The sequence below is a fragment of the Yersinia thracica genome, from assembly GCF_902170565.1.
Lineage (GTDB): Bacteria > Pseudomonadota > Gammaproteobacteria > Enterobacterales > Enterobacteriaceae > Yersinia > Yersinia thracica.
The window spans coordinates 115,343-230,685 of the sequence record NZ_CABHXX010000030.1 but is presented as its reverse complement, the minus strand read 5'-3'; the positions used below and the strand labels follow the sequence as shown (position 1 = coordinate 230,685).

The following is a 115,343-nucleotide window of genomic DNA, read 5'->3' as shown; positions in this document are numbered from 1 at the left end:
CACAATGGTGGCACGATCACCGTGGTGGGCATATCGGTGACCGTAGTGAGCGCGGTTATTATTGGGATGGTGGACGTTGGCAGCGCCCCTCTGAACATGATGGCGGTAATCCATTCCGCGGGCAGGAACATAGTGAAGGGTACAGTGGGCGTGATTCTCATGGTAATCAATCACAGCACAATGACAATAATGGACATGGTCAACCGGGCAATAATCATGGTGTGGGCAACCCCGGCAAACCGGGAGGGCCAAATAGCCCAGGGAGTCAGAATAATAATGGTCGTCATGGCGGTCAGCAGGTCTACCCACCGCAAAATAATGGTTATCGCGGATAATAAATAACAAATAGCGTTCACGTTGCCTCTGATATTAGGGGCAACACTGGCGTTTTCTCTCAATAAAAAATCAACTTCTTCATGCAAAACTTTCCCTTATCCCCTTAACCTCTTACTATCATTGCTTAGCAATCAATAATAGACCCAGATATCTTCAGGTAGATCCTGAGGCAATGGCCGAGGATGTCATGCAGACCAGTCAGTTATTTACCGCACTTCAACAACAACAACAACAACGTGATCACCGTTATCTCAAGGGGCTGGTCGTCATATTGTTTTTGGCGTTTTTCATTAGCTTATGTGTCGGTGATCTGTGGATGTGGCCCACTCAGTGGTTCAGCGAAACCGGGCAACTATTCGTTTGGCAGTTACGTTTGCCTCGAGCACTGGCAGTGATGATGGTAGGGGCAAGTCTTGCCGTATCTGGCGCCGTCATGCAGGCATTGTTTGAAAATCCATTAGCAGAACCGGGCTTATTAGGGGTGGCAAACGGTGCCGGTGTTGCGCTGGTGATGGCCGTTTTATTAGGGCACGGGTTGCTACCAATCTGGTTCTTAAGTGCCTGTGCCATTGCGGGCGCCTTATTTATGACGGCGCTTTTGCTGGTTTTTGCCCGCCGCCGCTTATTAACCAATGCCCGATTGTTGCTGGTTGGGGTTGCTTTGGGGATTGTCTGTAGCGCCATTATGACGTGGGCTGTTTATTTCAGCACCAGCCTGGATTTACGCCAATTAATGTATTGGATGATGGGCGGATTTAGCGGCATTGACTGGCGGCAACAAGGGCTAGTGCTCGCATTGTTACCTGTTGTCATTTGGCTCTGTTGCCAAGGTCATGTGCTTAATTTTATGTCTCTCGGTGAACAACAAGCCCGGCAATTGGGAGTTTCTCTCCATTTATGGCGGAATTTATTGGTTATCGCGATCGGCCTACTGGTGGGTATTAGTGTTGCCCTGGCGGGAGTGATTAGCTTTATTGGTCTGGTCATTCCGCATATTTTACGGTTGACGGGATTAACTGATCAGCGCCGGTTATTGGCGGGATGTGCCTTGGCGGGGGGAGGAGTATTGTTATTAGCCGATGTCGTGGCGCGAATCGCCTTATTCTCGGCAGAATTGCCGATTGGTGTGGTAACGGCAACCTTAGGCGCGCCATTATTTATCTGGTTGCTGACACGGGTGAACAGTGTAAAGTGATTAGCCTTACATGGGCTTATGTTCCTGTAGGCTTATCATCGCTGAATAAGGATTCCTCCTGATGAATGATTCAATTTATTCCATCCCAGTAAAAACAATTGAAAGCCAATCAGTTAAACTGGAAAAGTATAAAGGTTCAGTTTTGCTGGTGGTCAATGTGGCTTCCCAATGTGGTTTAACCAAACAATATGAAGGTTTGGAAAATCTGTACAAAACTTATCAGCAACAGGGCTTTGAGGTATTAGGATTTCCTAGTAATGAATTTGCGGGGCAAGAGCCGGGCAGCAACGAGGAAATTCAGGCATTCTGCCGCGGTACTTTTGGTGTTGATTTCCCGATGTTTAGCAAAATTGAAGTCAATGGCCCACAACGCCATCCTTTATATCAACAATTGATCGCAGCTAAACCTGTTGCTGTAAAACCTGAAGGCAGTGAATTCTATCAACGCTTAGCGAGTAAAGGACGTGAGCCAAAGCAGGCTGGCGATATTTTATGGAATTTCGAAAAATTCCTGATTAGCCGAGAGGGTGTGGTTCTTGAGCGTTTTGCTCCTGATATGACGCCAGAAGACCCAATTTTAATCAATGCCATTACTCAGGCCTTAGCTGCTCACTAATTTACGGATGAAAGAGTTATTTTTATGTTATTGCAACTCAGTAATGTCAGTGTAGATACCCGTCTTGCTCCTTTTTCTACGCAAGTCGCTGCTGGGTTGCAAATTCATGTGATAGGCCCGAATGGGGCAGGGAAAAGTACGTTACTCGCTTCTTTAGCGGGCTTATTGCCCTCGGCAGGGGACATTACCCTCGCGGGGAAATCATTATCCCGTTATTTAGGGCATGATTTGGCTCGCGTTCGGGCTTATTTATCTCAACAACAATCGGCTCTGACAATGATGCCGGTTTTTCAATACCTTTCTCTTTATCAACCGGCGGGTGTTCCTCAGGATGCTATCGCGGCTACCATTGGCTATCTCTGTGAGAAATTACGATTAACCGACAAGTTATCTCGCATGTTGTCACAACTTTCTGGCGGAGAGTGGCAGCGGGTTCGTTTGGCGGCGGTTTTTTTGCAAGCTTGGCCAACTATTAATCCTGATAGTAAATTGCTGTTACTTGATGAGCCGTACACCGGTCTTGATGTCGCGCAAAAAGTGGCATTGGACAGCTTGCTGCGCGAGTTCTGTTCTGCTGGACGCAGCGCAATAATCAGCGCCCATGATCTTAATCACACCTTACAACAGGCTGACCAGGTTTGGTTAATGGCGCGTGGTCATGTGCTGGCCCAGGGCGGGACTCAGCAGGTAATGGAAACCCATATTCTCTCTGAGGTATTTGAGGTAGATTTCCAAATACACAGTTTTAATCAACAGAGTTGGATCATTACCAAAAGTTTTTAATCGTAAAATTTGTTGATTAGTCTTAGATAATCTCCGCCAACAACCGGCCTTTATTTGTCATTTCTATTTTGATATTTCCTCTCTGACAAAGACAATTAATCGTGGTCTCAACTGCGTCAGGATGTTTTTTCATCATATTGATTTTTATGAAAAAATTAATTATTCAACTTAAAGTAATTACGCTAAATACTACTGCAAAAAAAATCCTATCTTAAGGTTTATTTAAGGTTAATAAACTAGACTTCATATTCAGCCAGGCATGTATCTATCTGAGTAGTGTTTAGTTTTCGTTAACTTATAGGGGCATATAGTTCCTCAAAGTGCCAAGTATCCTAGGGATTTCTCAATGCAGAATTTTTTGCCTTTTTCTCGTCCGGCGATCGGTACGGACGAAATTAATGCGGTAGTAAAAGTGCTAGGCTCCGGTTGGATCACCACAGGCCCTCAGAACCAAAAGTTGGAAACTGATTTTTGCGCTGCATTTGGTTGCAAACATGCGGTTGCCGTCTGTTCTGCTACTGCAGGTATGCATATTACGCTAATGGCGCTAGGGATTGGCCCTGGTGATGAGGTCATTACGCCATCTCAGACGTGGGTATCAACCCTTAATATGATTGTGCTGTTGGGCGCTGAACCGGTAATGGTTGATATCGACCGTGACACCTTAATGGTGAATGCGGCGGATATTGAAGCCGCGATCACACCGAAAACCAAAGCCATTATTCCCGTTCATTATGCAGGAGCACCTTGTGATCTTGATGCTCTGCGTCGGATAGCCCAGCAATACGGAATCCCATTAATTGAAGATGCAGCTCATGCTGTTGGTACGCGTTATAAAGATCAATGGGTTGGCGAGAAAGGTACCGCGATCTTTTCTTTCCACGCTATCAAAAACATCACTTGTGCTGAGGGTGGTTTAATTGCCACTGACGATGATGAACTGGCAGCCAGAGTGCGCCGACTCAAGTTTCATGGCTTAGGGGTTGATGCTTTTGACCGCCAAATCCAAGGCCGCAGTCCGCAGGCTGAAGTTGTTGAGCCGGGATATAAATACAACTTATCGGATATTCACGCCGCTATTGCGGTGGTTCAACTTGGGCGTTTACCTGAAATCAACGCCCGCCGACAAGAACTCGTCGCTCGTTATCATGCGGCATTAGCTAATTCTCCCTTGCAACCTTTAGCTGTTCCCCATTATGCCCATCAACATGCCTGGCATCTTTTTATGGTGCGAGTTGATGAAGCGCGTTGTGGTATTGACCGGGATTCACTGATGGCGCGTTTAAAAGATGCAGGGATTGGCACTGGGTTGCATTTTCGTGCGGCGCATACCCAGAAATATTATCGCGAGCGTTATCCGCGCCTTAACTTACCGAATACTGAGTGGAATTCCGCCAGATTATGCACATTGCCCCTTTTCCCCGACATGCTAGACAGCGATGTTGATCGGGTGGTTGATGCATTGGCAACAATTATAGGGTCGCACCGTGTCTGAAAGTGAAAAAATCAAGAAAGTCTCAATCGTTATTCCTGTTTATAACGAGCAAGAGAGTCTGCCAGCATTAATCGAGAGGACGTTGGTTTCCTGTAAGTTACTAACGCAACCCTATGAAATTATTCTGGTTGATGATGGCAGTAGTGACAATTCCGCCGAGCTTTTGACGGCAGCGGCGAATGAGCCAGAGAGCCACATCATTGCCGTTTTACTTAATCGTAATTATGGGCAACATTCCGCCATTATGGCGGGGTTCAATCAGGTCAGCGGCGATTTGGTCATTACACTTGATGCTGATCTGCAAAATCCCCCGGAGGAGATCCCCCGGCTGGTGAGTGTCGCAGAAGAGGGCTATGACGTTGTGGGCACGGTACGTGCGAACCGTCAGGATTCTTTGTTCCGCAAAACCGCATCACGCATGATCAATATGATGATTCAACGCGCCACTGGGAAATCCATGGGTGATTATGGCTGCATGTTACGTGCTTATCGCCGTCATATCGTTGAAGCAATGTTACACTGTCACGAACGCAGTACCTTCATTCCTATTTTGGCAAACACATTTGCCCGTCGCACGACTGAGATTACTGTCCATCATGCGGAACGTGAGTTTGGCGATTCTAAATATAGCCTGATGAAACTCATTAATCTGATGTATGACTTGATTACTTGCCTAACAACAACGCCATTACGTTTATTAAGTCTGGTCGGCAGTGTCATTGCACTTTCTGGTTTCACTCTCGCCGTGTTGTTAGTGGTTTTACGTTTGGTATTTGGCCCAGAATGGGCAGGCGGCGGCGTCTTTACGCTGTTTGCCGTGTTGTTTATGTTCATTGGTGCCCAATTTGTTGGTATGGGGTTACTCGGTGAATATATCGGTCGTATTTATAACGATGTGCGCGCCCGCCCGCGTTATTTCATACAGAAAGTGGTCAGCGCTGAGCAGACCGAAAATAATCAGGAAGTAGAAAAATGAAAGCGATTGTCTTTGCCTATCATGATATTGGCTGTGTCGGCCTGAAAGCCCTTGTTGAAGCAGGTTACGATATTCAGGCGGTCTTTACCCATACTGACTCTCCTGGCGAGAATCGTTTTTTCTCTTCTGTAGCCAAAGTGGCCGCAGATTTAGAGCTACCGGTATTTGCACCAGAAGATGTTAACCACCCGCTGTGGGTTGAACGTATTAAGCAATTACAGCCTGATATCATTTTCTCTTTCTACTACCGCAATATGCTCTGTGATAACATTTTGTCATCGGCACCACGTGGTGGTTTTAATTTACATGGCTCTTTATTACCGAAATACCGTGGGCGAGCGCCGATTAACTGGGCTCTGGCCAATGGTGAGACAGAAACCGGTGTGACCTTACACCAGATGGTGAAGAAAGCCGATGCAGGCCCGATTGTCGGTCAGCATAAAGTCATCATTAGTGAGACAGATACCGCCTTAACGCTACATGCAAAAATGCGTGATGCCGCCCAAGAATTGCTGCATGACTTGTTGCCTAAAATGAAAAATACGTCATTGTCTCTGGTACCCCAAAAAGAAGCCGGAGCCAGCTATTTTGGCCGCCGGACGGCAGATGATGGCGAGATTTATTGGCAAAAATCAGCATCAGAAATCAATAACCTGGTGCGCGCAGTGACCGAACCTTACCCCGGTGCATTCAGTTATCTTGGACAACGCAAATTGATCGTCTGGCGCGCACGTCCGCTCAATATTGTTCATGGCAAACAAGCTGGTACCGTGCTGTCAACCTCTCCACTGGTGGTCGCTTGTGGTGAAGGTGCGCTGGAGATTATGACGGGTCAGGGGGAGGATGGGTTATATGTTCAGGGGCAGCGTTTGGCACAAGAGATGGGGATTGTCACTGACGTCCGACTCGGTAACAAGCCAAGTAAAACCCTGAAAAGACGTACCCGCGTATTGATATTGGGCGTCAATGGCTTCATTGGTAACCATCTGACTGAGCGTTTGTTACGTGATGACCGCTATGAAGTTTATGGCTTAGATATTGGTTCTGATGCCATCAGCCGTTTCCTGGACAACCCGAATTTCCATTTTGTTGAGGGTGATATTAGTATTCATTCCGAATGGATTGAATATCACATTAAAAAATGTGACGTTATTCTGCCTTTGGTGGCGATTGCGACCCCTATTGAATATACCCGTAATCCGCTGCGTGTTTTCGAATTAGATTTTGAAGAAAACCTAAAAATCGTTCGTGATTGTGTTAAATACAATAAACGTATTGTCTTCCCATCCACCTCCGAAGTGTATGGCATGTGTGATGATAAAGAATTCGACGAAGACACTTCACGACTGATTGTTGGGCCGATTAATAAACAACGTTGGATTTACTCGGTCTCCAAACAACTGTTAGACCGTGTTATTTGGGCTTATGGCGCGAAAGAAAACCTGAAGTTTACTCTGTTCCGTCCATTCAACTGGATGGGGCCGCGTTTGGATAATCTTGATGCCGCCCGTATTGGCAGTTCCCGTGCTATTACGCAGCTTATTTTAAATCTGGTCGAAGGTTCTCCAATTAAACTTGTCGATGGTGGGGAACAAAAACGTTGTTTTACAGATATTCATGATGGCATCGAAGCATTATTCCGTATTATTGAGAATCGTGATGGTGCTTGTGATGGACAGATAATTAATATCGGTAATCCAACCAATGAAGCCAGTATTCGTGAATTGGCGGAAATGTTATTAAGCAGTTTCGAACAACACGAATTACGCGATAAATTCCCGCCGTTTGCTGGCTTTAAAGATATTGAAAGTAGCGCATATTATGGGAAAGGCTATCAGGATGTAGAACATCGCACGCCAAGTATTCGTAATGCGCGTCGTCTTTTACAATGGCAACCAGAGATTACTTTGCAACAAACCGTCACGGAAACTTTAGACTTCTTCCTGCGTGGTGTTGTTATTGAGCAGAGTGTTATTGGGCAGAGTGTTATTGAGCAAAACAAAACCTCAAAGGATGAACATCAGGTATGAAGCAAGTTGGCCTGAGGATTGATGTAGATACCTACCGTGGAACGAAGGAAGGTGTGCCATCACTGCTTGCTGTACTGGAAAAATATGAGATTAGCGCCAGCTTTTTCTTCAGTGTTGGGCCGGATAACATGGGGCGCCATTTATGGCGCCTTTTCCGCCCCCGTTTCCTGTGGAAAATGCTGCGTTCTAATGCTGCGTCGCTTTATGGCTGGGATATCTTGCTGGCAGGGACGGCCTGGCCGGGTAAACAAATTGCTAAAGATTTCGGCCGGTTGATGAAAGAGACTTTGCAGGCGGGCCACGAAGTTGGCTTACATGCTTGGGACCATCAAGGTTGGCAAGCTAAAGTCGCCTCTTGGTCAGAACAGCAATTAACCGCGCAGGTGCAATGGGGCGTTGATGCATTACAAAAAAGCATTCAGCAGCCAGTTACTTGTTCTGCGGCGGCGGGCTGGCGTGCCGATGAACGCGTTTTGACAGTAAAACAGTTATTCTCATTCAGCTATAACAGTGATTGCCGTGGTACTCATCCTTTCCGCCCATTGTTGCCTGATGGTAGCTTGGGCACTGTACAAATTCCCGTCACTTTACCCACTTACGATGAAGTCGTGGGCAGTGAGGTTCGGGCCGAAGATTTTAATGATTTCATTATGAATGCCATTTCACATGATAGCGGTGTGCCGGTTTACACTATTCATGCTGAAGTCGAAGGGATGTCACAGGCATTGATGTTCGAACAATTATTGATTATGGCGCAGGAGCGCGGTATTCAATTTTGTGCTCTGAGCTCACTATTACCCGAAAATCTGGATTCACTCCCCGTAGGGAAAGTTGTACGCGCTGCTTTTCCAGGGCGAGAGGGGTGGCTAGGGTGTCAGTCAGATATAAAGGATGTGCAATGAGGCTGTTAAAAGGAAGTGGCGCAGTACTGCTGGCATTGTTTTTTGCTCTGGTTTATCTATTGCCGATTAATAGCCGTTTATTATGGCAGCCTGATGAAACACGTTATGCTGAAATAAGCCGCGAAATGTTACAGCGTGGCGACTGGGTTGTGCCGCATTTACTGGGAATTCGTTATTTTGAAAAACCTATCGCGGGATATTGGTTCAATAATATTAGCCAGTGGATCTTTGGTGATACTAATTTTGCCGTAAGATTCGGTTCAATATTTAGTACCGCCCTGAGTGCCGTTTTAGTTTATTGGTTGGCAACGTTATTATGGCGTAACCGTTCCACATCGTTTTTAGCAGCATTAATTTACCTTTCCATGTTGTTGGTATTTAGTATTGGTTCTTATGCCGTACTGGATCCGATGATTTCATTATGGCTCACTGCATCGATGGTCTGTTTTTATCTCACGCTGCGAGCAGAAACAGCAAAACAAAAAGCAGGGGCTTACCTCCTCCTTGGTTTGGCTTGCGGTATGGGCTTTATGACCAAGGGGTTTCTGGCATTGGCAGTGCCGGTTATCTCGGTATTGCCAATTGTCATACAGCAAAAAAGAGTAAAAGAGCTGATTGTTTTTGGCCCGGTAGCCATCGTGGGTGCGATAATATTGAGTTTGCCGTGGGCATTAGCTATTGCTCAACGCGAGCCTGATTTTTGGCGCTATTTTTTCTGGGTCGAACATATTCAGCGCTTTGCAGAGAAAGACGCTCAGCATAAAGCCCCTATTTGGTATTATCTGCCTATTTTGTGTCTGGGGGTTTTGCCCTGGTTGGGGTTATTACCTGGAGCCTTATTGAAAGGGTGGCGTGAACGGGTTGCTCGGCCTGAGTTATTCTTTTTGCTCAGTTGGGTATTAATGCCGCTGCTATTTTTCAGTGTAGCTAAAGGGAAACTTCCGACTTATATTTTACCCTGCATGGCACCATTATCTTTATTGATGGCCGCTTATGCCACTGATTGTGCTGAAAAGATGCGCGTGCGGGCATTAAAGATTAATGCTGCGATAAACCTCGGCTTTGGGTTTATCTGTGCATTGGCTATCTTGATTATTGGTATGGGGCTGGTGGCTCATCTGGTGGCATATGAACCCCATGAACATCAAAAAGTCATACTGGCGACAATTGCCTTTGCCGGATGGGGGATAGTCGGTTTTGTTACTCTGCGTAATAATGCGCGCCATTGGCGCTGGGCTGCGGCTTGCCCATTGCTGTTTATATTGCTGGTAGGTTATCTGATTCCGCAGCAGGTCATTGATTCCAAACAGCCGCAGAACTTCATTCGGAATAATTTTGACGAACTCAATAGCAGCCGTTATGTGGCAACTGACAGTGTGGGTGTCGCGGCTGGGCTTGCTTGGGAGCTAAAACGTAGTGATATTTTGATGTTTAGCGAAAAGGGCGAATTGGCTTATGGGCTGAATTATGCTGACAGTGAAAGTCACTATATCAGTGGCCGAAATTTCAACGATTGGCTCGCTGAGGCTCGTAAGCTAGGTGATGTTTCACTGGTGGTTCAATTATCTCGCGATGAGAAAATACCGGATAGTTTACCCGCAGCGGATAAAGTTAACCTGATGAATCGCTTAGTACTTTTGTGGTACAAGAAAACACCATGACCAACTACCTGTTATTGATAATGGTCAGTTTATTGACCTGTGCGGGGCAGTTGTGTCAGAAACAAGCTGCGCAATGCTGGGCCTTGCCGCAAGAAGAGCGACTGGCCCCGGTATTGTGCTGGCTGGTTAGTGCCGTGTTGTTACTCGGTTTGGGGATGTTGCTGTGGTTACGTTTACTGCAACATTTACCTCTCAGTGTGGCGTATCCGATCCTCAGTTTTAATTTCGTGTTAGTCACCTTGGCCGCTCAACTGTTTTATGGTGAGAAAGCGACTTCTCGCCATTGGTTGGGGGTTGCTTCCATTATGTTTGGTATTCTTTTAATTAGTTGGCATTTATGAAAGGGTATGGCTGGGGAATCGGAAGTGTGCTGCTGGTGACGGCTGCCCAATTAATATTGAAATGGGGCATGATGAATACGCCATTAATGTCGTTAGCCGATATTAATGGGCAATTCTTATTCAATCACCTGACACAATTACTTGCCGTTATTTGCGGGCTGGCGGGATATGCATTATCAATGTTATGTTGGTTCTTCGCACTAAGATATTTACCACTCAATCGTGCATATCCACTATTAAGCCTCAGTTATGCATTGGTTTATTTAGGTGCTGTATCACTCCCATGGTTTAGTGAATCTGCAACTTTACTGAAGACATTGGGCGCGGGCTTTATTTTGCTGGGCATATGGTTGATTAATACAAAACCAATAAAAAGAGACTGAAATTACTATCTAATTGATATTTGACCAAAAACATCAATGTCAGTTGCCTCATAGCAGCGAGACCCAGGGATGGGCCGAGTAACGAAAGCAGCCAACGCACATGCAGCTTGAAGTATGACGGGTATAACTTGTTTTTTCCAAACTCAATAGTTAAATTAGTCTACTGATATCCTTCATTAGCAACTAGCTGATTGTATAGTGAATTGGCTAAGCTTTACCTTGGTGAATTATCGATGCGGATACGTTTCTGGATCTTTCTGATCAGTATTATCCTTGCTGGCTGTAGCAGCCATACCCCGACACCAAGTGGTCACTTGTCTGATTCTATTGTGGTGGTTGCAAAACTGAATGAACAACTGCGCCAGTGGGAGGGCACGCCTTATCGTAATGGCGGGTTAGACCAACGCGGCGTTGATTGTTCTGGTTTTGTTTATCGCACATTCCGCGATCGTTTTGACATGCAATTGCCTCGCACCACCATTGCGCAAACCACGCTAGGCACGAAAGTCTCCCGTGATGAACTGATGCCGGGTGATTTAGTGTTCTTTAAAACCGGTAGCGGGCAAAATGGATTACACGTTGGCATTTACGATACAAATGATGAATTCATCCATGCTTCAACGAGCAAAGGTGTCATTCGTTCATCGCTAGAGAATGTTTACTGGAAACGGGTGTATTGGCAAGCGCGCCGTATGTAAAACATCCCCTTCACCCTTGAAGCCGCAGGGGTGTTAGCTGCGCTCGCGCACCCGAATCACTTACTTGATGTAAGCTCATCGGGATTTGTTCACTTGCTGCCTACCTGCAACTCCAGTGTTTTTGGGGTATCCCCTTCACCCTTGAAGCCGCAGGGGTGTTAGCTGCGCTCACACTCATTCACCCGAACCTAAAGATATCTATGCCGGTTATGTTATCTTAATGGTTGATTATTTTGGTTCGGAGCCGCGCTTATGTCATCCCTTCGGTTACTCATTTCTGATTCCTATGATCCCTGGTTCAATCTGGCGGTAGAAGAGTGTATTTTCCGCCAAATGTCGCCGGATCAGCGGGTTCTGTTTTTATGGCGTAATGCCAATACCGTGGTCATAGGCCGCGCGCAAAACCCATGGAAAGAGTGTAATACCCGGCGCATGGAACAAGATGGGGTGAAATTGGCCCGACGTAGCAGCGGTGGTGGGGCGGTATTTCATGATTTGGGTAATACCTGTTTTACTTTTATGGCCGGTAAACCGGAATACGATAAAACGATATCAACTCAAATTATTCTGAATGCATTGGCCTCTCTGGGTATTCAGGCCACGGCATCGGGCCGTAATGATTTGGTCGTGATCAAGAATGATGGTGAGCGCAAAGTCTCCGGTTCCGCTTATAAAGAAACTAAAGATCGTGGTTTTCATCATGGGACTTTATTACTCAATGCTGATCTCAATCGTCTGGCTGATTACCTCAATCCTGACCCGAAAAAATTGCAGGCCAAAGGCATCACCTCGGTGCGGTCACGGGTGACGAATCTGGTGGAGTTACTGCCGGGAATTGACCACGAAAAGGTCTGTATCGCCATCCAACAAGCTTTTTTCAATTATTACGATGAAAAAGTCTCAGCAGAAATCATCTCTCCACAAGCATTGCCCGATCTGCCCGGTTTCACCGAACAATTTGCCAAACAGAGTAGCTGGGAGTGGAACTTTGGTCAGGCTCCGGCATTTAGCCATCTGGTCGATACCCGCTTTGTCTGGGGCGGAATTGAACTGCATTTTGATGTATTGCACGGAGCAATTGACCGCTGTCAAATATTCACTGATAGTTTGAATCCAGCGCCGTTGGAAGCCCTCGCCCAACAATTACAGGGCGCAGCTTATCGCCCCGACGCCATTAATGCGATTTGCTTGCAATTAAGTGATGACTTTCCTGACTCACAAGCTGAGCTGTTACAGGTTCGCCATTGGCTGGCGGAGGTTATGCGCTGATGAACTCACCTCAATTTAAAAGTAGCTATGGGCAGCAATTGAGCGGTTTTTATACTCATTTGCTACCCACACCTTTAAAAGGGGCGCGGCTGCTTTATCACAGTGAGCCGCTCGCCAGAGAACTGGAGCTTGATGCCAGTTGGTTCAGCGCCCCAAAAGCGGCGGTATGGGCGGGGGAAACGCTATTACCCGGTATGGAGCCATTGGCACAAGTGTATAGCGGCCACCAATTTGGTATGTGGGCGGGTCAGTTGGGGGATGGGCGCGGTATTTTACTGGGAGAACAACAGCTTAGTGATGGTCGCCATATGGACTGGCATTTGAAAGGTGCCGGTCTAACCCCCTATTCCCGCATGGGGGATGGGCGGGCAGTATTGCGCTCCGTGGTGCGCGAGTTTTTGGCCTCTGAAGCTTTGCACCACTTAGGGATCCCTACCAGCCGCGCGTTGACTATTGTGACCAGCGACCACCCGGTTTATCGCGAGCAAACAGAGCGGGGGGCGATGCTATTGCGGGTGGCTGAAAGCCATGTGCGTTTCGGTCATTTCGAGCATTTCTACTACCGCCAGCAGCCCGCTCAAGTTAAACAACTCGCCGATTATGTTATTGCGCGCCACTGGCCGCAGTTCGTTGGGCAAGAGGAATGCTATTTGCTGTGGTTTACTGATGTGGTTAAGCGCACTGCACGGCTAATGGCTCATTGGCAGACGGTGGGTTTTGCCCATGGTGTGATGAATACCGACAATATGTCGATACTTGGCATCACCATGGATTATGGCCCATTCGGCTTTCTTGATGATTATGTGCCCGGCTATAGATGTAATCATTCTGATCACCAAGGGCGCTATGCTTTTGATAATCAGCCTGCGGTGGCATTATGGAACCTGCATCGGCTGGGGCAGGCGCTGTCTGGTCTACTGACTCCGGAGCAGTTGCAGCGGGGGCTGGAGGCCTATGAGCCAGAATTAATGGCGGCTTACGGTCAGCAAATGCGCACCAAATTAGGTTTCTCTGAGCGCGATGGTCAGGATAATGACTTATTGACGGGGTTATTGAGTTTAATGATTAAAGAAGGGCGGGATTATACCCGAACCTTCCGTTTGCTGAGTGAGGTGGAAATACATTCCGCCCAATCGCCATTGCGGGATGATTTTATCGACAGGGCCGCTTTTGATAGTTGGTACAGCCGTTATCGCGTGCGTTTGCAACAAGAGTCGATTAATGATGCACAGCGCCAGCAAATCATGAAAGCGGCGAATCCTCACTATATATTGCGCAACTATTTGGCGCAGTTGGCTATTGATCATGCTGAAAAGGATGATATTCAGCTCTTGCAGCGTTTACATCAGGCTTTGCAGCAGCCTTTTGCTGACCGACCTGAATTCAATGATTTAGCGGCATTGCCACCGGAGTGGGGCAAGCATTTGGAAATTTCCTGCTCCAGTTAGTCAGAATAGGTGGCAGGAGAATTTTCCCGCCACCCAAGTTTTTTCCTGTTTTTATCTTAGTGAGATTCGGCCGCGGTACGAAGTTGTTTGAGAACATCCGGGGTTTGTAAGCCGAACCCCAGTAAAGCCATGTCATCAAGCACCAGCAGCCGTTTTTGTTTACCCGCCGGGGTGAGAATCAAGCCCGGTAACCGCCAGACATTATCTACGCCCTTGAGCGCCGCTACGCCATGAGTGGTGACAATGAGTAAATCAGGGGCGCTGGCGATGATCCCCTCTTGTGACAAAGGGCGATATCCGCTAAATTCCTCAATGGCATTTTTCAGCCCCGAAGCCCTGAACATGCCATCAGCTGCGGTGTCTACACCCGCCGCTAAGGGCGGGATTCCTGCATGAATCATGACAAATAAGGCTTTCACTGGCAGCGGGGTTGAAATCACCGTGGCTAACTGCTGTTGGTAATGCTGAATCAGTTGTTGGCCTTTTTCTTCTTGATTCACCGTGGCGGCAATCATCCGTATCTTATCTATCACTCTCTCCGGCGATTTATCTGCCGGAACAAAGATAAGCTTGACCCCGTGCTCTTTCACTTGTCTTAATGCCCGTGAAGTCTCGGCGCGTGCGGTGCTCAACACCAAGGTGGGTTTTAAAGCAAGAATGCCCTCTACATTGAGCAGGCGCATATAACCCACATCGGGCAGCGCTTTTAGTGGCGCGGGATTCAGGCTGGTGCTGTCACGGGCCACAATGCGGTCACCGACACCTAATGCGTAGGTGATTTCAGAAACATCGCCGCCAATGGTTACGATACGTTGTGTGGCAAAGCAATTTATTGAAATAACATACATAAGTGAAATGACAAATCTGAATGAAACGACCCATTTAAGTGCCGCCGCCCATTTATTCATCCAGTGTCCCTATTGCAATCAATTCAGCTAATTGGTCATACCATTTATTTTGCTCGGATTGGCCTTCGCTGCGCTGACCAAAGATTTGCAAAATATGCTTACCTTGCTTATCAAGCAATTCCAGACTCGAAACAAATCCCTCTTTAGTCGGCTTGCGAGTCACCCAACTTTCGGCGATAGCCAACTGATTTATCTGCAAATTAAACTGAGGGTCACTCACGGTGACCCACCAGCCGTCAGCGGGGTTTTCCTCTTGCGAAATCTCAAGTTGTTCAATGACCCCGGTGAATATCTGCATGCATCCACTGTTGCCGACGAACAGCATTATTTCATTTTGGTCAGTGTGAGCGGCGTTAAGTATTTGTATTAATGCTTGATTGTTAACCCGACAAGCTAAGTCATCTTTCACCGCGTTAAAGGCCTGTTTGCGCGTGATGTTATGGCGCTTTAGCAACATGAAAAATTGATGAATATCAGTCAGCTTTCGCCATTCAGCATCAATCATGGCGTTGTCGATAGGCGATTTAGTGGTGGTGGTCTCATCGGCTGGCTCTATTGTCAGCGGAGAATTATTCGCCGTACGATACTTAGCGACCAATGCTTGCCAGGCGTCTTGGTTTGTTGCCTCGGTACAATAGATTTGATGAATGGCATTACCTTGAAAATCAAAACATTGGATACTCAGTTGCTCACCGGACGCGGTGGTTTCGCGCAAGCTGAAAATAGTGCTCCAGTGGCGAAAAAATAGTCTTAAATCCAGGGCGCGCGGATTAAGGAGTAAACCCAGATGACCATGAAGCCGCAAGTTCTGATACTCGCCGGTCAGTTCATGAGCTGCATGTTGGTTACGGGTAATTGAGCGGGTGACGCCAACTTTTTTTAACTCGGTAAGCAGCACGCTGGCGCTGATATCCAATCGTTCTGCATCCTCGCCTACCCGGACATAGGCCAGTTCGGCCTCGCTGACATTCAGTTTATGGGCTAAATCACGGCAGGACAGTTCGGCGTGAGTTTGCTTAGTGTTGAGGTAGCGTTGAGACAGTGTTATTTCCATTGATTTGTTCCTTGATAATTTAGTGCCGCAGCTGGTGAGACTGCGACAGGGTTCCATAGAGCCAGTTAATTATGGTTGTTTATTGACCATTTATTATGGCCGGTGAGATGAAATATCACCATTGATAGCTGATCAACAACTTAGCATTACGCCCATCCTGAGGAATTTCTTGTGGAGAGTAATATTCTTTATTAAAGGCATTGCCCAGTAGCGCCGTCGTGGTGATCCCGTTGAATGTCTCTTGCCCACGGTAGCTCAGATAAAAGTCATGCACGGCGTAACCCGCTTGCGGTTTATAGGGTTTGCGTGACGAAGTTTGGGCATCATTGTCTTTCATAAATTTGGTGTTTTCCGCCATAGTGATTATCCAGCCGGTGCTAAAACCGCTGTTCGCCAGCGGGATATTCAGGCGGCTGGTGACGGTGTCAGGATTGATGCTGTGAATAAATTGGCGAGTATCGAGGTTGATGCCACGGGTGCGGTTATAGGCCAGATTCCAGTCAAACCAGGTGTTTTGATAATCCAGCGAGGCATCCCAACCCCAGCTTTTGCTGCGCGGGATATTGATATAAGTTGAGGATCCGATGGGGCCGCCATAAACTTTATTGGTGATACGATCTTTGGCATCAATATGAAAATAGCTGGCTTTCAATTTGACGGCATCGTTATCGGCCAGCAGATTGTCAAAATGCACACCCAAACCCGCTTCACGAGTGGCGTTACTTTCGGGGGTTAAATTAGGATTAGGCCGCCAATAATTGAACACAAAATGATGTGAATTATTATAAAGCTCAGCCAGTGTTGGGCTGCGAAACGCCTGGCTGTAAGCACCAAATAGCATTAACCAATCGGTCGGGTTGACGGTCACAGCTCCGCGTGTGGACTGGTTTTTAGCTTCTCGATCCGCAAAACCCTCGCGGCTGTTTTTATAGCTGTCGAAACGGGTACCCACCAGCAAGGTCACTGGCAGATCGCGTAAGGTCACTTCATTTTGCAGCCAACCGGAAGCAAATTTGATTTCAGCCGGGGGGAAACTGCGGGTCACTCCCTGCGGAATTTGCTGCTGGTGGTAGGTTTCAACGCCATAAGTCAGCAGATGAGCCGCCGGGCTGTAGGTCAATAACGAGCTGCGATTCTCCAGTTTTATACCACGGGTTATCTGCTTGCGGCTGCCGTAACCCTCACCGCGTACATCATCGTTGACATTAATCTCGGAAGTGTAAACTTGCGTGGTGGCATCCAGCCAATTAAGGTGCTGTGGCTGTAGGCGGTAGGTTAACTCGGCGTCGCGTTGAATCGTCGAGCGCGCCATCATCGGGCTTTTATTCCACTTTAGATCTGGCGCACTCTGGTTGGCCATGCGGGGTTCCAGCGCGCGGTTATTGTAATAACGCAGAGCCGTGCTTAATGATTGGCTATCAGAAAGGGAAACCGTGCCCTTAAGCATCAGGCTATCAATGGCTTCATCGTTGGGCGCATCATAACCATTGCTTTGGCGAATCTTTCCTGTCACTCGTTTACTCAGGGACATCAGGCCGTCGAGATGTTCAGTGCGACCAAAAGCAGACATCGTGAGGCCCCGGCCATGGGAGGCACTGGCGCTATAATGGCTAATTCGCATGCCCAACTTTTCACTATCTGCGAGTAAATCCGCAGCATCAACTGTCTGGTAAGCAATAACGCCCCCCATGGCACCGCTACCAAATAGCGAGGTTGATGGGCTACGAATCACCGTGACTTTCTTGATTAACGCCGGGTCAAGAAATATGCCATTAAAATGTGTCCCTTTGATTCCCTGACGAATGCCGTCGATTAACACCAGCACGCCGTATTGATCATAGCCCCTGATATTCACGTTTTGCCCGTTGGTGCGGCCAACCCCGGTGATACTCACCCCCGGCACATTTTTTAGCATGTCGGCGGCGGTGGTAGCGGTTTGCTGCTGCGGCCGCGAGGCATCAATGTCAGTCACGACACCAGGATGTTTAAAACTGTCGATTATGGTACGCGTACCGGTCACCTTCAGAGTGTCATTATGATTTTTTGAAGAGGGGCTGGCATTTGCCGCTGACGACAACGCCAGGGTAATAATCAAACTGCATGAAGATAAACGAAAGACCTGAGGCATAAACAGCTTTCCTTATATTATTGAATATAATCAATGGATTGCTGGCTGCCTGAGTATTAACTATTCGGTGGCTGGCGGGGTAGATTGGGTTTTTCACCAGAAAGTGACTCAGAATTACTTAGTCAATATGAGTTTCCCTGCTTTAGTTTGGCGCAAATAATAAAGCTGGCCTTGGTGATTGATGGCGACAACATCCTGTAGCCCAAGCAACTGTTGGCTGTTAATACATGAAAATGGCACTGAGGGAGGCGTCTGGTCAGTGGCGTTTTGAGTGCGATAAGTGGCTTTGTGCATAAGGCAATTCTTCAGAGTTCATATTATTATCAAATTGATAATGATTATCATCTCCATTTGTGGTTTGTTTCAATCCTAATGTTTATTAGTCGTCATTCCGCTGCATTTTTTTTCATTAGTTATTGGCACTTTGACTGATTCGGGTCGGGAAAAAGGGGGGTATACGAATGGAGGAGTTTTGTATATTTAGTTCAGTGATGGAATGCCGCGAAGAGAAAGCGATTCCATCACTGTTATAACAGGAGTTAATGCTAATTAACCTTGCTATTCATTGTTGATTAAAACGGTCATTGCTCATTAAAACGGCTGCTCACGGCATCCGCCAGTAAACTTAGCAGCTGTTCAGTATCGGCCCAACTCAGGCAAGGATCAGTGATGGATTGCCCGTAAGTCAGCGGTTGGCCAGCCACAATTTTCTGTGTGCCTTCAACCAGGAAGCTTTCCGCCATAACTCCGACGATAGCGGTAGAACCAGCACGGATCTGCTGGCCGATATCTGCTGCCACTTCTAACTGGCGGCGATGCATTTTCTGGCAATTGCCGTGGCTGAAATCCACCACTAAATGTTCAGGTAAATCAAATTCACGCAAGCTATCACAAGCTGCCGCGAGGTCAGATGCACCATAATTTGGTGTTTTGCCACCGCGCATAATAATGTGCCCGTAGGGGTTGCCACGGGTTTGATAAATGGTCATTTGCCCGGTTTTATCTGGTGACAAAAACATATGGCTCGCTTGTGCTGCACGGATAGCATCAATGGCGATGCGGGTGTTACCGTCAGTGCCATTTTTGAAGCCCACAGGGCAGGAGAGGGCAGATGCCATTTCGCGGTGGATCTGGCTTTCCGTGGTCCTGGCCCCAATTGCGCCCCAGCTAATCAAGTCGGCAATATATTGACCGGTCACCATATCAAGGAATTCGGTGGCGGTCGGCAGACCTAACTCATTGACGGCCAACAGCAAGCGCCGTGCCATTTCAATGCCCAAATTCACCTGACATGAGCCATCCAATGCGGGGTCTGAAATCAACCCTTTCCAGCCGACCACCGTCCGTGGCTTTTCGAAATAGGTGCGCATGACGATTTCAAGACGGTCTTGATAGCGAGTTCGTAATACATTCAGCCGCGTTGCATAATCGATTGCAGCATCCAGATCGTGAATCGAGCAAGGCCCGACGACCACCAATAGACGTGGGTCTTCACCGGTGAGTATTTTTTCAATCCGCTTACGTGACACTGTCACGTTATCAGCAACCGCCTCGGAAATCGGTAACTTCTCCGCCAATTGTTGTGGCGTCACCAAGCTATCGATGCGCGCGGTCCGCAGTTCATCAGTTTTGTACATGAAAATTCTCTAAATCTGTTCTTCTCTGCGGCAGGAATACCGGGAAGTGATGGCGATCACAATAAACCAAAACTAAATGAATTCAACCGCCAGCATCATGATTTATACAAATTTTGATTAAATATGATGTAAATTATTTTTTGCGGGAATGATATGCCCCCAGACGCTAAGGGGGATAATTAGAACATTCGGCGGCTCATCCCCAAAATATCCAGAATTTTGGTTGAGATCTCTTCGACGGAATAGTTGGTGGAATTCAGATAGCGAATCTGATTTTTACGAAACAGCGCCTCGACCTCTCCAACTTCCATCCGGCATTGGCGCAGGGAGGCATAGCGGCTATTTTCACGCCGTTCTTCGCGAATGGCCGCCAGCCGCTCAGGGTTAATGGTTAAGCCAAACAACTTCTGCTGGAAAGGTTTCAGCGCCGCCGGAAGCTGCAAATTGTCCATATCATCGGCAATAAAAGGGTAATTAGCGGCCCGAATACCAAATTGCATGGCCAAATACAGGCTGGTGGGGGTTTTGCCGCAGCGGGAAACACCCAATAAAATCACCTGAGCCTGGTCGAGATTACGCAGCGAAATGCCGTCATCATGAGCCAGTGCATAGTCAATGGCGGCGATGCGCGCATCATATTTGCCCAGATTACTGGCAGTTAAACCATGGGTGCGGTTGAGGACGGGTTGCGGTGATACCCCCAGTTCGCCCTGAAGCGGGGCCACCAGCGCTTGCACAATATCTTGGCAGAACCCTTCACTATGCTGAATGAGTTCCCGAACCTCTGCACTGATTATTGAATAGAAAACCAAGGGGCGGACGCCAGTCTCGCGATATATTGCATTAATCTTCTCGCACACCTCTTGAGCTCGGGTAGCACTTTCAACAAATGGCAGCGTAAAGGTGGTCGCTTTGACCGGAAACTGAGATAAAACAGCGTGGCCGAGAACTTCTGCCGTGATTGCCGTACCATCCGAAATATAAAATACACTTCTTTCCACACTGACTCCTGAATAATTTTCTGGTCGATCTTTGCCGCTGTTGAACTCCATCAGTGTGCCTTATTCGACCTATTGGTAAAGTGTTCGCTGTCAGAATAGCCTGAAAATAGTTTTTCTTGTTGGGTTGATCGATTCACCTGTCCATGAGGTATGGATGATTGTGCTAGTCTGAAACGTACCCTACTGATCGTCCCATAATTAATGACCTGTAAAAGGATTGTTTCGATGTCCAACAATGGCCTAACCCCGTGTAATGTGCTTTGGTACAACCAGCTTGGCATGCATGATGTTGAAAGAGTGGGGGGCAAAAATGCTTCTCTGGGTGAAATGATAACCCATCTTTCAGAACTGGGTGTCTCGGTGCCCAATGGTTTTGCTACCACAGCTCAGGCTTTTAACGACTTTCTGGAGCAAAGCGGCGTTAACAACCGTATTTATCAATTGTTGGATAAAACCAATGTTGATGATATCGCGGCGTTAGCTAAAGCCGGCGCGCAGATCCGTCAATGGGTGATTGATACGCCGTTCCATCCTGAATTCGAACAATCTATTCACGATGCGTATAAGCAGTTAGCGGATGACCCGAATGCTTCCTTTGCCGTGCGCTCGTCAGCCACTGCGGAAGATATGCCGGATGCCTCTTTTGCCGGGCAGCAGGAAACTTTCCTGAATGTGCAGGGTATCGATGCCGTGATGATTGCTATCAAGCATGTCTTTGCCTCACTGTTCAATGACCGGGCCATTTCTTATCGCGTGCATCAGGGCTATGACCATCGCGGCGTGGCACTGTCGGCGGGGGTGCAGCGGATGGTGCGCTCAGATCTCGCCTCCTCTGGCGTGATGTTTACCATTGATACTGAATCAGGTTTTGATCAAGTGGTCTTTATCACCGCCGCCCATGGTTTGGGGGAAATGGTGGTGCAGGGCGCGGTCAACCCTGATGAGTTTTATGTCCATAAACCCACATTACGTGACGGCAATCCCGCGATTTTGCGCCGTAATATGGGGTCGAAAAAGATTCGCATGGTCTATACCGAAAACCAAAACCACGGCAAACAAGTCCAAATTGAAGATGTGCCAGAAGCGCAACGCAATCGTTTCGCTCTCAGTGATGACGAGGTGGAAGCACTGGCCCATCAGGCATTACTGATTGAAGAGCATTATGGCCGCCCGATGGATATCGAGTGGGCGAAAGATGGCCATACCGGCCAGCTGTTTATCGTGCAAGCGCGTCCGGAAACGGTGCGTTCCAATCAGCAGGTCATGGAGCGCTACCAGTTAAATACGCAAAGCAATGTACTGGTGGAGGGCCGCGCTATCGGGCATCGGATTGGCGCGGGGCCGGTTAAGGTCATTCATGATATCAGCGAGATGGATAGAATTCAGGCTGGTGATGTTCTGGTAACAGACATGACTGACCCTGATTGGGAACCCATCATGAAAAAGGCATCAGCCATTGTCACTAACCGTGGCGGGCGAACCTGCCATGCGGCCATTATTGCCCGTGAGTTGGGGATCCCTGCGGTAGTGGGTTGCGGTAATGCCACGGATTTGTTGAAAGAAGGGCAGAATGTGACGGTTTCCTGCGCTGAGGGGGATACCGGCTATGTTTATCATGAGTTGCTCGACTTCTCTATTCAAAGCTCACAAGTCACTGAATTACCTGATTTACCATTGAAAATTATGATGAATGTGGGCAACCCGGACCGGGCTTTCGATTTTGCCCGCTTGCCAAATGAGGGGGTCGGGCTGGCGCGGTTAGAATTTATCATTAACCGCATGATTGGCGTGCATCCGAAAGCGCTGCTGGAGTTTGATCTACAGTCAGCGGAAATTCAGGCTGAAATTAAGGCGCTGATGAACGGTTATGACAGTCCGGTTGAGTTTTATGTTGATCGTCTGACTCAAGGGATTGCTACATTGGGGGCAGCATTTTCACCCAAACGAGTGATTGTGCGCTTGTCAGATTTTAAATCTAACGAGTATGCCAATTTGGTCGGGGGCGAAAAATATGAACCCCATGAGGAAAACCCGATGTTGGGCTTCCGGGGTGCCGGGCGTTATATCGCAGACAGTTTCCGTGATTGTTTCGCACTCGAATGTGAGGCGGTTAAGCGCGTGCGCAATGAGATGAAATTGACCAACGTTGAGATAATGGTGCCTTTTGTACGCACGGTAGATCAAGCAAAAGCGGTGGTGGAAGAACTGGCCCGACAAGGGCTTAAACGTGGCGAAAATGGCTTGAAGATCATTATGATGTGTGAAATTCCATCTAATGCTTTATTAGCTGATCAGTTCCTTGAACATTTCGATGGTTTCTCTATAGGTTCCAACGATATGACTCAGTTAACTTTGGGGCTGGACAGGGACTCTGGTGTGGTGTCTGAATTGTTTGATGAGCGCAATGAGGCGGTAAAAGCCCTGTTATCCATGGCGATTCAGGCGGCTAAGCGGCAGGGTAAATATGTCGGGATTTGCGGACAGGGGCCGTCAGACCATGAAGACTTTGCGTTATGGTTGATGGAGCAAGGAATCGACAGTTTGTCTCTTAACCCAGATACCGTGGTGCAAACCTGGTTAAGTCTGGCGCAAGCCACTCATCATTGATAAACCGGCGCATTGATCAATACCCGTAAAGAGTATTTTCATTATCCGCAGCGATGGCTGCGGATTTGAATGTTATTTGTAGTTTTACATTAGAAATAAATAGCAAAAAAAAAGCCTGTCTTAGGTGACAGGCAAAGACTACACACAGCAATAAGTGTATTCGATTACAGATATTTAAATAAGTCATTATGAAATGATTTATTTAAATATCTCAGGGGAAACATTGAGAATAATAAATAAATTCCGAGAGTTAGTCATTAAGAATCATCTGAATAAAATTAATTAAACATATATTTACTATAAAAGTGATTTCGTCTTGTTATTAATGATGACCTTATTTAATGACTTTATTTAACCATCTTTTTTAATCAAAAATAGAATTCGTTGTGAGGAATATAAATATGAATATTAAAGGCCCCATTGTTTATTAATAATAGTCTAAATTGCTGGGTAATAGGGGTTAGGCAGCATAACCGCCAAACCCTATTACCCGTCATACTTCAAGCCGCATGTGCGTTCGCTGCTCTCTCTCACCCGAATCACTTACTTGGGTAAGCTCATCGGGGTGTACTCGCTGGCCGCCTTCCTGCAACTCGAATTATTTAGGGTATAAATTTTAAAGCTCTTCTAAATGTTTGGCGACTTCGGTGAGGCTCTCTTCGGGTTCCGGTGCTTCACTGACCCAAGCCGACGTCAATCGGTAAGAAATAGCCAATACCACCGGGCCGATAAACAACCCAATCATGCCGAATGACAGCAAGCCACCAATAACGCCGGACAGAATTAATATCATCGGCATATCAGCTTCCATGCGGATCAGATAAGGCCGTAAGACGTTATCCATGGTCCCGACAATACAGCTCCACACCAGTAATATGGTGCCCCAGGTCGAATCACCCGTCCAGTACAGCCAGATGACGGCGGGGATCAGGATTAGCAGTGGTCCAAGTTGCGCGACACAACAAATAAACATTAAGACGGTAAACAGCGTCGCGTATTGAATCCCGGCAATGGCGAGACCAATTCCGCCCAACACCGCTTGCACCAGCGCAGTGACCACAACACCTAATGCAACAGCGCGAATGGCTTTCGCCGCCAGTACCACCACGGCATCACCGCGTTTATCTGCCGCCCGCACGGCGAAATGGCGAATGCCCAAGCCCACTTGTTCCCCATGGAAATAGAGCAAAATACTGAACAGCACCATCAGCGCCAGATGAATCAAGAAGTAGCCGATATGAGCGGCTTGTGCCACCAACCAGGTTGCGGCGGCACCAACATAAGGCTGAACTTTGGCGATAAGGACATTCCCGCCACCGGCAATCAATGTATGCCAGCCGCTATACAGCTTGTTACCCACCATAGGGACTGATTTTAACCAGGTGACATCGGGCATTTTTAAATTGGATGGGCTAGATGCCCACTGGATCAGCGGGCCACTGTTTTCCACCAGGCTACTGACCAGTAATGCAATCGGGATAACAAACAGTAAAACCAACAGGATGGTCATAATAATCGCGGCCAACCAGCGTTTGCCCCAAAGCAGATTTTGCAGCCGGATCAGCAGCGGCCAGGTGGCAATAACCACCATGCCAGCCCAGGCAAAGCCCATAATAAAAGGCTGCACCACCCAAAAACTGGCGATAATCATTATCATAATGAATATCACCCCAAACATCAGTTTAGGTAAATCGAAACGACGTAGTTGCGGGTCATTCATCAGTGGGTTCTCACTTCATCATTCATGGCAAGGTGGCCATTGCACTGTTTTCTATATACTCATTAAATTTTGTTCTAATGAGGGGTTTGTACCAATCTCATTAAGTCTCAGCTGTAATCATGGTGTATTTCCCCCGTTTTTAACAGACCGCTTGAGTTTTACTGCTGTATTTTTATCAAAAAAAAAAGCAATGTCCTCGGCATAATGTAAATCCGATGACAGAAAAAGTATCGAAGGAGCGCGTTTTTACCGTCTCTTGACTATTATTTGTGCAATATAAAATTTTGATACTTAATAGTTTATGACGGTATTTGACCCTGGTTGATAGTCATCACTTTCGCATCATTCTGAATTGATATAAATCGTTCGACAAAGGTGATTGCGAACAGATAATCTTCCTGTGGAATAATCCTTAAAACAATGACACATATAGATAGGGTCGCACTAATGATCCCACAGATTTCTCAAGCACCGGGTGTTATTCAGTTGGTGCTGGATTTTTTGGACGCTTTGAAGCAACACGGATTCACCGGCGATACTGTCACTAATTATGCCGATCGCCTGACCATGGCGACGGACAACAGTATTTATCAATTACTGCCTGATGCCGTTATATTCCCGCGCTCGACTGCGGATGTGGCACTGATTGGCCGCCTGGCGGGGCAGGATAATTTCAAATCGTTGGTCTTCACCCCACGCGGTGGCGGAACGGGAACCAATGGCCAGGCATTGAACACCGGTATTGTGGTGGATATGTCGCGCCATATGAACCGCATTCTGGAGATCAATGTCGAGCAAGGCTGGGTACGGGTTGAAGCGGGCGTGATTAAAGACCAGCTTAATCAATACCTGCGGCCGTTCGGCTATTTCTTTTCACCGGAATTATCTACCAGTAATCGCGCCACTTTGGGCGGAATGATTAACACCGACGCCTCTGGTCAGGGTTCATTGGTCTATGGCAAAACGTCTGACCATGTGCTGGGTTTGCGCGCCATTTTGCTGGGTGGTGAGATGCTGGACACCCGCGCGATGGCGACGTCGCTGGCAGAAACAATTGCCCAGGAAGATTCGGTCACCGGCCGTATTTACCATACCGTGCTGAATCGCTGCCGTGACCAACGTGCGCTGATTCTGGAAAAATTCCCTAAATTAAACCGCTTCCTGACCGGCTATGATTTACGCCATGTGTTCAGTGACGACCTGCAAACGTTTGATTTAACGCGGATTCTAACCGGCTCTGAAGGCACGCTGGCCTTTATTGCCGAAGCAACGCTGGACATTACACCTTTGCCGAAAGTTCGCCGTTTGGTGAATGTGAAATATGACTCTTTTGATTCCGCGCTGCGCAATGCCCCTTTTATGGTGGAAGCCAAAGCGCTGTCAGTGGAAACCCTGGACTCCAAAGTCCTCAATCTGGCGAAAGAGGATATTGTCTGGCACTCGGTTAAAGAATTGATTACGGATGTCCCTGATCAAGAGATGCTGGGGCTGAATATTGTTGAGTTCGCCGGTGATGATAAGCCACTGATTGACATGCAAATGGAGGCACTTTGCCAACGTTTGGATGATTTGATGGCGGCCCATGAAGGCGGGGTGATTGGCTATCAGATTTGCAGTGAATTAGCCGGGATTGAGCGCATTTATGGTATGCGCAAAAAGGCGGTGGGGCTGCTCGGCAACAGTAAAGGGCAGGCCAAGCCGATCCCGTTCGCCGAAGATACCTGTGTACCACCCCAACATTTAGCTGATTATATTGTTGAATTCCGCCAATTGTTGGATAGCCACAATCTGACTTACGGCATGTTTGGTCATGTGGATGCTGGCGTGTTGCATGTTCGTCCGGCACTGGATATGTGCGACCCGCAACAAGAAATGCTGATGAAGCAGATATCTGATCAAGTGGTGCAGCTGACGGCGCGCTATGGCGGCTTGTTGTGGGGGGAGCATGGTAAGGGCTTCCGCGCAGAGTACAGCCCAGCGTTCTTCGGTGAGGTGCTTTATCATGAATTGCGGCAGATAAAATCCGTATTTGATCCCGATAACCGCCTGAATCCGGGGAAAATTTGTTCACCATTGGCCAGCGATGCGCCGATGATGAAAGTGGACACGCCCGACAAACGCGGCACTCTGGACCGGCGCATTCCACTGGCGGTCAGAACTTCATTCCGTGGCGCGATGGAGTGCAATGGTAACGGGCTTTGCTTTAACTTTGATGTCCGCAGCCCTATGTGTCCGTCAATGAAAATCACCGGTGACCGGATTCATTCGCCGAAAGGGCGGGCAACTCTGGTGCGGGAATGGCTACGGCTGTTATCCGAGCAAGGGGTTGACCCAGTGGCACTGGAGCAAGGGCTGGCAAGCCAGCGGCCCAGCTTGCGCGGGCTGATTGAAAAGACGCGTAATACCTGGCATGCCAGCAAGGGTGACTATGATTTCTCTCATGAAGTTAAAGAGGCGATGTCGGGGTGTTTGGCGTGTAAAGCTTGCTCGACACAATGCCCGATAAAAATTGATGTGCCGGGCTTCCGCTCCCGCTTCCTCCAGTTGTATCACACCCGCTACCACCGGCCCCTGCGTGATTATGTGGTGGCGGGAGTGGAAGACTATGCCCCGCTGATGGCGAAAGCGCCGAAAGTGTTTAACTTCTTTCTCAAGCAACCTTGGGTGGGCGCGTTAAGCCGCAAAAGCATCGGCATGGTGGATTTGCCGCTGTTGTCCAGCCCAACCTTGAAGCAGTCATTGTCCGGTCATTACGCCAGCACCATGACACTGGAACAGCTTGAGAAGCTACCCGCGGCTGAGCGCCGCCAGCATGTTTTGATCGTGCAAGACCCGTTTACCAGTTATTACGATGCGCAGGTTGTCGCCGATTTTGTTCGGCTGGTGGAGAAACTCGGTTTTAATCCAGTGTTACTGCCATTCTCGCCGAATGGTAAAGCGCAGCATATCAAAGGGTTCCTGCAACGCTTTGCCAAAACAGCTCGGAAAACAGCTGATTTTCTTAATCGCATTGCGCTATTGGGTATGCCAATGGTGGGGGTTGACCCGGCTTTGGTGCTTTGTTATCGCGATGAATATAAAGAGATTTTGGGTGATTCCCGTGGTGAATTTAGCGTGCAGTTGGTGCATGAGTGGCTACAGGTGGCGTTGAAGGAGCAACCCGAACAGCCAATAAGCGGCGAATCTTGGTATCTGTTCGGTCATTGCACCGAAACCACGGCGCTGCCAGCCAGCAGTCAGCATTGGGCCTCGATATTCTCCCGCTATGGTGCCAAACTGGAAAACGTCAGTGTCGGTTGTTGCGGCATGGCGGGAACCTATGGTCATGAAGCAAAAAATATCGATAATTCATTAGGCATTTATGCATTATCCTGGCAGCAGGCTTTGCAAAAACTGCCGGGTAAACGTTGTTTAGCCACCGGTTATTCTTGCCGCAGCCAGGTTAAACGCATTGAAGGCAATGGCTTGCGGCACCCATTGCAGGCGCTGCTAGAGTTGGTTTAATTGGAGATAATTTAATGTTGTGGAAACGCAAAACGACGCTAGCTGAACTGAACAAAATTGGCGCTGATTGTATGGTCGCCCACTTGGGTATTGAAATAACCCGGCTGGGCGATGACGAATTGGAAGCCACTATGCCGGTAGATCATCGGACAACTCAACCTTTTGGGCTGCTGCACGGCGGGGCGTCAGTGGTGTTGGCGGAGTCATTGGGGTCGATGGCGGGGTATTTATGTACCACTGAAGGGCAACAAGTCGTGGGGTTGGAAATCAATGCCAATCATCTCAAAGCGGCCCGGTCTGGGAAAGTACGCGGCTGTTGTCGTGCTATTCATGTTGGCCGCAGCCATCAGGTTTGGCAGATTGAAGTTTTTGATGAACAAAACAATCTGTGCTGTACCTCCCGTTTAACCACCGCGGTGCTATCCCCCACGAAATAACCCTTATAAATACAAGTCTATATGTCGCTCTGGGCCAGAGCGACATCAATTCCTATCGCCTCAGCCTGGTATTCATCTCCTGACAATTTTGTTTACTCGATAAATGCGGCGAATCTCTCTGATAGGTTCCCCCTGAGAGAGTTTTCAGCTAAAGTTAATGGAGAAATAGGTATTTTTTATGAATGTTTAAAAACACAGGGGTTAACCACGATTAGCCTCTGAAATAACAAGGGATTTGAACATTGCTGTGATAATTATTGTTTTATTTCATGGCGATAAAAGTGCACTTATTTATCCAGACTTCTTCGGCCATCGCAGCATGCTTGTTCGTTGCCGCCTCATTTGAGGTCTAAACGGCACTTTTCTTAATATCCCTGCAAAACAAACGGTTGAAGTGATAATTATTATCACTACCATTGTCAATAATCTGTGTTGATTTCCCCATAATCAGCCAGCTAATTATTAAGAGAGATGAGGTAGGGCATATGCAACAGGAATCCGTCGGGACATTCTCACTCGATGATAATGTTTGGCAAGGTGTGACGATAACCGATAGCGCAGCGGCGCAAATTATCCGGCTCATGCAGCAGGACCCTGAAATCAAAGGGTTACAGCTTGGGGTTAAGCAATCCGGTTGTGCCGGATTTGCGTATGTGATGGATATGACCAAGGAGCCGGCCAATGACGCGCTGGTGTTCGAACAGAGCGGTGCCAGACTTTACGTGCCACTGAAAGCGATGCCTTTTATTGATGGCACGGTGGTGGATTACGTCCGCGAAGGGCTGAATCAGATTTTTAAATTTAATAATCCTAAAGCTCAGCATGCCTGCGGGTGTGGCGAGAGTTTTGGCGTTTGAGCGATGTAAACGAAATGACACGAAGCAATGTAGAAGTTCCAGATGAAGTGCAGGCTTGGGTCAGCGATGGTCGCTACAAAGAAGGTTTTTTTACACAGCTCGCAACCGATGAGCTGGCGAAAGGCCTCAATGAGGATGTTATTCGCGCCATTTCTGCAAAGCGTAACGAGCCGGACTGGATGCTGGAGTTTCGCCTCGGGGCTTATCGAAGTTGGCTGGAAATGGAAGAGCCGCACTGGCTGAAAGCACAGTATAAAAGCCTGGATTATCAGGATTATAGCTATTATTCCGCGCCATCCTGCGGCAGCTGTGATGATAACTGTGATTCGCAGCCCGGTGCCCTGCAGCAGTCATCAGCCGATGATTCAGCCGCGCACACGATGAATGAGTATCTCACCGCCGAGGTCGAATCTGCCTTTGCCCAACTAGGGGTGCCGGTGCGGGAAGGGGCTGAAGTGGCGGTTGACGCCATTTTTGACTCGGTTTCGGTGGCAACCACTTATCGAGGGAAACTGGCCGAACAAGGCATTATTTTCTGCTCATTTGGTGAAGCTATTCAGGAATACCCGGATCTAGTGCGTAAGTATCTTGGCTCAGTGGTGCCAGCGAAAGATAACTTTTTTGCCGCGCTTAATGCCGCAGTGGCTTCTGATGGCACTTTTGTTTATGTGCCAAAAGGGGTGCGCTGCCCGATGGAGTTATCGACCTATTTCCGCATTAATGCCGCCAAAACCGGTCAATTTGAGCGCACCATTCTGATTGCTGACGAAGACAGTTATGTCAGTTATATCGAGGGGTGCTCTGCGCCAGTTCGTGATAGTTATCAGTTGCATGCGGCGGTGGTTGAAGTCATTTTGCATAAAAATGCCGAAGTGAAATACTCGACCGTGCAGAACTGGTTTGCCGGGGCTGACAGCACCGGCGGTATTCTCAACTTTGTGACCAAACGGGCGTTGTGTGAAGGTGAAGGCTCCAAAATGTCGTGGACCCAATCTGAGACCGGCTCGGCGATTACCTGGAAATACCCCAGTGTGATTTTGCAGGGCGATAACTCCATTGGTGAGTTTTTCTCCGTCGCACTGACCAATGGCCATCAGCAGGCGGATACCGGCACTAAGATGATCCACATTGGCAAAAACACCAAATCAACCATTATTGCCAAAGGGATCTCCGCCGGACACAGCCAAAATACCTATCGTGGGTTGGTGAAAATCCTGCCGGGTGCGGATAACGCGCGTAATTTCACTCAATGTGACTCGATGCTGATTGGCCCTGATTCCGGCGCGCATACTTTCCCTTATGTGGAAGTGCGCAATAACACGGCGCAATTGGAGCACGAAGCGACAACCTCCAAAATTGGCGATGACCAACTGTTTTATTGTTTGCAGCGCGGCATCAGTGAAGATGATGCCATCTCAATGATTGTTAACGGCTTCTGTAAGGACGTGTTCTCCGAATTGCCGCTGGAGTTTGCCGTCGAAGCACAGAAATTGTTGGCTATCAGCTTGGAACACAGTGTGGGTTAAGTCTGAGCTGAATAAGTATTTGCAGAGTTTTGCGCGCCTGCGCACCAAGGAAACCTATGTTAAGTATCAAGAACTTAAAAGTCAGTGTCGAAGGTAACGAGATCCTTAAAGGTTTGGATCTGGAGATCAAACCCGGTGAAGTGCATGCCATTATGGGGCCAAACGGCTCAGGGAAAAGTACTTTGTCAGCGGCGCTGGCCGGGCGAGAAGAATATGAGGTCACTGAAGGCAGTGTGACTTTCAAGGGTAAGGATTTGCTGGAGCTGGCCCCGGAAGATCGTGCGGGTGAGGGCGTCTTTCTGGCCTTCCAGTATCCGGTAGAAATTCCGGGGGTCAGTAACCATTTCTTCCTGCAAACCGCCGTCAATGCGGTGCGTAAATACCGTCAACAGGAACCGCTGGATCGTTTTGATTTTGCTGATTTCATTGAAGAGAAAATTGAGTTGCTCAAAATGCCGGCAGATTTGCTGACCCGTTCAGTGAATGTGGGCTTCTCGGGCGGTGAGAAAAAACGCAACGATATCTTGCAGATGGCGGCGCTGGAACCCTCTTTATGCATTCTGGATGAAACTGACTCCGGTCTGGATATTGATGCGCTGAAAATTGTCGCCAACGGGGTGAACTCGCTGCGCAATGAAAATCGCGCCTTTATTATTGTGACTCACTATCAGCGCATCCTCGATTACGTCAAACCTGACTTTGTCCATGTGTTGTATCAGGGGCGAATCATTAAATCTGGTGATTTCACGCTGGTGAAACAGTTGGAGGAGCAAGGCTATGGCTGGCTTACCGACCAACAGTAATATTCCAAACAGTAATATACCAAAACAACAACGCATTCTTGCAGAGCAGCGTAGCAATGCCTTAGCGAATTTTGGCCAGCTATTTGAACAGAGTCAAAAGGTTAAGCAGCACCAAAATGGTCAGGGCGCTGAAGCGACGGCACATTGGCAACAGGTGCTGGCATTGGGCTTCCCCAGCATCAAGCATGAAGATTGGAAATACACACCGCTGGAGCATTTATTCGCCCATAGCTTCGGCTTTGCTAAGGTGGTGAAAGTGACGGCGGCTCAGCGCGATAATTTGTCATTGTTGCAAGATGCCCATCGTTTGGTTTTCATTGATGGACGATATGCCCCAGAATTGAGTGACAGTGAATGTGGCCCGTATCAACTGGCGTATCTAACTGAAAATACTCAGTTTCCAGCGGCTATTCAGTCAGAAGTCTTTTTGCATCTGACCGAAAGCCTGGCACAGGAAAACTTGCACATCCGCTTGCCTGCTGGGCAACACAGTGATAAACCGCTGTATCTGCTGCATATCAGTTCCGGCAATAGCGCTGAGGTGGTGAATACCAGCCATTACCGTCACCATCTGGCGATTGAAGCGGGCGCACAGGCCGAGGTCATTGAGCATTTTGTCAGTCTTAATGAACAGCCGCATTTTACCGGTGCTCGGCTGACTGTCTCGGTGGGTGAAAATGCCGAGTTGAACCATTGCAAACTGGCGTTCGAAGCGCCTCAAAGCACCCATTTTGCCCATAACGACTTAGTGTTAAGCCGTGATGCGCGAGCAAAAAGTTATAGCTTCTTGCTCGGCGCGGGGCTGACCCGCCATAACACCAGCGCCCAGTTAAATGGCGAGGGTGCCAGTTTGTCGATGAATAGCTTACTGCTTCCTATAGGGCGCGAAATTTGTGACACCCGCACTTATCTGGAACATAACAAAGGCTACTGTGACAGCCGCCAGCTTCACAAAATCATAGTGCGCGAGCGGGGCAAAGCTGTCTTTAATGGCATGATAAAAGTCGCTCAGCATGCAATAAAAACTGACGGCCAGATGACCAATAATAACTTGCTGCTCAGTAAGTTAGCTGAGGTGGATACCAAACCACAGTTGGAAATTTATGCCGATGATGTGAAATGCAGCCACGGGGCTACCGTCGGGCGCATTGATGCAGAACAGCTGTTTTATCTGCAATCACGCGGTATCAATCAAGCCGATGCGCAGCAAATGATTATTTTTGCTTTTGCCGCCGAATTGACCGAAGCCATTCATCACGAAGCCATTCGCAAAGTGGTTTTGGCGCGAATTGCGGAACGCTTGGCTGGGGAGTCGCTATGAGTTTTCCTATTGAGCGGATAAGAGCTGATTTCCCCCTGCTTGGCCGTGAGGTTAACGGCCAGCCGTTGGCCTATCTGGACAGCGCCGCCAGCGCGCAGAAACCACAAGTGGTTATTGACCGGGAACTTAACTTCTATCGTGCGGATTATGCGGCGGTTCATCGGGGAATTCACACCCTGAGTGCCGAAGCTACCGGACAAATGGAAGCGGTACGTCAACAGGTCGCGGACTTTATTCATGCCGCGTCTGTTGAAGAGATTGTTTTTGTCAAAGGCACCACTGAAGCCATCAATTTGGTGGCGAACAGTTATGGCCGCCATTTTCTGCAAGCCGGTGACAGCATTATCATTACCGAAATGGAGCATCACGCCAATATTGTGCCGTGGCAGATGCTGGCAAAAGATATTGGCCTTGACATCCGTGTTTGGCCGCTGACGGCGACCGGTGAACTTGAATTAACCGCGTTGGCGGGTTTGATTGACGGCACCACCAAACTGCTGGCAATCACCCAGGTTTCCAATGTGCTGGGGACAGTGAATCCCATCAAAGACATCGTGGTGCAAGCTAAAGCCGCGGGCTTGGTGGTGCTGGTGGATGGCGCGCAGGCGGTGATGCATCAGCCGGTCGATGTTCAGGATTTGGGCTGCGATTTTTATGTTTTCTCTGGACATAAACTGTACGGCCCATCGGGCATCGGTATTTTGTACGGCAAAAGTGAATGGCTACAAAAAATGCCGCCATGGGAAGGGGGCGGTTCGATGATCAAAACTGTCAGCCTGACGCAGGGCACCTCCTTTGCTGATGCGCCATGGCGTTTTGAAGCGGGATCGCCAAATACTGCCGGTATTATGGGGCTGGGGGCTGCAATCAGTTATGTGAATCAGTTGGGGCTTGCCGAGATCCAGCAATATGAGCAAACACTGATGCAGTATGCATTGGAACAACTGAGCCAGATTAAGAGCCTGACACTGTATGGCCCGGTAAACCGGGCTGGGGTTATCGCGTTCAATCTGGGTCAGCATCATGCTTATGATGTCGGCAGTTTCCTGGATCAATACGGTATTGCGATTCGTACCGGGCATCATTGCGCCATGCCGCTGATGGCATTCTACCAGGTGCCAAGTATGTGCCGGGCGTCGCTGGCGCTGTATAATACCCGCGAGGAAGTCGATCGGCTGGTGGTTGGGTTGCAGCGCATCGAAAAATTGCTGGGCTGAGAGCAGACAGCTCGCGACAGTGCCCCCGAAAGCCGATTATCATAACAAGTAGTCGGCTTTTATTTTTACAGTAGGAAGCATGTTATGGCTGGTTTGCCAGATAGAGATAAATTGATTCGTAATTTTTCCCGCTGTTTAAATTGGGAAGAAAAATACCTGTATGTGATCGAATTAGGTGCGCAGTTGCCGCCCTTAACTGAGCAGCAGCGCCAACCAGAGAATCTTATTTCTGGCTGCCAAAGTCAGGTGTGGATTGCCATGACTCGCTCTGAGGCGGGACATGTGGTTTTTGCCGGTGATAGTGATGCCGCTATCGTCAAAGGTTTGGTCGCGGTGGTGTTCATCCTGTATCAAGGTTTGACGCCACAGCAGATAATTGAGTTAGATGTTCGGCCCTTTTTTGCCGATTTAGCCCTCAGTCAGCACTTAACACCTTCGCGTTCCCAAGGTCTTGAAGCCATGATCCGCGCCATTCGAACTCAGGCTGTTGCCCTCAACCTTTGCTGATCTACGCCAACATTTTGTGCTTTATTCTTCGCGCTGTGTGCATTTTGCGCCGCGCGTCACAGTATTAAAATGGTGATATTTCAGCAGCTTAAATCGGCCCCCATGCTAGAAAAAGCATAATAAATTACATTGTAACACCTTGATTTTTAGAGATATAAATTGCCTTTATAATATGGGCTGTTACTATATGGTGGCCTTATAATTGGCTGCTAAAATTAACGTAGATATATCCATCATCTTTCAAACTGCTGGTGCGTTGGCTGCTTTCGTTCCCCCGAATCACTTACTTGTTTAAGTTCATCGGGATTATGAGCCTCACCCTGTGGCGCTGTTCAACATGGTTTACAACCAAGTTGTCACTCGCTTGCCGCTTTCCTGCAATTTGAAATTTATTGGGTATAGCCGTGTAAATCGAATTTTAAGAAGTGATGTAGGAACTAAGCATGAAACGTGCATTAACTTTGATTGGTATGTTATTCGCAACTTGTCTCGCGGGAAGTATCACCGCTGCCAATGCGACCGAGTATCCTCTGCCGCCAGCCAATAGTCGTCTGATTGGTGAAAATACTACTTATACTGTTCCAAATGATGGCCGTCCGCTGGAGGCTATTGCTGCCGATTATAAAATCGGTTTGTTGGGGATGCTGGAAGCAAACCCAGGTGCTGACCCGTATTTGCCATTACCGGGTTCAGTGCTCACTATCCCGACCCAGATGTTGCTGCCGGATACCCCACGTGAAGGTATCGTCATCAACCTGGCTGAACTGCGCCTTTATTATTACCCTAAAGGTCAAAACAAAGTTGTGGTGTACCCCATCGGTATCGGCCAGTTAGGGCGTAATACCCCAATGATGACAACCTCAGTCAGCCAGAAGATCCCGAACCCAACCTGGACACCTACGGCAAATATCCGTAAGAACTATTTGGCGGAAGGCATTACTTTGCCATCAGTGGTTCCGGCTGGCCCGGAAAACCCTATGGGTCTGTTTGCCATGCGTTTGTCTGCGGGGAAAGGTGAATACCTGATCCACGGCACCAACGCGAACTTTGGTATTGGTATGCGTGTCAGCTCCGGCTGTATCCGTTTACGCCCGGATGACATTGAAGCGCTGTTCAAATCCGTACCTAAAGGTACTCGCGTGCAAATCATCAATGAGCCGGTTAAATATTCCGTCGAACCAGATGGTAAGCGTTATGTGGAAGTTCATCAGCCGTTGTCTCGTGTAGACAGTGATGATCCGCAAACCATGCCAATCGCTATTAGTAGCAGCCTGCAAAAGTTTATCAACGACAGCCAGACTGATGCACAAGTGGTTCAGGAAGCGATTGTACGCCGTGCTGGCATGCCCGTTATTGTCACTGTAGGTGAGACTGCCACTGAGCAGGCTCCGGTTGCTGTAGCGCCTCAGGGCGAGCAACAGGCACAACCACAGAACGAAGAGCAGCAACCTACGGAGCAAGTGATTCCTAAGTTGGTTCAGCCAGGTCCGGTTTATTCAGCTGCGAACTAAGTTCTCAGTCTTACACGCCCCTTTGCCATGGCAGCCGTCGGTTTGCTGTGGCAAAGTTTATCGTGCACCCGTATTGTGAAATGAGTTGATGATAACCAGGGCGTTAGGAAAGAGGTAAGCAGGGAAGGTCACAATCAGAAACGGGTTTCAGCAAGATAAAAAAATGGCGCACAATGTGCGCCATTTTTCATTCAGGAAGTAATATTACTTCTTGTAAGCGTGAGCTTGGTTGTCAAGACGTTGGTTAGCACGTGCTGCATCGTCTTTAGCTGCTTGAACGTCAGAACGGATTGCGTTCACGTCGTTGCTCAGTTGGTCAACTTTAGCGTTCAGAGTCTGAACGTCAGAAGACAGTTGATCGATTTTAGCATTGCTTGAACAACCAGCCAGCATAGTAGAAGCCAGAATTACCGCGCCCAGTACAAGTTTAGTACGATTCATTATTAACACCCTCTAGATTAAGTTAATCTCCATGTAGCGTTACAAGTATTACACAAAGTTTTTTCGAAAGAGAATAAATTTTTAGTATTAGGGGGGTTTATTTTGATCGTTCGCTCAAAGAAGCATCTTGTTTTAAAAAAAAGTTAAAAAAACGAGGTAAAACAGCCGGATTCTTTCGGAAAAGTCCGACTCAGAAAAAACTTTTGGGCGCTTAGGATAAAATGGATTTTTCGGAAAGTTTATTTGGCGATGTTTAAAAAGAAAACGCCGCTATGAAAAGCGGCGTTTTTAATTAGCGTTAACTCTTACGTTGAGATTATAAAACGTGTACGGAAGAGGTATTGGTGGTGCCGCTTGGTACTAAAGCACCAGAAACCATAATGACCACGTCGCCTTTCTGCGCCAAACCGCTGGCCAGAGCCGCTTCTTTACCGATGCGGTAGAAGTCATCTGTTGAAGCAATTTCGGCGACCAATTGAGTTATCACGCCTTTAGTCAGAATTAACTGACGGGCGGTGGTTTCATTGGTCGTCAGGGCCAAAATGGTCGCGGTTGGGAAGTATTTACGCACTGACTTAGCTGATTTACCGCCGCCAGTTGCTACCACGATCACTTTTGCTTCCAGTTTTTCTGCCGTTTCTACTGCGCCACGACAAACCGCTTCAGTGATACGCATTTTGCGATTGTCGTTCAACGTTTCGATGCGGCTAGGCATGATACGGTCTGTACGCTCACAGATGGTCGCCATGATGGTGACAGACTCTAATGGGTACTTACCCTTGGCACTTTCACCAGACAGCATCACGGCGTCGGTACCGTCCAAAATGGCGTTAGCGACGTCGCCGGCCTCTGCACGAGTAGGGCGCGGGTTTTTGATCATGGAATCGAGCATCTGAGTTGCAGTGATAACAACTTTACGTGCACGGTTACATTTCTCAATCATCATCTTCTGCGCGAAGATAACTTCTTCTACCGGGATCTCAACACCCAAGTCACCACGGGCAACCATGATACCGTCAGAGGCTTCCAGGATTTCGTCGAAGTTATTCAGACCTTCCTGGTTTTCAATTTTGGAGATGATCTGGATATGCTCGCCGCCGTGTGCTTTCAGGTGTTCGCGGATTTCCAGTACGTCTGAACGCTTACGGATAAAGGAAGCGGCAACGAAGTCCACCCCTTGCTCACAACCAAAGATCAGGTCAGCTTTATCTTTTTCAGCCAATGCAGGCAGTTGGATAGAAACACCTGGCAGGTTAACGCCTTTGTTTTCGCCCAAGTCACCGTTGTTCAGCACTTTACAAACTACAGTATTTTCAGTAACTTCAGTCACTTCCATACCGATCAAACCATCATCAACCAGTACAGTGTTGCCAATTTTTAGGTCAGCGGCAAAGCCCGGGTAGGTCACTGCAACGATGTTATTGTTGCCAATAACGCTTTGGTCTGTGGTGAAAGTGAAAGTCTGGCCTGCAACCAGCGCTGCATCTTTGCCGCCTTCCAGTTTCATGGTGCGGATTTCAGGGCCTTTGGTGTCCAGCAGAATACCGGCTTTCAAGCCAGTTTTTGCCATAACAGCACGGATATTCTTGATACGTTGACCATGTTCTTCATAGTCACCGTGGGAGAAGTTTAAGCGCATAACGTTCATACCTGCATTCAGCAGGTTGGTCAGCATTTCTTCGGATTCGGTTTTTGGACCGATAGTACAAACAATTTTAGTCTTTTTCATGACGGATTTTTTCTACAAGTTGTGATGGATAAAAAGCGAATGTTCCGTTAAATACAGCAACGGAGTGGGATCTGATTAGTGTCTGGTGTAGCGAAACGTTACCAAGAAGCAAAACATTACTAAGAATAGATGACAGTGGCGGAAATTGAATGGAAAACTTTAGCATGAGGCTAAACGCATGATCGGTATACGATGGCGTAAATGTGAGTTGTATTTTTTTAGCGTATCGGCAGATCAAGATGCTGAAACCATTCAACTGAAACGACGGTTCGTATTATAAGCGGTAAGTCGCGGGAAATGAAATAGAAAACAGAAACTCATTGTCGTTTTTTATAAAAATGGGCCATTAGTCGCGCAAACATAGAGAATAATGCTTAGTTTGTTGCGCAACAAAAAAAGTTTTTAACAATTTTAACAAATGGGTGGTCGAAAAATTGATGAAAGCAATATAACCAGATTTAAAAAACTCGAGTAGGGGGTTTTGAGTAGGACAAGAAATTTAGCAGAAATAGCAGAGTGGTGCGTTCTAATGGACTCGAACCATCGACCCCCACCATGTCAAGGTGGTGCTCTAACCAACTGAGCTACGGACGCACATGATACTCTGGTCACTTCAGGTAATTTAATTAAAGTGGTGCGTCCGAATGGACTCGAACCATCGACCCCCACCATGTCAAGGTGGTGCTCTAACCAACTGAGCTACGGACGCAATCCCTTTACTTAATTACCTGCCATCAATGCTGACAGCGGGGACGAATATTAACGAGCCGCCCGTCTGCTGGCAAGGGGAAAAACATAATATTCACTGCAAACTCACGTAATTGCTGAGCTTTTACCCATTACGCTGTTTTTTTCTTCATCTTTTCTGATTTATAGGGGCGTCAATCACCGGCATAAACCGCCGCGATTAACGCCCATAATACGATTAGCTTCCAAAATAATAGCGCTTAGTGTGCCGCTTTTTGCAGAATAAAAGCGGGCGGTTGCTTTTGCAACCAACGGATGCGCAGCGCCATTAATATTGCCGCTAAGGTCAGGCCAATAACGAATCCAATCCAGAAGCCACTCGGCCCCATGGCCGGAACAATATAATCAGTCAGCCCCAACAGATAACCACTCGGTAACCCCACTAACCAATACGCGGTAAAGGTAATAAAGAAGATCGAGCGAGTATCTTTGTAACCCCGCAATACACCGCTGCCAATGACTTGAATAGCATCAGATAATTGGTAAAGCGCCGCCAGCAACATTAAGTGGGAGGCCATCGCCACGACTTCCGGGGTCTTGTTATACAGCAGCGCAATATGCTCACGGAACACCACGGTAAACACCGCGGTGACACAAGCCAGCATTAACCCCACCGCAATACTGGTATAGGCGGCCACTTTGGCGTTCTCAACCGATCCCTGACCGAGACGAAAACCAACACGAATGGTCGCGGCCACACTCAGTGACATCGGTAACATAAACATCAGCGAGCTAAAGTTAAGGGCGATCTGGTGCCCCGCGACGGCGACGATACCTAGCGGAGAAACCAGCAATGCCACTACCGCGAACAATGTGACTTCGAAAAACAGCGCCAGTGCAACGGGCAGCCCAAGGCCACCGAGGCGTTTCATCACCTTCCAGTCAGGGGCGGCAAAACCTTTCTCTAGCTTGATATCTTGCTGCGAGCGGGCGCGAGTCACATACCAGCGCATCATCAAGAACATCACCCAGTAAACTGTCCCGGTTGCGACCCCGCAACCCACCCCACCGAGCGCTGGGGCACCAAATTTACCGTAGATAAAAATATAGTTAATGGGGATGTTGACCAATAAGCCAATAAAGCCAATCACCATCCCAGGTTTGGTTTTGGATAATCCCTCACACTGATTTCGCAGCACCTGGAAAAATAGATAACCGGGCGCGCCCCACATAATGGCATGTAGGAAACCAACCGCTTTGTCGGCCAGCACCGGATCAATATTGTGCATCTGTTTAATAATCTGGTCGCTGTTATAGATGACCACCATAATTAACAGTGAGACACAGGATGCTAACCAAAACCCTTGTCTGACCTGATGAGCAATCTGATTGCGCCGCCCAGAGCCGTTAAGTTGGGCGACCGTCGGGGTCAGCGCCAATAATAACCCGTGCCCGAATAAAATAGCCGGTAACCAGATGGAAGTCCCAACAGCAACGGCCGCCATATCGGTCGCACTGACAGAACCGGCCATAATAGTATCAACCACGCCCATGGCTGTTTGGGACAATTGCGCGATAACAACAGGAATAGCGAGAGCCAATAAGCTACGCGCCTCGACGATATACTTCTGCACGCATACACCCTTTTAATTATATCCTTCGTATTTGAAGCCGCAGGGGTGTTAGCTGCGCGCGCTCACCCGAATCACTTAGCTGTGTAAGCTCATCGGGACTCGTTTGCTTGCTGCCTACCTGCAACTCCAACTACTTTGGCTATCTGATTTCAATAACAGCTATTTATCGCGCACTGAGCGATAAATAAAATAGCGGAAAAACGTTGGAGCATAAAAAGTATAAAAGATTGTACCTTCTCACGGAGCTTAAGCAATCCTTGTCAGTCAATATCAACTCAATATCAACGAAATAACGTCAATATAAATTTTTAGTCTAAGTGGTTTGGTTTTCCTTATCTTCTGAGGCAAAATCACGGCAAAGAAATTCTCTCTCTAGATAAGAGGCATGGCGTATGTTTACCGGTATTGTTCAAGGCACCGCGCCCGTGGTAGCCATCGACGAAAAATCCAACTTCCGCACTCATGTGGTTGAAATGCCAACTGAAATGTTGCCTGAGTTAACCTTGGGGGCTTCTGTGGCCCATAATGGCTGCTGTTTAACCGTGACCGAAGTTAACGGAAATCGGGTCAGTTTTGATTTAATGAAGGAAACCCTGCGTATCACCAATTTGGGTGATATTAAGGTCGGTGATGTGGTTAATCTGGAGCGTGCGGCTAAATTCAGCGATGAAATTGGTGGCCATCTTATGTCCGGACATATTATGTGTACCGCTGAAATAACTAAAATATATACATCAGAAAATAACCGTCAGATCTGGTTTCGACTGCCCAGCGACGATTTAATGAAATATATATTACATAAAGGATTTATCGGTATTGACGGCATTAGCCTGACCATTGGTGAAGTCGTAGGTAATCGTTTTTGCGTGCATTTGATCCCAGAGACATTGGCGCGCACTACATTAGGTAAAAAGCGTTTGGGGCATCGCGTCAATATCGAGATAGATCCGCAGACGCAGGCGGTGGTGGATACCGTTGAGCGGGTATTAGCGCAACGCGATATTGCACAGCTGTCTGCTGCGGCAGTTGAAAAAGCTGTTCGGGGATAGGGTACTAAAAGTAGGGGGCTGACGAGCCCCCGCCTTGAAAACGCTCTCTAGAGACTAACGCGCCACTCGAATACCGCCTTCTACGCCATTTGGACTGAATAATACCTGCCATAATTGAATGTCTCTGGCGCGGAATGCACCCGCACAGGCATTCAGATAATAGCTAAACATCCGTTCAAACCGCGGGGAGTAATTCTCAGCTAAACTCGGCCATGCGGCTTGGAAACGCTCATACCATGCCATCAGTGTTCGGTCGTAATCTGCCCCGAAATTATGCCAATCTTCCATGATAAAATAAGGTTCGCTGGCTTGGGCAATATGTTGTACTGAAGGTAGACAACCATTGGGGAAAATATACTTATCAATCCACGGGTCAACACTCAGGTCAGTACGATTAGCGCCAATGGTGTGCAGCAAAAATAATCCATCAGGCTTCAGATTTCGGTTAACCACCTCAAAGTAGGTGCGATAATTTTTGGGGCCGACATGTTCGAACATTCCTACAGAAACGATGCGGTCAAATTGTTCATCCAGATCGCGATAATCTTGCAGCAAAATAGTGACATCCAAACCTTCACAGCGTTTTTGGGCCAATTTTTGCTGCTCAGCCGAGATAGTCACGCCGGAGACGGACACCCCGAAATGACGTGCAGCATAAGCAGCAAGCCCGCCCCAACCACAACCAATATCGAGCAACGTCATGCCGGGCGCTAATTGCAGCTTCTCACAGATCATCTGCAATTTGTTTTCCTGCGCTTGCTCAAGTGTTGTGGCGTTTTTCCAATAGGCGCAAGAATATTGCATATTGGGGTCGAGCATGAGGCTAAACAGGTCATTGCCTAAATCGTAATGTTCTTTACCGACAATCCAGGCTCTTTTCTTTGATTGCAAGTTGATAATACGCGCGGCAGCAATACGTAAAGTATCTTTGAAATGGTGTGGAAGTTGTTTTTCCAAGCCAGCTCGGAGAACGCGTTGGAAGAAAATATCCAGGCGATCACATTCCCACCAGCCATCCATATAACTCTCACCTAATGCCAAAGATCCTTCTTGTAATACCCGCTTGAAGAAGTTCGGGTTATTAACTTTAATGTCGAAGGGGCGTGAGCCATTGATTTCAATATCAGCCCGATTCAGCATTTCTTGTACAATGCGAAACCACGGATTTTCTTGAATACTTTGGTCTTCAATACAGGATGAACTCATAGCTTCTCCATCACTTTCTTCTGACTTATGACTCGCGATAAAATCTATATACGCGGGTACATACCAATAAAGTTGGTGTCTGGTATCCATAAAGGAAAGAGGAAGATTAAGAAGAAACCCTAATGACACTTTGGTTTAGGGCCACTCATCCATAAGAGGAAATGTGACGCAATCCACGCGCACAGAAAATGCTTAAGATAATGCTTTTTTTAAATGGTATTCTGATTAGTTCGATTGAGTATAGGCCTGCCGGAGCGCTTTCTCAATAATAAATCGCGTCCGGCCTGCATGTTCTTTAGTGACTATTTATATTGGGGATTAATCCCCCTCGCCCTTGACGCTACAGCTACGTTATCAGCACTCATTCACCCGAATTACTTACTTGAGTAAGCTCATCGGGACTCATTCGCTTGCTGCCTTGCTGTAACGCCAATGACTTTGGGCATTGGATCAGTATGGCCTTTTTCATTTTTCATCGCGTAGCAATGAATGCCATAACCCAATATGGCTAAAGCAACCGTCGATAGCATCACCGTGACGGTTGCCAGTAAAGGTTGGCTGATAAAGAGCGAAACTATCATGCTGGCAATAAAACACAAACCCAACTGAAGCGTGTTTTGTAGCGCCGCCGCTTTGCCAGTATTCGCCGGAAAAGGCATTAATGCATTCGCTACGATAATAGGGTAGCAGGCACCATTCACCAGCGCCATTATGCAAAACGGAATAAGTAAGGTTACCAGTGTTGGTGTCGTCAATGTGGCGATCAGATAGAGCGCAATCATACTGAGGGCATAACCGGCCAACAGCCACGGCAGTAGAGTGTTGCCTTTAATCCGGCTCAATGCACTGCGACAAGCAAAACCCCCGAGCAGAAAGGCTAATGTTTGTGGAACATAGCTCAAACCAATGGCATTCGGGCTATATCCCATATCACCTAAAATAAAAGGTGAACCGGTTAACCAGGCGAAAAAACCCGCGCTGCATGCAGCAAACATCATCACGTTGCCACTAAATACCGGAGATTTCAGCAACTGCCAGAAACTAATGGCACTTTTGCTTTTAAGCCCGCTATCCGAAGCCACTTTTTTCCGTTCCTTAAGCAGTGCGGTCGGGATCAGCAGTAACAATGTAATTGCCAATAAAACGACAAAAATTGACCGCCAACTGAAATGGTTTAATAACCACGCACCTAATAAAGGGGCCAGCGCGGGGGATAACGCCACTAAAGGCATTATGGTCGCAAACACTCGATTGACTTTGCTGCTGTGGTACCTATCTACCACTAATGCTTGCCAGCTTACGGCAGCAGAACAGACCCCGACGGCCTGAATAAAACGCAGAACCAATAACTGTGTCGCGGTTTCAACCCATAAAATACCCAGACAGCCGATAGCAAATAAGCCCAACCCGACTAATAGCACGGGTTTACGGCCTAACTTATCGGAAACCGGCCCCCAGATAAGCTGAGCGATAGCGAAACCGGCGAGAAAGATACTGAGGCTGGCACTGATGGAGCCGGCAGAGGTGTTCAGTTCTTGTTGCATCGCGCCAAAGGCGGGCAAGTACATGTCGGTGGCCAGGTACCCCAACATGCTCAAACCGGCCAGATAGAACATGAAACTCGATGTGGTTTTCATTTTTTGTGTCTCATTATAATTTTGCAGGCAAAACGCTTAGCATTGAAATTCCATTGCGGGGGCATTCTAGCGGCGAGGTATTCGGTTGTGAAACGGTAATATTTGCGCCATGCTATCAAAAAAATTGATAGTAAATATTCAGTCTAAGGGAAGTGCAGAATTATGTGGTCAGAATATTCATTGGATGTGGTCGATGCAGTTGCCCGCACTGGGAGTTTCAGTGCTGCTGCTCAAGAATTGCACCGCGTCCCGTCCGCAGTAAGTTATACCGTGCGCCAGTTAGAGGAGTGGCTGGCTGTGCCATTATTTGTACGGCGTCACCGGGATGTAGAATTGACGGAAGCGGGCAGGGTTTTTATCAAAGAAGCTCGGGATGTTATCAAAAAAATGAATGGCACGCGGCGACAGTGTCAGCAAGTGGCGAATGGGTGGCGAGGGCAACTCAATATCGTGATCGATAAAATCGTCAAACCTCAGCGGAGTCGCCGCTTAGTATTGGATTTTTATCGCCATTTTCCCGATATCGAACTGCGGGTGCGCTATGAGGTATTTAATGGTGTCTGGGATGCACTGGCGGATGGGCAAGCTGAAATGGCCATTGGGGCGACTCGCGCCATTCCGGTTGGCGGGCGGTTTATCTTCCGCGATATGGGCTTTTTGACCTGGCATTGTGTGGTGAGCGTCAATCACCCCTTAGCCCACTTAACCGGTTCCCTTATTGATGATCAATTGCGGCCTTATCCTTCACTTTGTTTGGAGGATACCGCGCGAAATCTGCCGAAACGAGACACCTGGACTTTGGATAACCAACAGCGCTTAGTCGCACCTGATTGGGCGACGGGAATAGATTGCCTGTGTGCAGGATTATGTGTCGGAATGGTGCCTGCGCATATGGTGTCGCCCTTGATTGAACAGGGGAAGCTGGTGGCATTAACATTGGCCGAACCACTGCCGGATAGCCCGTGTTGCTTGACGTGGGAGCAGAATAATCATTCGCCAGCCTTAGCATGGATGCTGGCGTATTTAGGTGACAGTGTCACACTTAATAATGAATGGCTAAAAGATGATAATACCGTGATTGAGGACTGAATGCACAGTGTTAGCTGCCGGTAACAGGGGGCTACCGGCAGGAGAAGATTAACGGCGGTAATCGCGGTAGGGGCCATCAGCAACAGAGCGGCGCTCGACCAGCTTAGGGTGCACTTCAATAGTTTGCGGGTCTTCGCGTTTACTGACAATTCTGTCGAGCAACATGGCAAAAGCGGTTTCACCTAATCGTTCTTTTGGCTGATGAATAGTGGTCAGCGCCGGTGAGAAATACCGCGCATTACGCACATTATCATAGCCGATCACCGAAATATCTTGTGGCACCCGCAGGCCCAATTCATCCGCCGCGCATATTGCCCCCATCGCCATAATATCGCCGCCACAGAACACGGCGGTCGGGCGGTGTTTTTGCGTCAGAATTTGGTGCATGGCTTTATAACCGGATTCTGGCTCAAAATCCCCCTGAACCACCCATTCGTCACGTAGCGGGATATTGGCCTCTTCCAGCGCTTTCAGGAAACCCTGATGGCGACCACCACCGGTATTCCGTGATAACTGACCGGGAATAGCACCGATATCACGATGACCGCGCTCAATAAGATAACGGCCAGCTAAATAGCCCCCTTCGAATGCATTATCAATAATCGAGTCAGTAAAATCGCCACGGGCGGTACCCCAGTCCATCACCACCATGGGAATATTGCGATAATCTTCTAACATCCCCAGCAATTGTTCAGGGTATTCAGAACACATCACCAATAATCCATCGACACGCTTTTGCGCCAGCATGGATAGATAGGCTTTTTGTTTATCCAGATTATTATGAGAGTTACATAAAATCAGAGTGTAACCTTTGCTATAACAGCTATTTTCAACCGCTTCGATCACCTCAGCAAAATAGGGTGCCTCACTGGATGTTGCCAACAAGCCAATTGATTTAGTGTGATTAACTTTCAAGCTGCGGGCCACAGCACTGGGCGAATAATGCAGCTCTTTAATGGCCGCCCACACAGCGGCCTTGGTATTTTCGGCGACGAAACGAGTTTTATTGATAACGTGCGAAACGGTGGTGGTGGACACACCCGCGTGTTTGGCCACATCTTTAATCGTTGCCATAAAAAGAATGACTCCTAAGCTCACCTGTTACAGCAGGTAAGTATTATGTTAATCGTTTGCCTGTATGACTCGAACACCGCTCAGACAGAAACACGATAGTAGGCTGGTAAGTTGAATCAGCAGGCTGTCTGAGAGTTTTTATTGGACGTTATTAGTCGGCATACAGTTATGAACTGCGAATTTTGGCTGATCTGGAGGAAAAGTGAAAGAGTTAATCAATGTTATAAAGTGCGTAATGAGTACAAGATTTTTTTTCTTAACTGTGGGAAAATGATTTAACGCACTAATTGTGTGCCTTTACCTTACTATACTTTAGTATGACAAGTATAAAGATTAACCGGCTGAGGAGTTTTTATGGATACCAATCTGAAAATGTCGCTGATTACGACTGTTGGTGCGCTGGCGATGATTATTGCTTTTAGCTTCGTGGCGGTAATGAATTAATTAAACCGCTTGCCGGTGTGAAGCCATTAGTAGGGCGGTTAACCCGCCCTTAATTATTTCTACTGATAATATCCACGTATGGAGTCTTTCTATTTTCGCTGTATCAGGCTAAATTTTTCTCAACGAAAGACCAATTCACTAATGCCCAGAAGTTCTCCAGATATTTTGGTCGCGCATTACGATAATCAATATAATAAGCGTGCTCCCACACATCGACCGTCAGCAGTGGTTTATCCGCAGTCGTCAGCGGTGTTGCCGCATTTGAGGTACTGACAATCGCCAGTGTTCCATCTGCTTTTTTAACCAGCCACGTCCAACCTGCGCCAAAGTTTTTCACTGCCACATCAGTAAACTGTGCTTTAAATTCAGCGAAAGAACCAAAGGATTGATTAATGGCATCGGCGACTTTGCCAGTAGGTTCGCCGCCACCATTAGGTGACAAACAGTGCCAGTAAAAGGTGTGGTTCCAGACTTGGGCCGCATTATTAAAGACACCGCCACTGGAGGTTTTAATAATCTCTTCCAAGGATTTACCCGCAAACTCAGTATCCTTAATCAGATTATTGAGGTTGACCACATAAGTGTTATGGTGCTTGCCGTAATGGTACTCCAGCGTTTCAGCAGAAATGTGCGGTTCCAGTGCATTTTGTGCATAAGGTAATGCCGGTAATTCAAAAGACATCGCTCTCTCCTTTCGGGGTTACTCAGGGTGTTTGCTCCTCAAATCCGATCTTTCGCAGTGGCTAAGATAGGGTGAGGGGCGGTTAAAATCGTAATTGTTGTATTTTTGTTGTGGGTATTAATCTTAACAACTTTTAACAAAAATGACAGATATAACCATATTGTTTGATGGGTTATTGCGTAAAAACTATGCACTGATGTTATGGGATTGTGGGGCCGATGATTGGGTTATTGACACCCGATAGCGCTACCGGGTGTGTGGCTCGATATTAGTGAATAGATTTTAATTAGCGAATAGTTTTGGGTGTTACAACGCGGCGCGCGCCAACATAATGATCCTGCCAGTAGTCATTATCTAGCATGCTAATGCGAATTTCTTCACCTGTACGCGGCGACTGAATAAATTTGCCGTTGCCTAAATAAACACCGACATGATCAGCAACACCACGATTGGCTATATTAAAGAAGACTAAATCACCACTTTCTAATTCAGCGCGCTTAACCGGTGCAGCATCACGTAAATGATACATTTCATTAGCCGTACGCGGCATTTTTATTCTGATGACATCTTTATAGGCGTAATAAATAAGCCCGCTGCAATCAAAACCTGTATTAGGGGAGGTGCCGCCCCAGCGATAAGGTTTACCGACTTGTTTCATCAGCTTGCTCATCGCAGTCTGTTTGGCGTGCTGATAGCGCTTTTTATGTGCCGGGCTGAGCTTTGTTTTATTATTCGCGGCTAATTCGGCATCCGCCTTACCTTGGGCTTTATTTCGGTGGCGGCCATAAGCGACTTTCTCTGTTTTACTCACCGCCGCTTTTTTATTGGCTGCAGTTTTAATCTGAGGTTTTTTAGTTGCAATTGTTTTACTCGGGATTTTTTTACTGCTGCTTGATTTTTTTTCGGTAGTTTTACTGACTTGCTGTGTTTTCTTCTTAATGACTTTGCTGGCAGTAGCCGGCGTTTTCTTTTTATCGTTATTGGCGATTGTTTTATTTGTGACGTTTTTACTGGCGGTTTTATCGCTGGTCACTTTGGTTTTTTTAGTTGTTTTATCGGCTTTGCGTTTTTTACGGTCATCAGGGCTGGCCTGACTGATTTGGCCTTTCTTTTGCTCAGCCGAGACGTGAGCCTGCGGCGAAGCATGCGCAAGGTTTAGAAATAGCTGGGTAAACAGCAGCACAAACAGCGTAAGAATTAAACGCATAATAACGCTACCAACCTTGGCCCTGAAATGAATACGAAGAGTCACAGTATTGCTGAAACTCAGGATATAAAAAAGCAGAGAGCGACAGGATTTGAGTCGATATTGTGAGAAAACATTAATGGCGTCGCAATCGTCGCTTTTTTACCCGGCAAACGGCCTTAAATCAACCATATGTCAACGGGTTAGCTGCCCGGTACTTCTGGTATCCCACGATGAAGATAATAATGAAGTCATGGGATCAAAAATGTTATTCTGAATGCACATATTTGTAGCTGACAATATAACCATTTGCTGACAGAGTAAAGCCCCTGCAAAAGATGGCGTTTTATTCCAGTAGTGACAGTCGCTACAATAGACAGGACGCAATAATAAAATAGCCCTAATGGTTAGGTTCTAAGTATTGTAGCCACGAAATGGCTTGAGGAAGCAAGAAATGACGACGATTGATAAAATTCAGCGCCAGATAGCAGAAAACCCCATCCTGCTTTACATGAAAGGCTCGCCTAAACTGCCAAACTGCGGTTTCTCGGCTCAGGCGGTACAGGCGCTATCCGCGTGTGGCGAACGTTTTGCTTATGTTGATATTTTGCAAAATCCTGACATCCGTGCTGAGTTGCCCAAATATGCTAACTGGCCAACATTCCCCCAGCTTTGGGTTGATGGCGAATTGGTCGGCGGTTGTGACATTCTGATGGAAATGTATCAGCGTGGCGAACTGCAACAACTGCTGAAAGAAACGGCAGATAAATACCGTACTGAAGAAGAGAAACCTACAGCAGAGTAATATGCTGGTAGGTCAGTATAAAAAACAAAAGGTGGCTTGCAGGCCACCTTTTTTAATGGGTCAATTTCTATTTTTGCTGGAACCCTATGACTCGGATTCGCCCGCAGGTACCGGCCAGCCACCGAGTTTCTTCCAACGATTGACTAACTCACAGAATAATTTTGCCGTTTGCATTGTATCGTACAAGGCCGAGTGTGCCTGGCTGCTATCAAACGGAATACCTGCCGTCAGGCAAGCTTTTGCCAATACGGTTTGCCCCAGAACCAACCCACTGAGCGCAGCGGTATCGAAGGTGGCAAAGGGGTGGAACGGGTTGCGCTTCAAGCTAGCGCGTTCAGCCGCCGCCATCACAAAGCTGTGATCAAAATGGGCATTATGCGCGACGATAATGGCACGGTTGCAGCCTTTGTCTTTCAATCCCTTACGAACGGCTTTGAAAATGGAGTGTAAAGCATCATGCTCACTGACCGCACCCCGCAATGGATTGGTGGGGTCTATCCCATTAAATGCCAGTGCTTCAGGTTGCAGATTGGCACCCTCGAACGGCTCTACATGAAAATGGAGCGTTTCATCAGGCAGCAGCCAGCCATCCTTGTTCATTTGCAAGGTGACGGCGGCAATTTCGAGTAATGCGTCGGTTTGAGCATTAAAACCGGCGGTTTCCACATCAATTACTACGGGGTAATACCCACGAAAACGGCCATTCAGGGCGTTAAGGTCAATTTTATCTGCCATCAGTTTCTTATCTTCAACGAATTCAGCACGCATTATGTCAAATTTTGGCGTGGGATGCAGGGGGATATCGCGATGAGAAAAAAGGCACCTTGCCGGTGCCCTCTGGTTAATCAGTTTCCGAGGCCGTGTCCAGCGCTCTTATTCTCGATTAACTCGATTTTGTAACCGTCGGGATCTTCGACAAAAGCAATAATTGTATTACCGCCTTTTACCGGGCCAGCTTCGCGGGTCACTTTGCCCTCAGCCTGACGAATTTGATCGCAGGTGGCGGCAACATCATCCACCCCTAGCGCCAGGTGACCAAATGCAGTCCCCATTTCGTAGCTATCTACCCCCCAGTTATAAGTCAGCTCAATGACTGAGCCTTCGCTCTCATCACTATAGCCGACGAATGCCAGCGAGTATTTATACTCGGTATTTTCGCTAGTACGCAGCAAACGCATTCCTAATACCTTGGTGTAGAAATCGATGGAACGTTGTAAGTCACCAACGCGGATCATGGTATGGAGTAAGCGCTTCATAATACCTCTTTATAATCAACGGTTTAATATTTAAAAATCATTATAAATCAAAACTAAGTTCTCATCATATAGGAATATTATCCCACTCACTACCTTGACTAACCGGATTCGGTGACATCTCCGGTGACCTAATGTTGGTCATATGCAGTTTATGAAATAAAGCCCTTATGGAGGCTCAATCAAAGGATACGTACCTCGTTTCATCAGAGAGCTAGAGGGGGTTGAGTCAGGCTACAATATCGAGAATTATTATGACATGAAATACTGGCTCGCTGAGAAAGGATGAAAGGCTGGTTGGTTGTGCCATGACCGAAGTTGGGATAATAGTAAACGGGATAATCAACCCGCTTGGCGAACGCCTGAATGACGTATCGGTACAGTTCCTGTTCTTTCTGATCAGCATTTATTTCATAGAACTGGCCAAAAATGACGGCTTTCGGGCGAAAATTCTTACTGTATTCAAGTTGATGTAGCGTTCTATCGAGCTGCTTATAAGTCACATTAGTGTCTTCCAAGAGCATTATCTTATTAGAAAATTTTTTTTCATATCGGGTGGAAAACAGAGATTGAACCAGGGTTAAATTGCCACCATTCAAGATACCACGACTTCCCTCAAAGGCCCTGAGGTTCATGGGTTCTATTCCGGAGTATGTCACGCCGCCGTTAATTGTTTGAAATATCTCATTTATACTGCTGTATTTACTGATTTCTTCCGCTTTATTCAGTTCATACATTTCTTGGTTATAGGAGGCCAAAATACCGTGAATACTGGGCCAATTTATATCATTATTGATATAGTGGTGGATGACTGTAACATCGCTGAATCCAATAAGTATTTTGGGTAAAGACGCTGAGATTTTCTTTCTATTGGCATATAGATACGGGTAGAGATTTAGTGCGCCAGAACCTCCTTTGACAAACCATAAATATTTCACATTATTATCTGTTAGTGCCTTAATCAGTGTTTCTGCCCGAATTTTATCGGTGTTGACATAACCTAATGGGGTGGGGTTCTGATCAAGATAAGTTGTATCAATAGCATATCCTTCTTGGCCAAACGTTTTTCTAATCTGAGCGATAATACTTTCATCGTATTGAGATGAGCTTGCTATGAGATAAATTTTAGGTTTTGCAGCGAAATGAGTTTTTTTTTGTGAGTGATGATCTGGAATAGGGATGTCAGGAATAGTGGCAGGTATTATTGATGCAGTTGCTCGAGATGTTACGCTCGCGAGCATTAATAATTTAATAATAAATGAACGACTCATCAGCTCCTCCATGATTGACTGTCATTATATAAAATGGCTCTACTGGTCAACGCTGCTCCTAACAAACGCTGCTCCTAACAAACGCTGCTCCTAACAAACGCTGCTCCTAACAAACGCTGAACGTGGGTAGGGTTAGCGCCAAGACCCTGATGTCACGGGCTGTATTGTATAATGCAGAGTCCAGTAGCAAATCCAACCATTAAATCCGTTTATCGCCCGATAGTTTTTATCATCAATATAAGACATAAAAACTTTTTCATATTGAGGCGGGTCTTCTTAACTAACTACCACTATATATGTCAATAAATCGTATACAAAGCTCGCATTAGTGCTATTTGCGCCGTTTTTTTTGATTTATCGCATAGCGGCTAAAAACAAAAAAGCCAGTTAGAGATTCATTCTAACTGGCTGTTATTTAATGATTTAAATTAAGGAAGAATTATAAGGTCGGATAGTCGGTATAGCCCTTAGCCGCGCCGCCGTAGAAAGTTTCGCCGTCGGGTTCATTCAGTGGCGCATTTTGTTGCAAGCGTTCAACCAGATCCGGGTTGGCAATATAGCTGCGGCCAAAGGCGACGGCATCAATAAATCCTTTCTCAATCAGGTTTTCAGCTTTTTCTGCCGTATAAGCACCGGCACCGACAATCACACCTTTGAAACGAGCGCGCACAGCATCTCGGAATGCATCCGAATAAGGTTTACCACCGGCCCAGTCTGGCTCAGAAATATGCAGAAACGCGATATTGCGTTTGTTTAATTCTTCCACCAGATACAGCGCCGCTTCTTCCTGATCTTCACCATTATCCAGACCATTGAACGGCCCCAACGGTGAAATACGGATACCAATATGTTCAGCGCCCCATTCAGCCGCAGTGGCATCAACCACTTCCAACGTCAGGCGAGTACGGTTTTCAATGCTACCACCGTATTGGTCGGTACGCTGATTTGATGCCGGAGACATAAATTGATGCAATAAATAGCCGTGGGCCGCATGTAATTCGATATAGTCAAACCCCGCTTCACGAGCATTGGCTGTCGCCTGGCGGAAATCATTAATGATGCCTGGGATTTCTTCCGTTTCCAACGCCCGCGGGGTAGAGCAGGGAACACGAACCCAAGCTCCGGATTCATCACGGATTGTCGTGCGAGTATCTGCGGCAATAGCTGAAGGCGCGACAGGGGCTTGTTGTCCCGGCTGTAAACTGTTGTGCGAAATACGGCCGACATGCCATAACTGTACGGCAATATGTCCGCCGTCATCATGAACGGCTTGGGTGATTTTTTTCCATGCGTTTAACTGTTCTTGTGTGTGTAACCCCGGAGCCCCGGCATAGCCTTTCGCCTGGAAAGAAATCTGTGTTGCTTCAGTGATAATCAACCCCGCACTGGCGCGTTGGCGATAATACTCAGCCATCAATGGTGTTGGAATATCACCTGGCTCAATACTGCGCAAGCGCGTCAGTGGGGCCATAAATACACGGTTCGGCAAAGTGAGCGCGCCAACCTTCAAAGGGGAGAACAGTTTAGCAGTCTTCATGGTGCATCCTATATTAATAGACCAGTCGACTAGTGACTGGGTAAATCCTGAAAGTAAAAAAAGAGCAAACTCAGGATCATTGGATTATTGGGCTGGTTGTAAAATCAGTTCGATACTTTCTAGCGCACAAGTCAGCGGCGTGACGGAGCGTTTCACCTTGGCTCGCAGCGACGCGCCCAGCCATAAGGCATAGAGCGTTTCTGCGGTCGCAGCAGGGGAAAGCATGATGCGCAAAGAGCCTTCTTCAATACCGGCTTCGATGGCATCTTGCAATCGACCAATGACGCGAGCGGTGCCGATATCTAGCGCGTGGCGCATAGGTTCGGATAAATCACTCACTTCGGCTGATAGTTTAACCGCCAGACAAGCATTGTGGCATTCACTGCCACAATAGTTAGCAATAGATTGAGCAAAATAGTGCAGCAGATGGTGACGTTTATCACCTTGTGAACCCGTCAATAGGTTTTCCATCGCAGCGTCATAGCGATCAAAATAGCGCTGTAGCATCGCCTCACCAAACACTTCCTTCGAGCGGAAATAGTGATAAAACGACCCTTTCGGGATACCCGCAGTGGTGAGCAACTGACTGAGACCCATGCCATTAAAGCCGAGGCGCAGGCTGAGACTCTCACCGGTTGCTAACAGATGTTCACGGGTGTCTACATGTGCGTGCTGTGTTTTGTTCATGCTTAAAAGATTAATAGACCGATCGGTCTAGGTCAAGAAAAAAATGCCAGCAGAGGAGACGCTGGCACTCAGTTGGCTATTTATTGGGGCATTTTACCGATTAATCTTAACTTCGGCACTTCTGTAGTAAATCCATTCCAGGTTGATATTCAGTAGTTTGAACATTCATCATCCCCAAGAGAGTGTGGAAGAGATTGTCTTGTGAAACTTCATCATGTTGGGCGCTATCTGATAAACACTGGCGGTTAATGCCATAGTTTTTTGTATATTCAGGAGATAACCACATTAATAAAGGTATGTGTGTTTGCTGGCTGGGGGCGAACATATAGGGCGTGCCGTGTAGATACAGGCCGTTTTCACCCAATGACTCGCCGTGGTCAGAGAGATAGACCAGCGCGGTATTAAACTTATCATGATGCTGTTGCAGCAATTTAATGGTGCTGTCCAGCATTGCATCAGTATAAAGAATGGAATTGTCGTAGGTATTCACCAATTCCTGGGAGGTACAATCCTGAATTTGGTTGCTATCACAGGTTGGCGAAAACTGACGGATCTCGGGTGAAGAGCGGCGGTAATAAGCCGGGCCATGACTGCCCATTTGGTGCAATACAATCACCGTATCGCCTTGTAGCCCATTGATATAATTATCTAATTTGTAGAGCAAGGTATTATCCAAACAGACACCATTCTCACAATCAGCAGTGAGTTGTAACTGGGTTACGTCTTGATGGGGGATGCGGTCGCAAGCGCCTTTACAGCCGCCGTCATTTTCGCGCCACAACAGATTTAACCCGGCGTGAGCAAGAATATCCATCAAGCCCTGCTGGTGGCTGGCCAGTGCGGCATCATAATTTTTACGTGACATATTGGAGAACATGCAGGGCACCGAAACCGCAGTTTCAGTCCCGCATGACGATGCGTTTTTGAAATAGGTCACACCTTGTTTTTGCAAGCGCGGGTTGGTTTCTCGCCCATAGCCACCCAAGGAAAAATTCTCTGCTCTGGCAGTTTCACCCACCACTAAAATGACCAAGGTTTTCTTTTGTTGCCCGCTAATTAAAGGGCCTTTATGAGCATCTTCGCCTATCGTCACTAGCGCCATATTACCGGCGAAATATTTATGTTTGGCGAACTGAACACTGCCGCTGACAAAATTGCTCGGTGTCAGCATCTTAACGATGCTTTTATTATTTCGGATAAGCGAGGCGTAATCTTTATAAAACAGTGTTGCAACGAGCATGATAATGACAGTTGATAGCAGGATATTGGCCGCTCGCAGCCCCAGCATATACCACCAAGGGCGCGTTGCGTGGATGCGCACCAGGCAGACCAGAGTGGCGGGGAAAATACCTAATATTAACAGCCACAAAGCCATGCGCGGTGTGAAAAGGGCGGTAGCTTCTTGGGCATTGGTTTCAAAAGCATTTTGCAGCATATTGGCGTCGATAACGGCACCATAACTGAACATAAAATAGTTGGCGACCGCCCCCCCGAGCAGAAACAGAATAATAATGGGTTTGCGCAACACGGGCACGGCTAACAGGCTGAAAATAATATTAAGGGCGCAGAAAATGACCACCGGTATAGTGGCGGCAAAGAAATAACTGTCACTGCTGTCAAAGTGAATGAGCGACCAGGCTTTATCAATAAACAGTGCATTCTGGAAGAGAGTAAAAAACAGAGCATTGGCTAAAATAAAAACCAAACCGTTACACTGTAACTTGTATCGAGCATTCATTGTGAAAATAAGACCCTACAGTTCACTAATTGACAGAATGCTATCGAATAAAACTTAAGATAACCTTAGTGGTTAGGGCGCTGTGTGGGGAATGATTAACAATAAGACTTGCCACTCGCCGCGAAGCAGTCTTCAATTAAGAAGTCAGCAGCAGGAGGCGATTTGGCTCAGCAACTTGAGTTTTTTGACATCCCCAGCCCGTGCCGCGGTATCTGCCAAACAGATGACCGTGGCTTTTGTCGTGGGTGTATGCGCAGCCGGGATGAGCGCTTTAATTGGATAAAAATGAGTGACCCGCAAAAGCGGGATGTCCTGCGGTTGTGTCGTCAACGACTGTTGCGTTTGCAGCGGGTCAACAAACAGCTGGATGATCCTTTACCAGAACAACCTTCATTATTCTGATGCGCCATTATTTTCCTTAATGTTTAGCGATTATGGCGGTTTCGTTGATCAGCCCCAATTCATTGCCCAGGGAGGATTTAACCTTTCTGCTGGTTGTGTATGCTTATGGGCAGATAAACAAATGAGGTAGCTAATAATGGATACACGTAGCCAACTGGCTCCGCTCGGGCCTGAATTTTCTCGCATGATTTGCGGTTATTGGCGGCTGATGGAATGGGACATGACACCGGCGCAATTGTTGACTTTTATCGAGCAACATATTGAATTGGGCATCACCACTGCGGATCATGCTGATATTTACGGCGGTTATCAGTGCGAACAGGCATTTGGGCAAGCATTACGTCTTAAACCCTCGCTACGCAGCCAACTGGAATTAGTCAGCAAATGTGGCATCGCCACCACCGCTAAACCAGAACACGCTTTGGGACATTATATTACTGATCGTTCTCATATCATTGAAAGTGCAGAACAATCTTTGACGCATCTGCATACAGACTATCTTGATTTGTTGCTGATTCATCGCCCAGATCCATTGATGGATGCTGATGAAGTTGCTGAGGCATTCACTCAATTACACCAAAGCGGCAAAGTAAAACATTTTGGCGTTTCAAACTTTTCGCCTGCGCAATTCAGCTTACTGCAATCACGGTTGCCATTCTCATTGGTCACGAATCAGGTAGAAATTTCACCGCTGCATCAGCCAGCGATTGTGGACGGGACACTTGATGCTTGCCAACAGTTGCGTATTAAGCCCATGGCATGGTCTTGTTTGGGCGGTGGTCGCCTGTTTAGTGACCCTGAGTTCCAAACATTGCGTAATGAATTGCAGACAGTCGCGGACGAAATAGGCGCTGAAAGTATTGAGCAAGTGGTTTATGCCTGGGTGCTACGTTTGCCTTCTGCGCCATTACCGATTATTGGTTCTGGCAAGATAGAGCGGGTTAAATCCGCATGGGCGTCACTCTCTCTTACGATGACGCGCCAGCAATGGTTCCGTATTCGCCGTGCTGCGCTGGGTTATGACGTGCCTTAAGTGAGTTCTCTGCGCCAGCGAGCCTCAGGCTGGCGCAATTTTATTTTTTTTCTCTTCGGCACCCTTTTCCTCGCCCGGCACCGCCAACTGCAGTTGAGTCAGCGAGCAATACAATCGCCAGATAAGCCCGGCCAACTCTCGGCCAGAGGCATCCGGGTATTGTCCTAAAATTGCACTCATGCGCTGTAATTCCTGCAACGTGGCTTGCAGAGAAGTCGGCTGAACACCTTTTTCGGTCATGCAGCCTTTCAAACAGTGAATACACTCATCCCGCACCGCGGATAAAGGGGCTGACGTGGTTTGCCAATCACGCAACTGCCAGACCACATGGCTGCAATTGAGCAGCACCATGCCCCAGCGGAGCAGCCACAAGCGCGCCTGTTGGTCTTTGCTGAGATTGAGCTGATTAATGCGGTGATATATCAGTGATTCAAACTGATTCTGGCTTTGTTGCGGATGGCTGCTGAGTTGGTCGATAAAATCACGCCGTAACATACGAATAATCCGCCGACTCTTGCGTTTATCGGAGCTGGGGCGCAGTAGCTGAAATGCCACGCCCGCCAACATCACGCCCACTAGCTTGCCAAGATTATCATTCAGAAATTCTTGGTAATCATAGCTGGGTGGGTTGGTCACACTCAGAAACGACCCCATAAAAACAATCAATTGCCCCCACAGGGCGGTATAAGCCGGATGCTGAAGTTTCATCATTTGCATGGTGATTAAAATCGGGAATAACAGCACGGCAAATTGCCAAAAAACATCAATTTGCACCATCACGCCAAACTTCAGAATAAAGCAGCTGATAGAGAGCAAAACAATGGCTTTCAGGAGCGTGGCAATACTTTCCGTCGGTGAGGGAGTGGCGGAGTAGAGCACGCAACTCACCGCCGCCAATGCCAGCGCGGCACTGCCTGAACTCCACTGAGTATGTATCCAGAATGCACAGCCGATAACAATGCAAACAAAGGTTCTCAGACCATTATAGGCGGCCTCATAAGTATCGGTATGGCGGGCTAGAGAGGTCACTGGAGGCGGTGACACCATGCCGGATTCAGGTTCTTTATCCAGTTGCGCCAGCCAGCGATTAACCTGCAAATAGAGCCAACAAAAGTGCCGCAATCTTAACCAGAAAGCCCGATGGCGATAATCAAACTCATCATGAGGAGCAATTTTTTGCAGGATCCTGCCTATTTGGTATTTATCACAGCCCGGTTGCTGCAAGGCCGCTAACAATTGCGCGAGCACGGCTGGCAGATTCTCTGGCGGCGATGGCCAGTTAACGAGCATGCGGCGCAAACTGGTAATCACACTGGTGATGCGTAGCTGGCGATGCAGAATAAAATTCAATACATTATTTTGCCGCCGCCAGCGGTAATGACTCCAAAATGCCTGAATGCGCAGTAGATTCATGGTGAGGATTTGCCCAATCACCCCCTCATGTGAAGTGCGAATTTGTGGTGCTTGCTCGGTTTGCCACAATAATTCTGCGTGTTCCAGCAAGCGGGATTGCATACGGCGCAATGATGTCAGCAGTGCTTCGCCATCTGAAGTGCTGGGGAGCAGCATCATCATCAGACCGCCGCAGAGAATGCCGGTAATGACCTCACAGACTCGGGCTTGGGCGATATCAAAGATTTGCTGTGTGTCAGTGGTATTGACGGTAGAAAAAGCGATGATCGCGGTGGTGTAGCCGGCTAAAGCAAAAGCATAGGAAACGTTATTTTGATAGTGATTTGAGACAAAAGTACAGAGGCCAATCCAGGCGGCAATCACAAAGGTAAACAGCCAGGGGTCATTTAGGCAATGGCCGGCAATCATCAATGATGCCGCAGCACCCATCAGGCTGCCGATAACCCGCCCGATACTCTTGCTGATGACGCCCCCGATGGTCGGGAAACTGACCACCGCCGCGGAGGTCATCGCCCAGTAGGGCTCATCTAGATTCAGCGTAAACGCAATCCACAGGGATAAACACATGGCCAGCGAATTACGCAGTGCGTAACGCCACTGACCCGCATTAGCCTTACCCCAAGGCGTTTGCTGCCATGAGGGGAGAGTGAGGCGCATGGCTTAATCCACCAGCGAAATGGTGCAGGTGGTGCCAGCAATCAATGTGACATCAGCGGGGACATCCAACAATTTAATCCTCACCGGAACCCGCTGTGCCAGCCGTACCCAGGGCACATTCGGTTTCACATCCACCAATAAATTACCGCCGGTATCGACACTTTGGTCATAAATGGCGCGACCAATACTTTCCACCACCCCCTGTAAAGGAATGTTGCCATTATACAAAACTATATTGGCTTTATTACCTTCGCTAATGTGCCTTAGTTTGGTTTCTTCGAAATAGCCCATCACATAGAATGAATCAGTATCGATTAGCGCGACTAATGGAGTGCCGGTAGTGGCATAGTCACCTACGCGGGTTTGTAAGTTGGTGATGTACCCGTTGGTTGGGGCATAAATGTTGGTTTTGCTGAGGTTCCACTTCGCTTGTTCGAGGTTTGCCAGCGCGCCTTGATAGGCCGCTTTCATGCTGTCCGCGGTTAAATTGGCGATATCAAGATCTTCACCTGAAATGATGTTTTTAGGTAAGTTTCGGCGACGTTCGGCTTCATGATTGGCTTTGGCTAATTCAGCCTGAGCACGCACTACGGCGGCTTGAGCATTATCCAGAGCCAATTGATAGGGTTGTGGGTCAATCACAAATAATAAGCTACCCGAGCTTACTAACTGGTTATCATGAACTAATATTTTAACCAATCGGCCAGAGACTTCTGGTGTGATACTGACTAATTCTGCCCGGACTTTACCATCGCGAGTCCAGGGGGATTGCATATAATAATTCCACATCCACCAACCGGCACAGAGTGCGAGGGCGAACACGATGACCGAAGAGAAATATTTAAGAGAGGGATGATTCATATCAATTTACCAACTGGCTAATATCCATAAAGAAACGCTGACTGCAATGACAAAAATGGACAGATCCATTAATATTGGATGCCAGATATCACCAGAGTAGATCCAATTCCGCAGCACATGATGGATCAATAGCCATAGCACCAAACCTAGTATAACTGCCTTGAATATTGGTGGAAAATAGATAGACGCACCTAATACCAAATCTGATAAGGGTGCCTTTGCGGATAATATTGATACATACATAAGGTTAATCCTTAAGTGGTAATTTAAGTAAATTCATAAATATTTTTAAAGGATTTTCCGTATTTATTGCTATTGTCCTAGCATCGACGGTATATATACATTTGTGTTTTTAATGTTAATTACTCAAAATAGACTGGACTCTGGTAGTTATGCTAGCACGCTAAATAAAAGGAGGGGCAATTGGAATCGACATTAGGATCTGATTTAGCACGATTAGTTCGCGTTTGGCGCGCGCTGATCGACCATCGGTTAAAGCCGTTGGAACTGACCCAAACGCATTGGGTTACCTTGCATAACATTAATCGTTTACCACCTGAGCAATCACAGATTCAACTGGCAAAAGCGATTGGTATCGAACAACCATCATTAGTTAGAACCTTAGATCAACTGGAGGAGAAAGGTCTAATTACACGCCATACTTGTGCAAATGATCGGCGTGCAAAGAGGATAAAACTGACGGAACAGTCTTCACCGATAATAGAGCAGGTTGATGGCGTCATATGTTCCACCCGCAAAGAAATTCTTGGGGGGATATCAGCAGATGAAGTTGAAGTATTATCTGGCTTGATTGATAAGCTCGAGAGAAACATTATTCAATTACAAAGTAAGTAAAATAAAGCGTTACGACTCTATTCACAGCAGAAAGAAAATTTTTAGCCGTAAAAATAAGCCAGAGATCGTTATGATCTCTGGCTTTTATCGATGACATCACGCGTGCGCTGTTATTAATGCACTGTTACTGCATGCGCCATTAATTAGCGCGGGCTAACAGTGACGGTGCTGCCGCTGCTGGCGAGCATAACGCGCTGGCCTACGCTAAAGCGGGTTGGGCCTTGTTTCTGAACCACCAGAATGGTTGTGCCATCATCTTTACGCACTTCAAGTTGCACGCCGTCAGTACGGTTCATTGCACCCTGAACACCTTGTCCTGCCATACCACCGGCCACTGCACCCGCCGCCGTCGCCAGACTACGTCCGGTACCGCCACCAACAGTATTCCCCAGGAAACCGCCCAGAACAGCACCACCGATAGCGCCCATAACATTGTTGTCATCGCCGCCTTGGATGGTGACCGGACGAACGGAAAGCAATGTGCCGTAAGTCACCGTTTGTACTTGTTTGGCTTGTGATGCACTAAAAACGTCACCAGACAAGGTGTTGTTGTTGGCACAACCGGTTAGAGTTACCGCAGCAATAGCGATGGCGATTAATGGCTTGATCATAAAAACTCCTATTAAAATGCATAACCGTATTACGGTTCAGTATGTCTGGTATATCCAAATCCAGCCTATTGACGGCCTATACCCGTCATACTTCAAGCTGCATGTGTGTTGGCTGCCTTCGTTAACCCCAGTCACTTACTTATGTAAGCTATTGGGGGTTCGCTCAGTTGCCGCCTTCCTACAACTCGAATTATTTAGGGTATAGTATTTGCATAAAGTATGGCTTACCCCAGTATTTATTTCACTACTTAACTTATTTTTGATGGTCGTTTAAGTTTTCGACCACATCAATGGATCCGCAGCTTAGCGGGTGATAGCTCAACCAATATTAAACGGCGGTTTAACTTTCTTAAAGTCAGAAATATCATGCTGTAAACGAAAATGTCAGCATCAATAACTTTTATGTGACTCTTCCTGCAAATAAAAAACCTTCTTTAAGACATGCCCCTATGGCGGTATACACTTAAAAAAGTATATCTTTTCATGGTGTTAATTTTATTATTCTGACTTAGCCGGCGCAAAGTCTTGTTGCTATTTTGTCCCTCAATGGGAAATAAGGTCATTGCTATGAAATCAGGCCGTTTTATTGGAGTTATGTCAGGAACCAGTCTGGATGGTGTTGACGTCGTGCTGGCCGCCATTGATGAGCGCATGGTGGCTCAGCAGGCCAGTTATTGCCACCCGATGCCGCTACAACTGAAGAAAGACATTCTTGGCATGTGTCAGGGGCAGTCAACCACACTGTCAGCCGTGGGTAAGCTCGATGCCCAATTGGGGATATTATTTGCCGAAGCCGTGCTGGCGCTATTGGCCAAAGAGGGGTTGACGGGGCAAGATATCACCGCCATTGGCTGTCACGGGCAAACAGTATGGCATGAGCCGCTGGGAGAGCCGGCCTTTACCCTGCAATTAGGTGATAACAACCGCATTGCTGCTATGACAAAAATTGCCACTGTCGGGGACTTTCGTCGCCGGGATATGGCCTATGGCGGGCAGGGCGCACCTCTGGTTCCGGCCTTCCACCATGCATTGTTAGCCCATTCCACTGAGCGGCGGATGGTTTTGAACATTGGCGGCATTGCGAATTTATCTCTGCTATTACCTGATTCGCCGGTGCGCGGTTTTGATACTGGGCCAGGGAATATGCTGATGGATAGCTGGATTTGGCGCAATCGCTCCTTACCTTATGACAAAGACGCCGCTTGGGCCCAGTCAGGGCGGGTTAATCAGCCACTACTGAAGCTGATGTTCAGTGATCCCTACTTTGCCAAACCCGCGCCGAAAAGCACCGGGCGCGAATATTTTAATGCCGGGTGGTTGGATGAGCAATTGACTAAAATTCCGAACATAAAACCTGAGGATGTTCAGGCGACCTTAGCGGAGCTAACCGCACTGTCTATTGCCGAGCAAGTGCAGTTAGCCGGAGGTTGTGAGCGGTTATTGGTCTGCGGGGGCGGGGCGCGCAATCCATTAGTGATGTCGCGGATGTCAACCTTGTTGCCGGGTACTGAAGTCTGTGTCACCGATGATTTTGGCGTCAGTGGCGATGATATGGAAGCGCTGGCTTTCGCCTGGCTGGCATTCCGAACTTTATCCGGTAAATCGGGCAATTTGCCCTCGGTAACGGGTGCCAGTTGCGAGACCATTTTAGGAGCAGTCTATCCTGTATCCTTACGATGACAGTGCTAAGCTGCCCTGGATTACGCTGGTTTATTCACGCAATAAGGACGGCAAAATGAAATATGTATTGGGCACGACAACCGTATTCGGCGCAGTGGCTGTATTGATGCTGGCGGGGTGCAGTTTGCTAGAACCCACTAAGAGTGAAACTTTGCATTATCAATGTGGCACCACCAAGCTGAAAGTGATGCAAGACAATAAGCAAGATAAAGTCAGCTTTGTTTTAGATGGTGAACAGCTGACCTTGCCACAAGTGCGCGCGGCGTCTGGTGCCAAATACAGTGATGGTCACTATACTTTCTGGTCGAAAGGAAATACTGCTTTTGTTGAGCGTGACGAAAAAGTCATTATCAATGACTGTGTGTTGATAAAATAAATACTTTGATCAAGTAATCAGGCTGTTGCTGGCTTAAGGTGATTGTGATTCTGCTGCTGCAAGGGCAGAATAATCATCACTGCTTTCCTGTGCCTGACCGAGCTTATATGACCGACAATTTTGATGTAGCAGACTTGCGCCGTGAATATATTCGCGGTGGTCTACGCCGTAGCGATTTAACCGAAAATCCATTGGCGTTGTTTGAGCGCTGGCTCAAACAGGCCTGTGATGCACGCTTGCCAGACCCGACGGCCATGTGTGTGGCAACAGTCGATGCCAATGGCCAGCCTTATCAGCGGATTGTGCTGTTGAAGCATTATGACGATCAGGGTTTGGTGTTCTATACCAACTTAGGCAGTCGCAAAGCGCAGCAATTAGCTGAAAATCCGCATATCAGCTTATTATTCCCCTGGCATATGCTCGACCGGCAAGTCATTTTCCTTGGCAAAGCAGAGCGCCTTTCCACCCTCGAAGTGCTGAAATACTTCAGTTCCCGTCCGAAAGATAGCCAGATTGGCGCTTGGGTATCCCAGCAATCTTCACGAATTTCCGCCCGCGGGGTACTGGAAAGTAAATTTCTTGAGCTCAAGCAAAAATTCCAACAAGGTGATGTGCCGCTGCCCAGTTTTTGGGGCGGGTTCCGCGTTAAATTCGACTCGGTCGAGTTCTGGCAAGGCGGCGAACACCGGTTGCATGACCGTTTTATCTATCAACGGGATGCAAATGCATGGGAAATTGACCGTTTAGCGCCGTGAGAGTGATGAAATTCTGGCGCTCGTGCGGCGGGCGCTTTATTCTATACCCATCATACTTCAAGCTGCATGCGCGTTGACTGCTTTCGTTCACCCCAGTCACTTACTTGAGTAAGCTCCTGGGAATTTGCTCAATTGTCGCCTTCCTGCAACTCGAATTATTTAGGGTATAAATCCGCGTTACCTCGTAAAAACACGTTTGTGAAAAACAATTTTTTTGTGAAAAACAATTTTTGTGAAAAACAATGGAGTCGTTGATGACCAGCAGCAACCTGATTAAACAATTGCAAGAGCGGGGCCTCGTTGCCCAGGTTACGGATGAAGACGCGTTAGCAGAGAGACTGGCGCAAGGGCCAATTTCACTGTATTGCGGGTTCGATCCGACCGCAGACAGCTTGCATTTGGGTCATCTGGTTCCGTTGTTATGCTTAAAGCGCTTCCAACTGGCAGGGCATCGCCCGGTCGCTTTAGTCGGTGGTGCTACCGGTATGATTGGTGACCCAAGCTTCAAAGCCAGCGAACGTAAACTGAATACGGAAGACACTGTGAATGAGTGGGTGGAAAAAATTCGCCGACAAGTGTCGCCATTCCTGGATTTTGAATGCGGTGAAAACAGTGCTATTGCAGCCAACAACTATGATTGGTTTGGTGGCATGAATGTACTGACTTTCCTGCGTGATATCGGCAAACACTTCTCGGTTAATCAGATGATTAATAAAGAGGCCGTTAAACAGCGCTTGAATCGCGACGATAGCGGTATTTCATTTACTGAATTTTCCTACAATTTGCTGCAAGCTTATGATTTTGCTTGCCTGAATAAAGCGCACGGTGTGGCACTGCAAATTGGGGGTTCTGACCAATGGGGTAACATTACCTCGGGTATCGATTTGACTCGCCGCCTTCACCAGCAGCAGGTTTATGGTCTGACCGTCCCATTGATCACCAAAGCCGATGGCACCAAATTCGGTAAAACTGAAGGTGGCGCAGTATGGCTTGATCCGAAGAAAACCAGCCCTTACAAATTCTACCAGTTCTGGATCAATACCGCAGATGCTGACGTTTATCGCTTCCTGAAATTTTTTACTTTCATGAGCTTGGAAGAAATAAATGCGCTGGAAGAAGAAGATAAAAACAGCGGTAAAGCCCCGCGCGCTCAGTACGTGTTGGCAGAAAATGTCACGGGCATGGTACATGGCGAAGAGGGGCTGGCGGCGGCTAAACGTATCACTGCAAGTTTGTTTTCCGGTGATTTAAACCAGATGACAGAAGCTGACTTTGCTCAGTTGGCGCAAGATGGCATGCCGACCATTGAACTGACCCGTGATGCCGATTTGCAGCAAGCGTTGGTCAATGCAGAGTTGGTGCCCTCCCGTGGTCAAGCGCGCACCATGATTAGCTCCAATGCTGTGGCTATCAATGGTGAGAAGCAATCCGATCCGGAATACACTTTCGCGGATACTGACCGTCTATTTGGGCGCTATACCTTATTGCGCCGTGGCAAAAAACATTATTGCCTGATTAGCTGGCTGTAAGAGTAAAAGAAAATAAGGGGCAAGCTTGCTCCTTATTTTTTTTGCTGATGGTTTATTCACTTTAGGCCGTACCAATGAAAAATATACTTTCAATTCAGTCCCATGTTGTTTTTGGCCATGCTGGTAATAGTGCGGCTGAGTTTCCTATGCGCCGGATGGGTGTTAATGTCTGGCCGCTGAATACTGTCCAGTTTTCGAATCATACTCAATATGGTCATTGGTCGGGATGTGTCATGCCAGCCAGCCATCTGACTGAAATTGTTCAAGGTATTGCCGATATTGGCAGACTGAAAGATTGTGATGCCGTATTGAGTGGTTATATTGGTTCACCGGAACAAGGTAGCCATATTTTGGCGGCCGTCGCGCGCGTCAAACAGGCCAATCCTAATGCCTGGTATTTTTGTGACCCGGTCATGGGGCATCCTGAAAAAGGCTGTATTGTCGCACCGGGTGTGGCAGAGTTTTTCTGCCAAGAGGCATTACCGGCCAGCGATATCATTGCGCCTAATCTGCTCGAACTGGAGCAACTCAGTGGTGCGCGGGTCGAAAATGTCGAACAAGCTGTTAAGGTCGCCCGTGACCTTGTTGCTAAAGGGCCGAAAGTTGTTTTGGTCAAGCATTTGAGCCGCGCCGGTTATAGCCTGGACTGTTTTGAAATGTTATTAGTTACCGCTGATGATGCCTGGCACATTAGCCGCCCGCTGGTAGATTTTGGTGCACGCCAGCCAGTAGGTGTGGGTGATTTGACGAGTGGATTATTGCTGGTCAATCTGCTCAAAGGCGAACCATTGGATAAAGCGCTTGAGCATGTGACTGCCGCCGTCTATGACGTTATGCTGAAAACTCAGGAGATGGGTGAGTATGAACTTCAGGTTGTTGCGGCGCAGGATGCAATTGTTAATCCTACCCGCCAATTCACTGCTAATCCTCTGCGTCCTTGAAGCTGCAAGGGTGTTAGCTGCGCGCACTTACCCGAATCACTTACTTGTGTAAGCTCATCGGGATGCGTTTGCTTGCTGCCTACTTGCAACTCCAATGACTTTGAGGATTTTTCGGGCTTGAAGCTGCAAGGGTGTTAGCTGCGCGCACTTACCCGAATCACTTACTTAATACAGCGCCCCTTAATCAGGGGCACTGTAACCAATCTAATGACTTATTTCTTTATATCTTTTCTGCTGCCAGGGCTTCTTTTACTGCCGGGCGGTCAGCAACTCGCGCCATATATTTGTCTAAATGGCTGCGCTGCTTAATATCAAGCTTCAGTGCATTCGCCCAACGGGTGACCGTAAATAGATAGGCGTCGGCTACACTGAATTTTGAGCCTAACAGATAATCATGTTTTGCTAATTCGCTATCGACGTAGCTGAATTGTTTATCCAGCCGCTCACGGGCAATCGCTTTATATTCATCGGGTGTTTTCGGGTTAAATAGCGGGCTGAAGCCTTTATGTAATTCAGTCGCCACGAAATTTAACCACTCAATGGCGTGATAGCGAGAAAGGGTGCCTGATGGTGCAATGAGCTGACGATCGGGCACAATATCTGCCAGATATTGCACAATAGCGACACCTTCGGTGAGCAGACTACCGTCATCCAGTAACAGAGCAGGGACTTGTCCTTTTGGATTGATGCGCAAATAGTCTTCACCCGTTTCAGTTTTTTTAGTCGCCAGATCGACGCTTTCAATACTGAAATCTAGCCCCGCTTCACGTAATACAATATGGGGGGACAAAGAGCAGGCACCGGGTTTATAGAACAATTTCATCACAGACTCCTTAATAGCGTACTGAAAGATAAAAGCTTCCATTAATCCTAAGGTAGGGAGGTAAAAAATGCTGCTAGTACAATGTAATATAATTATGCAGGAAGTCAGAAATTGACCTACAGCAGTGAATTTCCGCCACTGTAGGCCATCCATAACAGTTATTTTCTGTCAGTGGACGAGTTGTTACCGTGGTGGACGTGTGCTGATAGAGGCGGACCAGCTAAAGGTGGTGGTGCTTGGTGCTGTTTTTTTGGTTTTTCTTTCTACGCGGGTTAACTTGGCGATTTGTTCTCGGGCGTTCATGATTTTTTCTATTGCTTCGTCTTTGACTTTATTTTGTTCTGAATTGGTTAATGCCCTTCCTAAATTTATCCTGGCTTTATCGAGTTGCGTTTTGACATCGCGTTGCTCACTTTCGGTCATTTCTTTTAATGTCAGCTTTTTCATTTTTTTTGCCTTGTTTGCATCAGTCTCACACAGTGTACAACCTTATTCTGTGCGGGGATGTAAGAGATTGCGATCCAGACGACATTAATCACCATAAAAGCCTGTTAGCGACTTTAAAAAAACCCGATTAAGGGCCGTTCACTGAGACATTGACTGGAGAGCGGCGCGCCCCAGTCAGTGACGGTGTCACAGAGTTCAGTGATTACTGTCATCCGTTATTACCGCTATCAATGATTACAGCAGGCGCGAACCATAGCCCCACAATAAGACAGTGAGGCCCAGAAGTAACTCTAACACCAGCACCCCGATGGCAAAGGTCGAGCCGGAGAAAATAAAACCTTCTTGCCGGTCAATGTTCAGGAAAGTGGGAATTCCCAGATACATCAGATAACCGGCATAACAAAGTGCAATCACCCCGACCAATAAGCACAACCAGATGATTGGGTAGAGGGCAACCACTCCCGCCAAAAACATCGGTGTGGCAGCATAGCCCGCGAACAGAGTACAATTCTGCCAACTCGGGCGGCTTTCATAACGGCGGGCCATCCAGTAAATAACCCGGCCCATCAGTGCCACGGCGGCCAAAATCAACACATAGAAAATCACAGCAGAATAGAGCGCGGTTAGGGGGGTTAGTTTTATGCTCTGGCCGTCACCAAAGCTCCAGCCGACTTGCGTGGTGCCAATAAATGCGCAAATCACCGGGATAGCCGCCATCAGGAGAATGTGATGAGCATACATGTGGCGTACGCTTTCGCCCTCACGTTTGATTTGCTGTAATTCCTGACCGGGATGGGTCATAAGTCCCCAAACATGGTTGATCATAAATCACCTCATTATCACTGCTACAGTAAGCTTCTCGGGATTAATGAACCTCGAATTATGTAAAGTATAGTTTATTTTTTGTACAAAAAGAGCGCGGCGTTATTCACATTGGCGTTGGGTGACCATAGAGACATAAATTGAGTAAATGCTTAAGATGAAACCCTGATATTAATTAATGCGTTAATCACCGGAGCACCTATGAGTATTCAGAGAAATGATAATCGTATCGACAATATAGAGTTTGCTGTCAGTGACATTGCCCGTTCGAAAGACTTTTACGGAACGGTTTTTCAGTGGCGATTTACGGATTATGGGCCGAGCTATTGTGAATTTACTGATGGTCGATTGACGGGGGGGTTTACTGTGGGCGAGGTTAAGCCCAATGGTGGGCCACTTGTCATTCTCTATGCTGATGATTTGGCACAGACACAAAAACGTCTGGAAGAGGCGGGGGCCAAAATTGTTATTCCGGTCTTTGCTTTCCCCGGAGGGCGGCGTTTCCACTTTACCGATCCAGATGGCTATCAGTTGGCGGTATGGTCAAATAACTGACCGCCCGCTGATGTTAAACAAAAAAAACGCTCCCGAAGGAGCGCTTTTAGCCGGCCAGCAGATTAAACGGCTGTGGCGGACGGTGCTTTGTTGTTGTCACTCGGTGCCAATGTCATGCGATACAGTTTTGGTGCGGTCAGCATCATCAGAACCGCGATGATGGCGGTCACAATACCAATCTGCATAAACACGTGGCTATAGATAGCCAGTGATGCATGGGCGTCAGTGATATCACTTGGTACTGCGGTCAATGCGGCAACTTTACCGGCGATCATCGCCGCGGCCGCAGTGGTCAGGAACCATGACCCCATGATGAAACCCATCAGGCGCTGCGGCACTAACTGCGCCACCATCGCCAGACCCAGGCCGGAAATCATCAGCTCACCAATACTCTGCAATGCATAGCTGAGGATTAACCAATTGACGGAGACGATACCGTGTTCGTTAGCAAGGCTTGCGCCCCACGGTAGTACCAGGAAAGCGGCGGAGCAGAGCACCATACCGAAAGCAAATTTGTGCGGCATTGGCAGGCTATCGCCCATTTTGTTATAGATTGCGGCCAGTATTGGGCTGGCAACCATAATCCAGAACGGGTTCAAAGCTTGAAATTGTTCCGGCTCGAAGTTAATACCCAAGATGCTGTGTTCAACGTTATGAATGGCGAAGAAATTCAGAGATGTTGGCATTTGGCTGTACAACACAAAGAACACGACCGCTTCTAGCATCAATAGGAATGCCACAATCATTCTACGGCGTGCGGTGCCGTGCAGTGAAAATGTCTCTTTGGCAAAAATACAGATAATGCCGACAGACACCAGCGCCAGCGCCCAACGGGCCACTATCTGGTTATGCAGCAGCCAGCTCGACAGGGCAATCAGAGCCACCACGCCGACCAATACCATCAACAGTTTTTTAAACTGCAAAGGCGCGAAGTCAGGTTTGGAACCTTGATTTTTCACCCATTTACGGCAGAACCAGAAGTTCACCAGAGTGATAAGCATCCCAATAACACTCAGTGAAAATGCGACGTTCCAGCCATACTTCACTGCCAACCATGGGGTTGCCATCATAGAGAAGAACGAACCTATATTGATGGACATATAGTACATGGTGAATGCACCGTCCAAACGCGGATCGTCTTTGTTATAGCAAGTTGACAGCAGGGAGGATGGGTTGGCTTTGAATAAACCATTACCAACAGCAATGGTTGCCATGCCCAGATAGACCCAGAAAATATCATGGCCGGAGTAGGCTATCATGGAATACCCCACCGCCAGCACTAGCGCACCCAGCACAATAACGCGTTTCGCACCGAGAACTTTATCCCCTAACCACCCACCAATGGCAACGAAGCCATAGACCAGGGCGCTGAAAGAGGAGAATAAGGTTATCGAATCGGCTTCGCTCATCCCGAGCATTTTGACCAGATAAACGGCCATGATCCCTTGCAGGCCGTAATAACCAAAACGTTCCCACAGTTCTATGGAGAAGATCAGGTAAAACGCTTTCGGTTGCTTGAAAGCATTCATACTGATTTCGGGTTGACTGCCGTTTGGTGGCTGTTGGCTCTCTTTTGGTTGTTGATGGTTGTTTGCTGTTGACACGGAAACCCCTGTTTTTCACTACCTGACATAGATATAAATGACAGGAAAGACAAAAGTGAATGCGCGAGATGGCATCCTTTTGCGTTGTTATAAGATGTTTAGCGGCGGTTAATGTTCACTATCTTTGTCAACGAGACAAGGCTTTTGCAATGTTCTGTTACATTTATCTCTATCAGCGCGATGCAGCTATGTTGCAAATGTTATGCAGAATTAACGTTTATGTTTTCGCTGTTTGGCAATTTTTTGTTTTGATTAAAAGCTGAACTGATTTTATTCAGGTATATATTCTGCTATTTTGCCATTTTGTGGTTCATATCGTTAAATGTATGTGAATAGCCAAATCAATATTGTGCTTACGATGAAAAGTCTGAAATTATCCAAAATGCGGTTAAATGTTAATCAGGTAAATATCTGAGTCGAGCGGCAAACTGAGTGCTGGATCCCAGAGTTATGTAAATTTTTGGTCTAAAAAACGGCAGTGCGACAAAACACCGGATGGAAGCACAATGGTATACTGCATCGAATCATGAAAATCTGAGATTCTGTATGGATATCAAACAGCTTATCTATCTGTGTAATTTGGAGCGCGAACGGCACTTTGGTCGTGCAGCAGAAGCCAGCTTTGTCAGCCAGCCAACTTTGTCGATGCGCTTGAAAAATCTGGAGCGGGAGCTGGGTGTGCCACTGATAAACCGTGGCAATAATTTTGAAGGATTTACTGCGGAAGGCGAGCGAGTTTTAGCCTGGGCGAGAGAAATTGTCTCTGTCTATCAAGGGCTAAAGCTGGAGGTGGAATCACTGAAGCATGGTCTGAATGGCACGCTACGGATTGGCATAGTGCCGCAATGCAGCATTTCATTGGCGCAATTGCTGAAAAGTGCCAGTGAGCGCTACCCCCATCTGGACTATCGGGTCTCAGTGTTAAGTGCTGATCAACTGCTGGAAGCCCTGACGGGGCACTCGGTTGATGTGGGAATCGGTTTTTTCGAACTGAGCACTTTGAATGAACTGCATTTTCAAGCTCAACCGCTCATCGATGGCGGGGTTGACCTGCTATTCCACCCGGAACATTTCCCTGAATTAACTGGCACCGAGCCGTTAACGCTTTCCCAGGTGGCCGCATTGCCACTTTGTCTGGCGGAGCCGAGCCGTTATTTCCGCCGCTATCTGGATAATAATTTTCGCGATGCAGAGCTGTCATTACATATTCGGCTGGAAAGCACCTCTATTCTGCAATTGCTACAAGGGATTTTTGTCGGGTTGGGCTGTGGTTTATTCCCGCAAGGCAGTTTGTTGGAGGAGATGTCCCCGGCGTTACAGCGCAGGTCGGTGGATATTCCTAGGATGAACCGCCATGCTGCGGTGGTGGTCGCTGAACCAGGGCGGGCGACACCGCTGGCCCAGCACTTCTTTGATGTTGCCCAAGAATGGCTAATTATCCACGCAGAATAGTGGTAGCAACGGGGCTTGAGTCAAACCCTTTGCCCCAGTGTGTGGCGGAGGCGGTTGGCCCAGCCCGCCGAGGCAATACAGAAAATAATACTGAGCAGCTGTTTATCACTGAGACCCAGAGCCAGCAACGGGCTAATATGCTGGTGACTAAAGCGCTCCGGGGCGCGAGTCAGTTCGGCGGTAACAGAGATAAGTTGCTGAATCACTGGATTATTGGGGTAAGCCGCCTCTCTCAAAGCACTGTCAATTCCGGTCTGTAACGCGGCTAATAATGAACTATTTCCGGTCAGTTGTTGCAAATTATGCTGATGCCAGGCTTGGCAGTAGAGGCTGCCGTTGATTCGGGCGCTCACCAGTGAGACTAATTCTTGCCAGTCAGATTCGCTGGTCGGTGAAAAGGGGGCTTGCTCTAGGGTATCCAACTGCGTGGTAATCGCATTATAGGCTGATAAGCTCTCTTGATGGTAGGCAAGCAGCTGGTTGAGTGTGACTTCGACATCAACCGGTGATTCTTCGGCGGCAATAGACGCATTTTCCGTCAATGAGGGCAGCCAACCGTGCCATTGTGGCTGACTTTCGGGCAGCGGGCTTGATGGGGCATCTTCCATCCGTGGGAAACCGGGCAGCATGACGGTCGGATAACCTGCTTGAGCAGAAAAACCGGCGACCACTCTGGCCTGGAAACCGATAAAACCAATTATCTGCGATAAAACAATAATATCTGCATTTGTCAGCCCCACCTCAGCCAATTGTTGCAGTGCATGCCGGTCAATCAAAGTCGGCTGGCTGGCGAGTTGGCGTGCATATTGGGTGATTTGTGTAAGCCGCATATTACTTTCCCGCGAGGCGTCCGGGCTGGAAAGTGGGGTAAGGCGGGCGGCATAGTGGCTGCATAATCGTTGGACTCCAGTAACCTGAGCAACAGTCAAGGCGCTGCTTAACCGGTCATACAGAGAAAAAGTATTTTCGGGGTCTAGTTCAACAGCCGGGGGGAAAAGCGCCTGATACATGGCATCTGAGGCAGATAAAATCGCGGCATGCTGTTGTAAAATATCACCTAAAGGGGTGGGAATATCCTTGGCTAAGCCGAGCAGGAAGGCACCTTGTTCAATGAGGTTTTCGCCATGATAGGGATTGCTGATGTTACCGCTATGCGCCGTGTCATTTTCGTCGGTAATTTGCGCGGTAATAGTGCGGCCACTGCGCTGAGTTTCATGATACCAATGAGCATTATCTTGCCGTCTAAATTGCACCATAGTGACCTCCGTTAGGGGCAGCAACACGCCAAAGTTAAAGGTAAATGTGGGTGACAAGCCGCAGCCCCCTGTGACGGGTGCGGATGAGCAATGAACAGGGCGAGTCGCGGGGTATCTGGCTGGGCGTTATGGCAGAAGTGGGGGTTCAACATCGGCGAAATATCCTGTTGTTTTATGGAATGAACACAGTGGATATCATTGCCGATTGGGTTTGCGAGATAAAATAACGTTAAACCATAATCAATAACTAAAAGTAATAACATATTATTATATATAACAAAAATGTCATTACGTTAGCCAGTAACTGGGTAAAGGGCGGCTTGAGAGCATAAAAAACCGAGGTTAATGGCAAAGCTATTTATAACTCAGTGAGTGAAGGGGGGACCGCACCTAGGGGCGCTTCGGTCGCTTACGCGACTACGACCCCAACGGCACGTTTCCCCTTCATTTGATTTTGTCAGCAGTTGGCCGCGATCGCGGGTAGAGATTCCATATCGCCAAAACCGAGTTGGTGCTCATGGCCGCCAGTGAGTCAGTTAGAAGTTCGCGGTATCCCGCCGCCAGGCATCTGCGGTGAGCGCTTCACCAAAATGACTGGAAATCAACCGCTTGGTCAGGTCATGCAGGGGCGCTGCCAGCACTTCGGCGGTGCTGCCGCGCTCCACTACCGCCCCTTCATGCATCACAATCACCTGGTCACTGATATGCTTCATCATGCCCAAGTGCTGGGTGACATAAATATAGGATATGCCGTGTTTTTCCTGTAACTCCAACATCAGATTAATAATCTGTGAGCGCATGGACATATCCAACGAGGCCAAAGCTTCATCGGCAACAATCACTTTTGGTTGCAGGATTAAGGCCCGCGCCAGCGCAATACGCTGCTTTTGGCCGGAGGCTAACATATGAGGATAATAATTAGCATGATCCGGCAACAGCCCCACTTGGCGTAACGTCTGGTAAATGCGCTGTTCGCGTGCCGCGGCATCTAAGTCAGTGTTCAATTTCAGCGGCGCATCCAGCAATTGGCCGATACGCTGACGGGGGTTCAATGAGGTACTGGGGTCTTGGAAAATCATCCGGATACGCTGGCTGCGATAAGCATAATCGCCATACACCAGACGATGGTCATCAATAAGCAATTCACCGTCAGTCGGCTCAATCATGCCCGACAGCATTTTCGCCAGGGTGGATTTCCCCGAGCCATTCTCACCAATTACCGCCAGTGTTTGCCCCTCACGCAAGGTAAAACTGACCGATTTAACCGCCTCGACATGTTGACGGCGAAATAACCCGGTGCGATAGCGGAAGGTTTTGCTCAGATTTCGGACTTCGAGCAGCGTCTCGGCCATTATTGCTCCTCCAGATTTAAGGGGAAGTGGCAGGCAAAGGCGTGGTTTTTCACCAAGCGCAAGCGCGGTGTTTCAATGCAGGTTTTCTGTGCATAAGGGCAGCGCGGCCCCAGACGGCAGCCAATCGGCAAATGTTCCAGCGACGGAATGGCTCCCGGCAAAGTATTCAGCCGACTCTTATGTGGCAGCGCGCGACCAAAGTCGGGCATGGCACGGATCAGCGCTTGAGTATAAGGATGGTGCGGGGCCGCCAACAGATCTTCACAAACTGCACTTTCCACCGTTTGACCGCAATACAGCACATTAACCCGGTTAGCCCATTTACTCATCATCTGCAAATCATGGCTTATCAGCAAAATTGTGGTGTTGTTATTTTGATTAAGCCGCGCCAGCAGGCGGAAAATTTGCGCTTGAGTGGTCGGTTCCATCGCATTGGTAGGCTCATCGGCAATCAACAAGCGGGGCTGATTGGCCAGCGCGATAGCAATCATCACTTTTTGGCATTCGCCTTCGGTTAACTCATAAGGATAACTGCGCATAATATCTTTATGGTCTTTAATCCCCACCCGGTGCAGCAGCTCGATGGCCCGACGTTTGCGCCAATGCAATCGCTGCCACCAGCGGCCTTTATACGTCCAACCGGGGATAGCTTGCACCAATTGCTGACCAATACTCTCGGATGGGTCCAGACAGGATTGCGGCTCCTGAAAAATCATCGAAATATTATGGCCGATCACCTTACGGCGCTGACGTGGAGTCAGTTGCAATAAATCAATGTCATCAAAACGAAAGCGGTCAGCGGTAATGCGCCAATTGTCTTTACTCACTCCGCAGATAGCTTTAGCAATCAAGCTTTTACCTGACCCAGACTCACCGACCAGCCCGCGAACCTCCCCCTCAGTCAGGGTGATACTGATGCGGTCAACGGCTTTCACCATCCCTTCAGCGGTCATAAACTCAATAGTGAGGTTGCGAATATCAAGTAACGGCATTATTAGACTCCATATTATTCAACGCCTGCATTAATCGCTCGGCGCATACCATCACCTAATAGGTTAACCAACAACACACTGACCAAAATAGCTCCGCCGGGCAGCATGACCGTCCACGGGGCGACATAGACTAAATCCAGCGAGTCCCCGAGCATCGCGCCCCATTCCGGAGAGGGCAATTGTGCACCCAAATCGAGAAAACCCAATGCCGCAATATCCAAAATCGCCATCGATAACGCCCGGGTAAATTCAGTGACTAACACCGCCGCAATATTAGGAAAAATGGCATAGGCCAAAATATGCGGGGTGGACGCGCCGTCCAGACGAGCGGCAATGACATATTCTTTATCCAGTTCATCATGCACGGCGCTATAAATGGTGCGCACCATGCGAGGTAACAGTGCCAGCCAGACGGCGAACATCGCGTGTTCTAAACTGGGGCCGACAAAGGCCACCACAATGATGGCCAGCAACAGTGATGGAATAGAGAGCAATGTATCCAGCACGTGATTAAGAATGGCCGAACGAAAACCATGGGTGATACCCGCAAAAACCCCCAACACCACGCCGCACAGGGCTGCCGCCACCGTCACCAGCAGCGCGGAGCCGTAAGTCGATGCCGCGCCGGCCAATAAGCGGCTTAAAATATCGCGCCCTAAGTCATCAGTGCCCAGAAAGAAAGAGACATTACCGTAACGTGACCAGGAGGGCGGCAGCAATTGGTAGCCCAAAAACTGTTGGTCGAGGGCATAAGGGGCCAGAGTACTGCCCAACAGACACAGGGCCAACAACCCCAGGACACCGTAAAACCCCACCATCGCCAGGCCATCAGCATAGAAAAGCCGCCAGGTATACAACAGCGGGCTGGGCATTTTCTTCTCGCGGTAGACATTATCGAAGGGCATACCATTCCTTATGCTTTAACGGTGTCATCATCGCGCCCAGAATATCCGACAGCACATTAACGACGATAACCAACGAGCCGACCACCATCACTCCTGCGGAGATAGCGGCGTAATCTTGTTGACGAATCGCATTGATCAGCCAGCGACCTAGCCCCGGCCAGTTAAAAACCACTTCCGTTATCATTGCCAATGTCAGCATGGTTGAGAACTGCAAGCCCAATTTCGGAATGATGGGGGGCAACGCATTGTGCAGGACATGGCGGCGAATAATGGTGAATCGGGATAAACCTCGGGTGGCCGCCGCCTTAATGTAGTTTTGCCCGATAACATCATCGGTGCTGGTGCGCATTAAGCGGATAACTTCGGTGGTGGGGGCCACGGCTAAAGCCGTGATGGGCAAAATCATGTGCTCAAGCGCGCTGAGCATCATCTCTTTACGATAAGGCGAGGTTGATAACCAGGCATCAACCAAGGCCAGCCCGGTGACGGGTTTGACTTGATACAAGAGATCAAAACGCCCGGAGACGGGCAACCAGCCCAAATGCAGTGAAAAGAACAGCATCAATAACAGCGCCAGCCAAAACACCGGAATAGAGAAACCGAGAAGTGCCATTGAGCTAATGGCAATATCCGCAAATTTGCCGCGCATCACCCCCGCAATAATCCCCAGAGGAATGCCGACAAACAGGGCCAGAGTAAAAGCCAAAACACAGAGTTCCATGGTGGCGGGGAAAGCTTCGCGCAATTGCTCACTGATCGGCTGACCATTAATGCTGGAAACGCCGAAATCCCACTGGAGCAAGCTGCTGAAATAGAACGGGTAAGCATCCAGTAGCGATGCGCCGCTTAAAGGGCCATGAGGGGTAAAATAGCTCAGACTAAAACTGACCAATGACAGCATAAACAGCGTTATCACCAGCAGCAATAAGCGCCGTAACGTGAAGATTATCATGGCTTTTTACCCTCGTCGCTCTGACTTTCGCGAGATTGACTTTCGCGAAACACACCGGCAAAAGAAGAATTACCAAACGGGCTTAAAACTAACCCTTTAATATCATATCGGTATGCTTGCAACCGCAAGGATGAAGCCAAGGGCAACAATGGCAGTTGTTGCTCCAGAATACGCTGGGCCTGCTGATAATATTCAATACGCGCCGATAATTGCTGGGAACGTAAGGCTTTTTGCAGCAATTCATCAAACTCAGGGTCACACCAGTGAGCATAGTTTGTTTGCGAACGAATTGCTGCACAGCTTAATAATGGACGGAAGAAACTGTCCGGGTCATTACTGTCGGTTGACCAGCCAGAGAGGGTTAGGTCGTGGTTCATCTCCATCAGGCGAGCTTCCTGAAAACGGCCTTCGACTGGCACGATATTCACCGTGATCCCGACTTGCGCTAAATCGGCCTGTATTAACTCGGCTGTTTTTAATGGGCTGGGGTTATAAGACTGAGATGCCGTCGGCACCCATAAGTTGAGTTGCAGTTTAGTGATACCCAACTCTTTGAGGATTTCTTTGGCTTTTTCTGGATTATATTCAGTTACTTGAGCCTGGTTGTCATAAGCCCAGGATGCGCGAGGTAAAATGGACGCTGCGGTTTCAGCCGTACCGTAATAGATTGATTGCATCAATCGTTGGTTGTTAATTGATAAGGCGATAGCTTGCCGGACGCGTTGGTCATTCAGCGGCGGTTTGCGGGTATTAAAGGCCAAATAGGCGACATTCATTCCTGGGCGCAGTGTCAGGCGCAAGCGGGGGTCATCGCGTAAAATAGATAACTGGCTCGCGGCTGGGTAGGCCAATACATCACATTCGCCAGTCAGTAATTTGGATAATCGGCCAGTTCCCCCTACGCCCAAGTCAATGACAACCTGCGGCATACGCGGCAAACCTTTCCAATAGTCACTGTTACGGAACAAGCGGATATATTGCCCAGACCGATATTCGTTTAACAAGAAAGGGCCGGTGCCCACTGGCTCGCGGTCGATTTGTTCTTGTCGGCCCTTTTGGGCTAAGACATCAGCATATTCAGCTGAAAGCACCGGCGCATAATGGGTCGCCAGATGCCAAAGAAAGGAAGCATCGGGGGCTTTCAGTTTAAATTCAACCGTATAGTCATCAAGTTTTTTGACACTTTGTACCGCGTCAGCAAATTGCAAACTATCAAAGTAGGGATATTCGCCGCCGTTGACATCATGATAAGGATGCTGTGGGTCAAATACGCGCTGAAAACTGAATACGACGTCATCAGCATTCATTTTTCGCGTGGGAGTAAACCAATCCGTGGTCTGGAAAGGAACATCTTTACGCAAATGAAAACGGTAGGTCGCGCCGTTATCCAGCACTTGCCAGCTCTCGGCTAATTCAGGCATTAACCGGTAAGTATAAGGGTCGACATCCAGCAAGCGGTCATAAAGCTGTGCCGCCAGTGTATCGACGGTTAATCCGCTGCTGGCCATCTGTGGGTTGAACGTATTCAGTATCCCACTGACACAATAGACAAAACCACGCTGGCGGATATCCGTCAGTGGTTGAGTGGGGTCGGCGGCTGGGGTAGGTTGCGCCAGTGCTGGGGGCGCAAGGCACGCCAGCGATAGCATCCAAATCGACAGCATCCAAATAAATAAAGCACGCATAAAGGCTTCGCAGTCAGTAAGCAATACTTCTAGTGTACCGTAATCTGACACTCCCCCCAATCCATTGAGCAAAACAACTGCGCCGTCTGCTGCTTGTTGCAGCAATAAACAGTAAATGATTGTTTATTCATTGAGAAATCATAGATGCCTATTGTTAGGTGGAGAAGTACTTTATTCTGTGGCCGCGCATAATCTCATCATAATCAGTATGGTAATGAGAAAAATTCTCAACAAAGTGTTTGCAAGTGCTATTGATAACCATTATCATTGCTTTGCTCTTCGGGACAAGGCCTAAAGTTTCAGGCTTTTGACAGAAAAGCACGACATTGCTCACATTGCTTCCAGTGTTTTTTAAGCCAGCTCGGGTGCTGGCTTTTTTTTTGCCTGCTATTCATTCATAAAAACATAAAATCAAATGATGCTTCCTTGTCGATTATATTCTTTTATGCATGCATTAAGTCGTTTTATTGTATAGATAATAGTTTTTTTCGGATATCTTCTACCGTATATATTTATATTTTCCTTTAATTAAAATTAGGTATTAATATTGCTCCCGAGAGGTTGATAATGATATTAATTAAAGTCATTTTATTGTGTTTCATTAATATCTTATTAGCCTGCAAATGCGAGGCTAAACCGCCTGATATTGTCTGGCGTGTAGATTCTCGTGATTATGAAGATATATTCAATAACGGTTTTGTCGCCTCAGGAAATAATAATGATATTGTGGAGCACCTCAGTGGTCGGAGTTGTCATCGTGGTGGTGCCAGTAGCGATAGTAGTTCTTTTATTTCGACAACCTCTAACCGTTTTTTCGCATATCAATATGCCGAGAGAATTTTGCGTAGAATGGATGCGCAGGGGGATGCCAATGCAAGAGTCTATATATATCAAATAAGAGCAACCGATAATATGTATAGTGCAAGCTCTACATTAGAGTTTTTGTTACAGCGTGATGGTCATGCTCAACATAGTGAAATATCTAGGATTTTACGGTACTCATCCTATTTGTCTGAGTGGATGGCACACCGCAGAATTGAACCTCGGCAAATATTCTCTCAAACTGCATATTATATTTATCGCGATACAATGCGAAGTGACACTTATTTTAATAATCATCGATTCGTACAAACTCGCTCAACAGCGAGTGACGGGCCTTTTCCCGCAGTATTTACAAGAAGAACCCCAATATTACTGGCACGTAGTTGGATGATGAGGTTAGGGGTTAACCCTATGATAAATTCATGCTTTGGTAATTTAGAACATACGGAATTTAAACGTGACACTCACGAGCACAGTCGTGGGGATAATAGTATGTTCATGCTAATAACAATTCTGTAGTCATAATTTAACATTTTCATTCATCAGAAAGTATAATAGAGATTAACCCATGAAACTAATTAACTATAGTCTTATATTTATTATTTCCATATTCAATAGCGTTAGTTTTGCCGTTATGCCGGGTAGTTTACAATCACAATGTGATGCTGATAATGGCACTATGATTTATAATAAGATGATACAGAAATTTAATGTCAGTGTGATGTGGCGACCTGGGAACTCTCCGGTGAATGCTGTTAATATAAAAGTTAATGATAATTGGTACGGTGCCATTGCAGAAGATACAACGCATGGTGATTCGTCAAAAGGGATGACCAACTTTGCCCAGGCAGCTTATCTAATTAATTTGATGGTTAATGCTTGTGTGAAAGATAAATATCTACGAGGCCTGGAGGGCGTTAATTAAATGCTAGCTATGGTTTTTAATTAACCATAGCTAGCATTCAAAAACTTACTCACTCTTGTTCATTATCACTGGTCAAAATTGCGTGTTTTTTTAGCATGCCCCGCAATTGATGGTAAGTTAATCCTAACAAGCTGGCGGCTTTCCGCTGATTAAACCGCGCTTGTTCCAAGGCCTGTTGGAGCATGTGATGTTCGCTGTTATGTAGCCAATGTTTAAGATTAAGGGGCAGGGAGGGGAATTCGCCCGCTGCGGTGTCAGTATCATTGCTCTCGAGACTTTCATTTTCTCTGCTCGGCCGGCGAGCAAAGGGGTCAATAATAATATTATCCAACGCCTCATTATTATCGCCATGACGATATACCGACCGCTCGACCACATTCTTTAGCTCACGAACATTTCCCGGCCAACGATATTCCAGTAATTGTTGTTTGGCTTGAGGTGTAAAACCGGGAAACAATGGCAAACCTAATTCCCGACACATCTGAATGGCAAAGTGCTCGGCCAGCAGCATGATATCTTGTTGGCGCTCACGTAAGGGCGGCAGTTGCACCACATCAAATGCCAGGCGGTCGAGTAAATCCGCGCGGAATTTCCCGGCGGCCGCGAGCGCGGGCAAGTTATCATTGGTCGCGCACACTAAACGCACATCCACCTGTAAAGGTTGGCTCCCCCCCACGCGCTCCAGATGACCATATTCAATCACCCTTAATAGTTTTTCCTGCACTAACATGGGCGCAGTGGCCAGTTCATCTAAAAATAGCGTGCCCCCGTCGGCGCGTTCAAAGCGGCCAAGATGGCGTTTTTGCGCGCCGGTAAAAGCCCCAGCCTCATGCCCAAACAACTCTGAATCGAGTAAATTTTCATTCAATGCAGCGCAGTTAAGTGAAATGAACGGCCCTTGCCAACGGTCTGATAAATAATGTAAACGATGAGCTATCAGCTCCTTGCCGGTTCCCCGCTCACCAATCACCAATACCGGCTTATTCAGTTTTGCCAGCCCGGAAACTTGCTCTAGCACCTCAATAAAAGAGTTTGCTTCGCCTAACAGGTTTTCTATTTGCTCGCTCATGATGAAATTCGCCAATAGTTGGTTAAAATAATCACTCTACCTTTTATTCTCAAACAGTCAAAAATATTTTTTTGTTGTTTTTCAATTCATTAACTTTCCTTAAAAGTTGGCACGACTCTTGATATATCTCTATCGAGATGATGTGAATCGGCGCAACCAAACGCCAATAAATTAGAGGATGTAAATTATGGGTATTTTTTCTCGTTTTGCCGATATTGTGAATGCCAACATCAACACATTACTGGATAAAGCTGAAGATCCGCAAAAGTTAGTGCGGCTGATGATTCAGGAAATGGAAGATACGCTGGTGGAGATCCGCTCAACATCAGCCCGGGCACTGGCTGAGAAAAAACAACTGCTGCGTCGCATTGATCACAGTGAAAGTCAGCAGCAAGAGTGGCAGGATAAAGCCGAACTGGCTTTGCGCAAAGATAAAGAAGATTTGGCCCGCGCTGCCCTGATTGAAAAGCAAAAAGTGGCGGCGCTGATTGATACGCTGACACGTGAAGTCGCCACCGTTGATGAAACACTCAACCGGATGAAGCACGAAATCACGGAGCTGGAAAGTAAACTGACTGAAACTCGGGCCAGACAGCAAGCTCTGACAGTGCGCCACCAAGCTGCGGCATCTTCTCGCGATGTTCGCCGTCAGTTAGACAGTGGCAAGCTGGATGAGGCGATGGCACGTTTTGAACAGTTTGAGCGCCGTATCGACCATATGGAGGCGGAGGCTGAAACCGTGGGTATCGGCAAACAAAAATCACTGGAAAGCCAATTTGCTGAACTGAAAGCGGATGACGAAATCAGCAATCAGCTGGCGGCTCTGAAAGCAAAAATGAATTCAGCTGAGTAAGTTGGCACTCAATTGCAAAAAAATACCGGGCAGGCCGTCGGGAGAAAGGCGGCCTGCCATGACGACAACGCGGATACCCGCGAGCCTAAATTTAAGGGGAATGAATGAGTATCCTGTTTCTTGCTATACCGCTGACAATTTTTGTGCTGTTTGTTGCGCCGATTTGGTTATGGCTGCATTACAGCAATCGCCAGCAAAGTGGTGCTCAACTCAGCCATCAGGATATGCAACGGTTATCGCAGTTAACTGACGATGCCCGTCGGATGCGTGAGCGTATTCAGACTTTGGAAGAAATTCTTGATGCAGAGCATCCGAACTGGAGGCAATCATAATGGGCGATATGTTTAAAAATAATTCATTTAAAAATAACGTGTTAAGTAAGAAAAAACTCTATCGCGTGCCCGAAGAGGGTATGGTCAAAGGCGTTTGTGCCGGGTTAGCGCATTATTTTGATATTCCGGTACGATTAATTCGCGTGATGGTGGTGTTGTCGCTGTTTTTTGGCCTGTTTGTTTTCACTATTGCGGCTTATATCGTGCTGACTTTTATGCTGGAACCGGCACCTGCGTCTAGTTTCAGTGCGCATCATGAAGCGACACCGCGCCAGCTTCTTGACCAACTAGAATATGAGCTGGGCGCTGGGGAGCAACGCCTGCGCCAGGTCGAGCGCTATGTGACTTCCGACACTTTCGGAGTACAGAGCCGTTTTCGTCAGTTGTAATGTGACTCATTCAATTTACAGTGAAGCCTGCCGGAGGGCATAAATATGAACAATAACTCTGCTCGTACCCGCGCAGGTGTAGTATTAACTACACTAATTAAAATAATTTTTAGTGTGGCCTTGACCTATGGCCCAGCGGGTGCCGCTGGCTTTATTGTCAAGAATGTCAGCCGTAAACCCTTGCGCTGGTTACTGCTGATGATGCTGGAACCCATGCTGAAACGTGCGATGGGAGCAGCAGTGGGTCAATTTGCTAAGGAGAAGCATGAAACGACTGCAAAATGAGATTACATCATTGGTCAACCGCGGGATGGATAGACATCTGCGCTTGGCCGTAACCGGCCTGAGCCGTAGCGGGAAAACCGCTTTTATCACTTCTTTAGTGAATCAATTACTTCATGTTCACAGCGGCGCACGTTTACCGCTGTTTTCTGCTGTGCGTGAAGAGCGCCTACTCGGCGTGAAACGGGTGCCGCAGCGCGATTTGGGCATTCAGCGCTTTAGGTACGACGAAGGTCTGGCCTCTTTATACGGTACACCGCCAAATTGGCCGACGCCGACCCGTGGCGTCAGTGAGATTCGTTTGGCGCTGCGTTTTCGTTCCAGTGATTCTCTTTTGCGCCACTTTAAAGAGACCTCGACCTTGTATCTGGAAATTGTCGATTATCCAGGTGAATGGTTGCTGGATTTACCCATGCTGGAACAAGATTATTTAAGTTGGTCGCACCAGATGGCGGGCTTGTTGCAAGGTTCCCGTGCTGAGTGGGCTAAACCCTGGCTGACGCTGTGTCAGCAGTGTGATCCACTGGCCCCTGCCGATGAAAATCAACTGGCGGCGATTGCTCAGGCTTATACTGATTATCTGATTCGTTGTAAAAATGAAGGGTTGCATTTCATTCAGCCGGGGCGGTTTGTGTTGCCGGGTGATATGGCGGGGGCACCTGCATTGCAGTTCTTCCCATGGACGGATGTGAGTGGCCTTGGTGAATCACGGCTAGCTCAGGCCGATAAACACTCTAATTTGGGGATGTTACGCGCCCGTTTTAACTATTATTGCAACTCGGTGGTTAAAGGTTTTTACAAAGAGCATTTTGTGCGCTTTGATCGGCAAATCGTGCTGGTGGATTGTCTGCAACCTTTGAATAGCGGGCCGCAGGCGTTTAACGACATGCGCCTGGCTTTGACACAATTGATGCAGAGTTTCCATTATGGAAAACGCACGCTATTCCGCCGTTTATTCTCTCCGTGTATTGATAAGCTCATGTTTGCCGCCACCAAAGCCGACCATGTGACAGCCGATCAACACGCTAATTTGGTCTCTTTGCTGCAACAATTGGTACAGGAAGCTTGGCAGAATGCGGCATTTGAAGGGATCAGCATGGATTGTGTCGGGCTGGCCTCGGTGCAGGCGACGGAAAGTGGTATTGTTGACCATCAGGGGCAAAAAATCCCCGCGTTACGCGGTCACCGATTAGGCGATGGTCTGCCGCTGACGGTCTTCCCCGGCGATGTTCCTGCGCGTTTGCCCGGCCCCGCTTTTTGGCAGCAGCAAGGGTTCCATTTTGACGAGTTCCGTCCTCAAACCGTGCATATTGACAGCCCATTACCGCATATTCGTCTCGACGCGGTAATGGAATTCTTATTGGGAGATAAACTGCGATGAGCGAACCTTTAAAACCACGGATCGATTTTGAGCAGCCGTTGCAACCCTTAGATGAGCCAGTCTTAAAAGCCGCACAGGCTTTTGACCCCCATGCCGCTGAGAATTTCTATCCAGCGGCCCCGGAACTGGACGCCGAAAATGAAGAAGGTCGAGTAGAGGGGCTGGTTAATGCCGCATTGAAACCCAAGCGCAGCTTATGGCGCAAAATGGTCACTGTGGGGCTGGCACTCTTTGGTGTTAGTGTGATTGCTCAGTCAGTGCAATGGGTTAATCAGGCCTGGCAACAGCAGGATTGGATTGCGTTGGGAGCCACTACAGCCGGTGGGCTTATCGTGCTGGCGGGGGTTGGCTCGGTGGTGACGGAGTGGCGGCGGTTATATCGCCTACGGCAACGGGCAGAAGAGCGTGATATTGCACGAGAGCTTCTGGTGAGTCACGGAATCGGCCAAGGGCGGGTATTTTGTGAAAAGCTGGCGCGTCAGGCGGGGCTGGATCAAGGGCATCCGGCACTTCAGCGCTGGCATGCTTCGCTACATGAAACTCATAATGATCGTGAAGTTGTTGAATTGTATGCCAAACTGGTACAGCCTTCACTTGATAATTTGGCGCGGGCTGAAATCAGCCGCTATGCCGCAGAATCAGCATTGATGATTGCCGTCAGCCCGTTGGCGCTGGTCGATATGGCATTTATCGCCTGGCGAAATATTCGTCTAATTAATCGTATTGCCGCTTTGTATGGTATTGAATTGGGCTATTTCAGCCGCCTGCGTTTGTTCCGTCTGGTGCTGCTCAATATCGCCTTTGCGGGTGCCTCTGAATTGGTGCGTGAGGTCGGCATGGATTGGTTATCGCAAGATTTAGCCGCGCGTTTGTCGGCACGGGCCGCGCAAGGTATTGGGGCGGGGCTGTTAACTGCCCGACTGGGGATTAAAGCGATGGAATTGTGCAGGCCATTGCCGTGGTTAGGGGATGATAAACCCAAATTAGGAGATTTCCGCCGACAGTTGATCAGCCAGTTGAAAAATACATTACCAAAGAAAGATAAAGCAACTCCGTCATAAAGACTATTTCAGCCGCGGGTCAAAGGCAAAAGAGAGCGGTTGAACACTGTTTAAGCAAGCCTGAAAATCTTTATGTCGAGGGTTGAGCAGTAGATTGTTTTCTGACGGCACCAGAGTGGATGGGACCAGTAATGCGAGTGATGATTCCAGTTCCAACCATTCGGTGCCAATATCCATTGTGGTCGCAGGTGCGGGATCACTGCGCCAGTCAGCGGGCCAATCCTGCGGCTGAAGTAACAGAATATGGCTATCTTCGATTTCAATCTGGAATAGCTCGAATTCACCCAGCGTTGAGCTGTCTTGGATATGCACCAATGTTTCCAGCATCGCCAAAGACACACTGCTGGCTAAGTAGATGGCGGCGTGGCCCTTATGATTCCAGCGGCCACCATAGATTTCGGCACCATAACCGGTCCATGTTGACGCCAGATAACGGCGCATCACAATACGGTAGAATTTCATAAGTGCCGGCCTAGTGGGGCTTTATTCATAATCTACTGATCCTTATAGTTTACTTTCCCTTTGACCTATTCTTTGCGCCACAGAGTTATGAAAATACGCCGTGCTCCAAACGCCCAATTAAATCACAGACTTCCAGTGCACCGGTTTCTGTTTCTAGTAAGGAGTCTGGGCTGCGGTGACCGAGGCCTTTAATCGGGGTAGACATCCAGGCGATAGCTTTGCCCTTATCACCGCCAAATAGATCAACTGCGGCATCCATGACTCGGACGAAACGGGCAATTCGTTCACTCTCTTCAGGGGTGAAACGGCCATCATGTGTGCGCCTGCGGGTCAGACTGCGGCTGGGAATACCCGTGGCCCGCAAGATTTCAGCTTTAGGGATAGAAGCCCATAAATGGATGCCGTCAATGACATCAACTGAAAAGCCCATTTTGATGCTATCGACCAATACAGTGCCGCGGCTGGCGGGCAAACCAATCTCTCGCCATAGCGCCCCAGTTTTGGTCGCTGGGGTCGGGTGATATGCTCTCATGTAACCTCCTCGGTCAATTGGCTATGTATACTATAGCCAGATGGCCGATATAAAGCAAAGTGTCACCTGTTCTTGACGAGGATACTGACGCTACTTATCATTATATTATTCTAATTTATTAGTATAAAAAATAATAACTCGCTATATATGATGGTTATAGGGGTTGATCCTCTTATAAATGCGAGTTTGATTGGATAAAAAAAACAGCGAAAAGCCGATTCCTGTCAACTTTTGCTGACAGACTGCTTCATCAGCAAGGGGGGACAGGGTATTATCATAGGCAGATATTCCGCACCTGCCATATATAAGGGCGATACTGATGCGCTTGGAAGTTTTTTGCGAAGACCGAATCGGTCTCACGAGAGAGTTACTTGATCTCTTGGTTTTACGCGGTATTGATTTACGCGGGATCGAAATTGATCCGATTGGCCGTATTTATCTGAATTTCTCACAACTGGATTTCAGTGTATTTAGTGCATTAATGATGGACATCCGGCGTATTGATGGTGTTACAGATGTCCGCACCGTCTCCTTTATGCCATCAGAGCGGGAGCACCGCTCACTGCGGGCGCTGCTTGAATCCATGCCAGAACCGGTATTTTCTATCGATTTAAAAGGCAACCTTGAGTTAGCTAATCCCGCTGCCCGTGAGTTATTTTCCCTCAATGAGGAGAAAATTCGTCATAAAACAGCAGGCAGCCTACTGGGGGGCTATAACTTTGCCCGTTGGTTTGAAGGCGGAGAAACCGCGCCTCATACCGAACGTGTGCTGATCAATAATCAGGATTACCTGCTGGAGATCACCCCGATTCAGCTAGAAGACGAAAACCAGCAGAATCAAACAGTGGGTGCGGTGGTCATGTTAAAATCCACTGCGCGCATGGGGCAACAACTGCAAACTTTATCAGTAAATGATGATACTGAATTTAAACAGATAGTTGCCACCAGCGTTAAGATGCGCCAAGTGCTTGACCAAGCACGTAAATTAGCGATGCTGGATGCGCCTTTACTGTTAGTCGGTGATACCGGTACGGGCAAAGACTTGTTAGCTCGCGCTTGCCATTTGCGCAGCCCGCGCGGGAAAATGCCCTTCCTCGGCCTTAACTGTGCTTCCTTACCCGACGATGTGGTAGAAAGTGAGCTATTTGGCTATGCCGCCGGGGCTTATCCCAATGCAGTCGAAGGTAAAAAAGGGTTCTTTGAGCAGGCAAACGGCGGCTCAGTTCTCTTAGATGAAATCGGCGAAATGTCGCCTCGTATGCAAATCAAACTGTTGCGCTTCCTCAATGACGGAACTTTCCGCCGGGTCGGGGAAGAGCATGAGGTGCATGTCGATGTGCGGGTTATCTGTGCCACCCAAAAGAATTTAGTGGAATTAGTACAGCGCGGTGAATTCCGTGAAGATCTCTATTACCGCCTCAATGTGTTGACCATCACTCTGCCGCCGTTGCGTGAGCGACAAGCGGATATCATGCCTCTGACGGCGCTATTTGTTGCCCGTTTTTCTGACGAACAAGGTGTGCCGCGGCCAAAGTTGGCACCTGAACTGAGCAGTTTCCTAACAAATTATGGTTGGCCAGGCAATGTGCGCCAACTGAAAAATGCTATCTATCGTGCTTTGACGCAATTGGATGGAGCCGAGCTGCGGCCACAGGATATCGTCTTACCGGAGTTTGAAGTTGAAACGGCGCTAGGGGATGAAGTGCTTGATGGTTCGCTCGACGATATTAGTAAAAGGTTCGAACGTTCTGTTTTAACTCGCCTTTATCGTAATTATCCGAGCACACGTAAACTAGCCAAACGGCTAGGGGTTTCTCACACCGCGATTGCCAATAAACTACGCGAATATGGTTTAAGCAGTAAACGGCCTGCCAGTGATGAAAGCGAAGAAGAATAAAGCGTAGCATAAGCAGCTATAAAGACACAGATGCTATAAAAAACGGCTGCACCCAGATGGGCCAGCCGTTTGTATTAAATTTAGACTTTATTACAACCAAGTTTTATTACAACCAGGTTTTATTACAACTAAAGCAGAGAAGGTTACTTCAGTGCTGCCAATGCGGCATCATAGTTTGGTTCGGTGGTGATTTCGTTAACTAACTCACTGTAGATAACGTTGTCTTGACCATCCAGAACCACAACAGCACGTGCGGTCAAACCTGCCAATGGGCCTTCAGTAATCGCTACACCGTAAGCTTGTTTGAAATCTGCGCCACGCAAAGTTGACAACGTGGTGACGTTACTCAGGCCTTCAGCACCGCAAAAACGGGATTGAGCAAATGGCAGGTCAGAGGAGATACAAAGAACAACCGTGTTCTCAAGTTCGCCAGCCAATTGATTGAATTTGCGTACTGACGCGGCACAAACACCGGTATCAATACTTGGGAAGATATTCAGGACTTTACGTTTACCCGCGAAGCTGCTCAGGGCAACATCGGATAAATCTTTCGCGACCAAAGTAAAATCTTTGGCTTTATCGCCGGGTTGTGGCAGTTGACCTGCAACGGTCACTGGATTGCCTTGGAAATGTACTGTCTGTGTCATTATTTGATCCCTTTTACAGATGTGTAACACGAAGTTCAGTTTAAGGTAACAATGGCAGCTTGGATATGAGAAATTTGCTAAATAATTCAGATTTTACTGACGTTAGGTTCTAATACTGAATATCCGCGCCCGAATTTTTCTGAGGAGTCATAATGAGAACCATGCGTTGCTATCCAGAGGCCTGGCCTCTCCATTCTGCGTTTGTTATTTCCCGTGGAAGCCGCAGCGAAGCAAAAGTTGTGGTTGTCGAGATTGAGGAAGCGGGCATTCGTGCTATTGGTGAATGTACCCCATACCCACATTATGGAGAAAGTGAATCTTCGGTGATGGCGCAGTTGGCCTTGGTGGTCAGTGCCATAGAACAAGGGGTTTCGCGGGAAACCTTACAACAGCTATTGCCCGCTGGGGCCGCCAGGAATGCGGTAGATTGCGCATTATGGCAGTTGGCATGTTTACAAAATCAGCAAAATTTATGGCAAATGACTCAAACGGCACCCATCCTCCGTCTTTCTATGGCCCAGACGGTCAGCATCGGCACTCCGGAGGCCATGGCGTACAGTGCGAGTGCATTGGCGAATTTGGGGGCCAACTTGTTGAAAATAAAGCTGGATGACCATCTTATTGCTGAGCGTTTGGTGGCTATTCGTAGCGCTGCACCCGACGCGACATTAATTGTGGATGCCAATGAGTCCTGGCGGTCAGAGGGCTTGGCTGCGCGTTGTCAATTATTGGCAGATTTAGGTGTGGCTATGCTGGAGCAACCGCTGCCCGCAGGGCAGGATGATTCGCTACAGAATTTTATTCATCCATTGCCTATTTGCGCTGATGAAAGTTGCCATACACGTGCTGACTTGGCGGGTCTGGTGGGCCGTTATGAGATGGTCAACATCAAGCTGGATAAAAGTGGTGGGTTAACAGAAGCATTGCTGTTAGCCGAACAAGCAAAATCGCTCGGATTTGCCATTATGCTCGGCTGTATGTTGTGCACTTCACGGGCTGTTCGTGCTGCATTGCCCCTGGCCCCAGGTGCTCGCTTTGTTGATCTTGATGGCCCTACCTGGCTGCAACAGGATGTCGATGACGGGTTACATTTCTCGACCGGTGCTATCGATTTAATCTGCCAGGGTCAGTAAGTCAATCAGAGCCGGCAGATAACATTCACTGGCGGCGTCGGCAGAAATGGGCGGTAATTCTGCAGTAATACAGGGTAAGTGAATGTCTGCACACCAGCTACCAAATGACCCCGGCGTGGCGTAACCCACACTGGTGACAAGAGGCAATTCAAAATTCGCCGCCAGTCGTTCACCTAGCGCTGAGTTATCGGGGTCTTCAATACAGGCCAATGGCTCGTGAAAGGAAACCACCCAGCGCGGGGCCAGTTGGCTTATCAATGCGCACAAAGCTTGGGTTTCGGGTTCAGAACCTGCACATGCGCCAGTTGATAGCACCACATCCCGCGCATCCGCCTCACTATTCCAACGGTATACCGTTTCGCCCGCCTGCCAGTTTTTTGCCGGAAAATTACGATTAAGGTCCACACCATTGGCATTCGCCCGCAACCCCAGTTGGCATCCATCAGGATTGACTGCCAAAATGACATGGTGGCGCTGTTGTTCAGGTGAAATACTGCGCAATGCACAGGATAGCGCTACAATTGCCGCACTTTCATCGCCATGGGTTCCGGCAATAATCAGCCCAGTTTGTGCAGATGGGGTGGGGGCTGGGAAATAAAGCAGCGGCGCGCCCAAGCGGGATGTACCGTAGCCATGCCCTAAAGTTACCAGATTTCCCCGTGCGGAGCGGGGGCGATATTGGCTCATAATATTCTCTGTTATTCCGAATATGTGCGTATTGCATTTAACATAGCATTTAATATTATTACTTTGAATCAATTAGTTATTTTGTGATAAGTAAACTAATGCGCCTAATTAATGCTGCATACTGCATTTAGCTTCTGATGGCAGAATGGCATTCTATCGCGCGACTGGAGACAGTATTTTTATTTTACCGTCGTCATTATGGCCCCTAATCTGCTAGTTTATGTTGATTAGATATGGTTACTACTTTCGCTGAAATGGATCGACAACGAAAAGGTTATTAATTATGCGCTATTTCCGTTATGCATTGTGTGCCGCATTAGTTGGCGCAACGCTGGGCGCGGCAAATGCTGCTGATGTCCCTGCGGGCACCGTACTGGCTGAGAAACAAGAACTTGTACGTCATATTAAAGACGAGCCGGCATCTCTCGACCCGATGAAAGCCGTGGGGTTAATTGAGGCACAGGTTGCCCGTGATTTGTTTGAAGGGTTGGTTAATCAGGATGCGCACGGTCAGATAATTCCCGGGGTGGCGACAAACTGGAAAACGGCAGATAACCAAACCTATATATTCACGTTGCGTAAAGATGCTAAATGGTCGAATGGTCAGCCTGTGACCGCGCAGGATTTTGTTTATAGTTGGCGTCGTTTGGTTGACCCTAAAAGTTTGTCTCCTTTCGCCTGGTTTGCCGAACTGGCCGGGATGGAAAATGCGCAACAAATTATTGCGGGGAACATGCCGCCAGAAGCACTTGGGGTCAGTGCAGTTAATGATTACACCCTTAAAGTTAAACTCAGTAAACCGGTGCCTTATTTCCCCAGTTTGACGGCAAACTTCAGTTTATTCCCGGTTCCCGTTAGCGTGGTTGAAAAATATGGCAATGACTGGACTAAAGTGGGCAATTTGGTAGGGAATGGCGCATTTAAATTACAAGATAGAGTGGTAAATGAGAAGTTAGTCTTGGTGCCCAACGACTATTATTGGGACCATGCCCATACTGTTCTAACGAAAGTGACTTTCATTCCCATCAATCAGGAAGCCAATGCCACTAAGCGCTATCAAGCTGGTGATATTGATATTACGGAGTCCTTCCCAAAGAATTTGTATCAGAAACTATTAAAAGATATTCCTGATCAAGTTTATACGCCGGATCAGCTAGGCACTTATTATTACGCATTTAATACCCAACGTGCGCCAACCAACGATGTTCGGGTGCGCAAAGCATTATCTTATGCAATAGACCGCAAAATTATTGCTGAAAAAGTCTTGGGTACGGGGGAGAAACCTGCATATCACTTTACCCCTGATGTCACTGCTGGTTATCATCCGGTAGCCAATTTATTACAGCAGCAAGACCAGGAAGAACTCAACGCACAAGCTAAAGCACTGCTGCATGCAGCAGGCTACGGGCCGGATAAACCACTGAAATTATCTTTGCTGTATAATACTTCGGATAATAATCAGAAGTTAGCCATTGCCATTGCTTCAATGTGGAAGAAGACATTGGGTGTGGATGTTCAAATGATTAACCAAGAGTGGAAAACCTATATCGATAGCCGAAATACCGGTAATTTTGATGTAGTCCGCGCATCATGGGTCGGGGATTACAATGAGCCGTCTACCTTCCTGTCATTACTGACCTCCACTCACAGTGGGAATATCGCTAAATTTAAGAGTGCAAATTATGACCATTTGCTGAGCGAAGCCGGTAAGCAAACGAATCCTAAAGCGCTAAGTGATGATTATAATAAAGCCGAGCAGATTATTGCCGAACAAGTTCCAATAGCACCCATATATCAATTTACTAATGGGCGCTTAATTAAACCTTGGGTGAAAGGTTACCCGATAACTAATCCTGAAGATGTGGCTTATAGCCAAATGATTTATATCATCAAGCACTAATGGTTATTATTTGATAGATGATTTTGCTAAAAAAATAATCCGCCAACATGAGTGGCGGGTTATACTTTCATGATGATTATATATAAAATAAATCGGCTATTTACGGCTGCGCCGCTTAGGAACAATGGCCGATACCGAGATCATAAATCCGGTTAGTGATGCGACTATCAGTGGGAATATAAATGCATCAGATGTTCTTAGTGGGTTATTTATATCTAAAATGATCACAAATAAGAATATACTTGTGGCAAATGTTGACGATGAATACAATTCATTAAGTTTATATTGTAAGTTTTCCAAGGCAAATGGCGGTGTTTTTTTGGAAATACAATCCCATGCAATATGCACTAACATGTAAGAAACACAAATAATACAATAGAATTTCGTCAACTCATCAGTGGTTTGCGGTGAGTACCAGTGGGAAGATAGTGACTCCAATTTTGCTCACCAAACTTTGCTTAGATAAATACCTGCAATTAATACGCTTCCAATGGCTGAAAATGTAAATGCAAGGGAAGTGGTCACTGTTAATGCAGGCACTAAAAAAGACAAGCCACCGGTAAATGCAAATCCTGCTCCTGCGCCACCAATAAGTGCTTTCATTAACGTAATGAAGTTGGTTTCCATAATCAATATCCCTTGAATATATAATGTTGATAATTAGCAAGAATTGTACATCAAAGCTGTGTACGGACCTTGTGCCTTTATCATTATGTATCCTTAATTCCACTGTTAAAGATATAAGTTCTGTTGTTCTAAAACTTACACTGAATGTATCTGGTATTGCTGCTAGATGATTAATAGATAACGGCCTTGATTATTTTATGGAACAGCAAGTTATCCTTATGCATTACCTTTAAAGATTGAGTTGCGGACGTTACACTGAGCCCATTGCATGATAAATGCTGAAATAGAGGAAATTGTCGTGGATCTAGTCGAAGGAAAAGCACTTCAGGTTTCTGATGCCGTTTATGCCTATCAACTCGATGGTAAAGGGGGCGTGACTTCCATTAATACCGATGCCATCGCCACCGCAGAGCAGCCTTGCTGGCTGCATCTGGATTACACACATCCAGACAGTGCTGCCTGGCTGCAAAATACGCCGCTACTTCCAGAGGTTGTTCGCGATGGTCTTGCCGGTGAAAGTGTTCGCCCGAAAGTGACTCGCATGGGCGATGGCACGATGATAACGCTGCGGGGCATCAATTTTAATAATGATGCCCGCCCAGACCAATTAGTCACCATCCGAGTTTATATCACGGATAAGTTGATTGTCTCGACCCGACATCGCAAAGTTTACTCTATTGATGATGTGTTGAATGATTTACAAAGTGGCACCGGCCCGACGAACAGCGGTAGTTGGCTGGTGGAGATTGCTGATGGTGTGACCGACCATACCAATGAATTTATTGAAGATTTACACGATAAAATTATCGATCTTGAAGATGATTTACTGGAACAAAAAATTCCACAACGTGGGCAAATGGCTTTGCTTCGTAAGCAGTTGATTGTATTGCGCCGCTATATGGCACCGCAGCGCGATGTTTTCTCCCGGTTGGCCAGCGAGCGCTTGCCGTGGATGAATGATGACGATCGACGTCGTATGCAGGAAATCTCAGAGCGTTTGGGGCGCGGTTTAGAGGATTTAGACTCTAGCATTGCGCGTACTGCGGTGTTATCCGATGAAATTAGCTCATTAATGGCCGATGCGATGAACCGGCGCACCTATACTATGTCACTGTTGGCTATGGTGTTTTTACCGACCACTTTTTTGACAGGTTTATTTGGTGTTAACCTTGGCGGCATTCCTGGGAATACCTATTCTTTTGGTTTTGCGACATTTTGTATGATGTTGGTGCTGTTGGTCATAGGTGTTGCGTGGTGGTTAAAACGCAGTAAATGGCTCTAGTGAGTCACTGGCAGTCGAGTAAAAGAGTGTGCCAAATAGGGCGCTAATCACAGCAAAATTGAGCAATATCAACATTTGACAGTGATGATTGAGGCATTATCATTTTTGCAGGTGAATGCAACGTCAAGCGATGGGCGTTGCGCTCCATATTTGTAATACTTTTATTTTTTGAATTACTGCATAGCACATAATTGTTACGATGCCGCTGTTATTTCAATATCGGCATTTTTTTGCATTTTTTAGTGAAAACAATGAGTTGGATAGGGCGAGAGGGGAGCCTCACAACTCTTATTGTCGAGAGGCACTATCAGTCAGTGATTTATTTTATTTCTAGCACATCGAGACGAACTAGCGGTTGTTTTTCACTATCTTCATCATCTTCTGGTTGCCAGCCAACAGGTTGCAGTGGCAACTCTTCGCGGTCAAAAGCCAAATCTCCGCCGTCAACAATCTCACTATTGTGTGTAATATTTTTAAAATCAAATAGCTGGTGATCATTTAAATGTGACGGCACGACATTTTGCATCGCGCTGAACATAGTTTCAATCCGCCCCGGATACTGTTTATCCCAGTCACGTAGCATATCTTTGATAACCTGGCGTTGTAGGTTGGGTTGCGATCCACATAAGTTACAAGGGATTATTGGATATTCTCTGGCAACGGCGAAACGCTCAATATCTTTTTCACGGCAGTAGGCCAATGGGCGGATAACCACATGTTTGCCATCGTCGCTCATTAATTTGGGTGGCATGCCTTTCAGCTTCCCGCCATAAAACATATTCAGGAACAGCGTTTGCAGAATATCATCGCGATGATGACCAAGTGCGATTTTGGTTGCCCCTAGCTCAGTTGCAGTACGGTATAAAATCCCACGGCGCAGGCGCGAGCAGAGTGAACAGGTGGTTTTCCCTTCCGGAATAATATCTTTCACAATCCCGTAAGTGTTTTCTTCGACAATCTTGTATTCAACACCTTGCTTGTCCAGATAGGCAGGCAGGATATCTTCAGGGAAGCCCGGCTGTTTCTGATCCAAATTAATGGCGATGAGGGTGAAGTTAATCGGCGCGCTTTTTTGCAGGTTTTGCAAAATATCCAGCATGGTGTAGCTGTCTTTGCCTCCTGACAGGCAAACCATCACGCGGTCACCTTCTTCAATCATGTTGAAATCAGCAATCGCCTGACCCACATTGCGACGCAGGCGCTTGTGTAACTTGTTCAAATCGTAGTGTTCTTTTTTGTTAACCACTTGTTTCTCTTGCATTTGTTCGTGACTCATATCCAGTTAGGGGCATGACAGGGCCTTAGCGCTATAGCACATAGTTTATCATTCAATAAGCGTATATCTTAATATTTTAATTTATCAATGAGTCCTTTTTATGGATGGTCAGAGTGATGGCTTATACAAAAACATTTGAATTCACCACTGTTTTAATAATCGCCCCATCCTGAACATCAACAAAATCGGCAACGATAATCCCCATTATTTGCTTTTCTCGATATTGTTTGCAGAACCAAATGTTCATTCCGTCTATTAAATGATGGCCTTGCGCCCCGGAATAGGGTGTTAACAAGCCGGATATACTGGTGAAGTTAATATATATATCTTGGGCACGTTTTTTTTGTACATCTCTAAGTAAGATTTCAATAAACTTTCTTTTAAAATGGAGGCTTAATGCGGTATAACCATCATAATTGTCTTGGACATAAATATTAAAACCTTTATTTTTAATTTCAAATGTGGCGTCGTCTTTCCAGTGAGAGGCATCAATGCCCACTTTATCGCCAGAGTAACGCCGTAATAATACTATTTTTCCTCTTACTTCCCCAATGCTCGGTATTTTATTTTCCAGATAAAATAATTCATTATGCGGTTTGATATATCTCTCCTGCATTACTTTATTAAATCCTTTAGTGCTATTTTCAGTGGTATGTTCTTGTTTAACCGATAAAATGATAAATTCTGTCGGGTTGCGTTTAATAAAATCAATGCAGGTGGTGAGAAAGTCACCAAACTGTTGTTTTAAAAAAATAGCGCCGTGGTGCATAGTGAATACATCATTAATCAGGCGACATCTGGCATCTAAAAATCGAATGCCATGTTCAAGTTGCTCTCTTATATTCCATGTTTGTGTTTGCGTAAATCCAGCACCTAATACATTGGAGCGAAATGATGCGGAATCATGTGTTCCAGGAATGGAAATTTGGCTTAATAACTGTGAATCACTCAGGCGGGACATCCAATTTTTCATATTCATAATATCTTCCTTGTCAGTGAGAGCCGAAAGTAACTCAGTGAGTTAATCTGTGGATATTCCAAATTTAGACGCAGGAGTAATAGAAATCATCACCCAATAAAAAAGCCAGTCAGTAGAAAACTGACTGGCTTATGGGGCTGCCCGCATTAATTTAGGCCATTATTCGGTCGGCGTTTTATCCGTTTTCCCGGCTAACAAACTAAGGAAGTCATAGCGTTTTTTCAGGTCTTTTTCAGCTTCAGCATACAACTGCACCGCCACATCTGGCTGTTGTGTGTTGAGCCGCCGGAAGCGCTGCTCCTTGAGCAATGTGGTGGTCAAATTGCTGCTTGGTGGGCGTGAATCCAGCGCTAAGGCCACTTTGCCCTCGTCGGTACGGCGTGGGTCAAAACGATACAGTGGCCAGAAACCGGTGGCGGTTAATTGCTTCATTTGCTCATGGCTGTAGGCCAAGTCATAACCGTGCTCTTCACAAGGGCTGTAAGCAATAATCAGAGACGGGCCAGGGTAGGCCTCCGCTTCCTGAATAGCTTTAACCGTTTGATTGAGCTGCGCCCCTAGCGAAATCTGCGCGACATAGACATGGCCGTACATCATCATGCTGACACCCAAATCTTTGCGTGCCTTACGTTTGCCGTGCTCGCCAAACTTGGTCACCGCCCCTAGCGGGGTAGCTTTGGATTGCTGACCACCGGTATTGGAGTAGCATTGGGTATCCAGCACCAGCACATTGACGTTTTCGGTCAAGCTGAGCACATGGTCCAGGCCACCAAAGCCAATATCATAGGCCCAGCCGTCGCCGCCAATCAGCCAGATAGATTTATCGACCAGATAATCTGCATCCGTGGCTAATTGTTGAGCATCATTGCCCGGAATATCTGTTAATAGCTGGCGCAGTTGGGTGACCTGCTCACGGCGAACTTCCGGCGTTGCATCCTCATTCAGCAATTGCCCGACCAATTCCTGCGGCAATTGCGCTGCCAATTGATTGATCAAACGGATAACCCGTTGGCGATGTTGGTCAACAGTCAGACGGAAGCCCAGACCAAACTCGGCATTATCTTCGAACAGTGAGTTAGCCCAAGCCGGGCCACGGCCATCCGCGTTGGTGGTATACGGCGTGGTCGGCAGGTTGCCACCATAGATTGAGGAGCAACCGGTGGCGTTAGCAATCAACAGACGATCGCCATACAACTGAGTCAGCAATTTAATATACGGCGTTTCTCCACAACCGGAGCAAGCACCGGAATACTCAAACAGCGGCGAAATCAGCTGTGAAGTCCGGATATCAATACGCTCCATTTGCGTTTTATCGATTTCCGGCAATTTGAGGAAGAAATCATAGTGCGCTTTTTCTTCCACCAGATGCGCTAGCCGCGGCTGCATATTGATGGCTTTGACTTCTGGGTTCTGCCGATCTTTCGCCGGGCAGACTTCATAGCAAAGATTACACCCGGTGCAATCCTCAGGGGCGACTTGCAATACATATTTCTGCCCCCGCATATCGCGGGCTTTGACATCCAGCGATTGTAAGCTGTCTGGCGCACCCAACATGGCATCCGGTTGTACCACTTTAGCGCGAATAGCTGAGTGCGGGCAGGCCGCAACACAGTGGTTACACTGGGTACAGAGGTCTGGCTGCCAGAGAGGAATATCTTCAGCAATATTGCGTTTTTCCCACTGAGTGGTGCCCACCGGCCAGGTGCCATCGGGAGGGAAAGCAGAAACGGGCAGGGCATCACCCAAGCCGGCCAGCATGGTGGCGGTGACGGTTTTAACGAAATCGGGCGCTTGATCAGAGACAATCGGTGGGCGCATTGGACTATTTTCATCAATCGGTTGCAATGGAATTTCGACTAATGCATCAAGGGTGGCATCCAGCGCTTGCCAGTTGCGGGTCACAATTTCCGGCCCTTTGTTACTGTAGCTGCGGTCAATGGCCGCCCGCAATTGTTCCAGCGCCATGGCGGTAGGCAATATTTGTGTCAGATGGAAGAACGCCATTTGCATCACCGTATTAATGCGGGTGCCCAGCTTGCATTCGCGGGCAATTTTTGCCGCATTAATCACAAACAAACGGGCATTGCGCTGATGAAGAACCGCCTGAACTTCTTGCGGCAGGCGCTGCCACATTTCATCCGCGCTGAACGGGGTATTTATCAGGAAGATCCCGCCGGGTTTTAAGCGCTCAGCCATTTGATAAGTATCAATAAACTGTAACTGATGACAGCCGACAAAATCGGCCTGGCTGATGAGATAGGCTGAGTTAATCGGCGTTTCACTGACGCGTAAGTGAGAGACTGTCAGGCCACCGGCCTTTTTCGAGTCATAAACAAAATAGCCTTGTGCATACAGTGAGGTACTGTTGCCGATAATCTTAATATTATTTTTGGTGGCAGAGACTGAGCCGTCACTGCCAAGGCCGTAGAACAGCGCCTCCAATGTGGCGCGTTGCTCGATTTTCTCATCAGTGAGTGGCAATGATAAGCCCGTCACGTCATCAAAAATCCCCACGGTAAAACGCGGGCGCGGCAGGTCAACCGATAATTCTTTGAACACCGCCAGTGCGCAATCGGGGCCAAACTCTTTGGAAGACAGCCCATAGCGGCCGCCGATCACTTTCGGCAAGGTTGCCCGCTCACCCCGGCTATAAGCTTCCGCCAGCGCCGTCATGACATCGAGATACAGAGGCTCGGCCAGTGCGCCGGGTTCTTTGGTGCGGTCCAACACGGCAATTTTAGTCACGGATTGTGGCAAGATACTGAGAAGATGTTCAGCAGAGAAAGGGCGGAATAACCGCACTTTCAGCACGCCGACTTTCTCGCCGCGCGTGAGCAGGCTATCAATCACCTCTTCACAGGTGCCAATGGCTGAACCCATCAGAATAATAACGCGCTCCGCCTGTGGGTGGCCGTAATATTCAAATGGCTTATACTCGCGCCCGGTGGCCGCGGCAAAAGCCTGCATGGCATCAGCCACATGTTGATAAGTATTGTTATACCAAGGATTGGTGGCTTCGCGAGATTGGAAATAGGTATCCGGGTTAGCGGAGGTACCGCGCACCACCGGATGGTCTGGCGAAAGTGCCCGGCTGCGGTGGCCATCTATCCCTTTCTGTGGCAATAGCTGGCGCAGTGTGTCATCGCTGAGCGGCACAATTTTATTGATTTCATGCGAGGTGCGGAACCCATCAAAGAAATGAATAAATGGAATGCGGCTATTGAGCGTTGCCACTTGGGAAATCAAAGCAAAATCTTGCGCTTCTTGCACGCTGCTGGCGCATAGCATCGCGCAGCCAGTTTGGCGCACCGCCATCACATCTGAATGGTCACCAAAGATAGACAGCGCATGGGTGGCGATGGTGCGGGCCGCAACATGGAGGACAAAAGGTGTCAGCTCGCCCGCCAGCTTATAGAGAGTGGGGATCATCAACAGCAATCCCTGCGAGGAGGTAAACGAGGTCGATAATGCACCGGTTTGCAGTGCGCCATGCACCGTCGCAATGGCCCCGCCTTCAGACTGCATTTCAACCACGCGGGGGACATCTCCCCAGATATTGACTTTGCCATCACCAGACCAGGCGTCAGCTTGTTCGGCCATGGTGGAGCTTGGCGTAATAGGGTAGATAGCAATAACTTCACTGGCACGATAGGCCACAGAAGCGACTGCACTGTTACCGTCAGTAGTCATCATTAATTTATACCTTCACATTGCTTATCATGCAGAGAACACTTGTTTTTCAGAGAATAAAAGTGCTAATGGGGGCGTCTCTGACTGTTATCTGATTATTTGAACTAATAGCGAAATTCTAGCAGAGTGTATTTTTGTCAGTTATCGCATTTGTGTGGCGGCGGTTCCACCAGATTATTTGGAGAATAAAGGGAATAGCAGGGCTGGCGGTATATTGAGGCTTTCGGACAATAATTATTACAATTAGAAAACTATTTATAATAACAATGGGATTTCGCTTATTACGAGCAACACAATAATTGCGCTGTAACTTGGTTTATTTGTGAAATATTTGTGAAGTACAAATCGATTTAATGAATATTTAATCACGGACGGGCATAATGTCGGCCCAATACTGCAATGAGAGATCGATAATGAGTGGTTTCATGTATTTAATGATGGCGATTGTTGCCGAAGTCGTGGCAACCACGATGTTAAAAGCCTCATATGGCTTTACCCGCCTGGTGCCCTCTATTGTGGTAGTGATGGGTTATGGTATTGCTTTCTGGGGGTTATCACAGGTGGTCAAAACCATGCCATTGGGCATTGCTTACGCTATTTGGTCAGGATTGGGGATTGTTTTAGTGTCAGTTGCAGCGGTATTTATGTACCAACAGAAGTTGGACTGGGCTGCGATGACGGGCATGAGTTTGATTATTGCCGGTGTGTTGGTGATTAATTTGTTGTCTAAGACTTCGATGCATTAATCCTATACCCGTCATACTTCAAGCTGTATGCGCGGGGATAACCGTAATTTTTATCACTGCGCATACAGCCAAACTATTTAATATCCAACTGATGTACTCCCTCGACGGCTAACAATGTTTCATATACCTGATCCAAACTTTTTTTCGGTGACAATGTCACTTCCAAGGTGAGTTCACAGTCTGGCTCATTTTTCTCTGGCTTGTGGGTGACAGACAGGTTCATCGGGCGAAGCTGCAATTTTTGCATAGCCACCAAAATACGTGGCACGCTGTCTGGCAGCAGTTTAATCGCGACAAAATGATGCTCTCCAATCAGGCGGTTGCTTAACTGGCGGAAGATTTCCAGCACCACTAACGTCACCATCGTGCCATAAATACCAATTTCATACAGGCCACTACCAATCACCAGACCAATAGCTGCCGTGACCCACATTCCCGCCGCAGTGGTAAGCCCTTTGACCATCTGCTTTTGGATCATGATAGTCCCAGCACCGAGGAAGCCCATGCCACTCACCACCTGTGCCGCGACTCGGCTGGGGTCAAAACTGACGTGTTCTAATGTCAATAAATCCTCAAAACCGTATTTTGAAACAATCATAAACATGGCACTGCCGATACCGACCAAAATATGTGTGCGTAACCCCGCGTCTTTCGCCCGCAATTGACGCTCTAGCCCAATTAACCCCCCCAATGCACCCGCCAAAGTAATTCTTAGTAGTAAATCAGTGATCATAATGGCTCCCATTTTATTTTTTACCCACTGTAGGTGTTTGATTCTTTCTCTGATTGTTATATCAGCATTGTTCGACACGAAATTAAATTAGCGAATTCTGTTTATTTATGTTGTGTTTTAATTATAACAGTTATTATATGAATCTATTATAGCGCTATATATTATTCATGCCGGAGCAAAAGAATGAATGCATTATCTTGGTTTGTGGGCGGAGCTGTGTTCTTTTTAGCCGCTTGCAGCAGCAATGACCCAACAGATACCGTTTCAAATTCTCGATTTTTAAACAGCAATGAGACCAATGAGCCGGTGCAACAAGCCACCAGTGCCAATCTTCATCATAATCTGAATATGTCTAATCCTGCGGCCGTTAATTGTGCAAATGCGGGCGGTATATTGATGGTGGCGAAGCAACTCAATGGCGGCAGTGTAGGAATGTGTCAGTTACCGGATGGCAAACGTTGTGAAGAGTCGGCATTAATGCGCGGTGCTTGCCCGGCTCGCTGATATACCCTTCATCTATTCAAGTCGCAGATGTGTTGGCCGTACTCAATTACCCGAATCACTTACCAGTGTAAGCTCATCGGGATGCTTTCGTTTGCCGCCTTCCTGCACCTCGAAATCTATTGGGTATATACCTGTCGCCTTCTTTCAAGTCGCAGATGTGTTGGCCGTACTCAATTACCCGAATGACTTATAAAATATAAGTCAGCTTATCGGGATAAATGAGCCTCATCCTTGAGACTCACCCTGCGGGCTTTCTGGGTATATCTCTATCAGGCAGTAATAATATTCGGGCAATGTTCGCCGTTTTTCAATTGGGCAATATTCTGCATGGTAGTGGTAGAAATACTGGTCAGAGCTTCTTCTGTCAGGAAAGCTTGATGCCCAGTAAATAATACATTGTGGCAAGAAGACAGACGGCGGAAAACATCATCCTGAATCACGTCGTTGGATTTGTCTTCAAAGAATAAATCACGTTCATTTTCATAGACATCCATGCCGAGCGAGCCGATTTTCTGTTGCTTCAGTGCATCAATCGCCGCTGTTGAGTCAATCAGGCCACCGCGGCTGGTATTGATGATCATCACGCCGTCTTTCATTTGTTCAAATGATTGTTTATTGAGCAAGTGATGGTTTTCTGGGGTCATCGGGCAATGCAGTGAAATAACATCAGATTCGGCATACAGGGTTTTTAGGTCAACATATTCCGCGCCCAAATCCAGAGCCGCCTGGCTTGGGTAGGGGTCATAGGCTAGCAACCGCATACCAAAGCCTTTTAAGATGCGCATGGTGGCGACACCAATTTTACCGGTACCAATAATCCCCGCCGTGCGGCCATGCATATTGAAACCTATCAGACCTTCCAACGAGAAGTTGGCATCACGCGTACGTTGATAAGCCCGGTGAATACGGCGGTTGAGGCTCATCATCATGCCGATTGTATGTTCAGCCACAGCTTCAGGAGAATAGGCCGGCACGCGAACCACCTGAATACCCAGCTCTTTCGCAGCCACCAAATCCACATTATTAAAGCCCGCACAGCGCAAAGCCAGAATCTTCACACCGGCATCTTTCAATTCTTCCAATGTTGTGCGACAGGCATCGTCGTTGACGAAAAGACAAACCGCGTCACAGCCCGCAGCCATCTTCGCCGTTTTGGGGGATAACAGAAAATCGAAAAACTCTAATTCAAAGCCAAAATCTTTGTTGACCAATTCGAGGTATTTGCGGTCATACTGTTTAGTACTGTAAACGGCTAATTTCATTGTGATGTCTCCGCCAAAATATTGTGATCAATTTAACAGATTTGAATAAATCATACAATTTGGCATAATAATAAGTTAAATAGCATGGTAATAAGTTAAATGGCACGGTAATAAGTTAAATAGAGAGCATGTAACTTTCTCATACCAATGAAGTAAGGTTTTTATTCCGACTTTCAATGGCAACAGTTCTGTTTAATCTACAAGGGTAGAGTTATCTAGAATGATTGCAGTAGGCAGTAGATTGATTAAAGCACACCGGACGACGGGTGAGTGATTAAACAAGGCAAGTCATGACTAAATGCGCAAAAATAATGGGTTGGTTGTTGTTAATCAGCGCAATTTCTTTAGGGATATTATGGAAAACCTTGCCGCAGTGGCTACCGAAAGTTGCACAATACTGGCTGCCTGCGGGTAGCCAACTGGTCTTGGCCAGCCCGCCAGTTTGGCATGATAGCGCATTGCGTGTTTCACAGTTGAGTTACCAGATACAGGGCTGCACCCTGACTCATATTGGGCAATTGAGTGTCGGCTATCACCAAGGCCGTTGGCAGCTTGGAGCCAATACCGTCGCGGTGGATACCGCCTGCTTGAGTCAATTACCGAGCAGTGGCGAGAGTGCGCCGCAAGATTTAGCCTATTGGCAGCAGCAGCTCTCCATGCTTGACTTAAATATCAACAATTTGCAGATTACGCCGTGGCAGCAATACGCCGGTAAACTGACTTTCTCCGGCAAAACGCCACTCACATCGCCCGACAATAAAAAATTGACTCAAGAGTTGCGTTATCAAGGCCCACAATTGAGCTTCGCCGCCACACTGGATGAAGAACAGCAACTTAGTCTGCATCAATTCTCTATTGCCGTTCCCGGCACCCCGCAACCTTTCGAACTGAGTGGTAAAATTAAAATTCCACTGTCGCTGGATGATTGGCCAAAGCAAGGTGCGCTCGACGGGGTATTGACGACGGGCTATCTGTCTAAACCGTTATTATTGAATCTGAGCTGGCAACAGCAACAGGGGGTTTTAACCCTGACTGAGCGCGGCGATGATACTCCGCTGGCGCGGTTGCCATGGCGCTTATCCCCGAAAAAAATTGAGATAATCAACGGCCAATGGCAGTGGCCCTATGCACAACAACCCCTCAGCGGGGGGGTGAATCTGACATTGTATGACTGGGATCAGGGGTTGGACCAAACCGCTATTGAGGCGCGAATTAATGTCATCACGGCGGGGAAAAGTGGCAAAGGCAATGCCGTCCTGACCCTTGGGCCGGGCAACTTGAGTCTCGTCAACAGTGATTTGAAATTCCAACTCAGCGGGCAAGCTAATCTGGAAAAAATGGTATTGAATGCCACTATTCCCGGCTTGCTCAGTGGCTCCATACTAAACCCGACCTGGGTGCTACATCCCGGCGCTTTACTGCGTGCTCAGGGTAATGTCACACCGGAGTTGCGGATAAAAGATGCGCGTTGGCCACTGGCGGGCGTTAAGGTCACTGCCGCCGGCGTGACAGGGCGGCTACAGGCGATTGTGAATGCGCAGGACAGTTTTTGGGGCAATTTTAATCTGCATCTGGATGGTCAGGCGCAAGAGTTTTGGCCCGATAAGGGCAATTGGCAGTGGCGCTACTGGGGGAATGGTCAGCTGCCACCGTTGGCTGCGCGTTGGGATATGGGCGGCAAGGGGAGTTGGCAGGGAACACTGATAACTGTCGATAAACTCTCAACCGGTTTTGATCGGCTGCAATATGGATTAGTTAAGGTTGATGCTCCACGGCTGACCTTAGCCAAACCCCTGACCTGGCAGCGGGATAACCATCATCCTGCTTTTATTGCCGGGTTTGAGCTGAGCGCTAAAAAAGTGGCGTTCAGTGATGGCGGCGGCTACTTGCCTCCTGCGGTGTTATCGCTACAACTTAATGGCCGCGCCCCCGATGATTTTCTGTGGCAAGGGGATTTACAAGCGCAAGCCATTGGGCCGATTGCGCTAGGTGGCCGTTGGGATGGCGAGCGGTTACGCGGCGAGGGCTGGTGGCCAAAACAATCGCTGAAGGTATTCCAACCACTGCTATCTGAAGAGTTAGGGATTAAATTGCGCGATGGCGAGCTTTATGCACAGGCGGCTTTTTCTGCGGCCCGAGAACAAGGTTTTACCGCCGGTGGACATTGGGTGGTGAAGAATGGCGGGATGTGGCTGGCAGAGGGTGAACTGAGCGGCTTGGATTTTGTTATGTCTTATCGTTTAGAAAATCACCACTGGCAGTTGGGGCCGAAAGAGCCGGTCATGCTACGCATTGCCTCGATAAACAACTTATTTGAAATGCAGAATATCACCGCTGACTTGCAAGGAACTTATCCCTATTCAGAGCAAGCCCCATTGACCTTGAGCAATGTTGGCATGGATATTCTGAAAGGGCATCTGAGTTTGTCTGCTTTGCGTTTACCCCAACATGACGCGGCAGTGCTAAAATTAAAAGGCATTGATTTAAGTGAACTATTTACCGTGCTGCAACCGAAGCAACTGGCTATGTCGGGTAAAGTCAATGGCGAATTGCCGCTTTATCTTAATAATCCACAGTGGTTGGTGCGCAATGGTTGGATAGCAAATGACGGCGCGGTGACACTGCGCCTTGACCCGGAACTGGCGAATTCAATCAGTGAGAGTAATTTTGTGGCGGGGGCGGCGATTGATTGGCTGCGTTACATGGAGATTTACCAATCTTATGCCACTGTCAGTCTCGATAACTTGGGTCAATTGACATTGCGTTCAAAGATTCATGGTGTTAATACACAGAAAAACGCCAAACGAGAGATAGTGCTGAACTATCAGCATGAGGAAAATATCTTCCAACTCTGGCGCAGCCTACGTTTTGGTGACAATTTACAAGAGTGGTTGCAGCAAAATATTTCGTTGCGGCCACCCGTTTCGTTACGACCAACAGCATCCATACCGGCGAGGGCGAAGGAATGAAGATTTTGACATGGGAACCTATGGCAATAGTGCTGGGTATTTTTATGCTTAGCGGCTGTTTACGCCTGGAAGTGGCAACCCCGGAAAAACCTATCACTATCAATATGAATGTCAAAATTGAGCATGAAATCCAGATTAGAGTGGATAAAGACGTAGAAAATCTGCTTAAGAATCAATCCAATCTATTCTAAGAGGCCATTATGAACAAGCAAACATCCGGCTGGATTGGGGATACACAAAAGTTGCTGCGCGTGATAGTGAGCTGCGTGATGTTAAGCGGCAGTTTAGTGTTTAGTACCGGGGCTTTTGCACTGACGTTGGAGCAGGCCAAGCAACAAGGCCGCGTGGGTGAAACCCTCAGTGGTTATTTGGCACCGGTGAAGAAAGATGCAGAAACACTGGCGCTGGTGGAACAAATTAATATCGCCAGAACCCAGAAATATGAGGAAGTGGCGCAGAAAAATCATATTTCAACCGAGGATGTCGCCAAGTTGGCGGGGCAAAAATTAGTCAACCGTGCGGCGGCGGGGGAATATGTGCGCGGCATTAATGGCCAATGGATGCAGCGCTAGGTTATAACCCAAGGTATAAAAAAGCGCGCCCGAAGGCGCGCAATGATGAAATTGACTACTGGGTAAAACGAGGGCAATACAAGGTCATTTCTGTCGTGCATTAACGCAGACACTCGCCTCTGCACGAAAGTTCTTCATTAAGCACTAACTAAGTTATTAAGCGCTAACAACCTGAGCCAGTAACTGTTTGGCATCAGCTTGTGCTTTGGTCGCCACTTCAGGACCATAAGCAATACCTTCTGCAAACACGAACTCGACATCGGTAATCCCGATAAAGCCGAGGAACAGGCGCAGGTAAGGAACCACCAGGTCAGTCGGAGTGTCTTTATGGATACCGCCACGGCTGGTCAGAATAATAGCGCGTTTGCCGGTAACCAGGCCTTCAGGGCCTTTTTCGGTGTAACGGAAAGTCACGCCAGCACGGGCAATCAGGTCAAAATAGTTCTTCAACTGCGTCGGGATGCTGAAGTTGTACATCGGGGCCGCCATGACGATAACGTCATTCGCTTGCAATTCGGCAATCAACTCATCAGACAGCGCCAGAGCTTCTTGTTGACGTGGTGTTAGTGCAGCATCAGAAGGACGCAAAGCACCGACTAACTCGCCATCTAATACCGGAATCGGCTGAGCAGCCAAATCACGCACGGTGATTTCATCGCCAGCATGAGCTGCTTTCCATTGTTCAACAAAAAAGTCAGCGAGTTGGTTAGACTGTGAATAGGTTGCCAGAATGCTTGATTTCAGAACCAGTACTTTGCTCATCATAATTCCTTAACAGGTAACAGTGACTTAGGCGGTACGCCTTTTCAATGAGATACACTTTATTCAAGTTTTTCTAACAGTGATAGCGCAATATTTTGCGTTCTTTGTTCGATTTTATTGAATGATGATAATCTGAGAAACAAAGAGCCAGATATTCGCGCGGTTACAGCGCCAACTCGGGCTGTGTTACAATATACGACAAGGGTTTATATCATTAAAAGCTCGGGATGACTCACACCGAGTTAGCGGGTTAAAAATTGACATTAATGAATAAAAACATCAGCTAACCACATTCAGAGCATAAAATAATTCGGCTGATACTGTGAGTTTCAGCCGCAGCGTAACAAGGAATATTGAACGTGAAATCTTCGCTCGCAGCATTATCCTCCCAACTCGGGGAGTTGATGCTCCGTGACCAACAGCGCATGCGGCGTCGGCTGCAAGGCGCACGAAAAGTCCATAATCCAGAGGCCGTAGAGGCGATTACCCGTGAAATAGAGGCCGAATTTGCTACTGCAATGCAGCGGGTTGCCAGCCGTCGGGCGGCCTGTCCGGCTATCACTTATCCTGAAAATTTGCCGGTCAGTCAGAAAAAGCAGGATATTTATCATGCTATCCGCGATCATCAGGTGGTCATTGTCGCCGGTGAGACCGGTTCCGGTAAAACCACGCAGTTGCCGAAAATCTGTCTGGAATTGGGGCGCGGTGTCAAAGGCGTTATCGGCCATACTCAGCCGCGTCGTCTTGCTGCCCGTACCGTGGCGAACCGTATTGCCGATGAGCTAGACACCTCCCTTGGCGGCTGTGTCGGTTATAAAGTGCGGTTTAATGATCAAGTGGGCGAAAATACGCTGGTTAAGTTAATGACCGACGGTATTTTACTGGCTGAAATTCAGCAAGACCGTCTGCTGATGCAGTATGACACCCTGATTATTGATGAGGCCCATGAACGTAGCCTGAACATTGATTTCATCTTGGGCTATTTGCGCGAGTTATTGCCAAAACGCCCTGATCTGAAAGTCATTATCACCTCGGCGACTATTGATCCGCAGCGCTTTTCTCATCATTTCAATAATGCGCCCATTATTGAAGTCTCTGGCCGCACCTATCCGGTGGAAGTGCGCTATCGGCCGATTGTGGATGATGCCGATGATGTTGAGCGCGATCAGCTACAAGCTATTTTTGATGCCGTCGATGAACTGGGTCGCGAAAGTCCCGGCGATATTCTGATCTTTATGAGTGGCGAACGGGAAATCCGTGATACCGCTGATGCGCTGATGAAACAGAATTTGCCCCATACGGAAGTGCTGCCGCTGTATGCCCGCTTATCAAATAGCGAGCAGAATAGGGTGTTTCAGTCGCATCATGGGCGGCGAATTGTACTGGCGACCAACGTGGCGGAAACGTCACTGACAGTGCCCGGCATTAAGTATGTGATTGACCCCGGCACCGCGCGGATTAGCCGCTACAGTTTCCGCACCAAAGTACAGCGGTTGCCGATCGAGCCGGTTTCTCAAGCTTCTGCTAATCAGCGCAAAGGCCGCTGTGGCCGTGTATCTGACGGTATTTGTATTCGTCTTTATTCCGAACAGGATTTCCTGTCTCGCCCTGAATTTACTGATCCGGAAATTCTGCGCACCAATTTGGCGTCCGTTATCCTGCAAATGACCTCATTGGGGCTAGGGGATATCGCGGCCTTCCCCTTTGTGGAAGCGCCGGATAAACGCAATATTCAAGATGGCGTGCGCCTGCTGGAAGAACTGGGGGCGATCCAAACGGCCAGTAACGGCCATCAGCAACTGACACCGCTAGGTCGCCAATTGGCCCAATTACCGGTCGATCCTCGCCTGGCTCGAATGGTGCTGGAAGCTCAGAAAAGCGGCAGTGTGCGCGAATTGATGATTATTACCTCGGCGTTGTCTATCCAGGATCCACGTGAGCGCCCGATGGATAAACAGCAAGCCTCCGATGAAAAACACCGGCGTTTTGCTGATAAAGACTCTGATTTCCTTGCGTTTGTTAATTTGTGGGATTATCTGAAAGAGCAGCAAAAAGAGCTGTCATCGGCGCAATTTCGTAAATTATGCCGCAGCGATTTCCTGAATTATCTGCGGGTACGTGAATGGCAGGATATTTATACCCAACTGCGCCAGGTAGTGAAAGAATTGGGTATCCCGGTCAATAGCGTCGCGGCGGATTATCGCAGCGTCCATACTGCTATTCTGACCGGTTTGTTGTCACATATCGGCCAAAAAGACGTTGAAAAGCAAGAGTATACCGGCGCACGTAATGCCCGCTTTGCCATTTTTCCCGGCTCCGGTTTATTCAAAAAACCGCCTAAATGGAGCATGGTCGCTGAGTTAGTCGAGACCAGCCGCTTATGGGGCCGTATTGCTGCCCGCATTGAGCCAGAGTGGATTGAACCCTTAGCGCAACATTTGGTTAAACACCATTATAGCGACCCGCATTGGGAAAAAGCGCAAGGGGCGGTGATGGCGAGCGAGAAAGTGACCTTATTCGGCTTACCTATCGTGACTGAGCGCAAGATAAACTATGGCCCCATTGACCCGCCACTGTGCCGCGAGCTGTTTATCCGTCACGGTCTGGTCGAGGGGGATTGGCAAACGCGCCATGCTTTCTTCCGGACTAATTTAAAATTATTGGCTGAAGTTGAAGAACTGGAGCACAAATCTCGCCGCCGCGACATTCTGGTTGATGATGAGACACTGTTTAACTTCTATGACCAGCGTATTGGTCGCGATGTTATTTCTGCGCGCCATTTTGATAGCTGGTGGAAGAAAATCAGCCAGACACAGCCCGAGTTACTCAACTTTGAAAAAACCATGCTTATCAAGGATGGGGCGAATAAAGTTAACCCGCTGGATTACCCGAATTTTTGGTATCAAGGGTCGCTCAAATTGCGGCTTTCTTATCAATTTGAGCCGGGCACTGACGCCGATGGCGTCACTGTCCATATCCCGCTTCCGATCCTGAATCAGGTTAAGGAGGAGGGGTTTGACTGGCAAATCCCCGGGATTCGCCGTGAGTTGGTGGTGGCGCTTATCAAGTCATTACCTAAACCTGTTCGCCGTAACTTTGTCCCCGCACCTAATTATGCTGAAGCCTTTTTGGCCCGAGCAACACCGCTGGAAACCAGTTTACTGGAGGCATTAGAGCGCGAATTACGCCGCATGACGGGTGTGACGGTGTCACGTGAAAGTTGGCAATGGGAGCAAGTTCCCGACCATCTGAAAATGACATTCCGCGTACTGGACGATAAAAATCGGACGCTACGTGAGGGCAAAGATCTTGCGGCTTTGAAACTACAACTTCAAGAAAAAGTGCAGGAAACCCTTTCTGCCGTGGCGGATGACGGTATTGAACAAAATGGCCTACATATCTGGAGCTTCGGCTCACTTCCGGTGTGCTATGAACAACGCCGCGGGGGATACGAAGTCAAAGCTTATCCCGCACTGGTGGATGAGAAAGACAGTGTGGCGATCCGCTTGTTTGATACAGAATCTCAGCAACAGCAAGCAATGTGGCAAGGTACACGGCGGTTATTGCTGCTAAATATTCCCTCACCCATTAAGTATTTACATGAAAAACTGCCGAATAAATCCAAACTCGGCCTTTACTTCAATACTTATGGCAAAGTGATGGATCTGATTGATGATTGCATTGCTTGTGGGGTGGATAAACTGGTGGCGCAATATGGTGGCCCGGTATGGCAAGAGGCTGATTTTGCTCAGTTACAAGAAAAAGTGCGAGCTGAGTTAAATGAAACAGTCGTGGATATTGCCAGGCAAGTTGAGCAGATCCTAACCACGGCGTTTAGTATTAATAAGCGCCTAAAAGGCCGCGTCGATATTGCGCAAGCATTGGCACTTTCAGACATTAAAGCACAGCTTGGCGGCCTGATTTACCGAGGCTTTGTCACTAATAATGGCTGGAAACGTTTACCTGATACATTACGCTATTTACACGCAATTGAGCGCCGTCTGGAGAAGTTAGCTGTCGACCCTCATCGTGATCGCGCCCAAATGTTGCGCATAGAACATGTCCAGCAAATGTGGCAGCAATGGCTCAATAAGTTACCGCCTAAACGCCAGCAAGATGAAGATGTTAAAGAAGTTCGTTGGATGATTGAAGAACTGCGGGTGAGCTTATTTGCCCAGCAATTGGGGACAGCATATCCCATTTCGGACAAACGTATTTTGCAAACTATCGACCAACTCTCTGCTTAAGGGTTAATTAATATCACTCCGCGCCTGGCCTGATTTTTTTGGCGCGGAGCTTTTCCCCACTGACAAACTCAGTATTTATATGTGTTAAACATCCTCATTTGCATCTTAAATATGTAATTGATGAAAGCTGCTAATTTTCCTGCGAAGCCCCTCGAAAACTGTCAATTAAGTCCCTTATTGAGCATCGGTGTTATTGCCTATGGCCTTTAACTACGGCTATATCTGCCTTGGCAATGAGGCGGCTTGTTCAAAGTTTGTCTGATTCCGGGTCACCATGTTTGATTACATTCGGTGAGTTTGATAGAGTTTTTCGGGAGCAGGGATTGCTTATGTATATGATTAAT

At 47.6% G+C, this 115,343-nt stretch carries 105 protein-coding genes, 2 tRNA genes and 1 other RNA gene (2 of these 108 running past the window's edge); 58 read left to right on the top strand and 50 right to left on the bottom strand.

The window, feature by feature from the left end:
* The 14 genes from FTA91_RS04585 to FTA91_RS04520 all read left to right on the top strand — a co-directional run.
* A protein-coding gene (locus tag FTA91_RS04585; protein ID WP_050116429.1) for a DUF2502 domain-containing protein crosses the window boundary here: on the top strand, positions 1-335 show its 3' portion. 157 nt of this gene lie to the left of the window's left edge; 335 of the gene's 492 nt are visible here — the last part of the coding sequence; its start codon lies off the left edge, out of view; it ends in the stop codon at positions 333-335.
* A 188-nt stretch (positions 336-523) separates the two neighbouring features.
* Positions 524-1,531 (top strand): vitamin B12 ABC transporter permease BtuC, encoded by a 1,008-nt coding sequence (gene btuC, locus FTA91_RS04580; protein ID WP_145534479.1) that lies wholly within the window; start codon positions 524-526, stop codon positions 1,529-1,531.
* A gap of 61 nt (positions 1,532-1,592) precedes the next feature.
* Entirely contained in the window at positions 1,593-2,147 is a 555-nt protein-coding gene (locus tag FTA91_RS04575) for a glutathione peroxidase (protein ID WP_050115282.1), read from the top strand.
* 24 nt (positions 2,148-2,171) lie between these two features.
* The gene (btuD, locus tag FTA91_RS04570; RefSeq protein WP_145582994.1) at positions 2,172-2,930 is read left to right on the top strand and encodes a vitamin B12 ABC transporter ATP-binding protein BtuD; all 759 of its coding nucleotides are present in this window, start codon (positions 2,172-2,174) and stop codon (positions 2,928-2,930) included.
* Positions 2,931-3,276: 346 nt separating this feature from the next.
* Positions 3,277-4,425 carry a UDP-4-amino-4-deoxy-L-arabinose aminotransferase gene (gene arnB, locus FTA91_RS04565; protein WP_050115286.1) on the top strand — a complete coding sequence of 383 codons (1,149 nt, stop codon included), beginning with the start codon at positions 3,277-3,279 and terminating at the stop codon, positions 4,423-4,425.
* Positions 4,418-5,401 (top strand): undecaprenyl-phosphate 4-deoxy-4-formamido-L-arabinose transferase, encoded by a 984-nt coding sequence (gene arnC, locus FTA91_RS04560; protein ID WP_145582992.1) that lies wholly within the window; start codon positions 4,418-4,420, stop codon positions 5,399-5,401. Before arnB ends, arnC begins: the two co-directional genes overlap by 8 nt.
* On the top strand, positions 5,398-7,431 hold the full coding sequence (arnA, locus tag FTA91_RS04555; protein ID WP_145534462.1) for a bifunctional UDP-4-amino-4-deoxy-L-arabinose formyltransferase/UDP-glucuronic acid oxidase ArnA: 2,034 nt from the start codon (positions 5,398-5,400) through the stop codon (positions 7,429-7,431). The genes arnC and arnA overlap by 4 nt, the downstream gene beginning before the upstream one ends.
* Positions 7,428-8,333 (top strand): 4-deoxy-4-formamido-L-arabinose-phosphoundecaprenol deformylase, encoded by a 906-nt coding sequence (arnD, locus tag FTA91_RS04550; protein ID WP_050115291.1) that lies wholly within the window; start codon positions 7,428-7,430, stop codon positions 8,331-8,333. The genes arnA and arnD overlap by 4 nt, the downstream gene beginning before the upstream one ends.
* Entirely contained in the window at positions 8,330-9,994 is a 1,665-nt protein-coding gene (gene arnT / locus FTA91_RS04545; protein ID WP_145534459.1) for a lipid IV(A) 4-amino-4-deoxy-L-arabinosyltransferase, read from the top strand. Before arnD ends, arnT begins: the two co-directional genes overlap by 4 nt.
* Positions 9,991-10,335, top strand: coding sequence for a 4-amino-4-deoxy-L-arabinose-phosphoundecaprenol flippase subunit ArnE (gene arnE, locus FTA91_RS04540; protein WP_050115294.1), 345 nt, complete (start codon positions 9,991-9,993; stop codon positions 10,333-10,335). Before arnT ends, arnE begins: the two co-directional genes overlap by 4 nt.
* A complete protein-coding gene (gene arnF / locus FTA91_RS04535; protein WP_038632597.1) occupies positions 10,332-10,718 on the top strand; it encodes a 4-amino-4-deoxy-L-arabinose-phosphoundecaprenol flippase subunit ArnF in 387 nt (128 codons plus the stop codon). Before arnE ends, arnF begins: the two co-directional genes overlap by 4 nt.
* Positions 10,719-10,951: 233 nt before the next feature.
* Positions 10,952-11,416: an NlpC/P60 family protein gene (locus FTA91_RS04530; protein ID WP_050115296.1), complete on the top strand. Its 465-nt coding sequence runs from the start codon at positions 10,952-10,954 to the stop codon at positions 11,414-11,416.
* A gap of 252 nt (positions 11,417-11,668) precedes the next feature.
* Complete coding sequence (locus FTA91_RS04525) at positions 11,669-12,685, top strand: lipoate--protein ligase A (RefSeq protein ID WP_050115298.1); 1,017 nt, start codon at positions 11,669-11,671, stop codon at positions 12,683-12,685.
* Entirely contained in the window at positions 12,685-14,133 is a 1,449-nt protein-coding gene (locus FTA91_RS04520; RefSeq protein WP_145534456.1) for a protein adenylyltransferase SelO, read from the top strand. The genes FTA91_RS04525 and FTA91_RS04520 overlap by 1 nt, the downstream gene beginning before the upstream one ends.
* 56 nt (positions 14,134-14,189) lie before the next feature.
* On the opposite strand, the gene FTA91_RS04515 is transcribed toward FTA91_RS04520, so the two are convergent.
* The 6 genes from FTA91_RS04515 to ppsR all read right to left on the bottom strand — a co-directional run bounded on the left by FTA91_RS04515 (position 14,190) and on the right by ppsR (position 20,861).
* A complete protein-coding gene (locus tag FTA91_RS04515) occupies positions 14,190-15,041 on the bottom strand; it encodes a heme/hemin ABC transporter substrate-binding protein (protein ID WP_050115302.1) in 852 nt (283 codons plus the stop codon).
* A complete protein-coding gene (locus FTA91_RS04510; protein WP_145534453.1) occupies positions 15,034-16,095 on the bottom strand; it encodes a hemin-degrading factor in 1,062 nt (353 codons plus the stop codon). Before FTA91_RS04510 ends, FTA91_RS04515 begins: the two co-directional genes overlap by 8 nt.
* Positions 16,096-16,210: 115 nt before the next feature.
* The gene (locus FTA91_RS04505; RefSeq protein ID WP_145582991.1) at positions 16,211-18,223 is read right to left on the bottom strand and encodes a TonB-dependent hemoglobin/transferrin/lactoferrin family receptor; all 2,013 of its coding nucleotides are present in this window, start codon (positions 18,221-18,223) and stop codon (positions 16,211-16,213) included.
* A gap of 114 nt (positions 18,224-18,337) precedes the next feature.
* A complete protein-coding gene (gene hemP / locus FTA91_RS04500) occupies positions 18,338-18,517 on the bottom strand; it encodes a hemin uptake protein HemP (protein WP_050115308.1) in 180 nt (59 codons plus the stop codon).
* Positions 18,518-18,804: 287 nt separating this feature from the next.
* Positions 18,805-19,860, bottom strand: a complete 1,056-nt coding sequence (locus tag FTA91_RS04495) for a 3-deoxy-7-phosphoheptulonate synthase (protein ID WP_145534447.1) — start codon at positions 19,858-19,860, stop codon at positions 18,805-18,807.
* Positions 19,861-20,039: 179 nt separating this feature from the next.
* On the bottom strand, positions 20,040-20,861 hold the full coding sequence (ppsR, locus tag FTA91_RS04490; RefSeq protein ID WP_050115462.1) for a posphoenolpyruvate synthetase regulatory kinase/phosphorylase PpsR: 822 nt from the start codon (positions 20,859-20,861) through the stop codon (positions 20,040-20,042).
* 225 nt (positions 20,862-21,086) lie between these two features.
* Between ppsR and ppsA the strand changes: the two genes are divergently transcribed.
* The gene (gene ppsA / locus FTA91_RS04480; protein ID WP_050115312.1) at positions 21,087-23,468 is read left to right on the top strand and encodes a phosphoenolpyruvate synthase; all 2,382 of its coding nucleotides are present in this window, start codon (positions 21,087-21,089) and stop codon (positions 23,466-23,468) included.
* Positions 23,469-23,571: 103 nt separating this feature from the next.
* Here ppsA and rprA read toward each other — a convergent pair.
* Positions 23,572-23,680: antisense sRNA RprA (gene rprA / locus FTA91_RS04475), an RNA gene on the bottom strand.
* A 404-nt stretch (positions 23,681-24,084) separates the two neighbouring features.
* Positions 24,085-25,188, bottom strand: coding sequence for an AI-2E family transporter YdiK (gene ydiK, locus FTA91_RS04470; protein WP_050115314.1), 1,104 nt, complete (start codon positions 25,186-25,188; stop codon positions 24,085-24,087).
* A 447-nt stretch (positions 25,189-25,635) separates the two neighbouring features.
* Between ydiK and ydiJ the strand changes: the two genes are divergently transcribed.
* The 9 genes from ydiJ to FTA91_RS04420 all read left to right on the top strand — a co-directional run bounded on the left by ydiJ (position 25,636) and on the right by FTA91_RS04420 (position 36,871).
* Positions 25,636-28,692 (top strand): D-2-hydroxyglutarate dehydrogenase YdiJ, encoded by a 3,057-nt coding sequence (ydiJ, locus tag FTA91_RS04465; protein ID WP_145534442.1) that lies wholly within the window; start codon positions 25,636-25,638, stop codon positions 28,690-28,692.
* Positions 28,693-28,706: 14 nt separating this feature from the next.
* A complete protein-coding gene (locus FTA91_RS04460; RefSeq protein WP_050115318.1) occupies positions 28,707-29,129 on the top strand; it encodes a hotdog fold thioesterase in 423 nt (140 codons plus the stop codon).
* Between the two features lie 485 nt (positions 29,130-29,614).
* Complete coding sequence (gene sufA / locus FTA91_RS04450) at positions 29,615-29,986, top strand: Fe-S cluster assembly scaffold SufA (RefSeq protein ID WP_145582989.1); 372 nt, start codon at positions 29,615-29,617, stop codon at positions 29,984-29,986.
* Between the two features lie 14 nt (positions 29,987-30,000).
* The gene (sufB, locus tag FTA91_RS04445) at positions 30,001-31,512 is read left to right on the top strand and encodes a Fe-S cluster assembly protein SufB (RefSeq protein ID WP_050115322.1); all 1,512 of its coding nucleotides are present in this window, start codon (positions 30,001-30,003) and stop codon (positions 31,510-31,512) included.
* Between the two features lie 56 nt (positions 31,513-31,568).
* Positions 31,569-32,315: a Fe-S cluster assembly ATPase SufC gene (sufC, locus tag FTA91_RS04440; RefSeq protein WP_050115324.1), complete on the top strand. Its 747-nt coding sequence runs from the start codon at positions 31,569-31,571 to the stop codon at positions 32,313-32,315.
* Positions 32,290-33,636 carry a Fe-S cluster assembly protein SufD gene (gene sufD, locus FTA91_RS04435; protein ID WP_050115327.1) on the top strand — a complete coding sequence of 449 codons (1,347 nt, stop codon included), beginning with the start codon at positions 32,290-32,292 and terminating at the stop codon, positions 33,634-33,636. The genes sufC and sufD overlap by 26 nt, the downstream gene beginning before the upstream one ends.
* On the top strand, positions 33,633-34,853 hold the full coding sequence (gene sufS, locus FTA91_RS04430) for a cysteine desulfurase SufS (RefSeq protein ID WP_050115329.1): 1,221 nt from the start codon (positions 33,633-33,635) through the stop codon (positions 34,851-34,853). The genes sufD and sufS overlap by 4 nt, the downstream gene beginning before the upstream one ends.
* Positions 34,854-34,937: 84 nt before the next feature.
* Entirely contained in the window at positions 34,938-35,360 is a 423-nt protein-coding gene (sufE, locus tag FTA91_RS04425) for a cysteine desulfuration protein SufE (protein ID WP_050115331.1), read from the top strand.
* A gap of 443 nt (positions 35,361-35,803) precedes the next feature.
* Positions 35,804-36,871 carry a L,D-transpeptidase family protein gene (locus tag FTA91_RS04420; RefSeq protein WP_050115332.1) on the top strand — a complete coding sequence of 356 codons (1,068 nt, stop codon included), beginning with the start codon at positions 35,804-35,806 and terminating at the stop codon, positions 36,869-36,871.
* Positions 36,872-37,075: 204 nt separating this feature from the next.
* Here FTA91_RS04420 and FTA91_RS04415 read toward each other — a convergent pair whose 3' ends face one another.
* The 5 genes from FTA91_RS04415 to FTA91_RS04395 form a co-directional block, all read right to left on the bottom strand.
* Positions 37,076-37,312: a major outer membrane lipoprotein gene (locus FTA91_RS04415; RefSeq protein ID WP_005165631.1), complete on the bottom strand. Its 237-nt coding sequence runs from the start codon at positions 37,310-37,312 to the stop codon at positions 37,076-37,078.
* A 316-nt stretch (positions 37,313-37,628) separates the two neighbouring features.
* Positions 37,629-39,041 carry a pyruvate kinase PykF gene (pykF, locus tag FTA91_RS04410; protein WP_038632638.1) on the bottom strand — a complete coding sequence of 471 codons (1,413 nt, stop codon included), beginning with the start codon at positions 39,039-39,041 and terminating at the stop codon, positions 37,629-37,631.
* 517 nt (positions 39,042-39,558) lie between these two features.
* Positions 39,559-39,635 (bottom strand) — tRNA-Val (locus FTA91_RS04405).
* 38 nt (positions 39,636-39,673) lie between these two features.
* Positions 39,674-39,750: transfer RNA gene (locus FTA91_RS04400), tRNA-Val, on the bottom strand.
* Positions 39,751-39,988: 238 nt separating this feature from the next.
* A complete protein-coding gene (locus FTA91_RS04395; RefSeq protein ID WP_050115334.1) occupies positions 39,989-41,362 on the bottom strand; it encodes an MATE family efflux transporter in 1,374 nt (457 codons plus the stop codon).
* Between the two features lie 392 nt (positions 41,363-41,754).
* Here FTA91_RS04395 and FTA91_RS04390 point away from each other — a divergent pair, with 392 nt between their 5' ends.
* Positions 41,755-42,411: a riboflavin synthase gene (locus FTA91_RS04390; protein WP_050115335.1), complete on the top strand. Its 657-nt coding sequence runs from the start codon at positions 41,755-41,757 to the stop codon at positions 42,409-42,411.
* Positions 42,412-42,465: 54 nt separating this feature from the next.
* On the opposite strand, the gene cfa is transcribed toward FTA91_RS04390, so the two are convergent.
* On the bottom strand, positions 42,466-43,617 hold the full coding sequence (gene cfa / locus FTA91_RS04385; protein WP_145535994.1) for a cyclopropane fatty acyl phospholipid synthase: 1,152 nt from the start codon (positions 43,615-43,617) through the stop codon (positions 42,466-42,468).
* Between the two features lie 392 nt (positions 43,618-44,009).
* Positions 44,010-45,254 (bottom strand): purine nucleoside transporter PunC, encoded by a 1,245-nt coding sequence (gene punC, locus FTA91_RS04380; RefSeq protein WP_050115339.1) that lies wholly within the window; start codon positions 45,252-45,254, stop codon positions 44,010-44,012.
* A gap of 162 nt (positions 45,255-45,416) precedes the next feature.
* Here punC and punR point away from each other — a divergent pair, with 162 nt between their 5' ends.
* Entirely contained in the window at positions 45,417-46,343 is a 927-nt protein-coding gene (gene punR / locus FTA91_RS04375) for a DNA-binding transcriptional activator PunR (protein WP_145535993.1), read from the top strand.
* Between the two features lie 48 nt (positions 46,344-46,391).
* Here punR and purR read toward each other — a convergent pair whose 3' ends face one another.
* Positions 46,392-47,417, bottom strand: a complete 1,026-nt coding sequence (gene purR, locus FTA91_RS04370) for an HTH-type transcriptional repressor PurR (protein ID WP_038632650.1) — start codon at positions 47,415-47,417, stop codon at positions 46,392-46,394.
* 354 nt (positions 47,418-47,771) lie between these two features.
* On the opposite strand from purR, the gene cydH reads away from it, so the two are divergent.
* The gene (gene cydH / locus FTA91_RS04365) at positions 47,772-47,861 is read left to right on the top strand and encodes a cytochrome bd-I oxidase subunit CydH (protein WP_016266160.1); all 90 of its coding nucleotides are present in this window, start codon (positions 47,772-47,774) and stop codon (positions 47,859-47,861) included.
* A 103-nt stretch (positions 47,862-47,964) separates the two neighbouring features.
* Here the strand turns inward: cydH and sodB are convergent, their stop codons facing one another.
* Together sodB and FTA91_RS04355 are read right to left on the bottom strand one after the other, a co-directional pair.
* Positions 47,965-48,543 (bottom strand): superoxide dismutase [Fe], encoded by a 579-nt coding sequence (gene sodB, locus FTA91_RS04360; RefSeq protein WP_050115344.1) that lies wholly within the window; start codon positions 48,541-48,543, stop codon positions 47,965-47,967.
* A 286-nt stretch (positions 48,544-48,829) separates the two neighbouring features.
* Positions 48,830-49,750 (bottom strand): C40 family peptidase, encoded by a 921-nt coding sequence (locus tag FTA91_RS04355; RefSeq protein WP_145582987.1) that lies wholly within the window; start codon positions 49,748-49,750, stop codon positions 48,830-48,832.
* Positions 49,751-50,183: 433 nt separating this feature from the next.
* Here FTA91_RS04355 and FTA91_RS04350 point away from each other — a divergent pair, with 433 nt between their 5' ends.
* Entirely contained in the window at positions 50,184-50,534 is a 351-nt protein-coding gene (locus tag FTA91_RS04350; RefSeq protein ID WP_050115348.1) for a Grx4 family monothiol glutaredoxin, read from the top strand.
* 84 nt (positions 50,535-50,618) lie between these two features.
* Here FTA91_RS04350 and rnt read toward each other — a convergent pair whose 3' ends face one another.
* From rnt to eptA, 6 genes are all read right to left on the bottom strand, one after another.
* Positions 50,619-51,269 (bottom strand): ribonuclease T, encoded by a 651-nt coding sequence (rnt, locus tag FTA91_RS04345; RefSeq protein ID WP_145583000.1) that lies wholly within the window; start codon positions 51,267-51,269, stop codon positions 50,619-50,621.
* A 110-nt stretch (positions 51,270-51,379) separates the two neighbouring features.
* Positions 51,380-51,790, bottom strand: a complete 411-nt coding sequence (gloA, locus tag FTA91_RS04340; protein ID WP_072082673.1) for a lactoylglutathione lyase — start codon at positions 51,788-51,790, stop codon at positions 51,380-51,382.
* A gap of 203 nt (positions 51,791-51,993) precedes the next feature.
* Positions 51,994-53,058, bottom strand: coding sequence for an LD-carboxypeptidase (locus FTA91_RS04335; protein WP_235896824.1), 1,065 nt, complete (start codon positions 53,056-53,058; stop codon positions 51,994-51,996).
* 439 nt (positions 53,059-53,497) lie between these two features.
* A complete protein-coding gene (nemA, locus tag FTA91_RS04330) occupies positions 53,498-54,595 on the bottom strand; it encodes an alkene reductase (RefSeq protein ID WP_050115353.1) in 1,098 nt (365 codons plus the stop codon).
* A gap of 84 nt (positions 54,596-54,679) precedes the next feature.
* Positions 54,680-55,282, bottom strand: coding sequence for a TetR/AcrR family transcriptional regulator (locus tag FTA91_RS04325; protein WP_050115354.1), 603 nt, complete (start codon positions 55,280-55,282; stop codon positions 54,680-54,682).
* A 106-nt stretch (positions 55,283-55,388) separates the two neighbouring features.
* A complete protein-coding gene (eptA, locus tag FTA91_RS04320) occupies positions 55,389-57,020 on the bottom strand; it encodes a phosphoethanolamine transferase EptA (protein WP_050115355.1) in 1,632 nt (543 codons plus the stop codon).
* Positions 57,021-57,182: 162 nt separating this feature from the next.
* On the opposite strand from eptA, the gene FTA91_RS04315 reads away from it, so the two are divergent.
* Both FTA91_RS04315 and FTA91_RS04310 read left to right on the top strand, forming a co-directional pair.
* On the top strand, positions 57,183-57,422 hold the full coding sequence (locus tag FTA91_RS04315) for a DUF1289 domain-containing protein (protein WP_050115356.1): 240 nt from the start codon (positions 57,183-57,185) through the stop codon (positions 57,420-57,422).
* Positions 57,423-57,558: 136 nt separating this feature from the next.
* Positions 57,559-58,455, top strand: a complete 897-nt coding sequence (locus FTA91_RS04310) for an aldo/keto reductase (RefSeq protein ID WP_050115357.1) — start codon at positions 57,559-57,561, stop codon at positions 58,453-58,455.
* A 24-nt stretch (positions 58,456-58,479) separates the two neighbouring features.
* Here the strand turns inward: FTA91_RS04310 and FTA91_RS04305 are convergent, their stop codons facing one another.
* The 3 genes from FTA91_RS04305 to FTA91_RS04295 are packed head-to-tail and all read right to left on the bottom strand — an operon-like array spanning position 58,480 to position 61,629.
* Complete coding sequence (locus FTA91_RS04305) at positions 58,480-60,525, bottom strand: FUSC family protein (protein WP_145535991.1); 2,046 nt, start codon at positions 60,523-60,525, stop codon at positions 58,480-58,482.
* 3 nt (positions 60,526-60,528) lie between these two features.
* Positions 60,529-61,386: an efflux RND transporter periplasmic adaptor subunit gene (locus tag FTA91_RS04300; protein ID WP_050115361.1), complete on the bottom strand. Its 858-nt coding sequence runs from the start codon at positions 61,384-61,386 to the stop codon at positions 60,529-60,531.
* 6 nt (positions 61,387-61,392) lie between these two features.
* Entirely contained in the window at positions 61,393-61,629 is a 237-nt protein-coding gene (locus FTA91_RS04295) for a DUF1656 domain-containing protein (RefSeq protein WP_032819688.1), read from the bottom strand.
* Between the two features lie 180 nt (positions 61,630-61,809).
* Here FTA91_RS04295 and rovA point away from each other — a divergent pair, with 180 nt between their 5' ends.
* Positions 61,810-62,241: a virulence master transcriptional regulator RovA gene (rovA, locus tag FTA91_RS04290; RefSeq protein WP_049561969.1), complete on the top strand. Its 432-nt coding sequence runs from the start codon at positions 61,810-61,812 to the stop codon at positions 62,239-62,241.
* A gap of 143 nt (positions 62,242-62,384) precedes the next feature.
* Here the strand turns inward: rovA and FTA91_RS04285 are convergent, their stop codons facing one another.
* Positions 62,385-62,852, bottom strand: coding sequence for an outer membrane lipoprotein (locus FTA91_RS04285; RefSeq protein ID WP_004390199.1), 468 nt, complete (start codon positions 62,850-62,852; stop codon positions 62,385-62,387).
* 567 nt (positions 62,853-63,419) lie between these two features.
* Here FTA91_RS04285 and anmK point away from each other — a divergent pair.
* The 5 genes from anmK to pdxY all read left to right on the top strand — a co-directional run bounded on the left by anmK (position 63,420) and on the right by pdxY (position 68,133).
* Positions 63,420-64,532: an anhydro-N-acetylmuramic acid kinase gene (anmK, locus tag FTA91_RS04280; RefSeq protein WP_145535990.1), complete on the top strand. Its 1,113-nt coding sequence runs from the start codon at positions 63,420-63,422 to the stop codon at positions 64,530-64,532.
* A gap of 55 nt (positions 64,533-64,587) precedes the next feature.
* The gene (locus FTA91_RS04275; protein ID WP_050115365.1) at positions 64,588-64,908 is read left to right on the top strand and encodes an MliC family protein; all 321 of its coding nucleotides are present in this window, start codon (positions 64,588-64,590) and stop codon (positions 64,906-64,908) included.
* A gap of 107 nt (positions 64,909-65,015) precedes the next feature.
* Positions 65,016-65,663: a pyridoxamine 5'-phosphate oxidase gene (gene pdxH / locus FTA91_RS04270; RefSeq protein WP_145535989.1), complete on the top strand. Its 648-nt coding sequence runs from the start codon at positions 65,016-65,018 to the stop codon at positions 65,661-65,663.
* A 254-nt stretch (positions 65,664-65,917) separates the two neighbouring features.
* Positions 65,918-67,192 (top strand): tyrosine--tRNA ligase, encoded by a 1,275-nt coding sequence (gene tyrS / locus FTA91_RS04265; protein WP_050115367.1) that lies wholly within the window; start codon positions 65,918-65,920, stop codon positions 67,190-67,192.
* Positions 67,193-67,266: 74 nt separating this feature from the next.
* Positions 67,267-68,133: a pyridoxal kinase PdxY gene (gene pdxY / locus FTA91_RS04260; protein WP_145535988.1), complete on the top strand. Its 867-nt coding sequence runs from the start codon at positions 67,267-67,269 to the stop codon at positions 68,131-68,133.
* A 220-nt stretch (positions 68,134-68,353) separates the two neighbouring features.
* Here the strand turns inward: pdxY and gstA are convergent, their stop codons facing one another.
* The 3 genes from gstA to FTA91_RS04245 all read right to left on the bottom strand — a co-directional run bounded on the left by gstA (position 68,354) and on the right by FTA91_RS04245 (position 70,228).
* Entirely contained in the window at positions 68,354-68,956 is a 603-nt protein-coding gene (gstA, locus tag FTA91_RS04255; protein WP_145535987.1) for a glutathione transferase GstA, read from the bottom strand.
* 183 nt (positions 68,957-69,139) lie between these two features.
* Positions 69,140-69,403, bottom strand: a complete 264-nt coding sequence (locus FTA91_RS04250; RefSeq protein WP_004706625.1) for a YjbD family protein — start codon at positions 69,401-69,403, stop codon at positions 69,140-69,142.
* Between the two features lie 234 nt (positions 69,404-69,637).
* Positions 69,638-70,228, bottom strand: coding sequence for a Yip1 family protein (locus FTA91_RS04245; protein ID WP_072082674.1), 591 nt, complete (start codon positions 70,226-70,228; stop codon positions 69,638-69,640).
* A gap of 198 nt (positions 70,229-70,426) precedes the next feature.
* Here FTA91_RS04245 and FTA91_RS04240 point away from each other — a divergent pair, with 198 nt between their 5' ends.
* Positions 70,427-70,780 (top strand): VOC family protein, encoded by a 354-nt coding sequence (locus FTA91_RS04240; RefSeq protein WP_050115373.1) that lies wholly within the window; start codon positions 70,427-70,429, stop codon positions 70,778-70,780.
* A gap of 62 nt (positions 70,781-70,842) precedes the next feature.
* Here the strand turns inward: FTA91_RS04240 and dtpA are convergent, their stop codons facing one another.
* Positions 70,843-72,384 (bottom strand): dipeptide/tripeptide permease DtpA, encoded by a 1,542-nt coding sequence (gene dtpA / locus FTA91_RS04235; protein ID WP_050115375.1) that lies wholly within the window; start codon positions 72,382-72,384, stop codon positions 70,843-70,845.
* A 546-nt stretch (positions 72,385-72,930) separates the two neighbouring features.
* Between dtpA and FTA91_RS04230 the strand changes: the two genes are divergently transcribed.
* Positions 72,931-73,836, top strand: coding sequence for a LysR family transcriptional regulator (locus tag FTA91_RS04230; RefSeq protein ID WP_050115377.1), 906 nt, complete (start codon positions 72,931-72,933; stop codon positions 73,834-73,836).
* 20 nt (positions 73,837-73,856) lie between these two features.
* Here FTA91_RS04230 and FTA91_RS04225 read toward each other — a convergent pair whose 3' ends face one another.
* Positions 73,857-75,092 carry a CMD domain-containing protein gene (locus FTA91_RS04225; protein WP_145535986.1) on the bottom strand — a complete coding sequence of 412 codons (1,236 nt, stop codon included), beginning with the start codon at positions 75,090-75,092 and terminating at the stop codon, positions 73,857-73,859.
* A gap of 83 nt (positions 75,093-75,175) precedes the next feature.
* Between FTA91_RS04225 and FTA91_RS20030 the strand changes: the two genes are divergently transcribed.
* Positions 75,176-75,319: a hypothetical protein gene (locus FTA91_RS20030; protein WP_155407225.1), complete on the top strand. Its 144-nt coding sequence runs from the start codon at positions 75,176-75,178 to the stop codon at positions 75,317-75,319.
* 309 nt (positions 75,320-75,628) lie between these two features.
* Here the strand turns inward: FTA91_RS20030 and sapF are convergent, their stop codons facing one another.
* The 5 genes from sapF to sapA are packed head-to-tail and all read right to left on the bottom strand — an operon-like array spanning position 75,629 to position 80,978.
* Complete coding sequence (sapF, locus tag FTA91_RS04215; protein WP_120011271.1) at positions 75,629-76,444, bottom strand: putrescine export ABC transporter ATP-binding protein SapF; 816 nt, start codon at positions 76,442-76,444, stop codon at positions 75,629-75,631.
* Positions 76,444-77,436, bottom strand: coding sequence for a putrescine export ABC transporter ATP-binding protein SapD (sapD, locus tag FTA91_RS04210; RefSeq protein ID WP_050115384.1), 993 nt, complete (start codon positions 77,434-77,436; stop codon positions 76,444-76,446). The genes sapF and sapD overlap by 1 nt, the downstream gene beginning before the upstream one ends.
* A 14-nt stretch (positions 77,437-77,450) precedes the next feature.
* Positions 77,451-78,341 carry a putrescine export ABC transporter permease SapC gene (gene sapC / locus FTA91_RS04205; protein ID WP_050115385.1) on the bottom strand — a complete coding sequence of 297 codons (891 nt, stop codon included), beginning with the start codon at positions 78,339-78,341 and terminating at the stop codon, positions 77,451-77,453.
* A complete protein-coding gene (sapB, locus tag FTA91_RS04200; protein WP_050115387.1) occupies positions 78,328-79,293 on the bottom strand; it encodes a putrescine export ABC transporter permease SapB in 966 nt (321 codons plus the stop codon). Before sapB ends, sapC begins: the two co-directional genes overlap by 14 nt.
* Positions 79,290-80,978, bottom strand: coding sequence for an ABC transporter substrate-binding protein SapA (gene sapA, locus FTA91_RS04195; protein WP_145535998.1), 1,689 nt, complete (start codon positions 80,976-80,978; stop codon positions 79,290-79,292). Before sapA ends, sapB begins: the two co-directional genes overlap by 4 nt.
* A 567-nt stretch (positions 80,979-81,545) precedes the next feature.
* Here sapA and FTA91_RS04185 point away from each other — a divergent pair.
* Both FTA91_RS04185 and ytxB read left to right on the top strand, forming a co-directional pair.
* Entirely contained in the window at positions 81,546-82,319 is a 774-nt protein-coding gene (locus tag FTA91_RS04185; RefSeq protein ID WP_072082676.1) for an enterotoxin, read from the top strand.
* 49 nt (positions 82,320-82,368) lie between these two features.
* Positions 82,369-82,725, top strand: coding sequence for a putative AB5 enterotoxin binding subunit YtxB (gene ytxB / locus FTA91_RS04180; RefSeq protein WP_050115393.1), 357 nt, complete (start codon positions 82,369-82,371; stop codon positions 82,723-82,725).
* Positions 82,726-82,774: 49 nt separating this feature from the next.
* Here the strand turns inward: ytxB and pspF are convergent, their stop codons facing one another.
* Positions 82,775-83,794 (bottom strand): phage shock protein operon transcriptional activator, encoded by a 1,020-nt coding sequence (gene pspF / locus FTA91_RS04175; RefSeq protein WP_050115395.1) that lies wholly within the window; start codon positions 83,792-83,794, stop codon positions 82,775-82,777.
* A 187-nt stretch (positions 83,795-83,981) separates the two neighbouring features.
* On the opposite strand from pspF, the gene pspA reads away from it, so the two are divergent.
* The 6 genes from pspA (at position 83,982) to FTA91_RS04145 (ending at position 88,092) form a co-directional block, all read left to right on the top strand.
* On the top strand, positions 83,982-84,647 hold the full coding sequence (gene pspA / locus FTA91_RS04170; RefSeq protein WP_050115397.1) for a phage shock protein PspA: 666 nt from the start codon (positions 83,982-83,984) through the stop codon (positions 84,645-84,647).
* A 104-nt stretch (positions 84,648-84,751) separates the two neighbouring features.
* Positions 84,752-84,979, top strand: a complete 228-nt coding sequence (gene pspB / locus FTA91_RS04165) for an envelope stress response membrane protein PspB (protein WP_038632713.1) — start codon at positions 84,752-84,754, stop codon at positions 84,977-84,979.
* Positions 84,979-85,368 carry an envelope stress response membrane protein PspC gene (gene pspC, locus FTA91_RS04160; protein WP_050115399.1) on the top strand — a complete coding sequence of 130 codons (390 nt, stop codon included), beginning with the start codon at positions 84,979-84,981 and terminating at the stop codon, positions 85,366-85,368. Before pspB ends, pspC begins: the two co-directional genes overlap by 1 nt.
* A 45-nt stretch (positions 85,369-85,413) precedes the next feature.
* Positions 85,414-85,653 (top strand): phage shock protein PspD, encoded by a 240-nt coding sequence (gene pspD, locus FTA91_RS04155; RefSeq protein ID WP_050115401.1) that lies wholly within the window; start codon positions 85,414-85,416, stop codon positions 85,651-85,653.
* A complete protein-coding gene (locus FTA91_RS04150; protein ID WP_050115403.1) occupies positions 85,634-87,031 on the top strand; it encodes a YcjX family GTP-binding protein in 1,398 nt (465 codons plus the stop codon). The genes pspD and FTA91_RS04150 overlap by 20 nt, the downstream gene beginning before the upstream one ends.
* The gene (locus FTA91_RS04145; RefSeq protein WP_050115405.1) at positions 87,028-88,092 is read left to right on the top strand and encodes a YcjF family protein; all 1,065 of its coding nucleotides are present in this window, start codon (positions 87,028-87,030) and stop codon (positions 88,090-88,092) included. The genes FTA91_RS04150 and FTA91_RS04145 overlap by 4 nt, the downstream gene beginning before the upstream one ends.
* A 3-nt stretch (positions 88,093-88,095) precedes the next feature.
* Here the strand turns inward: FTA91_RS04145 and FTA91_RS04140 are convergent, their stop codons facing one another.
* Both FTA91_RS04140 and xre read right to left on the bottom strand, forming a co-directional pair.
* Complete coding sequence (locus FTA91_RS04140) at positions 88,096-88,554, bottom strand: RES family NAD+ phosphorylase (protein WP_050115406.1); 459 nt, start codon at positions 88,552-88,554, stop codon at positions 88,096-88,098.
* 85 nt (positions 88,555-88,639) lie between these two features.
* Entirely contained in the window at positions 88,640-89,086 is a 447-nt protein-coding gene (xre, locus tag FTA91_RS04135; protein WP_038632726.1) for a type II toxin-antitoxin system antitoxin Xre, read from the bottom strand.
* Positions 89,087-89,405: 319 nt separating this feature from the next.
* Between xre and tyrR the strand changes: the two genes are divergently transcribed.
* The gene (tyrR, locus tag FTA91_RS04130; protein ID WP_050115409.1) at positions 89,406-90,983 is read left to right on the top strand and encodes a transcriptional regulator TyrR; all 1,578 of its coding nucleotides are present in this window, start codon (positions 89,406-89,408) and stop codon (positions 90,981-90,983) included.
* A 143-nt stretch (positions 90,984-91,126) separates the two neighbouring features.
* Here tyrR and tpx read toward each other — a convergent pair whose 3' ends face one another.
* The gene (gene tpx / locus FTA91_RS04125; RefSeq protein ID WP_050115411.1) at positions 91,127-91,630 is read right to left on the bottom strand and encodes a thiol peroxidase; all 504 of its coding nucleotides are present in this window, start codon (positions 91,628-91,630) and stop codon (positions 91,127-91,129) included.
* Positions 91,631-91,782: 152 nt separating this feature from the next.
* Between tpx and ycjG the strand changes: the two genes are divergently transcribed.
* Positions 91,783-92,763 carry an L-Ala-D/L-Glu epimerase gene (ycjG, locus tag FTA91_RS04120; RefSeq protein ID WP_050115412.1) on the top strand — a complete coding sequence of 327 codons (981 nt, stop codon included), beginning with the start codon at positions 91,783-91,785 and terminating at the stop codon, positions 92,761-92,763.
* Here ycjG and mpaA read toward each other — a convergent pair.
* Entirely contained in the window at positions 92,743-93,450 is a 708-nt protein-coding gene (mpaA, locus tag FTA91_RS04115) for a murein tripeptide amidase MpaA (RefSeq protein WP_050115414.1), read from the bottom strand. The two genes, ycjG and mpaA, sit on opposite strands and share 21 nt — an antisense overlap.
* Before the next feature lie 283 nt (positions 93,451-93,733).
* Between mpaA and FTA91_RS04110 the strand changes: the two genes are divergently transcribed.
* Positions 93,734-95,350, top strand: coding sequence for a peptide ABC transporter substrate-binding protein (locus tag FTA91_RS04110; RefSeq protein ID WP_050115416.1), 1,617 nt, complete (start codon positions 93,734-93,736; stop codon positions 95,348-95,350).
* Between the two features lie 444 nt (positions 95,351-95,794).
* Here FTA91_RS04110 and FTA91_RS04100 read toward each other — a convergent pair whose 3' ends face one another.
* Positions 95,795-95,977, bottom strand: a complete 183-nt coding sequence (locus tag FTA91_RS04100) for a hypothetical protein (protein ID WP_004390236.1) — start codon at positions 95,975-95,977, stop codon at positions 95,795-95,797.
* 298 nt (positions 95,978-96,275) lie between these two features.
* Here FTA91_RS04100 and zntB point away from each other — a divergent pair, with 298 nt between their 5' ends.
* Entirely contained in the window at positions 96,276-97,259 is a 984-nt protein-coding gene (gene zntB / locus FTA91_RS04095) for a zinc transporter ZntB (RefSeq protein ID WP_050115472.1), read from the top strand.
* A 319-nt stretch (positions 97,260-97,578) separates the two neighbouring features.
* Here the strand turns inward: zntB and ttcA are convergent, their stop codons facing one another.
* The 3 genes from ttcA to nifJ all read right to left on the bottom strand — a co-directional run bounded on the left by ttcA (position 97,579) and on the right by nifJ (position 103,207).
* Positions 97,579-98,520: a tRNA 2-thiocytidine(32) synthetase TtcA gene (ttcA, locus tag FTA91_RS04090; RefSeq protein WP_050115421.1), complete on the bottom strand. Its 942-nt coding sequence runs from the start codon at positions 98,518-98,520 to the stop codon at positions 97,579-97,581.
* Between the two features lie 136 nt (positions 98,521-98,656).
* Complete coding sequence (locus FTA91_RS04085) at positions 98,657-99,514, bottom strand: phosphatidylinositol-specific phospholipase C (RefSeq protein ID WP_050115422.1); 858 nt, start codon at positions 99,512-99,514, stop codon at positions 98,657-98,659.
* A 159-nt stretch (positions 99,515-99,673) separates the two neighbouring features.
* The gene (gene nifJ, locus FTA91_RS04080; RefSeq protein WP_145535983.1) at positions 99,674-103,207 is read right to left on the bottom strand and encodes a pyruvate:ferredoxin (flavodoxin) oxidoreductase; all 3,534 of its coding nucleotides are present in this window, start codon (positions 103,205-103,207) and stop codon (positions 99,674-99,676) included.
* 410 nt (positions 103,208-103,617) lie between these two features.
* On the opposite strand from nifJ, the gene FTA91_RS04075 reads away from it, so the two are divergent.
* Positions 103,618-103,950 (top strand): DMT family transporter, encoded by a 333-nt coding sequence (locus FTA91_RS04075; RefSeq protein ID WP_145535982.1) that lies wholly within the window; start codon positions 103,618-103,620, stop codon positions 103,948-103,950.
* Positions 103,951-104,023: 73 nt separating this feature from the next.
* On the opposite strand, the gene FTA91_RS04070 is transcribed toward FTA91_RS04075, so the two are convergent.
* A complete protein-coding gene (locus FTA91_RS04070) occupies positions 104,024-104,683 on the bottom strand; it encodes an MgtC/SapB family protein (RefSeq protein WP_050115428.1) in 660 nt (219 codons plus the stop codon).
* 183 nt (positions 104,684-104,866) lie between these two features.
* Between FTA91_RS04070 and FTA91_RS04065 the strand changes: the two genes are divergently transcribed.
* Positions 104,867-105,187 (top strand): putative hemolysin, encoded by a 321-nt coding sequence (locus tag FTA91_RS04065; RefSeq protein ID WP_145535981.1) that lies wholly within the window; start codon positions 104,867-104,869, stop codon positions 105,185-105,187.
* A gap of 269 nt (positions 105,188-105,456) precedes the next feature.
* Here the strand turns inward: FTA91_RS04065 and FTA91_RS04060 are convergent, their stop codons facing one another.
* Positions 105,457-106,449, bottom strand: coding sequence for a 2-hydroxyacid dehydrogenase (locus tag FTA91_RS04060; RefSeq protein ID WP_050115431.1), 993 nt, complete (start codon positions 106,447-106,449; stop codon positions 105,457-105,459).
* Between the two features lie 290 nt (positions 106,450-106,739).
* On the opposite strand from FTA91_RS04060, the gene FTA91_RS04055 reads away from it, so the two are divergent.
* From FTA91_RS04055 to FTA91_RS04045, 3 genes are read left to right on the top strand one after another with little or no spacing between them, the layout of a single operon-like run.
* Positions 106,740-109,418 (top strand): YdbH family protein, encoded by a 2,679-nt coding sequence (locus tag FTA91_RS04055; RefSeq protein WP_145582984.1) that lies wholly within the window; start codon positions 106,740-106,742, stop codon positions 109,416-109,418.
* Entirely contained in the window at positions 109,415-109,609 is a 195-nt protein-coding gene (locus FTA91_RS04050) for a YnbE family lipoprotein (RefSeq protein WP_050115435.1), read from the top strand. Before FTA91_RS04055 ends, FTA91_RS04050 begins: the two co-directional genes overlap by 4 nt.
* Before the next feature lie 9 nt (positions 109,610-109,618).
* Positions 109,619-109,990, top strand: coding sequence for a YdbL family probable chaperone protein (locus tag FTA91_RS04045; protein ID WP_050115437.1), 372 nt, complete (start codon positions 109,619-109,621; stop codon positions 109,988-109,990).
* A gap of 156 nt (positions 109,991-110,146) precedes the next feature.
* On the opposite strand, the gene azoR is transcribed toward FTA91_RS04045, so the two are convergent.
* Positions 110,147-110,752, bottom strand: coding sequence for an FMN-dependent NADH-azoreductase (gene azoR, locus FTA91_RS04040; protein WP_050115439.1), 606 nt, complete (start codon positions 110,750-110,752; stop codon positions 110,147-110,149).
* 359 nt (positions 110,753-111,111) lie between these two features.
* Here azoR and hrpA point away from each other — a divergent pair, with 359 nt between their 5' ends.
* Complete coding sequence (gene hrpA, locus FTA91_RS04035) at positions 111,112-114,999, top strand: ATP-dependent RNA helicase HrpA (protein WP_072082677.1); 3,888 nt, start codon at positions 111,112-111,114, stop codon at positions 114,997-114,999.
* Between the two features lie 329 nt (positions 115,000-115,328).
* On the top strand, positions 115,329-115,343 hold the start of the coding sequence (locus tag FTA91_RS04030; protein ID WP_050115441.1) for a type II toxin-antitoxin system RelE/ParE family toxin. Its footprint extends 315 nt past the window's final position; the window shows 15 of its 330 coding nt (coding positions 1-15); its start codon is at positions 115,329-115,331; its stop codon lies off the right edge, out of view.

Bases quoted from the DNA above. Each gene is read 5' to 3' on its own strand.
- btuC (WP_145534479.1), top strand. From the start codon at position 524: ATGCAGACCAGTCAGTTATTTACCGCACTTCAACAACAACAACAACAA.
- FTA91_RS04575 (WP_050115282.1), top strand. From the start codon at position 1,593: ATGAATGATTCAATTTATTCCATCCCAGTAAAAACAATTGAAAGCCAA.
- btuD (WP_145582994.1), top strand. From the start codon at position 2,172: ATGTTATTGCAACTCAGTAATGTCAGTGTAGATACCCGTCTTGCTCCT.
- arnB (WP_050115286.1), top strand. From the start codon at position 3,277: ATGCAGAATTTTTTGCCTTTTTCTCGTCCGGCGATCGGTACGGACGAA.
- arnA (WP_145534462.1), top strand. From the start codon at position 5,398: ATGAAAGCGATTGTCTTTGCCTATCATGATATTGGCTGTGTCGGCCTG.
- arnD (WP_050115291.1), top strand. From the start codon at position 7,428: ATGAAGCAAGTTGGCCTGAGGATTGATGTAGATACCTACCGTGGAACG.
- arnT (WP_145534459.1), top strand. From the start codon at position 8,330: ATGAGGCTGTTAAAAGGAAGTGGCGCAGTACTGCTGGCATTGTTTTTT.
- arnE (WP_050115294.1), top strand. From the start codon at position 9,991: ATGACCAACTACCTGTTATTGATAATGGTCAGTTTATTGACCTGTGCG.
- arnF (WP_038632597.1), top strand. From the start codon at position 10,332: ATGAAAGGGTATGGCTGGGGAATCGGAAGTGTGCTGCTGGTGACGGCT.
- FTA91_RS04530 (WP_050115296.1), top strand. From the start codon at position 10,952: ATGCGGATACGTTTCTGGATCTTTCTGATCAGTATTATCCTTGCTGGC.
- FTA91_RS04525 (WP_050115298.1), top strand. From the start codon at position 11,669: ATGTCATCCCTTCGGTTACTCATTTCTGATTCCTATGATCCCTGGTTC.
- FTA91_RS04520 (WP_145534456.1), top strand. From the start codon at position 12,685: ATGAACTCACCTCAATTTAAAAGTAGCTATGGGCAGCAATTGAGCGGT.
- FTA91_RS04515 (WP_050115302.1), bottom strand. From the start codon at position 15,041: ATGAATAAATGGGCGGCGGCACTTAAATGGGTCGTTTCATTCAGATTT.
- FTA91_RS04510 (WP_145534453.1), bottom strand. From the start codon at position 16,095: ATGGAAATAACACTGTCTCAACGCTACCTCAACACTAAGCAAACTCAC.
- FTA91_RS04505 (WP_145582991.1), bottom strand. From the start codon at position 18,223: ATGCCTCAGGTCTTTCGTTTATCTTCATGCAGTTTGATTATTACCCTG.
- hemP (WP_050115308.1), bottom strand. From the start codon at position 18,517: ATGCACAAAGCCACTTATCGCACTCAAAACGCCACTGACCAGACGCCT.
- FTA91_RS04495 (WP_145534447.1), bottom strand. From the start codon at position 19,860: ATGTACAAAACTGATGAACTGCGGACCGCGCGCATCGATAGCTTGGTG.
- ppsA (WP_050115312.1), top strand. From the start codon at position 21,087: ATGTCCAACAATGGCCTAACCCCGTGTAATGTGCTTTGGTACAACCAG.
- ydiK (WP_050115314.1), bottom strand. From the start codon at position 25,188: ATGAATGACCCGCAACTACGTCGTTTCGATTTACCTAAACTGATGTTT.
- ydiJ (WP_145534442.1), top strand. From the start codon at position 25,636: ATGATCCCACAGATTTCTCAAGCACCGGGTGTTATTCAGTTGGTGCTG.
- FTA91_RS04460 (WP_050115318.1), top strand. From the start codon at position 28,707: ATGTTGTGGAAACGCAAAACGACGCTAGCTGAACTGAACAAAATTGGC.
- sufA (WP_145582989.1), top strand. From the start codon at position 29,615: ATGCAACAGGAATCCGTCGGGACATTCTCACTCGATGATAATGTTTGG.
- sufB (WP_050115322.1), top strand. From the start codon at position 30,001: ATGACACGAAGCAATGTAGAAGTTCCAGATGAAGTGCAGGCTTGGGTC.
- sufC (WP_050115324.1), top strand. From the start codon at position 31,569: ATGTTAAGTATCAAGAACTTAAAAGTCAGTGTCGAAGGTAACGAGATC.
- sufD (WP_050115327.1), top strand. From the start codon at position 32,290: ATGGCTGGCTTACCGACCAACAGTAATATTCCAAACAGTAATATACCA.
- sufS (WP_050115329.1), top strand. From the start codon at position 33,633: ATGAGTTTTCCTATTGAGCGGATAAGAGCTGATTTCCCCCTGCTTGGC.
- sufE (WP_050115331.1), top strand. From the start codon at position 34,938: ATGGCTGGTTTGCCAGATAGAGATAAATTGATTCGTAATTTTTCCCGC.
- FTA91_RS04420 (WP_050115332.1), top strand. From the start codon at position 35,804: ATGAAACGTGCATTAACTTTGATTGGTATGTTATTCGCAACTTGTCTC.
- FTA91_RS04415 (WP_005165631.1), bottom strand. From the start codon at position 37,312: ATGAATCGTACTAAACTTGTACTGGGCGCGGTAATTCTGGCTTCTACT.
- pykF (WP_038632638.1), bottom strand. From the start codon at position 39,041: ATGAAAAAGACTAAAATTGTTTGTACTATCGGTCCAAAAACCGAATCC.
- FTA91_RS04390 (WP_050115335.1), top strand. From the start codon at position 41,755: ATGTTTACCGGTATTGTTCAAGGCACCGCGCCCGTGGTAGCCATCGAC.
- cfa (WP_145535994.1), bottom strand. From the start codon at position 43,617: ATGAGTTCATCCTGTATTGAAGACCAAAGTATTCAAGAAAATCCGTGG.
- punC (WP_050115339.1), bottom strand. From the start codon at position 45,254: ATGAAAACCACATCGAGTTTCATGTTCTATCTGGCCGGTTTGAGCATG.
- punR (WP_145535993.1), top strand. From the start codon at position 45,417: ATGTGGTCAGAATATTCATTGGATGTGGTCGATGCAGTTGCCCGCACT.
- purR (WP_038632650.1), bottom strand. From the start codon at position 47,417: ATGGCAACGATTAAAGATGTGGCCAAACACGCGGGTGTGTCCACCACC.
- cydH (WP_016266160.1), top strand. From the start codon at position 47,772: ATGGATACCAATCTGAAAATGTCGCTGATTACGACTGTTGGTGCGCTG.
- sodB (WP_050115344.1), bottom strand. From the start codon at position 48,543: ATGTCTTTTGAATTACCGGCATTACCTTATGCACAAAATGCACTGGAA.
- FTA91_RS04355 (WP_145582987.1), bottom strand. From the start codon at position 49,750: ATGCGTTTAATTCTTACGCTGTTTGTGCTGCTGTTTACCCAGCTATTT.
- FTA91_RS04350 (WP_050115348.1), top strand. From the start codon at position 50,184: ATGACGACGATTGATAAAATTCAGCGCCAGATAGCAGAAAACCCCATC.
- rnt (WP_145583000.1), bottom strand. From the start codon at position 51,269: ATGGCAGATAAAATTGACCTTAACGCCCTGAATGGCCGTTTTCGTGGG.
- gloA (WP_072082673.1), bottom strand. From the start codon at position 51,790: ATGAAGCGCTTACTCCATACCATGATCCGCGTTGGTGACTTACAACGT.
- FTA91_RS04335 (WP_235896824.1), bottom strand. From the start codon at position 53,058: ATGAGTCGTTCATTTATTATTAAATTATTAATGCTCGCGAGCGTAACA.
- nemA (WP_050115353.1), bottom strand. From the start codon at position 54,595: ATGAAGACTGCTAAACTGTTCTCCCCTTTGAAGGTTGGCGCGCTCACT.
- FTA91_RS04325 (WP_050115354.1), bottom strand. From the start codon at position 55,282: ATGAACAAAACACAGCACGCACATGTAGACACCCGTGAACATCTGTTA.
- eptA (WP_050115355.1), bottom strand. From the start codon at position 57,020: ATGAATGCTCGATACAAGTTACAGTGTAACGGTTTGGTTTTTATTTTA.
- FTA91_RS04310 (WP_050115357.1), top strand. From the start codon at position 57,559: ATGGATACACGTAGCCAACTGGCTCCGCTCGGGCCTGAATTTTCTCGC.
- FTA91_RS04305 (WP_145535991.1), bottom strand. From the start codon at position 60,525: ATGCGCCTCACTCTCCCCTCATGGCAGCAAACGCCTTGGGGTAAGGCT.
- FTA91_RS04300 (WP_050115361.1), bottom strand. From the start codon at position 61,386: ATGAATCATCCCTCTCTTAAATATTTCTCTTCGGTCATCGTGTTCGCC.
- FTA91_RS04295 (WP_032819688.1), bottom strand. From the start codon at position 61,629: ATGTATGTATCAATATTATCCGCAAAGGCACCCTTATCAGATTTGGTA.
- FTA91_RS04285 (WP_004390199.1), bottom strand. From the start codon at position 62,852: ATGATCAAGCCATTAATCGCCATCGCTATTGCTGCGGTAACTCTAACC.
- anmK (WP_145535990.1), top strand. From the start codon at position 63,420: ATGAAATCAGGCCGTTTTATTGGAGTTATGTCAGGAACCAGTCTGGAT.
- FTA91_RS04275 (WP_050115365.1), top strand. From the start codon at position 64,588: ATGAAATATGTATTGGGCACGACAACCGTATTCGGCGCAGTGGCTGTA.
- pdxH (WP_145535989.1), top strand. From the start codon at position 65,016: ATGACCGACAATTTTGATGTAGCAGACTTGCGCCGTGAATATATTCGC.
- tyrS (WP_050115367.1), top strand. From the start codon at position 65,918: ATGACCAGCAGCAACCTGATTAAACAATTGCAAGAGCGGGGCCTCGTT.
- pdxY (WP_145535988.1), top strand. From the start codon at position 67,267: ATGAAAAATATACTTTCAATTCAGTCCCATGTTGTTTTTGGCCATGCT.
- gstA (WP_145535987.1), bottom strand. From the start codon at position 68,956: ATGAAATTGTTCTATAAACCCGGTGCCTGCTCTTTGTCCCCCCATATT.
- FTA91_RS04250 (WP_004706625.1), bottom strand. From the start codon at position 69,403: ATGAAAAAGCTGACATTAAAAGAAATGACCGAAAGTGAGCAACGCGAT.
- FTA91_RS04245 (WP_072082674.1), bottom strand. From the start codon at position 70,228: ATGATCAACCATGTTTGGGGACTTATGACCCATCCCGGTCAGGAATTA.
- FTA91_RS04240 (WP_050115373.1), top strand. From the start codon at position 70,427: ATGAGTATTCAGAGAAATGATAATCGTATCGACAATATAGAGTTTGCT.
- FTA91_RS04230 (WP_050115377.1), top strand. From the start codon at position 72,931: ATGGATATCAAACAGCTTATCTATCTGTGTAATTTGGAGCGCGAACGG.
- FTA91_RS04225 (WP_145535986.1), bottom strand. From the start codon at position 75,092: ATGGTGCAATTTAGACGGCAAGATAATGCTCATTGGTATCATGAAACT.
- FTA91_RS20030 (WP_155407225.1), top strand. From the start codon at position 75,176: ATGAGCAATGAACAGGGCGAGTCGCGGGGTATCTGGCTGGGCGTTATG.
- sapF (WP_120011271.1), bottom strand. From the start codon at position 76,444: ATGGCCGAGACGCTGCTCGAAGTCCGAAATCTGAGCAAAACCTTCCGC.
- sapD (WP_050115384.1), bottom strand. From the start codon at position 77,436: ATGCCGTTACTTGATATTCGCAACCTCACTATTGAGTTTATGACCGCT.
- sapC (WP_050115385.1), bottom strand. From the start codon at position 78,341: ATGCCCTTCGATAATGTCTACCGCGAGAAGAAAATGCCCAGCCCGCTG.
- sapB (WP_050115387.1), bottom strand. From the start codon at position 79,293: ATGATAATCTTCACGTTACGGCGCTTATTGCTGCTGGTGATAACGCTG.
- sapA (WP_145535998.1), bottom strand. From the start codon at position 80,978: ATGCGTGCTTTATTTATTTGGATGCTGTCGATTTGGATGCTATCGCTG.
- FTA91_RS04185 (WP_072082676.1), top strand. From the start codon at position 81,546: ATGATATTAATTAAAGTCATTTTATTGTGTTTCATTAATATCTTATTA.
- ytxB (WP_050115393.1), top strand. From the start codon at position 82,369: ATGAAACTAATTAACTATAGTCTTATATTTATTATTTCCATATTCAAT.
- pspF (WP_050115395.1), bottom strand. From the start codon at position 83,794: ATGAGCGAGCAAATAGAAAACCTGTTAGGCGAAGCAAACTCTTTTATT.
- pspA (WP_050115397.1), top strand. From the start codon at position 83,982: ATGGGTATTTTTTCTCGTTTTGCCGATATTGTGAATGCCAACATCAAC.
- pspB (WP_038632713.1), top strand. From the start codon at position 84,752: ATGAGTATCCTGTTTCTTGCTATACCGCTGACAATTTTTGTGCTGTTT.
- pspC (WP_050115399.1), top strand. From the start codon at position 84,979: ATGGGCGATATGTTTAAAAATAATTCATTTAAAAATAACGTGTTAAGT.
- pspD (WP_050115401.1), top strand. From the start codon at position 85,414: ATGAACAATAACTCTGCTCGTACCCGCGCAGGTGTAGTATTAACTACA.
- FTA91_RS04150 (WP_050115403.1), top strand. From the start codon at position 85,634: ATGAAACGACTGCAAAATGAGATTACATCATTGGTCAACCGCGGGATG.
- FTA91_RS04145 (WP_050115405.1), top strand. From the start codon at position 87,028: ATGAGCGAACCTTTAAAACCACGGATCGATTTTGAGCAGCCGTTGCAA.
- FTA91_RS04140 (WP_050115406.1), bottom strand. From the start codon at position 88,554: ATGAAATTCTACCGTATTGTGATGCGCCGTTATCTGGCGTCAACATGG.
- xre (WP_038632726.1), bottom strand. From the start codon at position 89,086: ATGAGAGCATATCACCCGACCCCAGCGACCAAAACTGGGGCGCTATGG.
- tyrR (WP_050115409.1), top strand. From the start codon at position 89,406: ATGCGCTTGGAAGTTTTTTGCGAAGACCGAATCGGTCTCACGAGAGAG.
- tpx (WP_050115411.1), bottom strand. From the start codon at position 91,630: ATGACACAGACAGTACATTTCCAAGGCAATCCAGTGACCGTTGCAGGT.
- ycjG (WP_050115412.1), top strand. From the start codon at position 91,783: ATGAGAACCATGCGTTGCTATCCAGAGGCCTGGCCTCTCCATTCTGCG.
- mpaA (WP_050115414.1), bottom strand. From the start codon at position 93,450: ATGAGCCAATATCGCCCCCGCTCCGCACGGGGAAATCTGGTAACTTTA.
- FTA91_RS04110 (WP_050115416.1), top strand. From the start codon at position 93,734: ATGCGCTATTTCCGTTATGCATTGTGTGCCGCATTAGTTGGCGCAACG.
- FTA91_RS04100 (WP_004390236.1), bottom strand. From the start codon at position 95,977: ATGGAAACCAACTTCATTACGTTAATGAAAGCACTTATTGGTGGCGCA.
- ttcA (WP_050115421.1), bottom strand. From the start codon at position 98,520: ATGCAAGAGAAACAAGTGGTTAACAAAAAAGAACACTACGATTTGAAC.
- FTA91_RS04085 (WP_050115422.1), bottom strand. From the start codon at position 99,514: ATGAATATGAAAAATTGGATGTCCCGCCTGAGTGATTCACAGTTATTA.
- nifJ (WP_145535983.1), bottom strand. From the start codon at position 103,207: ATGATGACTACTGACGGTAACAGTGCAGTCGCTTCTGTGGCCTATCGT.
- FTA91_RS04075 (WP_145535982.1), top strand. From the start codon at position 103,618: ATGAGTGGTTTCATGTATTTAATGATGGCGATTGTTGCCGAAGTCGTG.
- FTA91_RS04070 (WP_050115428.1), bottom strand. From the start codon at position 104,683: ATGATCACTGATTTACTACTAAGAATTACTTTGGCGGGTGCATTGGGG.
- FTA91_RS04065 (WP_145535981.1), top strand. From the start codon at position 104,867: ATGAATGCATTATCTTGGTTTGTGGGCGGAGCTGTGTTCTTTTTAGCC.
- FTA91_RS04060 (WP_050115431.1), bottom strand. From the start codon at position 106,449: ATGAAATTAGCCGTTTACAGTACTAAACAGTATGACCGCAAATACCTC.
- FTA91_RS04055 (WP_145582984.1), top strand. From the start codon at position 106,740: ATGACTAAATGCGCAAAAATAATGGGTTGGTTGTTGTTAATCAGCGCA.
- FTA91_RS04050 (WP_050115435.1), top strand. From the start codon at position 109,415: ATGAAGATTTTGACATGGGAACCTATGGCAATAGTGCTGGGTATTTTT.
- FTA91_RS04045 (WP_050115437.1), top strand. From the start codon at position 109,619: ATGAACAAGCAAACATCCGGCTGGATTGGGGATACACAAAAGTTGCTG.
- azoR (WP_050115439.1), bottom strand. From the start codon at position 110,752: ATGAGCAAAGTACTGGTTCTGAAATCAAGCATTCTGGCAACCTATTCA.